The sequence below is a fragment of the Desulfitobacterium metallireducens DSM 15288 genome (assembly GCF_000231405.2).
Lineage (GTDB): Bacteria > Bacillota > Desulfitobacteriia > Desulfitobacteriales > Desulfitobacteriaceae > Desulfitobacterium_A > Desulfitobacterium_A metallireducens.
Map to the genome: position 1 here is coordinate 57,672 of NZ_CP007032.1, position 115,343 is coordinate 173,014.

Sequence of the window (115,343 nt, forward strand, 5' to 3'; positions counted from 1 at the left end):
TCGAGTCCAATTAGCTGAAGCCGAGCATGTATTTCGCGAGCGTATTCTTAAACACTGGATGGATGAAGGAGTTACGATTATTGATCCGTCATCGACCTTTATTGGTAGTGAGGTTAAGCTCAGCCGTGATGTAGTAATCGAACCCTTCACGACTTTAAAGGGCAAAACCCAAGTAGAGGAGGATGCCATCCTGGGTCCACAAACTACGCTCGAGGACTGCTTCTGTGGTACGGGATGTCAAGTCGCATACTCGGTGGCTAATAAGGCGCAAATCGGACCACGATGTAACATTGGACCCTTTGCCTATCTAAGGCCGGGAACGGTCTTAGAGGAAGGGGTTAAAGTGGGGGATTTTGTAGAGATCAAAAACAGTAAGATTGGTCGAGGAAGCAAGGTGCCTCATTTAAGCTATGTGGGAGATTCTCAAGTGGGTCAATCCGTTAACATTGGTGCAGGGACTATTACTTGTAACTATGACGGAATTAATAAACATCAGACCATAATTGGGGATAATGTTTTTATTGGTAGTAATACTAATCTAGTAGCTCCAGTGGAAGTTGGCGAAGGGGCTATAACCGGTGCTGGTTCAACTATTACGAAGAATGTACCAGCTTATGCATTGGCTGTGGAGCGGAGTGCCCAAAAATTAAAGGAAAATTGGGCCCGTAATAAGAAATAATAGGGGGATAAATAAGCAATGTCGGTCAAGGAGTTAAAAGTATTTTGTGGCAACGCTAACCGCGAACTAGCAGAAGAAATTACGGAGTATCTTGGGGTGCCACTAGGAGAGTCTAAAGTTAAACGCTTCCAAGATGGTGAGATTGCCATTGAAATTAATGAGAGTGTTCGGGGTGCGGACGTTTTTGTCGTACAACCGACTTGCAATCCAACCAATGATAATATTATGGAACTTCTGATCATGATTGATGCGTTAAAACGGGCTTCCGCTCGCCGCATTACTCCAGTAATCCCTTATTACGGGTATGCTCGACAAGAAAGGAAATCAAGAGCGCGTGACCCGATTACCGCTAAACTTATGGCCAACTTAATCACGACCGCAGGAGCAGATAGGGTAGTCACTATGGATCTCCATGCTCCGGCCATTCAGGGATTTTTTGATATTCCAGTGGATCATTTACCGGGTGTGCCGATTCTAGCGGAGTACTTCCTGGATAAAGGACTTAAGGACCTTGCGGTGGTTTCTCCAGATTTAGGGGGAGTACAACGCTCACGGAATCTAGCCGAAAGAATAGGAGCTTCACTTGCTATTATCGATAAACGACGCCCAGAACCGAATGTTTCGCAGATTATGAATGTTATTGGTGATATTCAAGGTAAGACGGTAATCATGATTGACGACATTATTGATACTGCAGGGACGATTACGCTAGGAGCTCAAGCCTTAATAGATCGGGGAGCAAAAGAAGTTTATGCCTGTTGTACTCACGCTGTTTTATCTGGCCCAGCTCTCGATCGACTTGAGAAATCAGTAATTAAAGAAGTTATTGTTACGAATACGATACCGCTTGATCCCGAACATAAGATCCCCAAAATTAAGACACTTTCTGTGGCTCCTTTGTTAGGATCAGCCATCGTCCGCATTCATGAGGATCTTTCAGTGAGTAAGCTATTTAGTTAATTAAGTCCCCTGGGGTTAGCCCAGGGGTTCTTTGCACTAAAGTATAAATACAACTAAAGCTTTGCTCAAACCAAGTTTTCTTTAGTTATCGGGTTTGGAGCAGAAGAACTGGAATCTTCCTCTGAAGCACTTGCTGAGGGGGAGGAGGCTATTTCAGTGGTTTCAGAGGGCTCCAGAGTGGATTCGGTAACAATCACGCCATCTTGATCCAGAGGGAGACTTTCACCTTCACGTGGTTCTTGGGCAAAATCTAGTGGCTCTTTTTTCTTGAAGTATTTTCCGAAGGAATGCGTTGTTTCGCTGGCTAGATGGGAGGTAGAGTGGACTAAGGATTTAAAGCTGTCGCTTAATCCTTTATCTGCTGTCACAAGATGCGTCTCACTTCCTTTTTCAGTAACAATGACATCTTGCCCAATCGTTGATATATACTCTGCCTGGAGGATAGCTTTGCCATTGAGAAGACCCTCAAGCTTGCCGCCTGAGATCTGAATTTGGGTAATTCGTCCTGTTTCTGATTCAATAAAATACTCTTCAGCAACTCCGAGGGTTTTACCACTTTGCGTAATGACGCGTGTGCCAATAATTGAGAGCTTTTCTTTAATTAAGCTGAGGATCTCGGGCAGATTTGCAGATTTTTCAACATGCGCTCCTTTGTCAATCGTGATGGCATCATCGCCTACGCTGATGACTTTACCGTAGGGAATGATGCGTTGGTCCTTAAAGAACCCTTTAAGGTCAACTACGAGAGCAGCAAGGGATTTGGTGCGGGCATCAATAACTAGACTTTTGACATAACCGATATGTTGTCCTTCGCTCAGGGAAACAATCGGTAAAGATAAAAATTTACGGCTTGGTTTCATGAGCATTCGCCCCCTTATTTTTATTTAATAATCAGCGTCAGTACAAATATGTTTCCTTCACAATTTATTCGAGAGATGTTTTCAATATGCTTAGAGGGAGTGAAATAGATGAAACTTATTGTAGGATTAGGAAATCCGGGTGGACAATACGCAGAGACGCGACATAATGTGGGCTTTTTACTCTTAGATACATGGGCTGAGGAACTAAAATTGGATTTTCGACCTAAATTTCAGGGACTCATAGCTGAAATGCAATTAACGGGAGAAAAAGTATTTTTTCTTAAACCCCTGACTTTTATGAACCTCAGTGGTCGCTCGATTCGCGAAATAGCCCAATTTTATAAAATTGCTTCGAAAGATATTCTCGTTGCCCATGATGATATGGATTTACCTTTGGGAAGGATTCGTCTTCGGCAATCGGGAAGTGCGGGCGGCCATAACGGGATTAAGTCAACGATTGCCGAAGTCGGAACCGAAGAGTTCTGGCGGTTAAAAATTGGAGTCGGTAGACCGCCCGCAGGATGGGATCCGGCTAACTATGTGCTGGGCAGTTTCGGAAAAGAAGAACTCTCCTCGCTTGAAGATGTATTAGAGCGTGGACAGGAGGTTCTGCGTCTTTGGATTCAGGGAGAAAGTAACAAGGCGATGAATAAGTACAATCACTAATCAAACAACTCCTCTGGGTATAACCATACCTAGCGAAGGTTAACCTAAGAAGGAGAGGTGTTGGAAAATGTTTGTACTTAAAGTCTGTCAAGCCTGTGACCGTGTTCTCGGCGAACTTGAAGTGGAGGACTTGACCACGGAGCGGTCGAATTCTATAATAAATTTTGTAGGTAATGTTGCTTATGCTTTGTGCCCGGATTGCCTAGAGCAATTAGAAATGGAGAAAGAGCAACGATTTCATTAAAAACCTAATCGATTGAACAGGGGGTATATATAAATATACCTCTATAGTCATCTTGTGTTTAAATGGCGCAATAAATGGGGGTCCCAGTTCGGACGTTCAGTTTTTTTGCGTGGGTAAACGGGTTTGAAAGGATGGACGGGTTGAGTACAATTCATCATTATCTCCGGCAAGGATTGGATATTGACCAGATTCAAGCAGCAATTGTCCGGAAAGAATGGCCACAGATGGTTTACAATTTATCGGGAAGCCAAAAGATCGCACTTGCTGCAGAACTATTAAGTGGGGGTAAGACAGGGTTAATTCTCACCTACTCAGAGGAAGAAGCTCAAAAATGGGTCAATGATCTAAAGTCTTGGCTACCTGAGAAATCCGTTCTCTACTTTCCAGTAACGGAATGGCTACCCTTTGAGGTTTTGGGTCGGAGCCGGGAAACAACTGCGGAGCGGATTAAGGTTTTGAATCAGCTTGCTCAAAATAAACAACAGATTGTGGTAGCACCTATTCTTGCCCTCGATCGTCGGATGTTTTCAGAAGAGCGTTGGAAGGAATATACGCAGGAATTTGAATTGGGAGAGACCTATGTTCTGGCGGATGTGATTACAAAGCTCGTGACAGCAGGCTATGTGCGGCTTGACCTTGTTGAAGGAAAGGGTCAGTTTGCCCTGCGGGGTGGAATTCTCGATATTTATCCACTGGACGGAGAGCCGCTTCGGATTGAGTTTTTTGATGATGAAGTGGATTCGATTCGAATTTTTGATTTAGATACACAGAAATCAACTCGGTCTTTAGAAACGGTTTTAGTTCCTCCGGTTCTCGAATATGTCGTTCGTCCTGAGGAATTGGAAAAGTTACGTTGGGAGATCAAAGCTCAGGCTCGTAAGGTATCAGGACGTTTAAATCGGAGTGAACGAACGGAAGCAGCAGAGCGAATTCAGGAGAAAGCTCAACGCTTGGAAGAACGGTTAAGTCAAGGGATTTTGGATGAAAATAGTTATCCTTATCTCAGCTTGCTAGAGAATTCGCTAGATTCATTTTTCTCGCTACTCGCTCCAGAAAGTTATGTCATTCTGGACGATCCCTTGCGTCTGAAGGAACAATTAGAGTTTCAACTTAAGGAACGCTTAGAAGAATATACTCAGGCCCTGGAAAAAGGGGAAGAATTTATAAGTCCAGAAGATCAATTTATAAATTATCCGGAAATTCTTGAATATGGAACAGGCCGTCCCTTTGTTCTTTTGTCCACACTTCCTCGTCAAATTCCCGGAGTCTCGCCACGTCAGATTTATAATCTTACAGCGCGCACATTAACAGGATTTATGGGTAAGACGGGTGTTTTAGCGGAGGAAATTGAGCATTGGCAGAAGATGGGATATATTGTTTCTTTATTTGCTGGGGATGAGGAACACGCGGAACGACTGATTCAAGGTTTAAGAGACCGTGGAGCAGTAGCTCAGCGTAAGAAATTAGAGGAGCCCATTCAAGTAGGTGGAGTTTATGTTTATGCTTATTCTTTAGATCAAGGTTTTGAATTGCCACTCAGTAAGCTTGTTATATTGAGCGAAGCAGAGATTTACAAAAGAGAGAGGAAAACGCCTGCCAAGCGGCCAGTGGTTAAAGAAACCAAGACAACAAGGCTTCAGTTCTCTGATCTCAAACCGGGTGATTATGTGGTTCATGTCCACCATGGTGTCGGGAGATTCTTAGGCATTGAAAGATTGGCAGTGAGTGGGGTTGAGAAAGATTATTTTACGGTTAAATATGCCGGAGAAGATCGCTTGTATGTTCCACTGGACCAGTTGAATTTGCTTCAGAAATATTTAGGTAGCGATGCTGAAGCCCTTCCAAAGCTCTATAAACTGGGCGGAAATGATTGGAAGAAAGTAAAGAATAAGGCGAAGAGCTCTATTAAAGAGATGGCCATTGATTTAGTGAAGCTTTATGCTGAACGGGAGGCTGTTCAGGGATTTGCTTTTTCCCCAGATAATGTCTGGCAACAGGAATTTGAAGAAAAGTTTCCCTATGAGGAGACGCCGGATCAACTGAAAAGTATTCAAGAAGTCAAACACGATATGATGCGTCTAAGACCTATGGATCGTCTGCTTTGTGGAGATGTCGGTTATGGGAAGACGGAGGTCGCATTACGAGCAGCATTTAAGGCAGTGATGGACAGCAAACAGGTTGCCGTCTTGGTTCCTACTACGATTCTTGCTCAGCAGCATTTCAATACATTTAGGGAGAGGTTTACGGGTTATCCTGTAACGATCGAAATGCTCAGTCGTTTTCGTACAGCGAAGGAACAAAAAGTGATCATTCAAGGTCTCAAAGAGGGAAATATCGATATTATTGTGGGTACCCATCGCCTCATATCAGATGCCGTTAAATTTAAAGATCTAGGACTTTTGGTTATCGACGAAGAACAACGTTTCGGGGTAACGCATAAGGAAAAGCTCAAGACGTTAAAGGCGAATGTGGATGTTCTTACCCTTTCTGCAACTCCTATTCCGCGGACCTTGCATATGTCACTCGTGGGTGTTCGGGATATGAGTGTGATTGAGACTCCACCTGAAGACCGTTATCCTGTTCAAACCTATGTTGCAGAATTCCGGCCTGATCTTGTTCGTGATGCGATACGTCGGGAGATTCAACGAGGCGGGCAAGTATTTTTCGTGCATAATCGAGTGGAAGATATGGAACAAGTTGTCCATTTTTTGAGCCAACTCGTACCTGAAGTGCGTTTTGGAATAGCTCATGGACAGATGAGCGAGACGGTGCTGGAAAAGGAAATGATCTCCTTTCTTGAGCATGAAAATGATGTTCTTGTTTGTACGACAATTATTGAAACAGGCTTAGATATGCCGAATGTAAATACCTTAATTATTGATGAGTCAGACCGCTTAGGGTTAGGTCAGCTTTACCAGTTACGGGGACGGGTTGGACGTTCGAATCGTAAAGCCTACGCTTATTTCCTCTATAAGCCGCAGAAGGTTCTGACTGAAGTGGCAGAAAAACGACTTGCAGCAATACGGGAATTTACAGAATTCGGCTCAGGACTTAGAATTGCCATGCGAGATTTAGAAATTCGCGGAGCGGGAAATTTAATTGGAGCCCAACAACATGGACAGTTAGCAGCGGTTGGGTTTGAACTTTATAGCCAAATGCTTAAAGAAGCTGTCCTAGAGATCAAGGGAGAAAAGGTCGAGGATAAAATTGAGCCTAGTATTGAGGTTCAAGTGGATGCGTTTATACCTGATGAATACATTGCTGATCGCCAGGTCAAAGCCTCACTTTATCAGCGATTGGTGATGATCTCTGCAGAAGAGGAACTCAGTGACATGGTGGATGAATTGATTGATCGTTTTGGTAATCCGCCTCGTGAAGTGGAAAACTTATTGAAAATTATCCGAATTAAGTGGATTGCTGCAGGATTAAAAATTCAACAGATTCAACAGCTAAAACAACAAGTACTCCTCAAATTTGCTTCTGATCCTGGACTAACGGGAGAGAAATTGATGACGGTTGCTACAGGGTCTCCGTTCCCAGTCTCCTTTGGGACGACAGGAGAAGGTAATTTGGAGATTAAAGTCCGGTTACGTTCAATGGGACAAGAGGAGATTTTAGATGCAATCCAACGCGTTATCTTGGTATTTAATGGTATTGCTTCAGAGGTATAGCCCTGTTATAATGGCAATTGATGGATTTTGAAAGGGTGTGTCATTATGAAAAAATTCCGGGCAAGTTTAGTTGCCGGAGTCTTAGTATTAGCATTAAGTTTAACGGGATGTTCTTCTTTGGGTGGTGAAAAATGGGTAGCCAAGGTTAATGGAGATACAATTTCCTTAACAGACTATAATACCCGGACTGCGGATGTCCAAAAAGCCTATGAGCAACAAGGTATGAGCTTTGATTCCGAGCAAGGGAAATCGTCTTTGAAACAAATTCAAGGTGAGATTTTGAATAGTATGATTGGCTCGGTTTTAGTGAGTCAAGACGTTAAAAAGCAGGGCTTAGATCTGGAATCTACAGAAGTAAAGACTGCAGAAGACAATATTAAGAAACAGTTTCAGGATGATACACAATATCAAGACTGGCTGAAGCAACAGGCGATGACGGCTGACGACGTGAAGCGCTATTTAGCGTTATCCAATTATGTAACGAAGGATGTTAAGGTTACGGACGGAGAAATCAAACAATACTTTGACAGTAATCAGGATAAGTACGGAGGTCAAGCGGAACAGGTCAAAGCCAGTCATATTTTGGTTAAGACTGAGGAGGAAGCCAATGCAATTATTGCTCAACTTCAGAAGAGTACTAACCTTAGTACAGACTTTGCGCAGTTAGCAAAAGAGAAGTCTACTGAACCAGGAGCCGCAGATTCGGGCGGACAGCTGGGCTACTTTGCTGCAGGTTCGATGGTTCCAGAATTTGAGAAAGCGGCTTTTGCTCAAAAGGTAGGGACCATCTCGACAACACCTGTGAAGACAGATTTCGGGTATCATGTTATTTTTGTTGAGGATCATAAGCAAGCGGTAAAGGCAGATTTTACGAAGGTGAAGGATCAAGTGGCTAGCGATGCACTAAATAATGCTAAAGGGTTGAAATTTGAGACGTATTTTAATGACTTAAATCAGAAAGCCACGATTGAATACGCAAGTGGATATAATCCTCAAGATTTGACATCAACTCCTTCTACTTCTACCCCTTCAACGGGTACCTCCTCAACGGCTACGCCTTCAAAAAACCCCTAAGAAAAAATAAATAAGAACTTTAGTTGTCTAATTAAAAGAGAAGCTGTTGACCTTAAGTCAACAGCTTCTCTTTTATCTAGTGAGATCGCTAAAATCACCTTATTTCTTTAGTTATGGAAAAAAATGAATAATAGAGATTCGGGAGATATATACTATCAATGAAGTTATCACATGCGAAATTACCGAATAAACAAGGTGTTTCGCCTCAATAAACGGAAAAGGATGGGTTAGTTTACCTCGTCCGTAACGGCTGTAGTGAACTATAGGTTCGCAAACGACAATAAAGGAGGGAAGAGCGTCCATGAAAGCAACAGGCATTGTAAGAAGAATTGATGATCTTGGTCGTGTTGTTATTCCAAAGGAAATTCGTCGGACACTTCGTATAAGAGAGGGAGATCCACTTGAGATTTTTGTGGATCGCGATGGTGAAGTGATTCTGAAGAAGTATTCACCTATTGGTGAGCTCGGCGATTTTGCCAAGGAATATGCGGATTCCCTTTATGAAGCTACAGGACATATTGCCTGTATTGCGGACCGTGATGTAATAATCGCAGTCTCAGGCGCTTCAAAAAAAGAGTACTTAAATAAGCCGATCTGGGCAATCCTAGAGCAAGCAATGAATGACCGCAAGACGATTCATCTGAAAGCTGGAGAAACAGCAAAAGGGATGGAGGATGATGACGAGCAGGCAAAGTCCACGACTCAGGTTGTTGCTCCAATTATTGCAGAGGGAGATCCGATTGGTGCAGTCGTTTTGATGTCTAAGGATCCCAATGTTAAGATGGGAGAGCTAGAGCTTAAGTTAGTGGAGACAGCAGCAGGTTTTCTTGCGAAACAGATGGAACAGTAGAAGATAAAGAGCATAGCAAAAGATGTAAAGCACCATAACTTCGCTTTACATCTTTTTATTTTATAGGACTCTATGCAGAACATAAACGTTGGCTAACTAATTAGGCAACTAAGGTTAGGATATGATAGAATATCAGCCGGGAGGTGAACTTAGTGAAAAGTACTTTACATGTTCTTGGCTTAGGCCCGGCAGGCTTAGAAAGCATGACGCTTGGCACCTATCGTCTAATCCTGTCTGCGGATAAAGTTTTCGTTCGTACCTTCAGTCATCCGTGTGTTCAGGATTTGCTTCGTGAAGGGGCTAAGTTGGAATCCTTTGATGAATACTATGAGCAGGGAGAATCTTTTGAAGAGGTTTACGAAAAGATTGTCAGACGCTTGGAAACGGAACTGAAGAAGCATGTCGAAGTCATTTATGCTGTACCCGGTCATCCAGCAGTGGCTGAGCGGAGTGTTCAATTGATTGTGGACAAGCTTAGCCTACAATTTAATGTCCTTCTGCATCCTTCAGTCAGCTTTTTAGATTCGATTTTTACAGCCGTTCCGTTGGATCCCATTCAAGGGGTGTTGATACGTAACTACGATGCGTTAAAAGGCTCTGGATTAACGGGGAAGGAGTGGCTTATTATTCCCCAAGTCTATAGTTCTTTCATTGCCTCAGATGTAAAACTGGATCTAATGGATGTTTATCCTGATGAAGCTCCCGCGATAATTGTTCAAGCTTTAGGGACTCCAGAGCAGGTGGTTCAGAAGGTTAAGTTGTACGAACTGGATCATCAGAAGTTCGATCATTTGACGACTGTCCTTGTTCCACCCCATAAGGATGTCATTTCAATGGTTAAGCTTCAAGACGTGATGAGGACTCTCCGTGCCCCAGGGGGTTGCCCGTGGGATCGAGAACAAACCCATGAAACGCTAAAACCTTATTTGATCGAAGAAAGTTATGAGGTTTTAGAAGCCATTGAACAGAAGGATATGTATAATTTAACGGAAGAATTGGGAGACTTACTATTACAGGTCATATTTCATGCGCAACTTGCGCATGAGGCAGAGGAGTTTGAATTTGATGACATATTAAGAGGGATTATACATAAATTGATTCATCGCCATCCTCATGTTTTTGGCGACGTTCATGTCGATAATTCAGAAGAGGTTCTGCAGAACTGGGAAGAAATTAAGAAACAAGAAAAAGGGGAAGAACGAGCAAAGGGATGGTTCCATTTCCCTCAAGCTTTACCTGCTCTAATGCTCGCAACTAAAACTCAGAAAGCCGTTGCAAAAGTTGGATTTGATTGGCCAGACCAGGAAGGACCTATAGCAAAGGTCCGGGAAGAAATCCAAGAACTTCAGGAAGCTATGGAGTCTGGTGAGGGGATTCAGGAGGAATTTGGAGATATCCTATTTGCTCTTGTTAATTTAGCCCGCTTTCTAAAATTAGACCCCGAAGATTCTCTACGAAAGGGCGTCCATAAGTTTCAGAATCGCTTTGAGAAAATGGCAGAGCTGGCCTTTGACAATGGGGAGAAATTGGAAAATATGACTCTGGAAGAGATGGATTTTTATTGGGAAAAGGCAAAAATCTATGAAAAAAGTGGAAAGTTTATTGAAACTTAGGAAATTTAGCAGGAGTTTAGTTATTTATCGCGAAATATAACGCGGAATACTTAATACAAATTTGGGAGGGAATCGTTTTGAATAAGGCAGATCTTGTAGCTATGGTAGCTGAAAAAACCGATATGTCAAAGAAGGATTCGGAAAAAGCAGTTAACGCGGTATTTGGTGCTATTGAAGAGGCACTCGCAAAGAATGATAAGGTCCAACTCGTTGGTTTTGGAACTTTTGAAGTCAAAAACCGTGCTGAACGTACTGGCCGTAACCCTCAAACTAAGGAAAGCATTATTATTCCTGCTTCTAAAGTTCCTAGCTTCAAAGCGGGTAAAGCCCTTAAGGATGCAGTTCAACTTTAATTTTTAATCAAGCATTCATGGCTTAATAAAAATGCGAAATCAGGTTCTTTGAACCTGATTTTCGTTTATGTCGAATAACAGAGGTAAGAATATGCGAATTGATAAATATTTAAAAGTCTCGCGCTTGATCAAACGGCGTACTGTTGCCAAGGATATCTGTGAGGGTGAGAAAATTCAACTCAATGGCAAGACAGCAAAACCTTCAGCCGATGTTAAATCTGGGGATAAGATCACGATTGAAATCGGAAATCATATCTTAGAAGTTCAGGTGCTCTCTACTCCTAACAGTGTTAAGGCGAATGAAGCTCATCTCTTGTATGACGTCATACGGGATGAAAAACGAACGATAGCAGAAGATCAATTTTAGATTTTAAAGGGGCTGTTTTGCGACAGTCCCTTTTTTGTGCGATCTAGACTACACGCTTTTCTTTCCCGTTTTGAAGTCTAAAGGACAGTCTTTCAGAATAACGTTTAAGAAGAAAAGGAAGAGGGGGCTGAACAGGGTGGATAAAAATGCGGATAAAGTTCACCGGCTAACCATGAATAACAGGGAGACTCTTTCCCTGACGGGAGCAATTAAGGTTCAGTCGTTTGACCCTAAAGAAATTGCACTTGAAACAGTTCAAGGAATGATGACCATTAAAGGAGAGAAGCTAGGAATTAAACATCTGGATCTTAAAGAAGGACTTGTGGAAATTGAGGGATTTATTGAGGCGATAGTTTATCCTCGTCAAGCGGGCGGCTCACGAGGAAATTTATGGGGCCGAATTTTCCGCTAAGAGGAGGAGAGTAAGATATCAGAGTTTCAAGCTTTTTTCTGGATTGTGATGGCCGGAGTTGTGGTGGGTGTATGTTTTGATTTTTATCGTTCCCTTCGGCGTTATTTGAGATGGGGGCGTGTCAGCACTTGGGCTGGTGATCTGCTTTTTTCTTTAATTACTTTAGTTATTCTTTTTCGCTTTTTTCAACGGGCGAATGCTTTGGATTTTCGAATTTACATCTTATGGGGAAGTATTTTAGGGCTTTTTCTCTATCTTCGGCTTTTGAGTAGAGTCCTTATTAAAGGGTATCTTCAGCTTTTTCGTTTATTTTCTTATCTGTTTTGGTTGTTAAGGCAAGGTTTAAGAATCCCGGTTAGGGGAGTCTTTATCCTGATGCGCCCACCTTATGCCCTCTTGCATTGGTTCAGCTTTCTGGTCTATCGTATCCTGGAAGCGGTGTTAGCTCAACCTCTTAGGCAAACAAGAGCGCGACTCTATAATTACTGGAATACGTTATTTTCGCCTAGGACTAAAGGGTAGAAATTACCAAAAGGGATTGATTCCTTATTTATCACTCTGTATAATGTAATTGTCCACAGATTGTAGTTTCTTTGTCCGTAATTTGTCCGTGATTTGTCCACAGGTTACCCACAGCCTGTGCATAACTTCCTGAACTCTGTGGATATTCGCGACAGCAAGGGTGAGTCGAATGCATTTTGAAATTCGAGGTTTAGAGAAATTAAGCTTCCGAGAGCGTCAAGCGGTGGTTCTTAAAGAAAAGGGGCTCTCAACCGATCAAATTGCTAAAAGATTGCATCTTAGTGCAAGCTCGGTCGCAACTTTGTTAGCGCGTGCTAAAGGAAAAGGGTATGAAATCGTTTGCATTATACCTGAGTCAGAAATCGGTCTGGGAGGGAATGACTTCGATGAAGAAGATTCAGAAGATGAATAAGTCCAGGCCTAATATCAGCTCCCAAAAAAAGAAACCGAAATTCAATTTCGCCGCTTTTATCCTGTTTGCCTTTGTAGCAACGGTTTTAGTAACGTCAGGATGGCAGCTTTATCAACTTCAACATCAGGTTAATGGGAAGATAGCCCAGATCGAGGGAGAGAAACAGGAACTTCTTAAGGAAAAGTCTGGACTAGAATCTGAGATTGTTAGGCTGAATACGCCGAGTTATGTTGAACAGCTAGCACGAGAGCAGTTAGGGTTGGTCAGAAAAGGGGAAATAATGATTTCTCCTAAAGAGCAGTAAAAATTTGTTAATGAACAATAGCCTTGTTATCTTGACAGTTCTCTTGTGACACAGATATAATAAAGTCAAATATCGAGACTATCACAAGGAGGAGTTTGCTTCGTATGGCCATTGCGGTTGGCAGCATTGTTGAAGGAGTGGTAACGGGTATCACCAATTTTGGAGCTTTTATAGAGCTACCAGATAAGGTCACTGGACTCGTACACATCTCGGAAGTAGCAGATGCTTATGTAAAAGATGTTAGGGATTATCTCAAGGAACAGGATCATGTAAAAGTTAAAGTGATCCATGTCGATGAGAATGGGAAGATTGGATTATCAATTAAACAAGCCAATCCTAGTACTCGCTCAAATCGTGAACGACGTCAACCCACTGTGTCTTTTGAAGATAAAATGGCTAAATTCATTAAAGACAGTGATGAGCGTCAATTAGATTATCGTCGCGCGACAGAATCTAAGCGGGGCGGACGGGGTTCCGGTCGGTACTAAGGAATATATGGATGTGGTTTGAAACGCTGGGTGAAACCCGGCGTTTTTTGCATTACCCAGACAATAATGCAAGCTCAGTTCAGCGAAAGCCGAGTTTTCTTTACTCCTTACCAAGAATTTTCGGTTATCCTAAGGTTAATGCAGGATCACGTCGAAAGTTGTTAATCTGAGGTGACCTCACTAGACAAGCTTCTCCAAAGAAATCCGCTATAATGTTTACATAAATTGGTAAGAAGGTGACGTTATGGCGGAATGGGCATCATTAAAAGCTAACGGTTTGCGCAGGGACAAGCTTGCTTGGGGGGGGCAGCTTGTTTGGCAGACATTACTCGGCTGCCTTGTGGCGAGAGGAAGTATTTTAGAGGTATACCCTTTTGGAATTGCTTTTGGGGCCGCCCTTTTGCTGAATGGGCAGAAGGGGGTATCCTTAGGCTTAATTGGAGTTGCGTTGGGAACTCTGTCCCTAGTTTTCAACGACTTAGTCGGAACTTTGCAGATCCTTCTCATTTTAACAAGTTTGATTTTAATCGTTCCTATTTTGCGTGGGAAAAAAAGAGAAGGAGCCTATTTGGGGATAATAACTGCGCTTGTCTGTGGCGTGATCTCTTATTTGATTTTAAGCCTCTCACAATCTAATCTAGAAATGGGAATGAAGAGCGTCCTACTGAGTCTTTTTTCCGGAGCCTTAGCGGTCGTTTTTTGGTTCGCACTTCGTAATCAGGAGGCACTTTGGCGAGGTGAATTTACTCGCGAGCAAGGTACTGCCTGGTTGGTTCTACTTGTAGGCATAATTAGTGGTTTGCAAGGCGTAAAAATTGGAGAGATTAATCTCGTCGTTACGGTTTTGAGTTTCTTTATCCTTTTTGTTGCCGAGCGGTTTGGAGCAGGGCCTGCAGCTGGGGTGGGTGTAATGCTTGGTTTTTTGCCACATCTTCAGCTTAATGCCCAGAACTTAATGGAGGCGGGTATTTATGGGCTAGCAGGGTTTGGAAGTGGAGCCTTCAAAAAATTGGGGAAACTAGGGATTGGAATCGCCTTTACAGGCGTGATTTTAATGTTAACGGTTTCTTTACGCCCAGAGGCGGTTTATCCACAACTTGTTTCATCAGCTCTCGCACTCTTGCTGTTTTTGTTCTTTCCAAGTGCTCCACCTCAAACTAACTTTCTAAAATCAAAGCCGATGCCTGAAGTAGAAAGTACAGTGACGAAGGTTAAAACTGTTGCCGAGATTTTTGAACAAATTGCGTATAGTGCCCAGGCAGCTGAAGCTGAGGTTCACCATTCGAAACCTGATATCCCCGAACTCATGAATGTTCTAGTTGAGCGGGTTTGTAAAACGTGCCCAACGATTGAAACGTGTTGGACACGAGAATTTTATAAAACCTATCATTTTTTATTTAATCTCTTTGAAGAAGTTGAGCGTGCGGAAGAGCTTAATCCTAAGGACCTGCCTCTTGAGTGGAAGCGCCATTGTGGCCGATTGAAGGAAATGGTCTTAGGTGTTCAGTTTATTTTGGAACATGAAAAAAGTTTAGAGGGCTGGAGAGCTCGTTTGGCGGCGAATCAAGATGCTCTGTCCCGGCAATTCCAAAGCGTTTCTCAAGTTATGGGGCATCTTGCTAAAGAACTCAACACAAGGCATAATCTTGAACAGGTAAAGTATTCTGGTGTGGCTCGACGTCGTCGGGAGTTTTTGGATATGGGAGTTGCGTCTTTTACCAAAAGTGGGAATGCCATGAGCGGAGATAACTATGCTTCTTTGGCTTTTTCACCGACTGAGCATGCGGTGATTGTCAGTGATGGTATGGGAGTGGGGGATAGTGCAGCAAAATTAAGCGCTACAGCCTTGAGCCTTTTGGAACAACTTCTGAATACGGGTTTTGAACCCGAAGGAGCAATCCAAGCTCTGAATTCGATTTTAGTTCTGAGGTCACCAGAAGAGAGTTTTGTAACTATTGATATGGCTATCCTTGATCTTGAGAGCAATGGACTACGACTCGTTAAAGTCGGGGCATGCCCTTCTTACATTAAAGGAATAAAAGGAGTGCGTGTACTGGAGACATCAAGTTTACCTGCTGGAATACTAAACCATATTGATATCCCTGTTTTGGAGGAAGAGTTCTTACCTGAGGAGGTCCTAGTTTTGGTGACGGATGGGATTCAGGATTTGCATAAAGATGGAACAGACTGGTTGAAATCCTATTTAGAAAATCAGGAAATTACATCTTCGCAAGAGCTTGCCCAACAAATCGTGAGTGAGGCTCGGCGCTCAAGCGCAGATGATATGTTTGATGATGGTGTGGTTCTTATTATTCGTAAAAAATGGGTAGATTAATGGTACACTAAGAGGAAAGGACCTTTGGGGGAGAACGAACATGATTTATGAAAAGATGAGGCAGTCCGTTTTGCCACTCCTTATTCCTCCACATTCACGAATTCTTGTAGCTGTTTCTGGTGGCCCGGATTCAATGGCTTTAAGTCATGTTTTATGGAGATATGTTCATGAAATGAGTGAACAGGGGATTTCGTTGGTTCTAACCCATGTCCATCATGGCCTTCGCCAAGAGTCAGATGAGGAAGCCGTAATGGTTAAAGAAATGGCTAAACGTTGGGAAGTCCCATGCGTGGTTCATCGGTTTGATGCTCAAGCCTATGCTCAAGCTACAGGGCAGTCGTTTGAAACAGCTGCTCGAGAATGGCGCTATGCTCGCTGGAATGAAGATATGATTGAATACAAGTGTGACTTACTCGCAACAGCCCACCATTTGGGAGATCAAGCAGAAACGGTTCTTTATCGCCTTCTTCGGGGAAGCGGTACGGCTGGGTTAGCAGGGATTTATCCTCGTAAGGGAAAGATTATCCGTCCTTTTTTAAACTTTAAGAAAGAGGATGTTCTGGACTATTGTCAGAGGGAACATATTCCTTATGCTGTAGACTATACTAATTTTCAACCTCTTTTCGTACGTAATCGCATTCGCTTAGAGTTATTGCCTGAGTTAAAGCAGAGTTATAATCCGAAAATTTTAGAGGCAATTGGGAGAACGGCTGAAGTTCTGCGCTGGGATGAGGAATATTTAGAACAGCAAACAGATAAGGCTTGGGAAACCTATTGCCTATTTTGCGAATTCGACCAAGTTCAATTGAGCAGGGAGGTATTCCAGGAACCCAAGGCCATTTTTTCTCGCCTGGTTCGTCGGGCTGCAGCTCGGGTCACAGGTGAGCCACGAGGTCTTGGGTTTACCTATGTGCAACAGATTTTAGAATCAAATGGACAAATAGGATGGAAGCAAGACTTACCTCAGTTCAGGGTACATATTCGCTACGAAGGAATTTTGTTTTTGAGGAAGGCCAATAGAGAAAAGATAAATCATGAAGAGTGGTCTGCTGGAGAAGACGGAGTAGAGTGTAGTGAGACACTCATTACCATGGGTGAATGGAGTAAATTGAGAGGCTTTGGTGTTTGGGCAGGGATTTTTCCGAGTGAAGAGTTTGATGATCAAGCCGTAATAAATAATAATATTATTGCTTGGGCTGATTTTGACCGAGAAAAATTGTCAAGACTACAAGAAGATCTTGTTTTTCGTTCCCGTAGATCCGCAGATACGCTCTGGATTCAGGGAATAGGACATAAATCCCTTAAAAAAGTTTTTCAAGAAGCTAAAATTAATTCTGAAGAGCGCGGGAGGATCCCATTGTTAGCCTCTGGAAGCCAAATTCTCTGGATTCCGGGTGTCAAGCAAAGCGATTCTTGCCGATCGGGAATACAGCCCAAAGTTAGAGTAATTATCCAAGCGCAAAACCTGGGATAAGCCAGGTTTATAACGCGTTTCGATTCGTTGTAAAAGCTACGTACTCGTGGTACAATATGTAATATTGCTTCGAAAATGAGGCGGTTTTTCCATCCATTAGAGGGGAGGACCTTGAGGTTGAAGTTTTTTAAAAATGCAGCAATTTACCTATTTATTATCGTTTTGGCCATATTGTTAATTAAATGGGCTAATCCACCAGTCACCGATATCTCACAAATGGATTATACCAGTTTTAGTAAGGCCATTGTTGCGGATCAGGTACAGGACGTTAACGGGATTACAGACCGAAGTGTCACGACTTACACAGTGAATATGAAAGATGGCAATAAAAAGAAAGTCATCGGACCATTAGGAGATGAAGTTCTTCTACAGGATATGGTTGAGCATAATGTTCCTTATAATTTGGAGCAGCCAGTAGAAGCACCTTGGTGGACGAGCTTACTCAGCACCTTAGTGCCGATGCTTCTCATCGTAGGTATATTCTTTTTCATGATGCAACAGTCCCAGGGTGGTGGAAACCGGGTCATGCAATTTGGGAAGAGTCGAGCGCGTCTGGTTGGTGACGAGAAAAAGAAGGTCACCTTTGAGGATGTTGCTGGAGCCGATGAGGTTAAAGAGGAATTACAAGAAGTCGTAGAATTTCTGAAATTCCCGAAAAAGTTCAATGAGTTAGGAGCAAAGATTCCAAAAGGTGTTCTCCTTTTTGGACCTCCTGGAACAGGGAAAACGCTGCTGGCACGGGCAGTTGCCGGGGAAGCAGGAGTTCCGTTTTTTAGTATTAGTGGCTCTGATTTTGTGGAAATGTTTGTCGGAGTTGGAGCTTCCCGGGTTCGTGATCTATTTGAGCAAGCGAAAAAGAATGCTCCCTGTATTGTTTTTATTGACGAAATTGATGCGGTCGGACGCCAACGGGGTGCTGGTTTAGGTGGCGGACATGATGAACGGGAACAAACCTTAAATCAGTTGCTCGTTGAGATGGATGGCTTTAATGGTAATGATGGAATTATCATTATTGCAGCAACGAATCGCCCCGATATTTTGGATCCAGCCCTTCTTCGTCCTGGACGGTTTGACCGTCAAGTATCGGTTGATGTACCCGATGTCAAAGGTCGTGAAGAGATCCTTAAGGTACATGTTAAAGGTAAACCCATCAGCCAAGATGTTGAACTCAGCGTATTGGCTCGCCGTACTCCTGGATTTACCGGAGCAGATCTCGCAAACTTAGTCAATGAAGCAGCCTTACTTTCTGCACGACGGAATGACAAAGAGATCAAAATGTTGGCAATGGAAGACTCGATCGAACGAGTTATTGCGGGTCCAGAGAAGAAAAGCCGTGTAATTAGTGAATTTGAAAAGAAACTTGTGTCCTATCACGAAGCAGGGCATGCCCTTGTAGGGGACTTGTTACCCCATACCGATCCGGTTCATAAAGTATCGATTATTCCTCGCGGACGTGCGGGTGGATATACGCTATTATTACCTAAAGAAGATCGGAATTATATGACCAAATCTCAGCTTCTTGATCAAATCACGATGTTATTGGGAGGGCGAGTGGCTGAAGCCTTAGTTTTACATGAAATCAGTACGGGTGCTTCGAATGACTTAGAACGGGCAACGGGTTTGGTTCGCAAAATGATTACCGAATTAGGAATGTCTGATGAAATCGGGCCGCTGACCTTTGGGCAAAAGGAAGGACAGGTCTTCCTCGGAAGAGATATTGGTCGAGATCGGAATTATAGCGAAGCTGTAGCCTATTCGATTGACAAAGAAGCTCGACGGATTATTGATGAGTGTTATCATAAAGCGCAAAACCTACTTCAGGAGAATATGCCGAAGCTTGAAGTTATTGCCCAGGCCTTGATGAAGAAGGAAACTTTAGATACGAAAGAATTTGCTCAGTTAATGGCTCAGTTTGGCGAGCCTGACGAAGTTCAAGAACAGGAGATTACTTCAAATCAAGCTTCTGAAACGAATTAAAGAAGATAAAACGGTTAACTAAGGGGGAGACAGTGTGGAAAAAACGTTTATCATGCTTAAACCCGACGCCGTACAACGGGGGCTGGTGGGTCAAATCATTTCTCGCTTTGAGTCCAAGGGATGTAAACTGGTAGGTATGAAGCTCATCAAGGTCAATCGTGACGTAGCGGAACAGCATTATGCAGAGCATAAAGGTAAATCTTTTTTTGAACCCACTGTCAATTATATAATGTCCTCTCCTGTTGTAGCCATGGTTTGGGAAGGGAAAAATGTCGTTGTAATTGCCCGGGAACTAATGGGGGCAACGAATCCTGTCAGTGCAAATCCGGGAACGATTCGGGGCGCTTATGGAATGGATATTAGTCGTAATATTATCCATGGTTCGGATTCAGAGGTAAGTGCGAAACGAGAAATTGCTCTTTATTTTCAGCCGGGGGAGATTCTGGAATATCCCAAGGCCGGAGAAGAATGGCTTAGCGAATAAAGCAGTGTGTTAAGAGGAGAGGACACCGCGTGCGGTGTCCTCTTAGCTTTTCAGAAAATATTTTTGAGATAAAATGATCAATTTTAAGGAGGACACCGGTATGACGTTGACCAAGAAGGGTAAATTTTTAATAGCAATGGCATCTTGTATTGTTGGGTTGCTATTTGTTATCCTCTTGAAGACGACTGGAGCTCAAGGTGTCCAAAATACAAGAACGGATACTGTAGTACCCAGTCTCATTCAGGTTGAACAAGAAAATCAACAACTCGCCAATGAGAATGAAAAATTAAAACAGGAACTGAGCCAATATAATGAAGGACAAAATGCAACTTTATTGACGCATCAACAACTTCAGAAAGCGAAAACAAATGCAGGATTGACAGAGGTTAAAGGCCTAGGCGTTCGGATTACACTCGACGACGCAAAGACATTTAGTAATCCAAGTGATGATCCCAATTACTATCTCATTCATGAGGAGTATATTCGTCAGATAGTGAACTGGCTTTGGAATGGCGGCGCAGAAGCTATCGCGGTAAATGGGCAACGGATTACAAGTACTACTGAGATCTTTTGTAGTGGGTCTTATATTCAGATTAATGGTACACGGCAGATGGCACCCTATATTATTGAAGCTGTCGGGAGCCAGCATAATCTTCAATCTGCACTTAAGTTCTATTTTTGGGATCGACTTGGGGAATACCAAGAGCAGTATGGAATTACACGTAATCTTGAGGCGCCCACTGAAACGTTAACGATACCTGCTGGACAGCCCAAAAAAATTCAATTCGCTGAGCCGGTGAAGGGAGGTTAATTATGGGGAAGAAAGTTTTGACCATATCGGTGACTTGTGTATCGGTTGCTTTAGGTTTTTTGATCGCACTATCGATTCAAACCCAAAAAGATGTTGAAGCATTGGATCAGATTCAAACCCAACGTTTATCTTCAGTTAAAAATCTTCTCACCGATGCGCAAACGGAGAGTCTTCGGCTAAAAGAAGAGCATAACAATTTAATGGCTCAATTGGATGAAGCACGTAATCAAGGGGGAACAAGCCCAGCCCTGCTAGCTCAGCTCGACCAGTATCGAATGATAGATGGGACGGTAGCGGTACAAGGTCCGGGAATCGCGATTTCCATTGATGATCGACAACAAGATCATAAAACTGTTTTTCCTTTAACAACAGATGACTTGATGGCGATAGTTAATATTCTCAAATTCGCGGGTGCTGAAGCGGTGAGTATTAATGGACAACGACTCGTTGCTCCTACAGCGATTGTGATGAGCGGAAGCACAAAATTAATTAATCAAGTCCCCATTACCCGAGCAGAAGGAATGCCTTATGAGATCTTAGCGATTGGTAATCAAGATCAACTTGTGGATTACTTCAGTAAGCTTGAAGCACAAGGGTTAAAGCAATCGGGTATTTCGGTAAGTATTGTTCGTAAGAATGTAGAAATTCCCTCCTATAAAAGCACTTATAATGTGGGGAGTGGAAGTTAAAAAATAATTAATTAAAAATTTTCAAAAAATTTACATTATACTTGCAGGGAAAAAACATTTTACTCTCGAATAGTATTATATAATGAATTCGATAAAGAAATAAGGGAGTGGAGAAATGAAAAGCGACATCGAAATTGCCCAAGAAGCCACAATGAAACCGATTATGGAAGTGGCCAGCACACTTGATCTTTTGGAAGATGAGATTGAATTGTATGGCAAATACAAAGCTAAAATTACACTTAGTGCCTTCGATCGTCTAAAAGATAAGCCTGAAGGCAAGCTTATCTTGGTGACTGCTATCAATCCAACTCCGGCAGGAGAAGGAAAAACAACCACGACTGTTGGTTTAGGTCAGGCTATGGCCAAGTTAGGGAAGAAATCGATGATTGCCTTGCGTGAACCCTCCCTAGGACCTTGCTTTGGAATTAAAGGCGGAGCTGCAGGCGGTGGATATGCGCAAGTTGTACCGATGGAAGACATTAACCTGCATTTTACAGGTGACTTCCATGCGATTACCACAACTCATAATCTGTTGGCCGCTTTATTAGATAACCATATTCAACAGGGAAATCTCCTTAATATTGATCCCCGGCAGGTCGTCTTCCGTCGTGTTTTAGATATGAATGATCGTGCCCTTCGTAAGATCGTCGTTGGCCTGGGTGGACGTACTGAGGGAGTTCCCCGGGAAAGTGGGTTTGATATTACAGTTGCTTCGGAAATCATGGCTATCCTTTGCCTATCTAAAGATTTGATGGATTTGAAAGAGCGCTTCGGTCGGATTGTTGTTGCCTATACATACGAGGGCAAGCCAGTTACAGCCCATGATCTTGAGGCTGAAGGATCAATGGCCTTGCTCATGAAAGACGCAATCAAACCGAACCTTGTTCAAACCTTAGAGAATACGCCAGTCTTCATCCATGGTGGACCGTTTGCTAATATTGCCCATGGTTGTAATAGTATTGTTGCTACCAAAATGGCCTTGAAACTTGCGGAATATGTTGTTACGGAAGCGGGTTTTGGTGCTGATCTTGGTGCTGAGAAATTCTTTGATCTTAAATCTCGCTTTGCAGGTTTGAAACCGGCCGCAACAGTGATTGTAGCTACCGTTAGAGCGTTAAAGATGAATGGTGGCGTAGCCAAAGAAGATTTGGGGGCAGAAAATCTTGAGGCTCTAGCTAAGGGAATCGTTAACCTAGAGAAACATATTGAGAACATTGGTAAATTTGGAGTTCCTGCTATCGTGGCGATTAATCGCTTCCCCTCTGATACCGAGGCTGAGTTGGAATTTATTGCTCAACGTTGTCGTGAATTGGGTGCTGAATTTGCGCTTTCTGAAGTATTTACTAAGGGTGGCGAAGGTGGAATTGAGTTAGCCAATAAAGTACTCAATATCGTGGATAATAAAGAATCTAACTTTAAAGTCCTTTACGAACTGGATCAGCCGATTGAAAGCAAAATGGAGAAGATTGCTAAAGAAATCTACGGTGCGGATGGAGTCAACTTCACGAAAGAAGCTCAAAAGGATATCAAAAAGTATACCGAAATGGGTTATGGAAATATGCCAGTTTGTATGGCGAAAACCCAATATTCACTGAGCGATGATCCTGCTCTGTTAGGTCGTCCGACTGGATTTATGATCACGGTTCGTGAAGTTCGTCTCTCTGCAGGCGCAGGTTTCTTAGTTGCGATTACCGGTGCAATTATGACCATGCCTGGCTTGCCTAAACGTCCGGCAGCCTTGAAAATGGATATCGACGCTGAAGGTAAGATTACCGGCTTGTTCTAATTAAACAATGATAGATTATATATAAAATCACAGATAAGCCTCGGATTATTCCGGGGCTTGTTTTTTGCACTATCGCAATGGTTTAGCTTGAATCGGTAGATAATATAAAGCAGGATTTTTTGTCATAAATCATAGAAATGATTATAATGGGCTTAGGTCTGAGGAGTGAGGGAGGGGAAAATATGGTTTCCGTACCCCGTGTTAATCGAATAATTGAAAATCCCCTATTTATTGAGTATTCTCACAAGAATAATCAGGCAGAGCAGAAAAGGGCTTTTTGTAAACACGGCTTCGATCATGGTTTAGCAGTAGCTCGGATTGCGTATATCTACCTGTTAGAGGACAAGAATACCTCATTATCTAAGGAAGTAGTCTATGCTGCAGCAGTGTTACATGATCTTGGAAGATGGCGTGAATATGAAACGGGAGAGGATCATGCATTATTTGGTGCGGATCTTATAAAGCCTATTCTTAGAGAATCTGGATTTACCCCTGGAGAAGTTGAGGTTATCACCCAAGGAATCCGTGAACATCGGCTTGATCCAGAAGGCGAATTAAGCCCATTAGGAAGAGCTTTAGCCTATGCAGATGACTGGGCTCGTGATTGTCGGAGCTGTAGGAGCCAAGTGGACTGCTATAAATATTCAGGTGAAATGGATGAAATTAAGAGTTAGGGAGCATTATGGAAATACATAAGGAGGATCATGGGAATGAAGGATTTCCGAATTCGCTGGATTAAGCTGGATAGTGTTGAGGAGGCTAAAAGAGCGATTACCCAAATTGGCTCAGATCCAGGCGGCGTGGGTCTTATGGCAGGAAAATCTATAGGGAGAGCTATAAAAATCGAGAATGTACCCATACATGTTGCCCATATTTTAAAACAAGAAATGCTATCTGTTGGTGGAGATGCGGCAGTTCATCGTGATGTTATCGTCCATAAGGTTGAAGCAACCGATGTCCTTCTTTTAGGGACCGTGAAGCAACTAGAACATCTTGCCCAGAAAATCTTAAGCCAACCGTTTGGGCTAAAGGAGTTAGGGCATCAGCTGAAGGCTGTGTTAAAGGGACTTGAACCTCATCAAGAAAGGACGTTGAATTGCAGAGGACGAGAGCTCGTATTAGGTAAGCGGACATTAGTCATGGGAATCTTAAATGTTACGCCTGATTCCTTTTCTGATGGAGGAAAATATGTGGATCTAAAACAAGCACTAAGTCAGGCAGAGCGAATGATCGAGGAGGGTGCGGATCTCCTTGATATTGGAGGAGAATCCACTCGTCCAGGAATAGTACCGATTAGTGCAGAAGAAGAATGGAGTCGGTTAGAAGCGGTTCTAAAGGAATTGATTCCCCGAATTTCCGTACCCATTTCAATTGATACTTATAAGGCAGAGGTTGCCGAAAAGGCCTTGGAAGCTGGCGTGCATATTATTAATGATATCTGGGGATTACAAGGAGACCCTGATATGGCTCGGGTCGTTGGAAGATATCATGCTCCAGTGATTGTTATGCATAATCAGGAAGGGACAAGCTATCATCAGTTAATGGGAGATATGATCTCTTTTTATAGACGGAGTATTCATTTAGCAGAGGAGAACGGACTCAGCGGGGACGAAATTATTGTGGATCCAGGGATTGGTTTTGGCAAAACTCGGGAGCAGGATCTAGAAGTAATGAGTCGGTTAGGCGAATTGAAGAATTTAGGGCATCCGATCTTATTGGCCGCTTCTCGCAAGCGAATGATTGGGAATGTTCTTGATTTACCAGTCGATCAGCGGGTTGAAGGAACGATTGCAACGAGCGTAGTAGGGGTAGCCGCCGGAGTCGATATGGTTCGGGTTCATGATGTCCTAGCCAATCGCCGCGCAATTGATATGTCAGATGCTATTTATCGGAAATTGAGGGGGAGAAACTTTGCAGGAGCGTGATGCAATCCATTTAAGAGGGCTGAAATTCCATGGTTATCATGGTGTAATGAGTGAGGAAAAGGTCCTGGGTCAGCAATTTATTGTCGATGTGGATTTGTATCGCGATTTAAAAAAGCCTGGATCCTCAGACCAGGTCGCAGATACAATTAACTATGCGGAAGTGTATCAACTCATTAAAACGATCGTGACTGGAGAGCCGTTTCATCTTTTGGAGCGGTTGGCGGAGGAGATTGCAGGTGAGATCCTAAATGGGTTTTCTTGTGAAGCGATTCGAGTCGAAGTCCATAAACCTCAAGCTCCAATCCCTGGTATTTTTGAAGACGCTTCAGTTGAAATTTGGCGGGAGAAATAAAATGAAAGCTTATTTAAGTATCGGAGGGAACTTAGGAGACCGAGGGCAAAACCTTACTGAAGTTTCTCGGAGAGTAAGGGAACATCCAAAGATTAAATTAACTAAGAAATCCTCAATCTATGAAACTAAACCGTGGGGAAAACTTGATCAACCGGACTTTTGGAATCAGGTACTGGAGATAGAGACGGAATTATCTCCGCTGGATTTACTTGATGTTTGTCAAAACATAGAAAATGAGCTCGGACGCAAAAGAATCGTTCATTGGGGTCCAAGAACTGTTGACATTGACATCCTAACTTATGATAATAGGGTGTATGAGAATGAACGACTCATTTTGCCTCATCCACGGATGGAGGAAAGAGCGTTTGTTTTAGTTCCATTAAGAGAAATCGCTCCAAAATTGATTCTCCCTTCAGGTTGTCGAGTTGAAGATGTCCAGGGAAATGGAGAAGTCCAAAAGTTAGTAATTGAGTAGTATTGGGATGGACAGACAATATCCCCAGTGGAGTTGTACTGGTAAAATTCATTCATTTGATGGTATAGACTGCCGCTTGGATCAATTTCGACCGAGACGGTGAAGGAAGCATGAAAAAATGAAGCACCTTCACACTTGGGGGGTGCTTTTTCTTATACATTGATCTAGGGAGGGGTTAGATGAAGTTCGGGATTATTGGTACAGGAATCGTGGGTACAGCGATTGCCGTCCGTTTGGAGGAGGCTGGCTATCAATGCCTTGGAGTAGCAACGCGAAGTGCTGCTTCTTACGAACGATTCCGTCAGTATTTAAACAAGGAAAGGATTCCCTTGGAGGAATGGGTTCCGGAGGCAGATCTGATTTTTATCACCACCCAAGATGGGATGATTCAATCAGTCGCTAAAAACTTAGCAGAGCGAAGACTCTATAGAAACGGTCAAATTTGGATTCATTGCTCAGGTTCTCAGAAAGCAGAAATCCTCAAGGACAACTCCTTTCTTCCGATTAAAACGCTTTCCATGCATCCGATACAAACGTTTGCTGATGTGGGTGAGGCCATAAAGCTTTTATCGGGGTCTCATTTTGGATTAGAGGGAGAAGCTATTGAGGAAGGAGCACAGATTGTACAAGATTTAGGAGGGATTCCCCATAAGTTAGACCCTGAGAAAAAGCCTCTTTATCATGCGGGGTCAGTTATGGTCTCCAACTATATCGTTGCCCTTGCAGATATGGCGGTTCAACTATTCGATTTGGCAGGGATCCCCAAGGAAGCTGCACTTCAATCGTTGATTCCTTTAATGCAAGGGACATTGCGTAATTTAGATAAGGTAGGTTTACCCCAAGCGTTAACTGGTCCGATTGCTCGGGGAGATAGTGAAGTTGTTCGTTCTCATCTTGAATGTATGCCATTAGAACTTGAGCAATCTTACCGGGCTCTTGGAATTTCGACCTTAGAGTTGGCCCAAACTAAGATGAAGCTCAACGGTAAGGAATACCCTAAGGAAAATTTACAGAAATTATACCAGTTATTAGTATTACAAGGAGGAAAGAAATAATCATGGAACGTGTTGAAAGAATTTCAGAAGTAAGGGAAATCGTTGCAGGGCAAAAGAAGAAAGGACTCCGTATTGCGTTAATACCAACAATGGGGTATTTACACCAAGGCCATTTGTCTCTGGTAAAACAGGCTAAGCAAGAGGGTACTTTTGTGGTGATGAGTATTTTTGTTAACCCTTTGCAATTTGGGCCGAATGAAGACCTTTCCCGTTACCCGCGAGACTTAGAACATGACGCTAAACTCGCACGCGAAGCAGGAGTTGATCTTATCTTCCATCCTTCGGTTGAAGAAATGTATCCCCAAAAAAATCGGACAATAGTTGAGGTCAGTGAACTGGGAAATGCCCTTTGTGGGTTATCACGGCCTGGACATTTTAATGGAGTAACAACCGTTGTAAGTAAACTCTTTCATATCGTTCAACCGGATCGTGCCTATTTTGGGCAAAAAGATTATCAGCAATATTTGATTGTCAGACAGATGGTTCGCGATCTCAATTTTCCAATTGAAGTTATAGCTGTTCCTATCGTCCGCGAAGAGGACGGGCTTGCGTTAAGCTCTAGGAACGTCTTTTTGACGGCGGAGCATAGGCGGGAAGCACTCGTTCTTTCCAAAAGCCTGGCTGAGGCTGAAACGCTCATTCGTCAGGGAGAGCGGAATGTGACCACAATAGAGGAAAAAATTCGTGAGAAAATCACAGAGGAGAGCTCGGGCAAAATTGATTATGTCGAAGTTCGCTCGGCAGAGAATCTAACAAAGCCAGAAGTTATTGATGATTCTGTTGTTATCGCCTTAGCTGTTAAATTTGGGACAACGCGTTTAATTGATAATCGTGTCGTGGAGGTAAAAAATGTTTAGAACAATGATGAAGTCCAAAATTCACCGTGCTATTGTCACTGAAGCTAATCTAAAATATGTCGGCAGTATTACAATCGATGAAGATTTAATCAAAGCAGCTGATGTTCTTCCCAACGAAAAGGTTCAAATTGTTAATAATAATAATGGAGCCCGCATGGAGACCTATGTTATACCTGGAGAGCGAGGAAGCGGTACGATTTGTCTCAATGGGGCGGCAGCACGTTTAGTTCAGGTCGGAGACGAAGTAATCATCATCTCTTACGGGATTTTTACCGATGAAGCTTCTCATGAGTATAAGCCAAAAGTTATTTTTGTTAACGGGGAAAATAAAATTGTAAAATTATCAGATGAAGAAATTCATGGACGTGAGGAGTAATTCCGTGCGCAATGAGATCTTAAATCTCTTAGCAAGCCAACCTGGAAAATATATTTCTGGAGAAGCGATTAGCCAATCTTTAAAGATTACGCGCGCAGCGGTCTGGAAGCAAATTCAAGCGCTAAGAGAGTCAGGCTATGAGATCGAGGCTCAGACTAAAAGTGGCTATCGTTTAGTCAAGACTCCATTTTCGTTAGAAGAATGGGTGCTGAAGCGTAGTTTAACAACGAAAACTTTAGGCCGCGAAATCCACTGTTTTGGAGAGCTTTCTTCCACGAATGATTATGCCAAAGTGTTGATTCATCAGGGAGTCGAAGATGGGGCTGTGGTCTTAGCTCGACGGCAAACATCAGGACGTGGGCGTATGCAACGTGTATGGGAGTCTCCTGAGGGTGGAATCTGGATGACAGTCATTTTGAAGCCCCACCTCTCATTAGCGGATGCAGCCAAGCTAACTTTAAGTACGGGTGTTGCTTTAACACACGTTTGTCGGGAACTCTACGGTTTAGATGTCCAAATTAAATGGCCTAATGATCTTGTCTATCAGGGGAAAAAAATAGCCGGTATTTTGGGAGAAGTCGTCGGGGAATGGAATGCGGTTCAGACGTTGATTTTAGGAGTGGGGATTAACGCTAATTTGGAACCTAAGGATTTAAGCCCTGATATACCCGCAACAACGCTTAAAGAACTCTTAGGGCATCCTATCAATCTCAATGACTTGGTCATCGCTTTTCTCAAATCATTAGAAATTGAAATCAAATCCTTAACAGAAGGAGACATTGAAGGCTTACGCGCACGTTGGCTGGCTTACGCAGCGGGGATTGACAAGGAAGTTCAGGTTGAGCAGGCGGGACAGGGTATTAAAGGTATTCTTAAAGGAATATCGAGCAGCGGGGAACTGATTTTGGAAGTAAAGGGGCAAGAACACCTTTTTTCCTCCGGTGATGTTAAACTTCGTTCCTCCGAGGGTTACATTTAATGATGATGGTTTAATAGCATTGAGCAAGCATAGAAAAATTGCGGCGAGTGGTATTGTCACAAGGTAATGTTTATTGTAAACTTCAGCTATAGATATTAGTTTACATATAGTGGAGGGATTATGATGAATGTTCAATACCTTTCGAGGACAGCGGCTATTGCTGCCTTAACGTGTTTAGCTGGGATGATATTAAGGTGGGTTTCACCAGCCCTCGTTCCATTCAGTATCTTGCCGGTGATGGTCCTCTTATCAGGGATTATATTAGGCGCAAAATATGGTGCCTTAGCCATGACGGTCTATGTTGTTTTAGGATTATTTGGCCTGCCTGTTTTTGCTAATCCTCCCTTTGGAGGCTTGGCCTACCTTGCGAAACCATCTTTTGGATTCATTTTAGGTTATATTGGTGCAGCATATGTGGTAGGGAAAATTTATCGCCCCCAGAAGTTCTGGACAGCTGTTTTGGCCGTATTGATGGGGTTAGTTGTACTCTATATCGTCGGATTAAGTTATCTTTATGCGATGATGCGTTGGGTATTGCACAAACCCACAAGTCTTTCTTTGGTTTTAGCAATAGGTTTTCTTCCATTTATTGTTTCTGATCTTATTAAAGCGGGAATTGCGGCTTGGGTAGGGAATCGAGTGGTTCGTAGCCGAGCCAATCTAAACAAAGGAGACTAAAAATGATCCTAGTTTTTGATGTAGGGAATACGAATATCGTTCTCGGTGTTTATGAAAATAGAGAGCTAACGCAACATTGGCGCGTTTCAACTGACAAATTACGGACGACGGATGAATATGCCGTGGACATTAAAAACCTTTTTGATTTTAGTGGTTTGAAATTCTCAGATATTGAAGCCGTTGTTATTTCTTCGGTCGTGCCTCCCGTGATGCCTACACTGGAGTCACTAACTCGCAAATATTTCGGGGTTGAGCCTTTAGTTATTGGCCCTGGGGTGAAGACAGGAATGCCAATTATCTATGATAATCCACGCGAAGTGGGTGCTGACCGAATTGTAAATGCTGTTGCGGGTTATCACAAATATGGAGGACCGCTGGTGATCGTGGATTTTGGAACAGCGACAACATTTTGTGCTATTTCCCAACGCGGTGAGTATCTCGGTGGGGCAATTGCGCCTGGAATTGGGATTTCTACAGAGGCTTTGTTTCAGCGGGCTTCAAAGTTGCCACGTGTCGAGCTGGTGAAGCCGAAGCGTGTTATCGCTAAGAATACAGTCTCAGGTATGCAATCTGGAATATATTATGGGTTTGTGGGTCAGGTTGATGGAATTGTTCGGCGGATGAAACAAGAATTGGGCGAAGAAACGAAAGTCATTGCGACAGGTGGTTTAGCGCGGTTTATCAATGACGAATCTGGAGAAATTCAAACTGTTGATCCCTTTTTAACGCTGGAAGGGTTATTGATCATCTATGATCGGAATAATTAGACAGGGAACAAATATAATGTTAATCAGGGAGAAGAACTATGAAGCTCGGGCAGTTTAAAATCGAAAAACCCGTCTTTTTGGCACCGATGGCTGGGGTTACGGATAAGGCCTACCGGGAAATCGCACGTTGCATCGGCGCACGCTATGTCTGGACAGAGATGATCAGTGATAAAGCCTTAACATATCAAAACTCCAGAACTTTAAGTATGCTCGATTTGAGGGGGGAAGAATCACCACGCATTGTGCAGCTTTTTGGCTCAGAGCCGGCGGTGATGGCTCGAGCAGCGTGTCTAGCAGTTGAGCATGATGCCGATATCATTGATATTAATATGGGGTGTCCAGCTCCGAAAATCGTTAAGAACGGGGAAGGTTCAGCCTTATTACTCAATTTAGATTTGGCACAACAGATTGCTGAAGCTGTAGTTAAGGCAGTGTCTGTTCCTGTGACCGTAAAAATGCGGTTGGGTTGGAACAAGGAAGAATATGTTGCTTCGGAGTTGGCAGAACGGTTAGAAGCGGTAGGAGTTCAAATGGTGACCGTACATGGCCGGACTCGAGACCAGTTTTATGCGGGTTACGCTGATCCGATGGGAATTCGCAAGGTTAAAGAAGCAGTTCAGATTCCAGTCATTGCTAATGGAGATATTTTTACCCCACAAGATGCGAAGAAATTGTTAGAGCAAACCGGCTGTGATGGGGTTATGATTGGGCGTGGTGCTCTTGGAAATCCTTGGCTTATTACGCGTACGGAGCGCTATTTGCAGGAAGGAGTCTTGGTTTCTGAACCGAGTTATCGGGAAAGAATTCAAGTTGCATTGGACCATTTTGAGCGAGTGTTGAGTTATAAAGGGGAACGTGTTGGGCTTAATGAGATGCGTAAACATGCGGTTTGGTACATTAAAGGAATTCGCAATGCTACTCAATTACGGGACCAAATCATGCAAACGAAGAGCCCACAAGAAATGCGAAGTATCTTTTCTCGTATCCTTATTTCTATTACGGAGAATGCATAATTTTGCTTGTTTAAGGTAGAATATGAGAGCATTACCAATGAGGAGGAACGGAGAGGTATCCTTGACAATATTTTGAAGCGAAATTATAATACCAGTAATGCTTAAAGACAAGTACATATTTAAGTATGTAGGCTAGTGCATGTGAAATCATTTAGAGGTATCATTAAAGCGCGCATTCTAAAGACGCGCCGGATACAGGACGAGAAAAGGGAGCGGATATAGAATGCCCGAAAAGGAAGTTATTTTAACATTAGAAGGTCTAAAAAAACTCGAAAATGAGCTTGAGCAACTTAAAACAGTGAGAAGGCGTGAAGTTGCTGAGCGGATTAAACAAGCCATTGATTTTGGAGATATTAGCGAAAACTCTGAATACGATGATGCTAAGAATGAACAAGCTTTTATCGAGGGCCGGATTATTACTCTTGAGAAAATGCTGAGAAACGCTCGCGTAATTGATGATCAAGAAAGTAATGAAATTGTAGGACTAGGCTCAACTATTATCTTAAAAGACATGGATTTTGGTGATGATGAGGAATATACAATCGTTGGTTCTGCCGAGGCAGATCCTGGAGTCAACAAGATCTCAAATGAATCTCCTGTGGGAAAAGCTGTACTTGGTAACGCCAAGGGAACAGTGGTCGAAGTGAATGTTCCAGCGGGAATTCTTCATTATCAGATTGTGGATATTAAATAAGAACCTACTCTAATTTCAAACGGCTTCAGCCTTTGTTAAGCTCGGCGACCGCCGAGCTTTCTTGTTCTACGATGCATGTTGTTTAAGTATGGCAGGATATGGCAGTTAAGGCTACCACCTATGATAGGACTTGGTGCTAGCCAAGTCTTCTTTAGTGTTCTTGTTTAATCATATATGAATCTGCTAGAATGTTAGTATAAGATTTTTTGGAGGAATGTTTAAATGGAAGATACGAGCGATCTATGGCGAATCCGGTTGGACAAGCTTGAAGCACTTCGTCAACAAGGGAGTGAACCTTATGCAGATCGTTATCAAAGAACGCATATGGCCCAAGAAATTTTGGATCAATTTTCGGAGTTAGAGGATCAAGAGGCTAAAGTTGCGGGGCGGATCATGTCCAAACGGGACCAAGGAAAAGTTATCTTTGCCCATATTGAAGACTTTAGTGGTCGAATTCAAATTTATATCCGCAAAGATGAGGTCGGAGCAGATTGGTTTGAAATGATATCGAAGTTCGATGTCGGGGATATCATCGGGGTAAAAGGGAAGGTTTTCAGAACCAAGCGGGGAGAAATCTCTCTTCATGCAGAAGAAGTGCAAATTCTTTCGAAAGCAATGCGAGCCTTACCTGAGAAATTCCATGGGTTAACCAATGTTGAATTACGCTATCGGCAGCGTTATTTGGATCTAATCATGAATCCAGAGGTTAAGAACGTTTTTGTGATGCGGAGCAAGATTATCCGAGCGATGCGTGAATACCTTGAGGGTAAAGGGTTTTTAGAGGTTGAAACGCCTACTTTGCATACGATTCCCGGAGGAGCGGCTGCTCGTCCCTTTATTACGCATCATAATGCGCTAGATATTGATTTGTATCTTCGGATTGCGCTTGAACTTCCGTTGAAACGATTGATCGTCGGAGGCTTTGATCGCGTGTTTGAAATTGGTCGAAACTTTCGGAATGAAGGAATTTCCATTAAGCATAATCCTGAATTTACAATGATGGAACTTTACCAAGCCTTCGCGAACTATGAGGACATCATGGAATTGACGGAGAATATGATCTCTTATATTGCTCAGAAGGTTCACGGTAAATTAGAGATTGAGTATCAAGGCGAGACTCTCAACTTTGCAACCCCGTGGCGTCGGTTACCGATGCTCGAGGGGATATTAGAGTACTCTGGGGTTGATTTTCGTCAGATTCTAACAGATGAAGAAGCGCGTAAAGTGGCTCAGGAAAAAGGAATCCATGTTGAGGGAACTGCTTCTCGAGGAAAGATTATCAATGAGTTTTTCGAAGAATTCGTAGAGTCTAAACTCATCCAACCAACATTCATAACAGGGCATCCTGTTGAAATCTCCCCCTTAGCGAAACGGAATAAGGAACATCCTGAGTATACGGACCGTTTCGAAGTATTTGTTTTTGGTCGTGAATTGGGTAATGCCTTCTCTGAGCTAAATGATCCGATTGATCAACGTCAGCGTTTTGAGGCACAGGTCGCTGAACGGGCTAATGGTGATGATGAGGCTCATATGATGGATGAGGACTTCGTTCAAGCGTTAGAGTATGGATTGCCTCCGACAGGTGGGTTAGGTATTGGAATTGACCGCTTGGTTATGCTTCTAACCAATTCGGCATCTATTCGGGACGTTATCCTCTTCCCAACGATGAAGCCAAGAGAAGAAGAATAGAAAGTCTTGCAGAGGGGATGGTTGAAGCCATCCCCTCTATAATAATCTAGAATAGATTGATTAAATCAGAAGAAGTTATTATAGTATAAATGCACGAAAAGCAGAAAAAACAGAACAATATCGATGTTAACTACAAGATTCAAAGGATAAAGACGAAATTAAAGGTTTGATAACCTGTGTAAAAAGCGATAAAATACTAATCGTTCGGTTGCGAAAACGCAATTGATCAGGAATAAATGGTAGTTGACAGAATGAGTTAGAGGTGCTATCATTTATAAATGTGACTCCGGTCTTTGAAAACTAAACAACAAGGAACAGCCAAGTGACTCGTTAAAGAGTTTGAGATGAATTTGAGCAATCAAATTTTCTTCATAAATTTTATGGAGAGTTTGATCCTGGCTCAGGACGAACGCTGGCGGCGTGCCTAACACATGCAAGTCGAACGGAGAACTCAATAAGCTTGCTTAGCGAGTTTTTAGTGGCGGACGGGTGAGTAACGCGTGGGTAACCTACCCATTAAATCGGGACAACCCTTGGAAACGAGGGCTAATACCGGATACGTTTAACTGATGGCATCATCGGTTAAAGAAAGATGGCCTCTGAACATGCTATCGATAATGGATGGACCCGCGTCTGATTAGCTAGTTGGTGGGGTAAAGGCCTACCAAGGCGACGATCAGTAGCCGGCCTGAGAGGGTGAACGGCCACACTGGGACTGAGACACGGCCCAGACTCCTACGGGAGGCAGCAGTGGGGAATCTTCCGCAATGGACGAAAGTCTGACGGAGCAACGCCGCGTGTATGATGAAGGCCTTCGGGTTGTAAAGTACTGTTTTCAGGGACGAACGGTAGATATGCAAATAGTGTATTTACATGACGGTACCTGAGGAGGAAGCCCCGGCTAACTACGTGCCAGCAGCCGCGGTAATACGTAGGGGGCAAGCGTTGTCCGGAATCATTGGGCGTAAAGGGCGCGTAGGCGGATAATTAAGTCTGGTGTGAAAACTTGGGGCTCAACCCCAAGCCTGCATCGGAAACTGGTTATCTTGAGGACAGGAGAGGAAAGTGGAATTCCACGTGTAGCGGTGAAATGCGTAGAGATGTGGAGGAACACCAGTGGCGAAGGCGACTTTCTGGACTGTAACTGACGCTGAGGCGCGAAAGCGTGGGGAGCAAACAGGATTAGATACCCTGGTAGTCCACGCCGTAAACGATGAGTGCTAGGTGTAGAGGGTATCGACCCCTTCTGTGCCGCAGTTAACACAATAAGCACTCCGCCTGGGGAGTACGGCCGCAAGGTTGAAACTCAAAGGAATTGACGGGGGCCCGCACAAGCGGTGGAGCATGTGGTTTAATTCGACGCAACGCGAAGAACCTTACCAAGGCTTGACATCCTACGAATTCTTAGGAAACTAAGGAGTGCCCTTCGGGGAACGTAGAGACAGGTGGTGCATGGTTGTCGTCAGCTCGTGTCGTGAGATGTTGGGTTAAGTCCCGCAACGAGCGCAACCCCTATGTTTAGTTGCTAACGAGTAAGGTCGAGCACTCTAGACAGACTGCCGGTGATAAACCGGAGGAAGGTGGGGATGACGTCAAATCATCATGCCCCTTATGTCTTGGGCTACACACGTGCTACAATGGCCGGTACAGACGGAAGCGAAGCCGCGAGGTGGAGCAAATCCGAGAAAGCCGGTCTCAGTTCGGATTGTTCTCTGCAACTCGAGAACATGAAGTTGGAATCGCTAGTAATCGCAGGTCAGCATACTGCGGTGAATACGTTCCCGGGCCTTGTACACACCGCCCGTCACACCACGAAAGTCTGCAACACCCGAAGCCGGTGAGGTAACCCGAAAGGGAGCTAGCCGTCGAAGGTGGGGCCGATGATTGGGGTGAAGTCGTAACAAGGTAGCCGTATCGGAAGGTGCGGCTGGATCACCTCCTTTCTAAGGAGACATGTTAGCTTAAGATTTTAAGTTAACTAATCCTATGGTCGATCCTCAATCGAGGAAGAAACTCTTTGGAGAAACGGAATCGATTGAAGGGTAGAGTCGAAAGACTCAAAAGCCGAAAAGGCAAAAGCGCAGAGCAATCTGCGAGGCTGTAAAGAAGTGTAAGCTTTCCTTTGTTGTTTAGTTTTGAGAGACCATTTGTCTCTACAATGGGCTTGTAGCTCAGCTGGTTAGAGCGCACGCCTGATAAGCGTGAGGTCGGTGGTTCGAGTCCACCCAGGCCCACCATTTAAGTTCATATCGTTGGGGGTATAGCTCAGCTGGGAGAGCACCTGCCTTGCAAGCAGGGGGTCAGCGGTTCGATCCCGCTTACCTCCACCAAATTAACTTTAAATGGATTGGCTTCTCAAATATACATCGTTCTTTGAAAACTGCACAGAGAAAATAGTTTTTCAAAAGTCAAAGGATTCATATAAAAACCTGAAGTGGCGAAAAGATTTAGGTCAAGCTACTAAGGGCGTACGGTGGATGCCTAGGCGCTAAGAGTCGAAGAAGGGCGCGGTTAACAGCGAAATGCCACGGGGAGCAGTAAGCATGCATTGATCCGTGGATACCCGAATGGGGCAACCCCATTGGAGTTATATCCAATGATCTTTAACTGAATAGATAGGTTAAAGAGGACAACCCGGGGAACTGAAACATCTAAGTACCCGGAGGAAGAGAAAGAATAATCGATTCCCTGAGTAGCGGCGAGCGAAACGGGAAGAGCCCAAACCAAGCTCTTCGGAGCTTGGGGTTGTAGGACCCTCTATTAAGCATTAATTCTTAGCTGAAGAAATCTGGAAAGATTCAGCAAAGAAGGTAACACTCCTGTAAGCGAAAAGAAGAAATGCTGTGAGGGTATCCTGAGTACCGCGGGACACGAGAAACCCCGTGGGAAACCGGGAGGACCACCTCCCAAGGCTAAATACTCCTTAGCGACCGATAGTGAACCAGTACCGTGAGGGAAAGGTGAAAAGCACCCCGGGAGGGGAGTGAAAAAGAACCTGAAACCGTACGCTTACAAGCAGTCAAAGCACCCTTGAGGTGTGATGGCGTGCCTTTTGTAGAATGAACCGGCGAGTTACGGTATGTAGCGAGGTTAAAGCGAGAAGCTGGAGCCGAAGCGAAAGCGAGTCTGAAAAGGGCGACAAGTTACATGCTGTAGACCCGAAACCGTGTGATCTACCCATGGTCAGGGTGAAGGTGGGGTAAAACCTACTGGAGGCCCGAACTCACTGTCGTTGAAAAGGCAAGGGATGAACTGTGGGTAGGGGTGAAATGCCAATCGAACACGGAGATAGCTGGTTCTCCCCGAAATAGCTTTAGGGCTAGCCTCAATTGATGATTCTTGGCGGTAAAGCACTGAATAGGCTAGGGGCCTTACCGGGTTACCGAACCTTATCAAACTCTGAATGCCAAGAATTTAGATTGGGAGTCAGACTGTGGGGGATAAGCTTCATAGTCAAAAGGGAAACAGCCCAGACCATCAGCTAAGGTCCCAAAGTATACGCTAAGTGGAAAAGGATGTGGAATTGCACAGACAACCAGGATGTTGGCTCAGAAGCAGCCACCATTTAAAGAGTGCGTAATAGCTCACTGGTCGAGTGGTTCTGCGCCGAAAATGTAACGGGGCTCAAGCGTATCACCGAAGCTATGGCTTTACAGTTTACTGTAAGGGGTAGGGGAGCGTTCCAAGGTCAGCGAAGTTCAACTGGAAGGTTGGGTGGAGAGCTTGGAAGTGAGAATGCCGGTATGAGTATGCGAAAAGGTGAGTGAGAATCTCACCCGCCGAAAATCTAAGGTTTCCTGGGGAAGGCTCGTCCGCCCAGGGTCAGTCGGGACCTAAGCCGAGGCCGAAAGGCGTAGGTGATGGACAACTGGTGGATATTCCAGTACCTCTCTTAAACGTTATTAGCGATGGGGTGACACAGAAGGATAGGTTAAGCGTGCCGTTGGTTGAGCACGCCCAAGCCCGTAGGGTGTGAGGCAGGTAAATCCGTCTTACGCGTTGCCTGAAAGGTAATGGGGAGCGAAAATAAGTAGCGAAGTAACCGACTCCAAGCTGTCAAGAAAAGCCTCTAGTGAGTGAGAGAGAGCCCGTACCGCAAACCGACACAGGTAGATAAGGAGAGAATCCTAAGGCGCGCGAGAAAACCCTCGTTAAGGAACTCGGCAAAATAGCCCCGTAACTTCGGGAGAAGGGGCGCTCTTCGCAAGAAGAGCCGCAGAGAAATGGTCCAGGCGACTGTTTAACAAAAACACAGGTTCCTGCCAATCTGAAAAGAGAAGTATAGGAGCTGACGCCTGCCCGGTGCTGGAAGGTTAAGAGGAGAGGTTAGCCGCAAGGCGAAGCTTTGAATTGAAGCCCCAGTAAACGGCGGCCGTAACTATAACGGTCCTAAGGTAGCGAAATTCCTTGTCAGGTAAGTTCTGACCCGCACGAAAGGCGTAACGATCTGGACACTGTCTCAACGAGGGACTCGGCGAAATTGTAATACCCGTGAAGATGCGGGTTACCTGCGACAGGACAGAAAGACCCCATGGAGCTTTACTGTAGCTTGACATTGGATTTTGGTATAAAATGTACAGGATAGGTGGGAGACTAAGAAGCTAGGGCGCCAGCCTTGGTGGAGTCGCCGGTGGGATACCACTCTTTTTGTACTGAAATTCTAACTTAGACCCCTGAATCGGGGTTGAGGACCGTGTCAGGTGGGCAGTTTGACTGGGGCGGTCGCCTCCTAAAGAGTAACGGAGGCGCCCAAAGGTTCCCTCAGCGCGGATGGAAATCGCGCGAAGAGTGTAAAGGCAAAAGGGAGCTTGACTGCGAGACCAACAAGTCGAGCAGGGACGAAAGTCGGGCTTAGTGATCCGGTGGTACCGAGTGGAAGGGCCATCGCTCAACGGATAAAAGCTACCCTGGGGATAACAGGCTTATCTCCCCCAAGAGTCCATATCGACGGGGAGGTTTGGCACCTCGATGTCGGCTCATCGCATCCTGGGGCTGTAGTAGGTCCCAAGGGTTGGGCTGTTCGCCCATTAAAGCGGTACGTGAGCTGGGTTCAGAACGTCGTGAGACAGTTCGGTCCCTATCCGTCGCAGGCGCAGGAAATTTGAGGGGAGCTGACCCTAGTACGAGAGGACCGGGTTGGACGGATCACTGGTGTACCAGTTGTCTCGCCAGAGGCATAGCTGGGTAGCTATATCCGGATCGGATAAGCGCTGAAAGCATCTAAGCGCGAAACCGACCTCAAGATGAGATTTCCCACAGCACAAGCTGGTAAGACCCCTGAAAGATGATCAGGTAGATAGGCCCAATGTGGAAGCGCGGTGACGTGTGGAGCTGACGGGTACTAATCGGTCGAGGGCTTGACCTAATGAGCCATGAAGGTTGAAACTGATGACTTGAAGAAAACGAAAAGATCTGTGTAGTTTTGAAGGAACAGAAAGCTCTGAAAAGAGCCCTGAAAACTTCAAACGATCTGGTGATTATGCCGGAGGGGTTCCACCCGTTCCCATCTCGAACACGGAAGTTAAGACCTCCAGGGCCGATGATACTTGGACCGCAGGGTCCTGGGAAAGTAGGTCGTCGCCAGGTAAGCAAAGTGAAGAGACTGTCGTAAGATGGTCTCTTTGCTTTTTACTGCGTAAAAACGAAGGTGTGCATGATACGCTAGGACGATTGCATCCCCTTATATCTACAAATCAGTTGGATATTTACAACATTACAAATGTATAATTCTAGGTGATAAATTGACCTCTACTATTTATTGATTCGACAAAATGAATGGCTTAACTGACGAAATTGAGACTTTTAGCACGATATTTGCAGGACTTTAGTCCTAAATGCTAAAAAAATGTAGAAAAAAATCGTAAAATAGAATATGATCTCTATAGTTATAGTTATCACAATTACAGGAGGAGGAGATCGAACTGAAAGTTAAGTATAGATTGATGTCGGGTAATTTGATCATTGTAATTCTTCTTTCTTTAATATCAGTAGCAGCTCTGGTTGGGATGAAGGTAATTGAAGATAAGTATGTTGCCTTAGTTGATGATACGATGCAGGGTGTCGTTACTCTAAGAGAGGTTCAGTATTACTTTACTTCACAAGCGAATGATGAACGGGGTTTATTGCTAACAGGCCAAGCGAGTTATGTCGATGAGATAAAAGGCAGAAAGCCAGAAATAGATAAACGGCTTGACTCACTAGGAGTGATTATGACTGATGCTAAGGAGAAGCAACTCCTTCAGGACATACATGATGGCTATGAAAAATTTAATGAATCCAGTCTGAAAGTTGTTAGCTTATATCAATCTGGTAACGTCCAAGCAGCTCAAGATCAATCGTTTGGAGCTGGAAGAGATATTCGTAAGGGTTTAGAAAATTCATATAATGAACTCGTGGATACTGAGAACAATAATAAAATTCAAGGGGTAGAAAGCAGCAAAACGCTATATTCTCGCATTTTCGTTGGAAGTTCCATTGCCCTGCTGCTTGCATTTATCTTTGCAATAATAATGAGCTTATATAATTCTAAAAAGATTGTCGGACCACTAAAAGCGGTAACAGATCATTCTGGTTTCTTAGCTAATGGTGATTTAGGCCATTCAGCCGAAACATGTAACAGCCAAGATGAACTGGGTGATTTGTCTCGAAACTTTAATAAAATGTCAGAAAGTCTAAAAATGCTTGTTTCAAATATCAAAGAGTCGGCAACTTTGGTAGCATCTACTTCTGAAGAATTGACGGCGAGTACAGAGCAACATGCACAAGCTTCTGAGCACGTTGCTAGAATAACACAAGAAGTAGCAACCAGCTCGATTTCGCAGTCTCAATCGATCCAAGTTTCATCTACAGCTATGGATGACATAGCGAATCAAGTTAGACAAATAACGGAAAATAGCAAAAGCGTGACAAGCTTATCAAAGAAGACAGAACTTACCTCGAACGAGGGTATGGCTACTGTAACTGAAGTTGTATCACAGATGGGCAAAATAGACCAAAGCACACATTTTGTCATGCAGTCTATTCAAGCTTTAACGGAAAGCTTTCAAAAGATATCAAGTATCACTAACGTCATAACGGGTATCGCCGAACAAACGAATCTCTTAGCATTAAATGCAGCCATTGAAGCAGCGAGAGCTGGAGAGCATGGAAAAGGATTTTCCGTCGTGGCTGATGAAGTACGTAAACTTGCGGAGCAATCTCGAAAATCAGCAGATGATATTTCTGCTTTAATCACTGCTAATGAAAAGAACCTAGTAGAGGCCTTAAATGCCATGAACACAGAAGTAGAAGATGTAAAAAGAGGCATTGAAAAGGTAAATATTTCGGGTCAGGCATTTGAAAGTATTAGTCAACTTATAGAAGAGTTGTACAAAGAAACAGAATCATTAGCACAAACAATAACAATAATCTCAGATGAGACTGAAGAAATAGTTGGGGTATTTAGCAATATAAATACAGCTAGCCTGGAAATTTCTAGTCAAATGCAGTCTGCTTCAGCATCTATTGAAGAACAAAATGCTTCTATTGAGGAAATAAGTTCAGCATCACAAGATATGTCAAGAATGGCAGATGAACTTTTATTTGCGGTGGATAAGTTTAAACTATAAGAGATAGATCAATATTAGGAATCGGGAGTTCATTTTGATATAATCAAAATGAACTCCCGATTTTGTAATAGATAAATCTAAAGATGTTCCTTTAAGAGGGTGAAGTGTATTTACATCCATAATAAAAGGATTCCCTGTGTTAGCATAATATTATTGACATTATTTTTTATAGTTTCTCTATTTATAACTGTAAAGTATGCTCCTGGAATCACGAAGATGTTAAGTGAACCTGCAAGATTTCGGGATTGGATCCATTCCTTTGGCTATAGCGGTATCTTAGTGTTCATATTTTTCCAGATTTTTCAGGTGGTCATTGCCACGATCCCTGGAGAAGTAGTTCAAATCGCAGGTGGGTATATCTATGGAGTGTGGTTAGGAACCCTGTACTTAGTCATTGGTGTAATAATTGGGTCGATTATCGTATTCTATGCCTCCCGGTTATTAGGATATCCGCTAATCAAGGTCTTTGTTCGTCAAGATAAACTAACTCTCTTATATTCCTTAATTAGAAATCAAAAGGCTGATCTTGCCCTATTTATTTTATTTTTAGTGCCTGGTCTTCCCAAGGATATTTTGAGCTATATAGCGGGTCTTACCCCAGTGAAACCCTTAAGATTTTTTGTCATAGCGACTTTAGGAAGATCCCCAGCCCTTTTTGTATCAGCATATATTGGCTCAAATCTACATGCGAAAAATTACTTAGCTGCAGTTATCCTTTCATCTATAGCAATAATCCTAATTTTTGTTGGCTTCTTATATAAAGACAGATTCATAACTAAAATTCATATCATATTTAGTTCACATAAATCATAAAACAAATGAATATAGTTGACTATTAGTACTAATAAAACAGTTGCTGCGCAGCGGATTATTTCCATACCGTTCATGAGAAGAGGAGGAGTAATCATGCTGGAAAAAATTCATCTGGATGTTAAATCACTCATTTTCATTTTGGTTATGCTAATTATTTCTGTAGGTTCAATTATTGCTGTGGCAAAATAGGCATAAGCTATTTTGAGTAAATGGAAAAGACGTCATTAAGGCATAGGAAATTTTAACCTATGTTCTTAGTGACGTCTTCTCTTCAGAAATTAGTCGCAGAGTTATTCTTAGAGTTGATCAGCATGGTTTTCTTTTTCATGTTTAATAGCGTCATATTCAAAGCGAAATCTCTGATTACAAAAACTACAATGAACAAATTTATTATCATCTGAGGTCCTTGGCACAGGTACCACCTCCTTGACCCTGAGTATAGACAGAATTTGCTCGAATTATACAACTTTTGGGTTAATTCTTTTAAGTCACATCATTACATACGATGTAGGAGAGAGAGGTGTGGAGTATGCGGCACAGATGGATACATGAGATAGGGATGGAAATATTCTGGATGAAAAAGGAATTGATTCGGCGTTGGAGAATGGATACTCCAACTGGAATTATGGGTATAATAGCCGTGACATCGGGTTTTGTACTGTTAATTTTTATGGTCCAGGGGATTGCGATGGTTATTCGGGGAGCAATTCCTTGGGTAGCTGGCTCGAAGGTTTCTGCGCTCTACTGGTCTTCTCTAGGATATGCTTTAAAAGCTACTCTTGCTTTCTTGGTGTTTTGTACTTCAATTATTGTATTTATCTTACTTAAAATCTTTTATCGACGCTAATAGCATAATTAGTAGCCATTTACATATCTATGAAGTGGACAAACCTATATTTTTTGGTAAACAATTTGTGTTGCATCCGAAAAAGGCCTATGATAGAATTGTGAAGGTTAAAAGGAGGGTGGGAACGTGGAGTTCATGTCCGGAGTAACCGGTTCTCACTTATTTAATACGATTATGGTTCCAGTTCAGGTTACTATTATCTTTTTCACGTTGTATTATTTTGTCTTGTCGATGTTTGGTCTATTTCGAAGACATGAAAAAAAGATACTAACGCCTGAAAAATCCTTCGCATTGGTTGCCTCTGCTTACAATGAGGAAGCTGTAATTGGACAGCTCGTCGAGAATTTGCTTAAACTCGATTATCCTAAAGAGCTTTATGATGTTTTTGTTGTAGCGGATAATTGTACGGATAAAACGGCACTTATCGCTAAGGAAGCCGGAGCAATCGTGCACCAACGTTTTAACAATGAAAAACGAGGTAAGGGTTATGCTCTCGAGTGGCTGTTTCATCGTATATTCAAAATGGAGAAACAGTATGATGCCGTTATTATTTTTGATGCAGATAATCTCGTAAACCAAAGTTTCCTCACTGAAATGAACAGTAAATTGTGTCAGGGTCATAAAATCATCCAGTGTTATTTAGATTCTAAGAATCCATTTGATACATGGGTCACGAATGCCTTTTCTATTACCTTTTGGCTTTCAAACAGGATGCTTCAACTTGCACGTTATAATACAGGGCATCTATCGAATATTCTCGGTGGAACGGGTATGTGTATTGATACGAGTGTACTTAAGAAGATTGGATGGGGCGCTACTTCACTCACGGAAGATCTTGAGTTCACGATGAAAGCATTGACGTATGGAATTAAAACCACCTGGGCCCATGATGCAATTGTTTATGATGAAAAACCTTTGACGTTTGCGCAATCGTGGCGTCAGAGGAAGCGCTGGGCTATCGGGCAAATTGATTGTGCAGGACGCTACTTGTTTCCACTTCTAATTAAATCATTTAAAGAACGTAAAATTATGTATTTCGATGCAGCAGTTCATTTATTTCAGCCTGCCTTGACTTTGATTGCAACTTTCTTTATGTTTGTTAATATGGTTTCTATTATTCAGCCGTATTACACGCATGTCTTTTCCGTAGTTATGCCGTGGACTGGCTGGCAGATTTTATCTGCATTCCAACTTCTTTATCCTGTAGCGGCGTTAGCATTAGACCGCTTACCCTGGAGAGCTTATTTAGGGTTAATCCTTTATCCTGTTTTCATTTACAGTTGGATTCCTATTTGTTTCCTCGGCTTTATCAACCGCAATGAAAAGGAATGGTCGCACACGAAGCATACTCGCGCAATCGCGATTGAGGAAGTTGAGGTCCGGCAAAAGAAAGTATCTACGAATTGATGTCTGGTTCAAATGGAGTTAAGTGAAGACTAAAAAGAGGGAGAAATCTCCCTCTTTTTATAATAAGAAAGCAAAAGGGAAAGATTTCTAGTTCGAGAAAGCTGAGGGATAATTGTGGATAAAGTAGATCTGGAAGAAATTATTGATAAACCGGGAATATTTATGGGCGCTGATACCCCTTATGAGGCGTCAGATGCTGTTATATTAGGAATCCCCATGGACTATACGGTCAGTTTTCGTCCAGGAACTCGGTTAGGAGCTTTAAGCATTCGAAATGTCTCGGTTGGGATCGAAGAATATAGTGTCTATTTAGATCGAGATCTAGGAGACTATGCTTATTGCGATCTTGGCGATTTAGCTTTGCCCTTTGGAAATGTTGTTAAATCTCTTGATCTGATCGAAATGGCTTCTCGTCAAATATTAGAGGATGGCAAGTTTCCAATTTTTCTCGGGGGAGAGCATTTAGTGACATATCCCTTGATAAAACCTTTTGTTGAGAAATATCCTGATTTAAGGGTTGTTCATTTTGATGCTCATGCCGATTTACGAACGGATTATTATGGGGAAAATAACTCCCATGCAACGGTGATGCGTAAAGTGGCTGAGATGCTCGGTCCAAAGCGCGTGTACCAATTTGGCATACGCTCCGGAATCCGGGAGGAATTCCTCTATGCTCGTGAGAATACGTATCTTATCCTTGAAGAGGTTCTTGAACCTTTAAAAGCCGTCTTAGAGGAGCTTAAAGGGAAACCTGTCTATGTAACTTTAGATATTGATGTGGTTGACCCAGCATTCGCTCCAGGAACGGGAACTCAAGAAGCGGGAGGTTGTACTTCTCGTGAAATTATTAAAGCGATTCATGTACTCCAAGATTTAAACGTAGTAGGGTTTGATCTAGTTGAAGTGTCTCCTGCTACAGATTCAAGTGAACGTACCGCTCTATTAGCCGCTAAACTTGTAAGAGAAGCAATCTTAAGCTTTGTGGGGCCCAAGAAGGAATAATTGACATTCTTCCAGAAATTTAGAGCTTAAAAGTTCCAAAAAATCTTTGACAGGCTCGCAATTTTTGTGTATACTAAACTTCGTCAGTTGTGGCGGGCGATTAGCTCAGCTGGGAGAGCGCCTGCCTTACAAGCAGGATGTCGGCAGTTCGATCCTGTCATCGCCCACCAATTAACGCCAATAAATGGCCTGGTAGCTTAGTGGTTTAAAGCGCCTGCCTGTCACGCAGGAGATCGTGGGTTCAAATCCCATCCGGGTCGCCATTCTTGCCTCGGTAGCTCAGTCGGTAGAGCAGAGGACTGAAAATCCTCGTGTCGGCGGTTCGATTCCGTCCTGAGGCACCATATGCGGGTGTAACTCAGTGGTAGAGTGTCACCTTGCCAAGGTGGAAGTCGCGAGTTCGAATCTCGTCACCCGCTCCATTGCTTTGGCGGCATAGCCAAGTGGTAAGGCAGAGGTCTGCAAAACCTTTATCCCCAGTTCAAATCTGGGTGCCGCCTCCAATTAAATTCATCAATTTTGCCGATGTGGCGGAACTGGCAGACGCACGGGACTTAAAATCCCGCGGGCCCTAAAGCCCGTACCGGTTCGATTCCGGTCATCGGCACCACATATGGGTTTGTAGCTCAGCTGGTTAGAGTACCACGTTGACATCGTGGGGGTCGGAGGTTCGAGTCCTCTCAAACCCACCATATGAAATTAAAGCCTTGAAATCCTTAATGGATTTCAAGGCTTTTTTATTATTCAATAAGCTCATATTCCTTGTAGTGAGAACATATGACAAGATTTAATGAAAAATATTCTAAAAAGTGGTATAATTTCGAAAAAAAAGATAAAGTGAGGAAAACGGTTTGGCGAATAATATAATTTATGAAGAAGCAACGAATAAAATTGATAAAAAGAAGAAATTAAAGCGAATAGTTATAGGTGCTTTTGTATTTATTATTACAGTTTTAGTTGGATTAATTTTATTTTATAAATACACATTATATCAGGCAGAAAAAAACTTTAATATGGATAAATATCCGGAAGCAAAGCAATATTACCAAACTGCATTTAAGCTTAATTTAGGTATAGATTGGGACATTAAAAATAAAATTCAAAGTTGTGATGAATTACAATCTGAATATTACGGTTTTAGAGAGCCACTATTCCAGATGTCACTGAGCCATCTCTCTGGAAAAAATGATCCACTGCTCCGGACAGAGAGCCACCCGAATTTCCTTGAGTTTGTGGAGAGTGTGGGCAAGTTCTTTTGAGAAAGACCCAAAAGGGCTTGTCCTCACTCTCCACAGCTCTCTAAACTAGAGTAAGGTTTTGTTATTCCTGTATTCCTTTGCGTTTACGCATGGAATCTTGGCCATCGATCAAGATTGTATAGGAATCATGAACAATTCTGTCCAAGATGGCATCAGCTAAAGTATCCTCACCAATTTTGCCATGCCATCCGGCGGGTGAAAATTGAGAACTGAAAATGGTTGATCCCTTTTTGTGTCTCGCTTCCACGATTTCTAAAAGATCACGTGCTTCACTATTACCCAGTGGAACGAGTAACCATTCATCTAGAATGAGCAGACTGACTTGCTTGTATTGCTTCATTACTTTTTTGTAGATACCTTCTCCTCGTGCTACTGCCAGTTCATTCAGTAAATCGGGAAGCCGAATATACTTCACTGTATAGAAGTTGCGGCAGGCGGCAATACCGAAGGCACAGCTGAGATAGGTTTTTCCTGCGCCGGAAGCACCAAGGATAATGATGTTGTGTTTTTCTTGGATGTAAGTACATGTTGATAACCGAGCGATTTGTGCTTTGTCCAATTTCCTATCCGCATGATATTCAATATCCTCAATGCACGCTTGATTAAAGTAAAGATCGGCTTTGCGGATGAGGCGAGTGAGTTTATTGTTCTTACGCCTTGCCCATTCCGTGTCCACCATGAGCCCGAATCGTTCTTCAAAATTTAATGCGGTATAGGATGGATCTTGAAGTTGTTGGCGAAATGATTCTGCCATAGCAGTGAGTCGCATTTCATTAAGCTTGCCGATTGTTGTTTCGTTAACCATTATGAATTCCTCCTGTAGTAGTCTGCGCCTCGGGTAAAACCAAAGCTGTTAGAGGATTTCTCAGGGTTAACCGGCTCTTCCTTGACGATTTTGTCTTGTCCCGTTTTGATGATGGTCTGAATGCTTTTGTAGCTGGGGTTGGGTGTGTAGGAGAGTGCTTTTTCACAGGCTGCTTCTAAGCGACTAACCGAGTATTTATCTGCTAGTTTGAGTAAACCCATACAGCTTTTGTAGCCTTGTTGTTCTATACGGTGAGAAGACAAGATTGCCTTCACTACCACGGCGGTATGTTTACCAACGTTTTCTGCCCAAAATACGAAGCGTTCGCCATTCCATGCTGTATACTTTTGATGGTCTTCCGGCATATGTTCCGTAACTGTGCTGTATTGTCCGGGACGACCATGCAAGCGAGGATGGGAACATATCCGGTGATTATTAAAAAACACTTCAACTACATAACGGGTGATTCGGACATCGACTTTGTGTTTGATGTATTCATAAGGGACGCTGTAATGCATTTTCTCTACAGTAACATGATAGTTAAATTGGACGGTGGCAACCTTCCAAACTGCTAATTCATAGGGTACTGCGGGAAGAGGTAGTAACAGGGCTTTCTCTTCTTCTCGAAATACGCTCTGACGGCTTCCCGTTTTCTTCTGAAACGGTTTACTGTTGAAGGCCTCCAGTTTCTCTCGTATCGCCAGGTTAAGTTCTGGAAGAGAAAAGAATTGTTGACGACGGAGAGCCGCAACGATCCAGGTGGAAATGGTGCCAACCGTCCCTTCAACACTGGGTTTATCCTTGGGCTTTCTTACCCGAGCAGGAATAACAGCGGTCCCATAGTGCTCGGCCATTTCGTGATAAGACTTGTTGATTATAGGCGTATACCATGAGGAGCGTTCCACACCGGTCTTCAGATTATCCGGTACAAGAATCCGTGTAACGCCTCCAAAATACTTGTAGGCATTGACATGAGCTGTAATCCAGGATTCTTGGCCTTGATTCAGAAAAGCTTCCACATAAGCATATTGACTGTACGGTAGAACAGCTACAAATATGTAGGCAGCAATGCTCTCTCCTGTATCCGTATCCACGAGGCTTGCCGTTTGGCCTGCCCAGTCGACCTCCATTTGTTCGCCAGGCTTTCGTCCGATATGCATGGTCGCTTTGGTCTTCGCCACATACTGCTGATAATGGTAGCAAAACTGAGTATACATGAGGGGAATCTCATTGCTGAGTCTGCAGGATTCGCAGTATTCATTCCAAAGCAGACTGAGCGTTACTCCGCTTTTCGCCATTTCTTTATGAATGTACTCATTATCCGGGCGCTTTCGGGTAGGAGGTAATGTGGATTCAGGATAGAAAAGCTTGTGCAATTCACCATTCGTCCGATCTGGGTTTAACGGCCAAGTAATATTAAGCTCGTTGGATCGTTTCACCACCTTGGCAACAGTGTTGCGTGAGCATTCGCAGCTCACTGCGATGCTGCGTTGACTGATTCCTTGGCTAATTAGCCGAAGAATCTCTCGATAATTGGTCATTTGATGACCTCCTATGAATGTATTTACACTCCTCTCTCGGGTGTATAACTACATTCTAATAAGAAGTTTCATCAAGTGGCTCACAATCCGGAAGGGTGGCTCTAAAAATCCGGAGCTGTGGCTCTCACAGTCCGGAAGCATGGCTCATTTTGCTCCGTAATATTCACAATCCTCCTTAAGTGAATTTAATCTTGGGACTGAGGCCTTAAATAGCAAAAGTTACTTTTTAGCGATGAGTGCATTTAAAAGTGTAAGTCCTAAGGATCAGAAACGATTTAATTTAGCTAAAGAAAAAGTAGTCGAAAGTCAAAATCTATATATCCAAGCTAAGTTAGACGAGGCCCAAAAGTATAACGGTGAGAAAAAGTATGATATGGCAATCCAAATTGTACAAAATGCTCTAAATCTTGATCCCAGCAATGAACGGGCGAAAGAATTGCTGGCCCAATATAAGGCTTCAAGGAGAAAGGCAGCCTCAGAATAAGAAGAAGCAATGGTGAAGGTCAAAAATGATTCAATATAAAGTGGAGGCGGAAGCACGGAAAAATTCATTAGGCTTATTGATCAAGGTAATGGCTTATTTTATCTAGAATTAGCGTGTTGAGCATGTGAATAAGTAAGAGAGTGAGAAGTGAGGTAAGAAAATGGAGAATACTATAATGGAAGAGAAAAATAAGGGTATAAAAAAGAAAATTTTCGTAAAGGTGTTAATAGGTATTATTATTTTAATAATTTTGGGCATATCCGGATTGAATCTATTTATAAACCGCATTATTTCTGAAGCAGATAAAAACTTAAACATGGACGAATTTGATAAAGCAATGCACTATTATCAAATTGCATTAAAATACAATATAGGTAAGGATCAGGATATAAAAAGTAAAATCCAACTTTGTAACGATTTAAAGGGATCTTTATTTGCATATAATGCGGGCTTGGATTTACTTAATAAAAAAGATTATGTAGAGGCAATTAGAACATTTGGGTATGTAAATCCTCAGGATGAAAAGCGGTATAATCTGGCTCAAGCTAAAATAGCTGAAAGCGAAGAATTGTATGTCGAATCTAAGATTGAGAGCGCTAAATATTACAGAGAACATGATAATTATGTTCAGGCCATTAAAATTTTAAAGCTTATATTAGATGATGATCCTAATAATGAGACGGCTAAATCATTGATAACCCAATATGAAGCAGATAAGGATGCATACCTTAAGGCAAAGACTGCTAAATACCAAGCAGAAGAGGATGCACGGAGAAAGGCAGCACTGGAAAAAAGAGAGGCAGAAATAAAAGCCTGGCAAGATAGTATTAAATATCGTTGACATCATGGGGATAAAAGTGAGGATAAGATAATTGGAAGAACTTTTAATCGAAGAAGAAAAGAATAAGATTCCCAAAAAGAAAGTTTCTATAAGGGCGATTATAGGTATTACTATTCTCCTTATTGTAGGTGTAATTGGATTCGAATTATTTATTAACCACTTTATTTCTGAGGCAGATAAAAATTTAAATATGGATAAATATGGTGAAGCAAAACAATATTATCAAATTTAAGGGTAAAAATGATTATACTTCAGCAATTGAAACTGTAAAGTTCATACTGGATTTTGATCCTAATAATGAGAAGGCTAAAGCATTGCTGGCCCAATATGAAGCGGATATCGAGGCAGAGAATGCAGCCGCGAAGGCTAAGGAAGAAGCAGAACGAGATGCACAGAGTAAGGCAGAAGCAAGTTCAAATGGGGTTACAAAAGAAACGGTAAGAGTGGCTATAGATGGATTAGTACGAAGAGGTGCAAGCGACGATGCGATAAATGAGTGGTTAGATATACTTTCATCTAGGTATGGTTATGAGTTAGATGATTTACATAAATAATTAAAAAAGTCATGTAATAACCCATTGATTAAGATCAATGGGTTATTTATTTGAGTATTTTCTTAATTGTAAAATAAACGAGGCAAGGGTATAATGTTAAGGTTAAAAATGTTTAAAGAGTTATATCACGATTGATATAGGCTTGATGAAAGGTGGTGGTTTTCATGCATTCACTTGAGCAAGGTAAGGCACCCATTTATGAAGCTCTACAAAAATATAAATCGATGCGAGTGGTACCCTTTGACGTGCCCGGCCATAAGCAAGGCAGAGGAAACCCCGAACTTACGGAGTTTTTAGGTGAGAAATGCCTTTCAGTAGATGTTAATTCGATGAAGCCGCTGGATAATCTGGTTCACCCTGTCTCTGTCATTAAAGAGGCTGAAGAACTGGCGGCAGATGCTTTTGATGCAAAGCACGCGTTTTTTATGGTCAATGGCACCACCTCGGCTGTTCAGGCGATGATTATGAGCGTATGCAAACAGGGCGATAAAATAATCATGCCGCGTAATGTTCACAGGAGTGCTATTAACGCCCTAATCATTAGTGGCGCGATTCCTGTGTATGTGAATCCGGGCGTTGACAATAAGTTGGGAATATCATTAGGCATGCCCATTGATGAAGTGAAAAAAGCGATCGCTGATAATCCTGATGCTAAAGCAATTCTTGTTAATAACCCGACGTACTATGGGATTTGTTCCGATTTAAGGACCATTACGGAGCTTGCCCATCGACATAATATGTATGTTTTGGTGGATGAAGCGCATGGAACTCACTTCTACTTTGGTGAGAATATGCCCGTGAATGCAATGGCTGCAGGCGCTGATATGGCGGCAGTGAGTATGCATAAAACAGGGGGCAGCTTAACCCAAAGTTCATTTTTATTGATCAATGACCGTTTGAGCGTAGGCCATGTGAGGCAAACAATTAACCTGACCCAGACGACCAGCGGATCGTATCTACTGCTGTCATCTCTCGATATTTCCAGACGTAACCTTGCCTTAAATGGTAAGCGCATTTTTGAAAAAGTCTCTTTGCTTGCTAACTATGCGCGGGATGAAGTCAATAAAATTGGCGGTTACTACGCCTTTTCAAAAGAACTTATTAATGGTGATTCGGTGTTTGATTTTGATCCAACCAAGCTATCCATCTATACACGGGAAATAGGGTTGGCTGGAATTGAGGTTTATGACATCCTTCGTGATGATTATGGAATTCAGATCGAATTCGGAGATATCGGAAATATCTTGGCTATCATTTCAGTAGGGGATCGCGCCCTGGCCTTGGAACGTTTAGTATCTTCTCTGTCCGAAATAAAAAGACGATATTCAAAGGACAAGACGGGAATGCTAGATCATGAGTATATTACGCCTGAAGTGGTCATGGCGCCACAGCAGGCCTTTTATTCCAATCAACGTTCTGTTGCGATTAAAGATAGCCAAGGGTATATAAGTGGAGAGTTCGTCATGGCTTATCCCCCTGGTATTCCTATTTTGGCCCCAGGAGAACGAATCACCGAGGAAATCATGGATTATATTACTTATGCAAAGGCTAAGGGCAGTTCGCTGACTGGCACAGAGGATATGGCCATTGAAAATATAAGAGTAGTGGAGGAATAGACAATGGAATTATGGTACACAGAACAGCACACCGATAATGTTCGCTTTTCTATTAAGGTAGATAAACCCCTTTATACAGGTCAAAGCGAATTCCAAAGAATTGATGTTTTTAACTCTAAAGAATTTGGGAATTTCTTTACCCTTGATGGATTAATGATGGTTACTCAAAAAGACGAATTTATTTATCATGACATGATTGTGCATGTACCGATGGCGACTAATCCTAAGATTAAGAATGTCTTGGTTATCGGAGCAGGGGATGGCGGAACAGTACGAGAATTAACTCGCTATGCTACGATTGAGCACATCGATATGGTGGAGATTGATAAAATGGTTGTAGATGTGTGCCGAGAATATCTTCCTCAAACCGCTTGTAAGTTGGATGATCCAAGAGTTCATCTGTATTTTGAGGATGGATTGAAATTTGTGCGCACTAAAGAAAATACCTATGATTTGATTATTGTGGATTCCACGGATCCTTTTGGACCAGGAGAAGGGCTATTTACGAAAGAATTTTATGGGAATTGCTATAAGGCCTTGAAAGAAGACGGCATTCTTGTTAACCAGCATGAAAGCCCTTACTATGATGAGTATGCCAAGTCGATGCAAAGAGCACATAAGCGGATCAAAGAATTTTTCCCGATTTGTAGAGTTTATCAAGCTCACATTCCAACTTACCCGTCAGGGCACTGGCTGTTTGGTTTCGCCTCTAAAAAGTACGATCCCTTGACGGATATCGATGAGAAAGCATGGAATAGTCTTGGACTGAAAACGAAGTACTATAATACGGATATTCATAAAGGAAGTTTCGCCCTGCCTAACTATGTAAAAGAACTCTTAGCTGAGGCAGGAGAATAAGATAGGATTTTTTATAAAACCTTGAAGTCATTAGGGCTTCAAGGTTTTTTTGTTTTAGAGTATAAGCCCATTTCATCCTGGAAATAGTAGGAAGTGTCGGAGAGGCTCTAAAAGTCGTTTTGGAAAATTTAAAAAAACGAAATAAAAGATGCTTCAACCGAAATTATGACCGCAACCAGGTCATATACTCTACTATGGAGGGATGGAAGGTTGGAACATTCCGTACAGCTTGGGACTCAACATTATCACGAAAGCATTTGCCAACGTTTACGGGAACTCCGAGATGATGAGGAACTCCCGGTCGTGATTTATGAGTATCAACAGGGAAAACGTTGGCTAATTGATTGCAACTTTCAGCTTCCCTCTCAGAAATATGAGGGAGAGCAAGATACGCTGAAACGAATTCACAGTTATTATCTTGCTAATGCTTTAGCAGAGACAATTTTGTATCAATGGGAAAAAGATTATGTTCGCTATCTTTTAAAAAAGAAATACAAGTTGAAAAGAGAAGAGGTAGAGCAGGTTTTAGCTAAAGTGTTAGAGTATCTGAGCAAGACCCTTTTAGAACAAAAAAGTTACGCGGTGAATCGGAAGACAACACTTGTTAACCAAATCATGATTTGCTTGGATAATCAACCTCTATTTGATATTGAAGGATTTTTGCGTTTTCGAGCTGAGGATTATAAGGAACAAGTTCAAAAAGCGGTTTCCCATGTTGTTGATGAATATATCCTTGAAAGAGAATATATTGAATTTATTGAGCTCCTGAAACATTTTGTAGATAGTCAAGTCCCGCGTATGCATACCTTGCATGTTGGAATTACGTCTTCGGGGAAATTCCACCTTTATAACGAAGAGGGAAAAACGGTGACGAATGAGTACATTGAAGATCTTTCTTTTGGAAGTTCTGTAAACGAATATTCTTATGAAGATATGCTTGTGAGTGCCTTAATTGCAGTGGCGCCTCGACAAATTGTTTTGCATATCCGTTATGAGGGTTTTAAAGATACATTAAATACCATTGTGCAGGTCTTCGAAGGCCGTGTGAGCTATTGTAATGATGGATGTTTTATATGTGATAAGATTTGACAAAGCGGTTTGGGAGTAATATACTTTTAACGTAAAAGCGATGATAGGAAGAGTACCTTGTTGAACTCGTGTTAGAGAGAAAATGCCATAGGCTGTAAGCATTTTTCAGGAGTAATAGGGGAAGACCGACCTAGAGTGTTAAGCTGAAGGATATGTAAGCTTGAACGTTTCCCGCGTTAAGGGACAAAGTCTAACGTTAAAATGAGATTTTAAACGTTATGAATTTGGGTGGAACCACGGGAATCAACTCTCGTCCCATTGCGGGACGGGAGTTTTATTATTTTTTAGGGAGTGAAACTGATGATTAAAGTAACATTAAAGGACGGATCCATACGCGAAGTTGAGCAGGGAACAACACTTGCAGGTTTAGCCGCTTCGATCTCGCGCGGTTTAGCTAAAGCGGCAATAGCGGGTAAAGTGAACGGTGAGGACAAGGATTTAGCTTATGTTTTAAACGAGGATGCTGATGTAGAAATCCTTACTTTGGATAGTGAAGAAGGGTTACATGTTCTTCGTCATTCCTCTTCACACGTGTTGGCACAAGCCGTGCAAAATCTGTTTCCAGGTACGAAGCTCGGAATTGGACCAGCTATCGCCAATGGGTTTTATTATGACTTTGACTCGGAACACGTTTTTACACCCGAGGATCTGGAAAAGATTGAAGCTGAAATGCAACGTCTTGTCAAAGAAGATAACAGTTATGAGCGGCGAGAAGTCTCTCGGAGTGAAGCCTTATCCTTCTTTGGTGAGCAAGGAGAAAAATACAAGGTTGAGCTGATTGAAGATCTTCCAGAAGATGCAACGATCTCAATGTATACTCAAGGTAATTTTACCGACCTTTGTGCAGGGCCGCATATCCCTTCTACTGGAAAGATCAAAGCGTTTAAACTTCTCAACCTCGCTGGCGCCTATTGGAGAGGTAGCGAGAAAAATAAGATGTTGCAACGGATTTATGCAACAGCTTGGACTAAACAAGCCGATCTTGATGATTATCTGTTCAAGATGGAAGAAGCAAAACGTCGGGATCATCGGAAACTAGGTTTAGAACTTGATCTCTTTAGCCTTCATGATGAAGGACCGGGTTTCCCCTTTTTCCACCCGAAGGGCATGATCCTACGCAATGAACTCGAAGATTTCTGGCGTAAAGAACATCGCAAAAGAGGATATCACGAGATTAAGACCCCAATGATTTTAAGTCGTAGTCTTTGGGAACAATCCGGTCACTGGGATCATTATAAAGACAATATGTATTTTACGAAAATTGATGATATGGATTATGCCATTAAACCGATGAACTGCCCAGGCGGGGTGCTCATGTATAAAACGAAAATGAGAAGCTATCGCGACCTGCCATTAAGAATGGGAGAACTTGGGTTGGTACATCGCCATGAATTATCCGGTGCCCTTCACGGTTTACTTCGTGTTCGAAACTTCACTCAAGATGATGCTCATATTTTCATGCTTCCTGCTCAGATCAAGAATGAAATCATCGGGGTTATCGAGCTGGTCGATTATTTCTATAAAGTGTTTGGTTTCGAATACGAAGTTGAGCTTTCGACTCGTCCTGAAGATTCCATGGGTTCAGATGAAGCATGGGAAATGGCGACGAATGGTTTGAAGGAAGCACTTGAAGCTAAAGGAATGGAGTACAAGATCAATCCTGGCGATGGTGCATTCTATGGCCCGAAGATCGACTTCCATCTTCACGATTGCCTCGGGCGGACCTGGCAATGTGGTACGATTCAGTTAGACTTCCAAATGCCAGAAAAATTCGATTTGACTTATATTGGGGAAGATGGCCAAAAACATCGCCCTGTTATGATTCACCGCGTTGTTTACGGTAGCATTGAGCGCTTTATTGCGCTCTTAACCGAGCAGTATGCAGGAGCATTCCCAACTTGGTTAGCTCCAGTCCAAGCCCGTATCCTGCCGATCAGTGAAAAGCATCAAGAATATGCAAACGAAATCTTCAATCGCCTTAATGATTTAGATATCCGTGCTGAAGTGGATGATCGCCGTGAGAAAATTGGCTATAAAATTCGTGAGGCTCAAACCCAGAAAATCCCCTTTACTCTTGTCATCGGTGATCAAGAAGCAGAAACAGACTCTGTAGCCGTCCGCCGCTATGGCCAAGGTAACTCGGGAGAAAAGATGACCGTTTCTGAATTCATTGCCATGGTTCAAGAAGAAGTTAAAGGTAAAAAGATGCTGCTTCAATCCTAGAGAAAATGCTCTTGAAGAAAGCCTAAGAAAGCAAAACTCTCTATAGAACTCAATAGACCAGATAGTGTAGCTATACGCACAGGAGTGAACGATTTGCGCGGAGGGGTGTTAAGGTGAACGAAGTTTACGTGGGGTAGCGTGCCACTTGGTTCACTTCAGGTATTACCCTGAGGTTTGGCTAAGCTTCCATGGAAACAAGAGAGACAACCCTGGAGCGCTAAGTGAATGGATGTGCGGATAGCTACACGACCCCAGAGAGTTAAAGATCTTAACTACTTTAAAACGGAATTAATTTGACAAAGGCATTGCAAACAAATATAATAATTTATGTTCAAGAAGAAGCCATCCGCTTCTCACCTTATGGCTCAAGTCGATAAGGTATCTTTAGGTCCTGAGTATATTTGTGCTCATGATTTGTTTAGAGAGACGGGTGGTAATTCACCCGTCTTATTTATTTTTTATCCTTTTTCTTGAATGAATTATATATGGGGGTGGTTTGTTATTAGCAAGGATTTACGGATTAATGATGAAATCCGAGCTCGGGAGGTTCGTCTCGTTGGTGAAGAAGGAGAACAACTCGGGATTGTGCAGCTCAGAGATGCGCTGCAAATGGCTATAGAGAAATCTGTAGACTTGGTGGAGATTGCTCCGACCGCAAAGCCGCCAGTTTGTAAATTCATGGATTATGGAAAGTACAAATATGAGCAGGCGAAGCGAGACAAAGAGGCCCGTAAAAAACAGCGGACCACGGAGATCAAAGAAGTCAAATTGCGTCCGAATATTGAGGACCATGACTTTGAAACAAAAGCACGCAACGCCCAACGCTTTTTAGCAGATGGTGACAAGGTGAAAGTAACAATTATGTTCCGGGGTCGGGAGGTTACACATCCTGAACTAGGGAAAAAGTTATGTGTTCGTCTTGCTGAGTTTTGCAAAGCAGAGGCTAATATAGAGCGTGAACCTAAACTGGAAGGGCGTAACATGATTATGATCTTGACGCCTATCAAACATGACTAACACGAGAGGGGGATCACCCAAATGCCAAAAATGAAAACTCATCGCGGTGCCGCGAAACGTTTTAAGAAAACCGGAACCGGTAAAATTATGCGTTCCCATGGCTATACAAGCCATATCCTGGAGAAGAAGTCTCCAAAACGTAAACGCAATCTTCGCAAAACAACGGTTATGCATAAGACTGATGCGAAACGTATTGCTCGGATGATTGCATACCTATAATTCCTAGACATTAAGAAATAAGGAGGTCTTCGCTATGGCCCGTGTAAAAAAAGGGGTAACGAAGCATCAGCGTCATAAAAAAGTACTGAAACTGGCTAAAGGATTCCGTGGTGCTAAGAGTAAACTCTTCCGCCCAGCTAATGAACAAGTTTTAAAATCCCTAGCCTACGCTTATGCTCACCGTAAAGACAAAAAAGGTGATTTCCGTAAATTGTGGATTGCTCGTATCAATGCGGCTGCTCGCATGAACGGTTTGACCTATAGCCGGATGATGAACGGTTTGAAAAAAGCAGGAGTTTCGGTTAACCGTAAAATGTTAGCTGACCTTGCAATCAATGATGCAGCTGCTTTTACTGAATTAGTAAATGTAGCTAAAGCACAAGTTAACGTAAAGTAAGTCAAAACAAAGGGTGCATTTGCACCCTTTTTGTTTAATTGGGGTGATCGAAATGTTGACCTCACTGCAAAATGAACATGTTAAGCATGTTGTTGCTTTACATAAACGCAAGACTCGAAAGGATTATGGGGAGTTTCTTATCGAGGGTTGGCGGTTCATCGAAGAAGCGATTCGTCGTGAAGCGGAAATTCGCCAGATCTATGTTTGCCCAGAGAAGGAAAAGGGGTACTGGTCTTCTTTATATAGCGTTCTGCGTGAGCGGAAGATTCCGATTCTCGAAGTCGATGAAAGAGTATTGCGGAAGATGAGCGAAACTGAAGAACCCCAAGGGATTCTCGCAGTTGTAGGGCTTAAGAGTCTTAGTTGGAAGGACTTAGAGGTTGATTCTAAAACCGTACTGTTGATCGTTGATGGAATCCAGGATCCAGGAAATTTAGGTACTATCCTGCGGACAGCATTAGCCGCAGGGGTTCAACAGGTCTGCTTAACCACAGGAACTGTTGATCTCTATAACCCAAAGGTTTTACGAAGCACTATGGGAACAGTATTCTCTTTGCAGGTATTAACGGATTGCTCACCTGAACAAGTGATTGAATTTGCTCAGAGCAAAGGGTTAAAGGTTCTGACCGGAGATATTGAGGGTGAGCCTTTTTATGAAACCCAATTTGATCTTCCTCTAGCCTTAGTGGTAGGTAATGAAGGCAATGGACCTTCGGAGGTGTTTCGTTCGCCAGAGCTAACCCGAGTGACTCTGCCCATGAGTCATGAGGTAGAATCTCTTAATGTAGCGATAGCAACGGGAATTATTTTATATGAAATTGCGCGCCGTAAAGGGTTATGATATAATTTTCAAGGAAATAGGTAAATGAAATTCAGAGAAAGTTGGGCTTAGCGATGTTTTCTGCAGAGTGGTTCTGGGAACTCTTCGAGACAACCGGCTCGCCGAACGTATATCTGGTTTATCGAAAGTATGCTAATCAGATTAAAACACGATGATCAGGCAAAAGGAGCTTTTGCTTTTTAGGGAGGTTGGTCATAGACTGCAAGCCAACTAAGTTAAGCTCCCCATTCAGTGATGAATGTTAAATTTCTCCTGTGAGTGACTTATGCAAAAGTAAGTCCGGCTCCCCCGTTATCAGGAAAACAAGCTGCAGTTCGTTTGGACTGAATCAGGGTGGTACCGCGGGTAAATCTCGTCCCTTTAAGGGAGGAGATTTTTTTATATCCTTTATCCTTTTCTTTATGCTTATCTCTTTGTTAATCGTTTTTTAGAATCTTATATATTTAGGAGGGTTAATGTGAAAGAAGAAGTCCGTCGTATTCAAGAAGAAACATTGGCTGAGCTCAAAGGGGTTACCTCTTTGGACACACTCCAAGAATTAAAGGTTAAAGTTCTTGGGAAAAAAGGGTCCTTAACCGCGTTATTGCGTCAGATGGGAAGCTTGAGTGCAGAGGAACGCCCCATTTTTGGACAAGTTGTCAATGAGGCGCGTGACGTTTTAGAAAAGGCTTGGGTAGAGCAAACTCAAGAATTAGAGCAAATTGCTCTGCAAAGACAGATTGAAGCGGAACGCTTAGATATCTCTCTTCCCGGAGTGAGTACAATCCGGGGACATCAGCACCCTTTAACCCGTGTCATTGAAGAAATGGAAGATATTTTTTTAGGAATGGGTTTTGATATTGCTGAGGGACCAGAAATTGAGACTGATTATTATAACTTTGAAGCTTTGAATCTGCCTAAGGAGCATCCAGCACGTGAAATGCAGGACTCCTTCTATATAACAGAGGAAATTTTGCTAAGAACGCAAACCTCACCCGTTCAAGTTCGGACTATGGAGCGGGTACATCCGCAACTTCCAGTTAAAATCATTTGTCCAGGAAAAGTCTATCGCAAAGACGATGATGCGACCCATTCTCCAATGTTCCATCAAGTAGAAGGATTAGTGGTCGATAAAGGAATTCGGATGTCGGATCTAAAAGGAATCCTGCTTAACTTTTCACGGCAAATGTTTGGAGAATCTCGAGAAATTCGTTTGCGTCCAAGCTTTTTCCCGTTTACGGAGCCGAGTGCGGAAGTTGATGTTTCCTGTATGTTGTGCGGAGGAGCGGGGTGCCGAATCTGTAAAGGAACCGGCTGGATTGAAATTCTGGGTTCAGGAATGGTCCATCCTAAAGTGCTAGAAAATGGGGGTTATAATCCGAAAGAAGTCACCGGGTTTGCCTTTGGGATGGGTGTCGAGCGGATTGCCATGCTGAAATATGGAATTGAAGATATGAGACTCTTATTTGATAACGATTTGCGCTTTTTGCAACAGTTTTAAGGAGGCAGGTCATGAAGGTTAGTTTAGAATGGTTACGTGAATTTATTGATGTTTTGGTGCCGGCAGAAGAATTAGCTGAGATTCTGACCCGTGGCGGAATCGAGATTGGCGGCATAGAGCAGTTAAATCAAGGCTTAGAAGCGATCCTCGTGGGTGAGATTGAAAGCATGGAACATCATCCTAATGCAGATAAGCTTTGGATATGTCAGGTCAATTTGGGTAGCCAAAACGTTCAAATCGTCACTGGCGCTCAGAATCTATTACTTAAGGATAAAATCCCGGTAGCGACCCATGGTACAACGCTTCCGACAGGACAAAAAATTCGTAAGTCGAAACTTCGCGGAGTGGAATCAAATGGTATGCTTTGTTCGACGGATGAGCTGCTATTGGATTCGAGTTTAGGTGATCCTCGGAGCGAAGACGGAATTATGATCCTTCCTCCAGAGGCCCTCATCGGAAAAAGTTTGGCAGAGTTGATTCAAGGGGATACGATCCTTGATCTTGACCTTTATCCCAACCGTCCTGATTGTTTAGCGATGAACAACGTCGCTCGGGAGGTTTCTTCTTTGACTCGGGAAAAGGTCCATTTGAATCGTTGGGCTGAGACCGAGCAAGGTCCAGACTATCCTGCAGATTTGCAGACGAAGATTGTTATTGAAGAACCTGAACTTTGTCACCGTTATGCAGCCCTCCTTGTTGAAGAGGTTAAGATTGAGCCCTCCCCGGAATGGATGCAAAAGCGCCTAATAGCTGCAGGGGTTCGCCCGATTAGTAATATTGTCGATATCACCAACTATTGTATGTTGGAAATGGGACAACCGCTGCATGCTTTTGATCGGGACAAGGTTACTGGGGCTGTGCATGTTCGTCGAGCAGCTCAAGGTGAAAAATTGATGACCTTAGATAATGTCGAGCGAACGCTTGATCCAGAAATGCTCTTGATCGCTGATGATGAAAAAGCGCTTGGGTTAGCCGGAGTGATGGGTGGACTCGATAGCGAAATTACGGAGGCAACAACTCGGATTTTGGTGGAGTCTGCACACTTTGACAGTGTTAGTATTCGCCGAACGAGTCGCCGCTTAGGATTGCGTTCTGAAGCGTCCAACCGCTTTGAAAAGGGAATCAATGTCGCAGGAATTGCTGCTACTTTAGGACGGGTGGGTGACCTTATCCTCAAATTGGGCGCTGGAAAACCGGTGGGTTTCGTCGATGAAAATAAGGTTGTGTCAGAAACGAGGACTGTTGTATTAACCGTGGCTAAAACGGGTTCCCTTCTAGGGATGAATTTTACACTTGAGGAAGTAGCTGACGTTTTAGAGCGACTTCAGTTTCCCTATGAACGTCAAGGCGAAGGATTTTTGGTTACAATCCCGTCTTATCGGTCAGATATCCAAATTGAAGAGGATATGATTGAAGAAGTGGCTCGTTTAACGGGCTATGATCGAATTCCAACCACTCTCCCTCAAGGAAGTACAACGCAGGGGCGCCGAACTCCAGAACAAGAATTTAGACGCAAGCTTCGGCATTTACTGGCGAATTTGGGATTGAATGAAGTCATTACTTATTCGTTTAACCGACCCAATGCCGATGAGCTGTGGGGACATAGCGATCAATCCATTTCTATAATGAATCCGCTCCGTGAGGAGTTAAGCGTGATGCGCACGACACTAATTCCTGGGCTATTAGAAGTTGCCTCCCGGAATGTGGCTCGGAGAAATCTGGATGTCTGTATTTTTGAGATTGGTAATGTGTTTTGGACTACTGAACAACATTTGACGAAACTCCCCGAAGAAAAACTGCGTTTGGCTGGCCTTCTCCATGGAAAGCCCTCACGGCACTGGCTGAAGTCTGTTAGCGAATATAATTTCTATACGGTAAAGGGGATAATCGAAGAGCTTGCTCAAGAATTCGGTTTGAAGCTAAAATATCAGGTTCCACAAGGGACGGAATTACTTCATCCGGGTCGCTCCGCGGAAATTTATCTTCAAGGTAAGAAGGTAGGTTTCATGGGCGAGCTCCATCCGATGAGAGGGAAGGATTCTGCTTTAGAACATGCTCTTGTTTTCGAAATAGAACTCGCTCCCCTGTTTGCTGCAAGCGATAGGAGTATTCGTGCAACTTCGATTCCACGTTATCCAGCAATCCAACGGGATTTAGCGGTTGTTGTGTCTAAGGATGTATCCGCTCGAGACGTAATGGCAAGAATTCATGGTCTGGGAGGAGCGCTTTTGGATAACGTCGATATCTTCGATGTTTATACAGGTAAGCCCATTGCTGAGGGTCATAAGAGCTTAGCTTTTACCATGCGTTACCAATCCCTGGAGAGAACATTAACGGATGAAGAAGTAACGACTTTAAATAAGCAGATTCTTGAAGGAATTGAGAAGGAATTTGGCGCTGAATCGAGAAAATAAATTGTAGAAGAATCTTAAAAACTCAAGAAATGTGAGAAACGCAGGTGGCTTATGTCGAAAGAAGATGGCAAAGTAACTGTGGAGATTTTTGGGGAGAAACATGTTCTTCGAGGTACCGAAGATCTGGAGTATATCCAAAAGTTGGCTTACAAGGTGGATAAAAAGATGCGGTTGACTGCTCAGCGATTTCCTCGTTTAGCGGCGCACCGAATCGCCATTCTTGTCGCTCTTAATCTAGAAGATGATCTCGAGAAACTCCGGGAGGAACAAGAAACCTTAATGGAAATGTTAGGGGAACAATCAGAGTAGAGGATTCCGCATCACGATAACGACGTGGTGCGGAATTCTCTATTTTCTCACTCCGCTGGCTTTTTGATTGTAATTTGGATAAACTAGAGGTTGATGGAATCTATTACATGTTAGTGGTTTGGAGATTAACTATGCATTTTGTTATGATCTTTCTCGATGGCTTCGGGTTAGGTTCAGAGGAAAATAACCCCATCGTGACAGCACGGACTCCCAATATCGATCATCTACTGGGAGGGCATTTGATCTGGGGGGATCGATCCATTGTTAGAGGGCAGGCTCGGTTAACTCCTTTAGAAGCAACTTTAGGTGTGCATGGGATTCCGCAAAGTGCGACAGGTCAGACCACATTATGGACGGGAGTAAATGCTTCAAAAGTTTTGGGGTATCATCTTAATGCCTATCCCAATGATAAATTGGCTCATGTGATCGCGGAAAAAAGTATCTTTAAACAATTAGTTGATCGTGGACAACAGGGCATGTTTGCAAATACGTTTACCCCTCAATATGAGCAACTCGTGGCGAGTGGGAAGAAACGACATTCTGCTTCAACCTTATCGGCTATGGCAGGGAGAGTGAAGTTAAGGCGCATTCCTGATTTAAGAGCAGGACGGGCCGTTTATTATGATATGACGAATCAAGTTCCGCGCGAAATGGGGGAAGATGTTCCCTTAATTTCAGCAGAACAAGCGGGGCAGAATTTAGGACGATTGGCCCTAGGTTATGATTTTACACTTTATGAGATGTTTTTAACGGATGTTTTCGGTCATAAACAAAGATGGGAAGAATCCGTTCAGCTAATTGAACAAATTGATGAATTTTTAGGGGGCTTCTTGCGGGTTATTCAAAATGAAGATGTAGCCTGGCTCCTAACGAGTGACCATGGAAATATCGAAGATTTTGCCATTAAGGGGCATACCCAGAATCGGGTACCTGCTTTATCATGGTCAAATCGGCCGATAGAGTGGCCGCGGTGGACGACATTAGAAGATGTTACACCCGGTATTTTAGAACTGCTAAGTTAGAAAAGAGGATTTTGAGATGGTCAATCCAATTCATACCGAAAGAGCGGCGATGGAACTACTCGCTCCAGCCGGAAGTTTCGAAGCGTTTAAAGCGGGAGTGGAGAATGGCGCGGATGCAATTTATCTTGGGGGGAAAAGTTTCAGTGCGCGAGCGAGTGCGGCTAACTTTGATGAAACGGAACTTCGTCGCGCGGTTCAATATGCTCATGAACGGAATGTAAAAGTGTATGTCACGGTCAATATTCTGATTGCTGATCAGGAATTTCCGGAGCTTTTCGATTATCTCTACTCCCTTTATAGTGCTGGAGTAGATGCCGTTCTTCTCCAAGATATCGGAGTAGCTGATTTAATTCAGAGCATTTTACCTGAAATCGAACGGCACGCGAGTACGCAGATCACGGTAAATACATCATGGGGAGCAAAGCATCTTGAAGGATTGGGCTTGAAGCGTGTTGTTTTAGCCCGGGAAACCTCCGCTGAAGAAATGAAAATGATTTCTCAGAAGACGCCACTCGATATTGAAGTATTTGTTCATGGGGCGCTGTGTGTCTGTTATTCAGGACAATGCTTGATGTCGAGTTTTATCGGGGGGCGTAGTGGGAATAGGGGAAGGTGTGCGCAACCGTGCCGCATGACCTATCAGTTAGTGAATGAGGAACGTGTAGATACGCTTAAGGATGCTAACCTAGGAGAACATTTACTCAGTCCGCGCGATATGAATTTAGTGGATGAAATTACGCTTCTTAAAGAGAGTGGAGTCTATTCTTTAAAGGTTGAGGGCCGGATGAAACGTTCAGAATATGTAGCGACCGTTATTCGCGTTTATCGACAAGCCTTAGATTATGTGTTGGCTCAAGAGCCCACGCAGAGCGGGTTAAAACCGATTGGAGAAGAAGAAAGAACAGAACTTTCCCAAATCTTCAACCGAGACTTCACCCAAGCTTATCTTAAAGAACATCCGGGCGCAGATTTGATGAGTTACATGCGTCCTAATAATCGCGGAATCCGTTTAGGGCGAGTTCTGCAGGATCAAGATGATCGGGTCGAACTCAAGCTGGAAGCATCTCTTCATCCAGGGGATGGTATCGATTTTTGGACTAGTCGGGGTCATGAAGGAATTACTGTGGGTACGATCTGGCGTGGTCAGGAAGAAGTGACAGAGGGCCATCCTGGCGAGCATGTTTGGATTGAATTTGTTGGTAATAAGGTCAGAACGGGAGATCGTGTCTTTAAGACCTATGATGAACAACTGATGGACAAGGCTCGCCTAAGTTTTCAAGAGGGTAAGGAACAGCGTAAACGTTCACTTAAGGCTCGATTAAGGGGTTCAGTGGGAGAACATCTTACCTTGGAAATGTGGGAGGGTGAACGTTTGAGTAAAGTTCAATCGACAAATCCTGCACAGCAAGCGCTCAAGCGTCCCTTAACCCAGGAGTATGCTTTCCAGCAGTTAAACCGATTGGGTACGACGCCGTTTTATTTGGAAGAGTTAGTTTTGGATTTGCAAGGAGAAGTCATGCTTCCGGTAAGTGAGCTTAATGAGATGCGCCGTCTGGCGGTTGAGGGACTCTTACAAGAAGAGGATCCGCAGCAACAACTCACACGAGCGGTGTATGATCAGCGCGTACGGGACTGGAAAAGGAAGCTCGCTCAGGAGAAGGAACAATTCTTTGATGGGGAGCCCCCACGGAGAAGTGAAGATTTACGTCATCACCGCAAAAAGCATGATATACAGAATCTACAGAGTGATGCAGCTCATCGACTGACCGTCTCCGTGAGCGATCTGGAATCCGTGCAAGCCGCTTTACAAGCAGGTGCACGTCGAATTGCTATGGGTGGAGAACGTTGGCGTTCACGTAAGGGAATGAATTTGGATGAAATTCGTGCAGGCTACGAGCTTTGTCAAAAGTACGGGGCAAAAGCTCTATGGCGCTTGCCCAGGATTCTCAATGAAGGACAGAGTATCAAGCTACAGGAAACACTGCAAAAAGTTAAAGACTGGGGGAATCATCCCGATTTATTACTCAATAACATTGGAGAATTCGAACTTCTTCAAGAAATTGATCCGGATTGGGGATTCGAGACAGACTTTTCCTTTAATGTATTTAATCAAGCAACCTTGGCTTATTGGTTAAGGCAAGGTGCGCAAACCGTTACGCTGTCACCTGAATTAGAACATCAACAACTCGAGCAGTTCAGAGCTTGGCCGAGAACAGAAATTTTAGTTTTTGGTGATTTGGAAATGATGGTGAGTGAATATTGTCCTGTAGGTGCAACCTTAGGTGGAAAAAAGGGAAAACACTGCAGCGCACCTTGTGTTCATGAACCTCATTACTTAAGGGATCGCCTTAAGTACGATTTCCCTATAGAGACAGACCTAGATTGTCGGATGCATTTATTTAATGCGAAACGCCTTAACTTATATAAAGAACTGGGTGATATCGCCAAAATGGGCATTAGAAACATTCGTCTCCAACTCAATCGAGCCACGCCAGAACAAATTCGGGATACAGTCCGGGTTTTCTTGGAGGGTTGGGAAAATGCTTTACAGGGTGAAAAGACAACAGAGCAAGACGTTGAACATGTTAAAGCCTATTTAGAAGCGCGCTTCTCAGAAGGATTTACGAAGGGACATTATTTTCGAGGGATACTCTAAGAACAAGTCGGATAGAGGGAGAAAAGCATGGTCATCAATGAACGGGTTATTCATAAGTTGGATTTTGATAAAATTCTAGAACGCTTAGCAGGGCATTGCCTATTGCCTCGTGCTCGTGAAATTGCAGAAGCGTTGCGCCCGTACAATAATCAGGATCAGGTTCAAAATGCGCTTGCAGAAACGGGAGAGGGGAAAGCGCTCTTAAGAGTTAATCCCTTGTTTTCCGTGCGCGGGGCGAAAGAAATAAGACCTTTATTAGAACGTTGCCTTCGAGGTGGAACGTTATCGCCAGAAGAACTTTTGCATATTCGGGATACCCTGAAAGCGGCTCGTCAAATTAAACAAAGCCTACTTGAGGGTAAAATGGAGACACCTCATCTTCAGGAGATTGTTCTAGGGATCGATCCCCCGAAAGGAATCGAAGATGAAATCAGCCGCTGTATTAGCGAAGAGGGATCTGTCGCGGATCAAGCCTCCCCGCAACTTGGGGAGTTTAGGCGCTCGATTACGCGTTTGCAACAGCGGATACGGGATACCTTAGAGGGAATTGTTCGCAATTCTGCCTATCAAAAAATTTTACAAGATCCGATTATCACTCAGCGGTCTGATCGTTATGTGGTACCCGTCAAGCAGGAATATCGCCAAGCTTTTTCAGGAATTGTTCATGATCAATCGGCTAGTGGAGCAACGCTCTATATTGAGCCGATGGCGGTGGTCAATCTGGGCAATGAATTAAGGGAAGTCATCTTGAAGGAGCAACGTGAAGTACAGCGGATTCTGCTTCAACTTTCGGCTCAGGTCGAAGGGGAAGCAGAACGGATTGCTGATGCTCATGAAGCGCTAGCTCAGGTCGATTTTATTTTGGCTAAATCACACCTTAGCGAAAGTATGAATTCTGGTGCTCCCGAACTCTCTGATCAACAAGAAATTAAGTTGGTACAAGCTCGCCATCCTCTGCTTAGTGGTTCAGTTGTTCCATTAAATATCGAATTAGGGAAGCGTTTTGACACTATAGTGATTACGGGACCGAATACGGGAGGGAAGACGGTTGCGTTAAGAACAGTCGGGTTACTTTCAGCTATGGCTCAATCCGGATTACACATCCCGGCTGAAGCGAATTCACGACTTGGCATCTTTACCCAGATCTTCGTGGATATTGGGGATGAACAGAGTGTCGAGCAATCCTTGAGTACTTTTAGCGGGCACATGAAAAATATTGTTGATATTGTCTTGGGAGCGGACAGTCATTCCTTGATTCTCCTAGATGAAATTGGAGCGGGAACTGATCCTACGGAAGGGGCAGCTCTCGCGATGTCGATCATTACGGAACTTCATGAACGGGGTTGCCGGATTATTGCTACCACCCACTACGGAGCGCTTAAGAGTTTTGCTTATAATACCCCTAGAGTGGAGAATGCCTCCGTGGAGTTTGATGTGGAGACATTGCGCCCGACCTACCGACTTCTGATCGGGATCCCAGGAAAAAGCAATGCATTCTACATTGCGAGCCGTCTTGGATTAAATGATACTGTTCTTGAAAGGGCGAAATCGTTTGTCACAGAGCGGGAAATGCAAGTGGCCGATTTGATTGATAATCTCGAGGATACTCAACGTGATATTGAACGCGAAAAGCGACGTATTCAAGAAGAACGCAAAACTATCGAAACGGAAAGCAGTCAACTGAAAGCGAAGTCCTTAAAACTAGAAGAGGATTATCAAGAGCTGCTTGCGTTGGCCCAAGATGAAGCAACAGAGGTTCTACGGCAAACGCGGCATGAAGCTGAGCTTTTAATCGAGGATTTGAAGCAGGCCCTAAAAGAAGAGAATAAGGACCAGCATGCTATTGAACACGCACGGCAAAGAATAAAAAAATTATCCAATAAGGTGGGGACCAAGGAAAAGGAAATCAGGACAAGCGCTGGCGGCGGGATAAACCCAGAAGAAATTAAGCTGGGTCAAACGCTCTATTTGACCAAGCTTCGTCAGAAAGGGCATGTCCTTAAACTTCCCACGGATAACGGGGAAGTTCTCGTTCAAGTCGGGGTAATGAAGTTGAATGTTCAGCTGAGTGAGGTTCGTCTTGTTCAAGAAGAAAAGGTCAGCACACCACGACGAGCGGAGACGTTTGGGCAAGGGCGAATTGGAATGAGTAAAGCTCAGAATGTTCGAACTGAAATTGATCTTCGAGGGATGATGGTGAAAGAAGCGACTGAAGAGTTAGATAAATATCTTGATGATGCTGTTTTAACCGGAGCGGGACTTGTTTATATCATCCATGGAAAAGGGACCGGCGCTCTACGGGCGGGGATTCAAGAATTTCTAAAGGGTCATCCTCATGTTCAATCGTTTCGGCTAGGTCAGCATGGAGAAGGAGATTTAGGCGTTACTGTTGTTGAGTTAAAGTAGAATTTAATGCAAGAGAGGCCTGCACTATTAAATTAGTGCAGGCCTTTATGAGTAATTTTATTGATGATTATTTTATCTCTGTTTAGGACTCTGATTATTTGTAACTTCATTTTGTATGGTCAGCCGTGCAACAGGGGAGGTATCTGAATACTTCAAGGTTTTTGGATCCTTAAAGGTAGCCTTGAATACATATTCACCAGGAGCTGTTACCCCATCTATTTGTAAAGGAACAGTAATAATATCGGATTTCCCTGGTTGAGCTTGGGGATTGAAAGTTTGATAGTTCGCTTGACCTGGGAACTTGATATAAAGGACTAAAGCGAGTGATTCGCTACCTGCAGGATAAGAGACGGCCATACTGGCGGTTCCCTTAGTACTATCATACGCGACTGGCCCTAGGGTCGGAATAGGTAGCCTTGGATCTGTAACCGGATCATTACTAATATCCTCTCCGGTTCCAGTGTAAATCTCAGTAGGCGGCTTATAGGGCGCTTCATCACTCGGCCAGGTTAGAGACGGATTGCGGTCGGTGATGTTGAGAAAGACTTTGCTTACCTTGTTACGGGTTTTATCTCCGGCGAGATAGGCTGGATGATCAGCATCGATCTCTTTTGTTACCCAAACATTACTTTCTTGTGTTGGTAAATCACCTTGAGCTGCAATTTCCGTTCGTATAAACTGACTTGGAGTCAAGCTGCTGGGTAAGAGCCCGGATTTCGCATCAATTGCTCCGCTGACAATGCCCGCAGGCTGTTTGAATTGAGTTTGGACGGGTTGATCTTCGAGAGCTTTTGTCATGACCTGCTTCCAGATTTGTGCGGGATAACTCCCTCCGAAGACATTGTGAAGGTAGTGTTTTCCATCAGGATCTTCATCATAGCCCATCCATACGACGCCAACATAATTTGGTGTATATCCTGCAAACCAAGCATCAGGGCTACCTGTTTTGTTACCGTATTTCGCAGGATCAAGCGAAGTTGTCCCAGTTTTACCGGCAACGGCCCAATTTCCAATCTGGGCACGCGTACCTGTACCATCAGTGACAACACTCCGGAGTAGGTCGTTCATCAAATAGGCGGTTGTTTCTTTCATTACACGTTGTTGGGTTATCTGTGGAGTAATAAGGTCTTTGCCGTTTGCATCTTGGATTTTATCGATCGCATGTGAGGTTACGTGTACGCCGTTATTGGCAAACGAACCATAAGCTGAAGCCATATCTAGAGGGGAGACTTCGGGTGTACCCAGGGCTAGGCTGAGAACGCGATCGGTATTTTCTAATGGAAGACCCAGTTTTTTACCAAATTCCCAACCGGTGTCGATTCCGATTAAGTTCAAAAGTTTAACAGCATAAACGTTGACTGAGTTTTCCACAGCGTACCGCATAGTAATACGGCCCTTCCAGCCGGAGCTTTCAGTATCATAATCGACTGGAGACCAGTTCGTGCCGTTACCTGCATTGTAAGTTACAGGCATGTCATCAAGAACAGTTCCAGTATAGAAGCCACCTTTTTCTAGGGCAGGGCCATAGACGACTAACGGTTTAATCGTTGAGCCAGGCTGCCGTGTACCTTGGGTAGCGCGGTTAAAGCCAAGAGCTGTAGTGTATTCACGCCCGCCGACAACAGCGCGTATCGCTCCAGTCGTTGGGTCAAGTACTGTCATCGCCCCTTGGACGGGTGTTTTATCAACGCTCTGCGGGAAATTAGTAGAATTCGCAAAGGCAGCTTCAGCAGCCTCTTGGATTTTTGAGTCAACCGTGGTATATATTTTCAATCCTCCATTGAAGATTTGCTGAGGAGAGAGCTTATAGTCTTCTCCTTGAAGCTCTTGAATAACATAGTCGACGAAATATGGGAATTTGAAGTTCGAACCGGCTACTGTAGTGTTCTGGGCTGAGGCTCGGTGTTCTTTCACTTGTTCAACGTGAGTGAAAGTGGTGTCCTTATATTCGGTGTATTGCTGTGGAGTGATAATTTCTGCGTCCTTCATAACCCCGAGGACAATCGTTCGACGATTTTTAGCGGCCTCTGGATGAACGTAAGGGTCATAGCCGCTAGGCGCCTGGGGTAGACCTGCGAGAAGCGCGATTTCATCAGGAGTGAGGCTTTGAAGGTCGTCTTTACCGAAATAGGTTTTAGAAGCAGCTTGAATTCCAAAAGAGGATTCACCGAAAAAAGTTTGATTGAGGTAAAAGGTTAGAATTTCATCTTTGGTGTATTCATGCTCCAGTTGGAGTGCGAGAGCAGCTTCTTGAATTTTACGCGTTAAAGTTTTGGCCGTAGGGTCTTCAATAAAGGCATTTTTAGCAAGCTGGGTCGTGATTGTGCTTGCGCCCTGTTTGGCAGATCCAGATTTAATATCGATAATGGCTGAGCCGATAATCCGGATCGGGTCAATCCCGAAATGATTGTAAAATCGCTTATCTTCAACTGCGACAAAGGTTTTTTTTACGAGATCCGGGATCTCAGAAGAGTTTACCATCTGACGATTTTCATCCGCATGAAGGACAGCGATCTGCTGGCCATCTTTGTCATAGACAATTGAGGACTCTTTCTGGTTTGTTAAAGCAGCAGGGTCCCATTTTGGAGTTTGGGCAACAGCTGTAATCACAAAGATTAAGAGCACAATCAAAGCTATTGCAAGAATTGAACCACTGGTCAGAAGAAAGACTCGCCATTTTGATATGCGACGCTGCTTTCGTGACGGTCTGGTAGGTTTCCTTGGGGATGCCATCTTGTTACCTCCTATAAATCTAACCCTTTAATTTTCATTTTAAAGTGTATTTTGTCACATCGAAATTATACCATACTTTGTTAGGCCATAAAACTCGCACGTTTTATCAGTAGTTTTTAGGGATGTTTTTGGACAACATGTTGGGGATTCTTGGAAGTGGACACTGGAGGAGTGACTAAGGTTGATATAAACAAGATAAGTAAGTATAATAAATAAAATATGGTATTTTAAGGACAAGGAGGAGCACAAAAGCATGCATATTCTGGATGACTTAAAAAGTAGGGGACTGATTTATCAACATACCGACGAGGAAGCGCTTCGAAAGCGTTTAGATACACCCACGACACTTTATTGCGGTTTCGATCCTACGGCGGATAGCCTACATATTGGACATTTGCTCCCCATTTTAGTATTGCGTCGATTTCAGTTAGCGGGTCACCACCCCATCGCTCTAGTTGGAGGAGCTACAGGTCTGATTGGGGATCCGAGCGGAAAGCTTAATGAGCGAACCCTTAATCCTAAGGAAACAGTAGAAGAGTGGTCTGCTAAAATTAAGGGTCAGTTATCGAGGTTCTTAGACTTTGATAACGCAGACAATTCAGCGATCTTAGCTAATAATTATGATTGGTTAGGTTCACTTAACATCATTGAGTTCCTTCGTGATATCGGAAAGAATTTCTCAGTAGGAACGATGCTTGCCAAGGAATCTGTCGAATCAAGAATGAGTCGTGGACTTTCATTTACTGAATTTAGTTACATGATTCTTCAATCTTATGATTTTATGAAGTTAAATGAACTTTATGACTGTGAATTACAGGTTGGGGGCCGAGACCAATGGGGTAATATTACCTCAGGGACTGACTTGATCCGTCGGGTGTCAGTGGGTGAGGACAAACAGGTCCATGGCTTAACCGTACCTCTCGTAACTAAAAGCGATGGTACGAAATTTGGAAAAACAGAGTCAGGAGCAGTCTGGCTGGATCCGGAAAAGACATCTCCCTATAAATTCTATCAGTTCTGGCTGAATGCCGATGATAAGGATGTAGTACAATATCTAAAGTTCTTTACCTTTTTATCAATTGAGCAAATACAAGCCTTAGAAATAGAAGTCACAACTCAACCCGAGAAAAGAAATGCGCAACGCGTCCTAGCTCGGGAGATGACAGAGCTCGTTCATGGACGGGAAGCCCTAGAACGTGCAGAGAAGATTTCGCAAGCATTGTTCACCGGTGGATTAGAAAACCTCAGTGGTGCAGAAGTTGAGGAAGGGTTTAGTGATGTCCCTTCATCGACAATTAGTGATCAGGAGATTCTGCTTGTAGATCTCTTAATCCAAGTCGGAGCGGTCTCTTCGAAACGACAAGCGCGCGAATCAATTGAAAGTGGAGCGATCTATATTAATGGAGCTCGCCATACGGATACATCTGCCACTATCGCTCAGTTGGATAAGGTGGATGAGAAGTTTTTAGTAATTCGTCGTGGCAAGAAAAATTACTTCTTGGCAAAAATAACAAAATAACAACAATTTAAACTAAATAAATTTTTAGGGGTTGTCCCAGATCTGAAATTACGATTTTCAGTCTGGGACAACCCCTTCTGTATTAGTGGTAATATCGAAAGTCTTGCTATTAATAATTGGTGTAATTAAGACCGACATTATTACGCGCTTTAGTTAAGTACTCTTGGGCAACTTCCCGCGTTTTATTTGCTCCCATTCTTAGAATATCTACAACATCAGCTTCATTTCGGACGTACTCAGCGCGTTTTTCACGATAAGGAGCGAAGTATTCCCAAATGATTCCGAAAAGTTCCTTTTTTATATCACCATAACGTAATCCCGGAGTTTCAAAGCGTTCTTTTAGCGTTTCTCTCCCAGTTTCATCAAGAAACAGAGAATAGATCTCGAAGAGAGGATTATCCTTAATTGGTTTGGGCTCGTCAACGGGTGTAGAATCTGTTTTGATCGACATAACCCTCTGGCGCAAGGCTTTTTCCTCAGAGAAAATCTCGATGGCATTCCCATAGGACTTCGACATTTTTTGACCATCAATTCCAGGAATGGTAGCTATATCGATTTCAATATCTGCCTCAGGGATGACAAAGGTTTCTCCAAAGGTATAATTGAAACGAGTAGCGATATCGCGAGCAATTTCGACATGCTGTTTTTGATCTTTACCAACAGGTACTTTGTTAGAACCATACAGAAGGATATCGGCAGCCATTAGAACGGGATAGGCAAATAAGCCGTGTGTGGCAACAATCCCTTTAGCTGTCTTATCTTTATAAGCATGACTGCGTTCTAATAGTCCCATACTTGTGACGTTAGATAAGAGCCAACTCAGTTCATGAACTTCAGAGAGATCAGATTGCACCCAAAAATAGGATTTCTTTGGATCAAGCCCCAAAGCGAGAAAGTCCATGGCAGCATCGAGCGTCTTTTGTCGGAGAAGACCAGGATCATTCACCGAAGTCAAAGCATGATAGTTAGCGATGAAGCAGAAGAGTTCACTTGATTCTTGGTAATCAATCATACGTTTAATCATTGCAAAGTAGTTACCAAGATGGAGATTGCCTGAAGGTTGAATCCCTGATAAAACACGCAACACAAAACACTCCTTAATATATAGTAGATGAGTAAAGGCAATTAGATGTCTGTTACCTATTTTAACAGCTTTTATCCTTTTCTAAAAAGAAAATATTAAAATTGATGAAAATAAGTTTTTCAATTGAGCTTTCAATCGGGTAAATTAGTTAAAAATCGACATAATAAACTTTATGTTGACACATAGTATTCCCTATGGTATTCTAATTGAGCGCTAAGGGACAGCCGTTCCGAAGCCGGCAGAAATGCTGGTAAGTGCATGGGGGCTTAGAAATGACACTTGACTCAGTAGAGAGAAAATGTTAATCTAAGAATCCACGCAGACGGGCTTCAAATGAAGTTCAGAAGCGAAAAAGGCACTTGACTCGAGAGAGTCAATCTGCTAAAATAAATAACTGTCGCGAGTGATTGCGACGACAAAGATTGGTCTTTGAAAACTAAACAACAAGGAACAGCCAAGTGACTCGTTAAAGAGTTTGAGATGAATTTGAGCAATCAAATTTTCTTCATAAATTTTATGGAGAGTTTGATCCTGGCTCAGGACGAACGCTGGCGGCGTGCCTAACACATGCAAGTCGAACGGAGAACTCAATAAGCTTGCTTAGCGAGTTTTTAGTGGCGGACGGGTGAGTAACGCGTGGGTAACCTACCCATTAAATCGGGACAACCCTTGGAAACGAGGGCTAATACCGGATACGTTTAACTGATGGCATCATCGGTTAAAGAAAGATGGCCTCTGAACATGCTATCGATAATGGATGGACCCGCGTCTGATTAGCTAGTTGGTGGGGTAAAGGCCTACCAAGGCGACGATCAGTAGCCGGCCTGAGAGGGTGAACGGCCACACTGGGACTGAGACACGGCCCAGACTCCTACGGGAGGCAGCAGTGGGGAATCTTCCGCAATGGACGAAAGTCTGACGGAGCAACGCCGCGTGTATGATGAAGGCCTTCGGGTTGTAAAGTACTGTTTTCAGGGACGAACGGTAGATATGCAAATAGTGTATTTACATGACGGTACCTGAGGAGGAAGCCCCGGCTAACTACGTGCCAGCAGCCGCGGTAATACGTAGGGGGCAAGCGTTGTCCGGAATCATTGGGCGTAAAGGGCGCGTAGGCGGATAATTAAGTCTGGTGTGAAAACTTGGGGCTCAACCCCAAGCCTGCATCGGAAACTGGTTATCTTGAGGACAGGAGAGGAAAGTGGAATTCCACGTGTAGCGGTGAAATGCGTAGAGATGTGGAGGAACACCAGTGGCGAAGGCGACTTTCTGGACTGTAACTGACGCTGAGGCGCGAAAGCGTGGGGAGCAAACAGGATTAGATACCCTGGTAGTCCACGCCGTAAACGATGAGTGCTAGGTGTAGAGGGTATCGACCCCTTCTGTGCCGCAGTTAACACAATAAGCACTCCGCCTGGGGAGTACGGCCGCAAGGTTGAAACTCAAAGGAATTGACGGGGGCCCGCACAAGCGGTGGAGCATGTGGTTTAATTCGACGCAACGCGAAGAACCTTACCAAGGCTTGACATCCTACGAATTCTTAGGAAACTAAGGAGTGCCCTTCGGGGAACGTAGAGACAGGTGGTGCATGGTTGTCGTCAGCTCGTGTCGTGAGATGTTGGGTTAAGTCCCGCAACGAGCGCAACCCCTATGTTTAGTTGCTAACGAGTAAGGTCGAGCACTCTAGACAGACTGCCGGTGATAAACCGGAGGAAGGTGGGGATGACGTCAAATCATCATGCCCCTTATGTCTTGGGCTACACACGTGCTACAATGGCCGGTACAGACGGAAGCGAAGCCGCGAGGTGGAGCAAATCCGAGAAAGCCGGTCTCAGTTCGGATTGTTCTCTGCAACTCGAGAACATGAAGTTGGAATCGCTAGTAATCGCAGGTCAGCATACTGCGGTGAATACGTTCCCGGGCCTTGTACACACCGCCCGTCACACCACGAAAGTCTGCAACACCCGAAGCCGGTGAGGTAACCCGAAAGGGAGCTAGCCGTCGAAGGTGGGGCCGATGATTGGGGTGAAGTCGTAACAAGGTAGCCGTATCGGAAGGTGCGGCTGGATCACCTCCTTTCTAAGGAGACATGTTAGCTTAAGATTTTAAGTTAACTAATCCTATGGTCGATCCTCAATCGAGGAAGAAACTCTTTGGAGAAACGGAATCGATTGAAGGGTAGAGTCGAAAGACTCAAAAGCCGAAAAGGCAAAAGCGCAGAGCAATCTGCGAGGCTGTAAAGAAGCGTAAGCTTTCCTTTGTTGTTTAGTTTTGAGAGACCAGAAATGGCTTCTCTAAATTTTTTTGTCCAATCCAGAGAATAAACCCTCAGAATTGGCCCAAAAAAATGGTGTTCTTTGAAAACTGCACAGAGAAAATAGTTTTTCAAAAGTCAAAGGATTCATATAAAAACCTGAAGTGGCGAAAAGATTTAGGTCAAGCTACTAAGGGCGTACGGTGGATGCCTAGGCGCTAAGAGTCGAAGAAGGGCGCGGTTAACAGCGAAATGCCACGGGGAGCAGTAAGCATGCATTGATCCGTGGATACCCGAATGGGGCAACCCCATTGGAGTTATATCCAATGATCTTTAACTGAATAGATAGGTTAAAGAGGACAACCCGGGGAACTGAAACATCTAAGTACCCGGAGGAAGAGAAAGAATAATCGATTCCCTGAGTAGCGGCGAGCGAAACGGGAAGAGCCCAAACCAAGCTCTTCGGAGCTTGGGGTTGTAGGACCCTCTATTAAGCATTAATTCTTAGCTGAAGAAATCTGGAAAGATTCAGCAAAGAAGGTAACACTCCTGTAAGCGAAAAGAAGAAATGCTGTGAGGGTATCCTGAGTACCGCGGGACACGAGAAACCCCGTGGGAAACCGGGAGGACCACCTCCCAAGGCTAAATACTCCTTAGCGACCGATAGTGAACCAGTACCGTGAGGGAAAGGTGAAAAGCACCCCGGGAGGGGAGTGAAAAAGAACCTGAAACCGTACGCTTACAAGCAGTCAAAGCACCCTTGAGGTGTGATGGCGTGCCTTTTGTAGAATGAACCGGCGAGTTACGGTATGTAGCGAGGTTAAAGCGAGAAGCTGGAGCCGAAGCGAAAGCGAGTCTGAAAAGGGCGACAAGTTACATGCTGTAGACCCGAAACCGTGTGATCTACCCATGGTCAGGGTGAAGGTGGGGTAAAACCTACTGGAGGCCCGAACTCACTGTCGTTGAAAAGGCAAGGGATGAACTGTGGGTAGGGGTGAAATGCCAATCGAACACGGAGATAGCTGGTTCTCCCCGAAATAGCTTTAGGGCTAGCCTCAATTGATGATTCTTGGCGGTAAAGCACTGAATAGGCTAGGGGCCTTACCGGGTTACCGAACCTTATCAAACTCTGAATGCCAAGAATTTAGATTGGGAGTCAGACTGTGGGGGATAAGCTTCATAGTCAAAAGGGAAACAGCCCAGACCATCAGCTAAGGTCCCAAAGTATACGCTAAGTGGAAAAGGATGTGGAATTGCACAGACAACCAGGATGTTGGCTCAGAAGCAGCCACCATTTAAAGAGTGCGTAATAGCTCACTGGTCGAGTGGTTCTGCGCCGAAAATGTAACGGGGCTCAAGCGTATCACCGAAGCTATGGCTTTACAGTTTACTGTAAGGGGTAGGGGAGCGTTCCAAGGTCAGCGAAGTTCAACTGGAAGGTTGGGTGGAGAGCTTGGAAGTGAGAATGCCGGTATGAGTATGCGAAAAGGTGAGTGAGAATCTCACCCGCCGAAAATCTAAGGTTTCCTGGGGAAGGCTCGTCCGCCCAGGGTCAGTCGGGACCTAAGCCGAGGCCGAAAGGCGTAGGTGATGGACAACTGGTGGATATTCCAGTACCTCTCTTAAACGTTATTAGCGATGGGGTGACACAGAAGGATAGGTTAAGCGTGCCGTTGGTTGAGCACGCCCAAGCCCGTAGGGTGTGAGGCAGGTAAATCCGTCTTACGCGTTGCCTGAAAGGTAATGGGGAGCGAAAATAAGTAGCGAAGTAACCGACTCCAAGCTGTCAAGAAAAGCCTCTAGTGAGTGAGAGAGAGCCCGTACCGCAAACCGACACAGGTAGATAAGGAGAGAATCCTAAGGCGCGCGAGAAAACCCTCGTTAAGGAACTCGGCAAAATAGCCCCGTAACTTCGGGAGAAGGGGCGCTCTTCGCAAGAAGAGCCGCAGAGAAATGGTCCAGGCGACTGTTTAACAAAAACACAGGTTCCTGCCAATCTGAAAAGAGAAGTATAGGAGCTGACGCCTGCCCGGTGCTGGAAGGTTAAGAGGAGAGGTTAGCCGCAAGGCGAAGCTTTGAATTGAAGCCCCAGTAAACGGCGGCCGTAACTATAACGGTCCTAAGGTAGCGAAATTCCTTGTCAGGTAAGTTCTGACCCGCACGAAAGGCGTAACGATCTGGACACTGTCTCAACGAGGGACTCGGCGAAATTGTAATACCCGTGAAGATGCGGGTTACCTGCGACAGGACAGAAAGACCCCATGGAGCTTTACTGTAGCTTGACATTGGATTTTGGTATAAAATGTACAGGATAGGTGGGAGACTAAGAAGCTAGGGCGCCAGCCTTGGTGGAGTCGCCGGTGGGATACCACTCTTTTTGTACTGAAATTCTAACTTAGACCCCTGAATCGGGGTTGAGGACCGTGTCAGGTGGGCAGTTTGACTGGGGCGGTCGCCTCCTAAAGAGTAACGGAGGCGCCCAAAGGTTCCCTCAGCGCGGATGGAAATCGCGCGAAGAGTGTAAAGGCAAAAGGGAGCTTGACTGCGAGACCAACAAGTCGAGCAGGGACGAAAGTCGGGCTTAGTGATCCGGTGGTACCGAGTGGAAGGGCCATCGCTCAACGGATAAAAGCTACCCTGGGGATAACAGGCTTATCTCCCCCAAGAGTCCATATCGACGGGGAGGTTTGGCACCTCGATGTCGGCTCATCGCATCCTGGGGCTGTAGTAGGTCCCAAGGGTTGGGCTGTTCGCCCATTAAAGCGGTACGTGAGCTGGGTTCAGAACGTCGTGAGACAGTTCGGTCCCTATCCGTCGCAGGCGCAGGAAATTTGAGGGGAGCTGACCCTAGTACGAGAGGACCGGGTTGGACGGATCACTGGTGTACCAGTTGTCTCGCCAGAGGCATAGCTGGGTAGCTATATCCGGATCGGATAAGCGCTGAAAGCATCTAAGCGCGAAACCGACCTCAAGATGAGATTTCCCACAGCACAAGCTGGTAAGACCCCTGAAAGATGATCAGGTAGATAGGCCCAATGTGGAAGCGCGGTGACGTGTGGAGCTGACGGGTACTAATCGGTCGAGGGCTTGACCTAATGAGCCATGAAGGTTGAAACTGATGACTTGAAGAAAACGAAAAGATCTGTGTAGTTTTGAAGGAACAGAAAGCTCTGAAAAGAGCCCTGAAAAACTTCAAACGATCTGGTGATTATGCCGGAGGGGTTCCACCCGTTCCCATCTCGAACACGGAAGTTAAGACCTCCAGGGCCGATGATACTTGGACCGCAGGGTCCTGGGAAAGTAGGTCGTCGCCAGGTAAACAGAGTGAAGAGACTGTCGTAAGATGGTCTCTTTGCTTTTTACTTCGTAAAAACTAACTAACAGGATACTATGTTTTAATCCATTAAGAAGGAGTTGCCAGAGGCAGCTCTTTTTTTCTTATTTAGAGCTAAAAGTCACACTCATTTATTTATTTTAGTAAATTTATTATATAATGCCTAACTGAATTGACATTTTCTCATTATGAAACTCCTTTTTCCTTTATGACAAGAAAATTGAGAACTGATTAATTTTGTAACCATAAAAAGCCCTTGTATTACAAGGGCTTTTTAATTCCTATCTAACTGGCATGTATTTTGCAATGAATATTTAGCGGTAAGATAATTGTCCCAAGAAGTGAAGGAAAGTAAGAGATATAAAGGAGTTGAGCGGTAAGACAAATATTTAAGGGGTTAGGGTTTTATGTCATCAGATTTAAGATCAGTGACAATAAGACTTTCTCCGACAACGTATGAAAAGATCAGCATGCTTACTAAAAGCTGAGGCGAAACCATTTCTTAAACCATCAGGTATTTGATCAAACGTGGCTTGGAAAAGCGAATTTTGAATGGAAATGGAAATACTAAAACATTTGAATACAGAGGAGGAACATCATTCCAATGAAGAAAAAGATAACACAAATACTTATCGTAATGATGACCATTACACTGCTGCTGACAGGCTGCGGGCAAACTACCTCAACGAATACATCAACTGCAACATCTGGAAACAGTGATTTTGATGCAATCATTAAGGAAGCAAAAGGGACAACGGTTAATTTTTACGGTTGGGGAGGAGACGATCTTCGCAACAAATGGCTGGATACGGTTGTAGCTCCTGCGCTGAAAAAGAAATATGATATTACCCTGAACAGAGTACCGATGGATATTGACCAAATCTTAAGCAAACTGTCCGGTGAAAAGCAGGCCGGGACAACAAAAGGTTCTATCGATATGATTTGGATTAACGGAGAGAATTTCTACTCAGCTAAAGAAAACGGTTTTCTTTATGGAGCGTTTACACAAAAGCTTCCCAACTTCCAAAAGTATATTGATGCAAATGCCAAGGAAAACAATTACGATTTCGGCTATCCGATTGATGGCTATGAAGCCCCCTACGGAAAAGCTCAGATGGTAATAATCAATGACAGCGCGGTGGCTCAGGAGACCCCGAAGAATACAGCTGAGCTGCTTGAGTTTGCGAAAAAGTATAAAGGCAAAGTGACCTATCCGGCACTCCCTGATTTTACCGGCAGCGCATTTGTCCGGAATGTCATCTGCGATATCGTAGGTTATGAGCAGTTTGCCACGATGCCAGCGGATAAAGAAACCGTTAAACAGTCGATTATGCCAGCGATTAAATACCTTAAGGAATTAAACCCCTATCTCTGGAAGGAAGGAAAAACATTCCCGGCAACTTTCGCTCAGGTCGACAACATGTTTGGCGATGGCGAACTGGTCTTAGATATGAGTTATGAACCTTATTCGGTGACGACGAAAATTGCGAATGGAAAATACCCTGCAACAGCAAAAACGTTCCTGTTTGACAAAGGGACCATTGGAAACACCAATTATATAGCGATCGCTCAGAATTCCCCCAATAAATCCGGAGCAATGGTGGCTGTCAATGAAATTCTTTCTGCAGAAATGCAGGCCTCTCAGTTCAGTGAATTAAAAGCTTTGCCGGTTGTAGATAATACGAAATTATCAGATTCAGAAAAGAAGCTTTTTGACAGTGTGGATACCGGAAAGGGAACCATCGCCCAAAAAGATCTCTTAGCCAAGAGAATCCCTGAAATGCCGGCTAAGCTCGTACCGATCATCGAGCAGATTTGGCAGGAAGAGGTCGTCGGAAAATAAAATGAGGGTAATGCTGTGAAGAAATTCAAATCAGCACCCTATTGGCTGGTTATGCCGGTAGCTTTGCTCAGCCTGCTGTTTGCAGCGGGGATTGTCAATGGGCTTGTGCAAAGCTTCGGCATCATTCCATCCTTGGGTCTAAATACACCGACATTTCAATATTATATTGAAATCTTCAAACGTCAGGATTTGCTGGCCTCGATGGGGATCAGTCTGGCTATCGCTGTTGTTTCATCGGTATTAGCAGCAGTGCTTGGAGTATTTATAAGTGCAGTGCTTGTTGCTGCAGGAATGGCCAAAGGGAAAATGCTGTCTCTGCTTAAAATACCGATCCTGATTCCTCATACGGTTGTAGCGTTGTTTGTCATCGCTCTATTTTCACAAAATGGATTATTAGCCAGAGGAGCCTATGCCTTAGGATGGATTCGCACTCAGGATGCTTTTCCCTCCCTGCTGTATATGAGCAATGGGATAGGTGTTGTCTTAGCGTATGTCTGGAAAGAGGTCCCCTTTATTGCAATCTTTGTACTGACTATTATGGCAAATATCAGCTCTACGCTGGGAGAAGCAGCAGGAAACCTTGGAGCTTCTCCCTGGAAAACGTTTATTCACGTGACACTGCCTTTGAGTATGCCGACGATTAAGAACTCATTTTTAATTGTTTTTGCCTATTCCTTAGGAGCGTATGAGCTGCCCTTCCTGTTAGGCGCAACAACTCCTAAAGCCTTGCCAGTTCAGGCTTTTATAGAATATACACATCCGGATTTACGGCACAGACCCTATGCGATGGCCTTAAACTCGGTTTTGTTTTTTATTTCCTTGGGGCTAACGCTGATATATTATCGGCTATTCCAGCGGGAAGGGAAACGAAGGGGTGATGCCCATGAGTAGAAAAGAGAAGCTTTTATGGAGAGCGCTTATTGGTTTCTTTGCGTTTTCTATCTTTATTCCGTTTACAGTCATTGCAGTTTGGAGTTTTAGCGGACGCTGGGCGTGGCCTCGGCTTTTGCCTGAGAGTTTTTCCCTGCGGGGTGTTCAGGAATTGTTCGGAGGATATTCTGGAGCTTTGCAGGTGTTAGGTTCCAGTATACTGATTTCTATGGTAGTCGCTTTTTTAGCTGTTATTATCGGGATGATGACGGCAAGAGCATTGGTTTTTTATGATTTTCGCGGTAAAGAGCTAATCCGCTTTGGGGCTATATTACCCATTATTATTCCCGGTACGGTTTTCGCGATGGGGATTCATGTTATTCTGATCCGGTTGGGATTGGCGGACAATGTATTTGGGGTCATCCTGGTTCATTTAATCTGCGCCCTTCCTTATTCGATCAAAATTATGACAGATAATACAGCTGCATTCGGAAGGAGACTGGAGGAACAGGCGCTTGTTCTTGGGGCCTCACCTGGCATAGTTATGACCCATATCACAATTCCCTCCTTGCTTCCGGGGATAATCTCTTCGGCCAGTTTGGCCTACATCCTGTCTTTCAGTCAGTATTTTATTACGCTGATCATTGGCGGAGGAAAAGTGAAAACATTTTCAATGATGATGGTGCCTTATCTGCAAAGCGGTGACCGGACGATTGCTTCAGCGTACAGCCTGGTTTTTATAGGATCGGCATTATTGATTTTTGTTATTTTTGAGAAAGCAGCTAAAAAGTTTTGCAAAAACGAGAGTGAGTACTTTTTTGCCTAAAGCAATATGGAGGGTAATCCTTTGAAACTAGAATGCAAAAAGCTTTGCGTATCCTTTAATCAAATAGAAATACTGCGCTCTGTTCATTTTTCAGTGGAAGACGGGGAGCTGGTTTCTTTATTGGGTCCTTCCGGCTGCGGAAAAAGCACACTGCTGAAAACGATCGCCGGTTTGATTTTGCCAGATAAAGGTGATATTTCCATAGACGGCAAAAGCATCAATCAGCTGCCGCCATATCAGCGGAGAACAGTTATTGTTTTTCAGGATTTGCGCTTGTTTCCCAACATGAACGTTGAGGAAAATATCGCTTTCCCTTTGAAAATACACGGCGTTAACACGGAAACCCGGCTGAAAGAAGCCCGCAGATTACTAGAAAAAGTACAATTAGGCGATTTAGGAAAGCGAAAAATCACCCAAATGTCAGGGGGGCAGTTACAGCGTGTCGCATTGGCCAGAGCTCTAGCTTCAAATCCTAAAGTATTGTTGCTCGATGAGCCTTTTTCCAGTCTTGATGAAACCCTGCGGCAGGACATGCGCAATTTAATCGTACAATTGCACAGGGAGCTGGGCATTGCCACGGTGTTGGTTACCCATAACCCCAAGGAAGCCTTGATGATTTCAGACCGGATTTCTGTGATGTTTGATGGGGGAATTGTTCAGGATGATACAACCCGGGTGCTTTATCAGGCGCCGGTCAATCAGGCGGTTGCCGATTACTTTGGCGAGGCAAGCTACATTGAAGGCAGGGTTGTAAACGGGGTTTTTGAGAGCCGTGCAATATGCTTTCCAGTATCGCGGCCGAACGGAGAATATAAGGCGATGTTCCGGCCTTCGGCAATTCGGTTAATTTCGGAACCGGGTGATTACGAGATCACGGAAATTGAATTTCTCGGAGAACATTGCAATATTACTCTTCAATACATGGGGGTCAGACTATTGCTGTCTGTATCGACGAATGAGGAGTTGCAGATTGGCAGAAAGGTTTCTGTTGAGTTTGACACAGCTAGAGTCGTTTTATTTAAAAATGGATCTTAAAATACTAAATTTTTCAGGAGCTGATTATGAAAAAGATTATTTTTGATTGTGACAATACGATGGGGGTTGCAGGTTGTGATGTTGATGACGGTCTGGCTCTGATTTATCTTCTCGGTAAAAGTTCTGCTGAAGTATTGGGCATTACAACAACCTATGGAAATAGCGACGTTGAGACTGTTTATGCCAATACCGTCAGGATGTTGAGTGATCTTGGCCGTAGTGATATCCCTGTGCTTAAAGGCTGTGCATCGAAAGAACAATTGGAAAGTGAAGCTGCGGAATATATCCTGAAAACAGTCAGAGCAAATAAAGGAAATATCTCGTTATTAGCCACGGGGTCTTTGACTAATCTGTATGCAGCCTATCTTTTGGATCATACGATTTTAGAACAAATCACTGAGGTTGTCTTGATGGGTGGAATTCAGCAAGAGTTAATTATAAATGGAATCCTTTTGAATGAATTGAATTTCTCCTGTGACCCTGCGGCAACGGCCTGTGTTCTGAAGAATGCGAGGAATTTGTCCATCATCACTGGGAATCACTGTCTGGATGCTTTTTTTGCAAAGCAGGAGTTTAACGAAAGGCTTTCCTCTTGTGATCAACCGATAGGAAAATATATTGTCCAGACATGCTCTTACTGATTCGAAAACACGATGAGAAGGTTTAATTCAAATGGCTTTCATAACTGGGATGTCGTTGCTGCCGCTTATTTGATGAATCCGGGATTGTTTATCGATCGTTATGAAAGTATTCTTCACGACCTGACTAACCTCAAAAGCGGTTTTCTAGCAAAGAGCGAACGGGAGGATAATACCACAAGCGGGGTAAATATTCCTGTTATCTATAATTTAAGGGAATTTACAGAAGAGGTTTATACTGCTTGGTTGGGAGTAGAATTGAAAAGATAAAAACTATGAGCGACTCAGATTTTCTGAGCCGCTCATAGTTTTAGGTTATTAACTACCATAATTATCTTCAATGTTTAGTTGACATTGCTTTAGGATAACTAGGACACTATTTATTCTCCGGAGTTTCCGTTGTTTCATCCTTAGTAGGAAGGGGGGCTTTACAAAACGGGCATGATTTCAGTCTGGTAGTGCCCACGACGGGGACTTTCTTTTTGCAATTTGGGCATTCTATTGGCTTGCTAACTGATGCAGGTCTAAAACACATAATAATACCTCCTTAATTACTTATAATCTTTAGATTCTGGTTAATGAATCTGACAGATATAAATAATTGCAAGAAGCGTGCCATTAGCTAAATGTCCAAGAAATCAGCTTAATTCAAGGGTTTCAACAAAACCAGCAATCCTTTAATAATCTCTTTTTGACATATTCAAACTTTATTTATGGCTGAAAAAAGCAGAATTCCTAAGAATCCGATTTAATCTTTTTTTACGATCTTGTATCATTTTAATATTTTTTCAAGTAGCTAACATCTAAATTTTGTGTTGAATCTGATATTCTTTTAACTTTCTATATAAGGTTGAACGGCTTATTCCTAGTATTTCGACTGCTCTATCCATATTATTGTCCGAACGTAACAGGGCTGTTTCGATGGCCATTTTCTCAAGGTTATCTAAGCGAAGCATCTCATCCTTAGCCATCTTATCGTTACTTATAGGAGTAGTATCTGTCATAATATAATTTGGTAAACAATCCGGGGTAATTTGGCCTTTTTGAGCCGTATTCACTGCATACGTCATGGCATTTTGCAATTGTCGGACATTACCCGGCCATTTGTACTCGTTAATAATTTTCTCAGTCTCCGGAGTAATCTTTGGTATTTTCCACCCTTGTTTCTTGCAATATTTCTCGATAAAATATTTGTACAGAATTTCAATATCATTTCCTCTATTCCGTAAAGGAGGAATGTTGATCGTCAATACAGAAAGCCGAAAGTAAAGATCCTCACGATATTGCTTTTCTTTTACCATACTATAGAGATCTTTATTGGTAGCGCTGATCAGTCTAAAGTCAACTTTCTTATAGCGGCGGCCCCCGACACGCATAACTTGCTTATCTTCTAAAGTTCTTAATAAAACGGCCTGAATTTCAAGCGGCATATCCCCAATTTCATCAAGAAAAAGTGTCCCGCCATTGGCCAGTTCAATTTTACCGGGTCTTCCGCTCCGTTCGGCACCTGTGAAACTACCCCCTTCGTAACCAAACAATTCGCTTTCGATCAGTTCTCGAGGCATCGCAGCACAATTTACTGCCATAAATGGTCCTTGAGGCCGATACGTATTGTGAATAGCCTGGGCAAAGAGTTCTTTACCCGTACCGCTTTCACCAATCAATAAGATATTATCCGTTAAATTAGCAAAGCGTTGAGCTAAATCAATACTTCTTTTTAACTCCTTGCTTTTCCCCATAAGATCTTCAAAATTATAATTGGCAACGGCACCTGAACGGCTGGCAACCATTGCATTAATCTTTTCCACAGGATTGAATCTTAAGACGGCAACATCGATATGTTCAGTACCAGGGCTAAAAATCGGTTGAATATGAATCATATACGAATGTTCATCATTCTCGATACAGAGGGGTTCCTCAATGGTCGTACTTCTCCCTTCCTCAATTAATGATCTGAGGCGAGAGTGACTGCATAAGAATTCTTTTATATTTCTGTTTCCTTTTTCGCCCATTTCTATTTTAAATATTCGAGCGCCTTCCTGGTTTGTATGAATTATTGTCCCCGTTCGATCGATTGCAATTATACCTTCATCCATAAAATTTGAGATTGCTTTCATTGTAGCATGGGATAAGCTCAAATTTTCATGGGCAATTTTCAAATTCTGATAACTTTCTTTTACGCTTATATTACTATGGATCAGCTTCAACTGACCCTCAACAGCTACTGCTAAAGAAGTGATGAGACCTAGTGTATGTGAATTTGCATTTTGAAAACTTTCTAACCAAGGTCTATCAATAAGAGGTTGACCTAAAATCAAAGTCGCAATAATTTCGCCAGCTTCATTCATAATAGGTGCGGCAAAAGCAAGAATATTATTTAAGGCGACATTGTAGTGTTCAGGTCCCATCATTTGCACGGGTCGTTTGAGACTTACACATAAAGAATGAACACACGTTCCAATTGTATTTTCGTCCCACACTAAACCTTCGGTAGGGATTCTTCCCATTTCGCCTTCCTGTATCAAGAATGTTCCATCTCTATCACACAAGTACAAAATATAACCCGAAGTAAAAATTGCCATGTTTTTGAAAGTATTGAGCAACGGACTGATAATTTCAATCAATGAACGATTATTTTCAACAATCTTCTTATATTCTGCAGAGTTCATTTTTGACTTGGTCAGCTTGATATTAGGATCAATTCCCAATTTTCGGGATTTTTGCCAAGACTCAACTATTTCCTTGCGTAAGTAATCGTTACAATAAGATTCTTCATTTTGTAAGAATCTCTTTTTGCATTCCACAATTGCTTCCCAACGTTTTTGAGTGATAAGAGGATATTGTTCACTGGAAAATCGATCACTGCTCACATTAGAATAATTCAGATTTGGATTTGGTAATGACACCTATAACCCCTCCTCGAATGCACTTAATACATTACGAAAGATGACCATAAATTTAAGCCAGGTAAAATTTGTATCAGGCTCAGCAAGACCTTATTCTTAAAGTCTTACTGAGCCTTGGTATTTAGAATTAAGCATTGATAATGCATGTGGTAATAATCACGAGATCTTTTAATAAAAGTAAAATTGGAACCCTTTTACTGTTAGATATACACATATCAGTTATATTTTTCGACAACTATAATGAAATTTCCTTCTTATGAGTGGTTCCATGTTTTACCTCAAAAATGCATCTAAGAAGTCTTTGGGGATCTCGCACTTGGAAGCAAAAGAGCAATGATTGCTGCAATAAACATCATGATAGCAGCAAATGAAAAGGCAGACGTCGTTTTACCACTAAAGTCCGCGATAATACCCGCAAGCATCGGACCAAAAAAGCGGCCAACTACTGCTAAAGTAGAAATGATACCCGTTCCCGAGCCAGTAATTTCTTTAGGATAGTAATCTGTAAAGGCCGCTAAGATTACTGGAATGTTGCCAATACCTATCCCCATTAGTCCTATCGCTGCATACATAAAGGTAAGTCCTTTTCCGAAAACGAAAATATATCCAAAAGCGAAAGCAACCCACCATAGACTTGAGATAACAATAACATATTTCCGTTCGATACGATCGGACAAAGGTCCCCATACTTGTTGTCCAACAAGCTGACATAAATTGTATATCGTTACTGCCAAACCTGCTTGAACAGCTGTAAATCCAGCACTTCGAATTGTTACCGCAAGAAAAGCAGTAACAGCCATATAACCTAATTGCCAAAAGATATACATTGAGCTAAGATGCCAGGTTATTTTCATCTTAAGTACATCTGAGAAGCCTTTCCCTTTTGCCTGGGGTTTGCTTTGCGAAATTGCTGAGGACGTTACGACTTCTTCTGGTGGAGTACCTACTGGCATTAAGCCTTTTTCAGAAGGTTTGTTTCTTATGATTGCGAAAACTATCACGGTAACAACAATAGCTAATACTCCTAATATAACGAAGGTATTTTGCCAACCATAACTTTTGACAAGCCGCGGGGCAAAAATTCCCAAAGCAGCACCTGTAAGAACACCTCCGGGGGTGATAAGGCTCATTGCTCTCCCCCGTTTGCTTGGATAAAACCACTCGCCGATCAGTTTTGGTATGGTAGCACTGTAGATACCTGCTGATCCGAAGCCAATCAAAGCAAAGATTATCAAAGCTTTAGTTAAAGAATCGGCAACAAGGCCAAATGCCAAGAGCATCAAGGCAGATAAAAAACCTGCAATCGTCAGCGTTTTACGTGTTCCAATTTTATCAGATAACGCTCCCCAAAAGAATGAAAATCCAGCATAACATAACCCATAAACTGAAAGAATCATGCCTGCCGAAGCATTATCTAAAGATAGGGAAGCTTTTACTTCTTGCAGGACAATAGGCAGCGTTTGCAGGCTGATAAGCAGGATAATTTGGCTGAGAAATCCGCCAAAAACAATGAACCACCCATAATGCATGCGACTATTCTCCACTTTATTGAGTTGAACCACTTTGACACCTCCAATAATTTTATGAAGTGCTTGATGAATTCTAACCAAATCGTTTTTTGCTAACTCTACTAACTTCAAAAAGATGCAAAAATATGCCGATTGACAATCTTTTGCATCTTTAAGTTCTTATCGAATACTTTTGTTAATCATGTCATGACAGCTCAGCAAAATGAATGAGCTATCATGACACTTAAGTTTTTTGATTAAGGAATAAACATCATAACTTTTTTGCCTTTTTCAGCCATTTTCTTGGCTAATTCCTCTACAGGACCATATTCCATCGCTTGACCTAAGCAGTGATGAACACAGGATGGCTTTTCTCCCTTTTCGACACGATCTTTACATAGATTGCAGAGGTCGGTTGGCACGGCAATATAATCCCATTCCCATTTATCACCTGTTAACTGAAATGGACCAACTTCAGTGAGTTTAATTCCCCACTTGCCACGAGGAAGCTTTAATTCATTCTTGCAAGCAACTTCGCATGAATGGCAACCCGTGCAATATTCGTAATCAATCATTAAACCATATTGCGACATTTATTTCCCTCCAGTCACTCGTTTTGATTGCAGATTTTAGTCTTCAGCCTTGTAAACCTTGCAGATAATAGATTTATAGGGGGCTCCGAAACCGAGTTTTCCAATGTGTTTATGCGGTATCATAGTATTTGGATTGGATTCAAAAACTCCAAACAAATCGGGTGCTGTACCTTTTCTTTCTGGGAACCACCAGCCATGTTGGGCATGGACAACCTTTTCAGAAATTGCAGGAGTCAAATGGGCCTTCTCTTTAGCCTTACCGAACATATTTTCAATGATTACCCAATCTCCCTCGCTAATTCCCAGACGCTTAGCTGTCTCAGGATGGATTTCCATGATCGGATCGGGCACAATTTCACGACAGCTTGCAACCTGTCTATGTTCAGAATGGAAGGAGGCGAACGTTCTTGCACCTGTTGTCAGAATCAACGGATATTGCTCAAAAAGTTCAGGTGTACTAATAGGGCTATACGGTGGTTCCATATAATATGGCAGAGGATCGTCACCCCATGATTCATAGAGCACAGAGTAAAGTTCAACCTTCCCTGTTACCGTTGTAAAGCCAGGCTCACCGTCCGGTCTTTGCAGACCTTTTTCGTATTTTTTATACTCGTATGGAGGATTGACGACCCCTTTTTCTCTCAGATCATTGAAGCTGATACCTAATTCCGGTTTTAGTTGGCTATCAAAGAAATCTTCAACGGAGTCATAAGGCCAAGCCTTTGGATTGAGCCGTTTACCTAATTCGATACAAACCTCGATATCTGATTTGCAGTCGCCGACATTTAAGGCTTTGTTCATCGCTCCTAGGAAAATAGTATTCCGACCATAGTGAGTGATAACTACACCGTCATGCTCAGCAAATGAAGGAAGCGGTAAGAAAATATCGGCAAGGGCCATTGCTGTTGGAGTCATAAATGTTTCTTGTATGACATTGAACTCCATTTTCAGAAGAGCCTTATACCATCTTTCAGGTTGTGCCGAACAGGTCGCACTGAGGAAGTTGGTACTGTTAAACCAAGCCATCTTGAGCGGATAAGGTTTACCTGTTTCAAGAGTGTCTAAGGTTACATCCGGTTGAGTTGTAGCCATTCCTGTAGCAAATCCAGGATATTCTTTGGCACCCAGCCGTTTGTCCCAAAGCTCTTCCGTAAGCTCACTCCGAGCATCCATACGCCATTTTCCAAGGAGTGCAGCTGGCGGTCCAACGGTGACTCCTCCAGGAACGTCGATATTCCCTGTGATAGCAACTATAGCGAGGAAAGCCTGTCCGAGTTGAACTCCATTTGGGTTTTGGTCAAATGCTAATCCCCAACCGAATGTACACGGCTTAGCATTAGCGATAACTCTGGCAACTTCCACAATTTTTTCTTTGGGTACCCAAGTAATATCAGCAACCTTTTCAGGTGGATATTCCTGAACACGTTCCTTCAGTTCGTCAAAACCGTAACACCAATTTTCCGCAAAATCATGATCATAGAGGTCCTCGTTTATGATAACGTTAAGCATAGCGAGGGCAAGGGCCGTATCCGTTCCAGGTCTTAATTGAAGGACATAATCTGCTCGGGTAGCAAGCCAGCTGATTCTTGGGTCAATCATAATAAGTTTGCTTCCCAATTTCATCATGTCAATAATGGCATGACCAAAGAAACCATCAGGATTTGATTTTAGTGGTTCTTTACCCCATAAAACAATATATTCTGGCAGCTTCCAACCTGGATGATTGAAACGATCTTCGAAGAAACCGGCATAGTCGATTTCAGGATATCCTGCACCCAAAATAAAGTCCGAAACAGAGCATCTGGGGCCATAGCAAGACCAGCCGCTTTGTCCGTAGCAGACATTAGGAGTTTGGAGTGCAGAGAAGCCTAGTGGATAGTAATACAGGCAGGCTTCCCTTCCGGTTCCGCCATACACGACGATGGATTCAGCTCCCCATTTTGCTTTAATATCATTAACTTTATCTACAATAATATCCCAAGCCTCATCCCAAGAGATTTGCTCCCACGCATCTTCACCGCGTTTCTTAGGATCGCGCTTCATAGGATGTGTAATCCGTTGAGGATGATGGACATACTCAGGGAGTGATAAACATCGAATACACAATCTGCCTTGTGTAATCGGATTTTCTGGGTCTCCTTCAACTTTAACAAGTTTGCCATCCTTAACATGCAATTTCATACCGCAGCCTACTGGATGATCTCCTGGCGGGGACCAACCGCAAGTCCTAACGACATATTCGCCATCTTCTTGTTGCGCCCATTCTTTTTGCATTGTATCAATTCACCCTTTCAAGAATTCGAATTTTTAATTTGAAAGACTTGATATAACGTAGGATAAAGCCTTGGAAAGAGACACGCACTTCTATTGAAACACCTCCTTATGACACGGATTATACTCTACCTGGTTTATCCCTTGACTCTTTTTATTGCAATAAGTGTGCCAGTTCTAAAATGAATTGCGAAACCCTGTTAATACAGGGATTATTAGGTTACCGGGCTGAAAGTTAAAATTAAAGTTTTATCTCTTTTTGCATTGAAAATTTTTAGTAAGAAACTTCACAAGGCCTTTGAAATCAAGAGAAAAGGCCAAATCTTTTTTTGAAATAACGTATCAAATTAGGATATTGTTTGTCATGAACCTATGAAAAGAGTAAGATGACAATTAATTTATAAGTCAACTTAACTAAGTGACAAAAAAGGAGGAAGACAGATGTGTTGGTCTTGTAATCCATACTGCGGAGGTTGTAAACCTCCTAAGGAAAAACCAAGAAAATGTACAAAGTGTGGGACCTTTAATTTTGACACTTCGGCTCAAAAGTGTAAGAAATGCGGGACAGAACTGCCTGAACGAGTGAAGCCTCCCGTTGTTTATTGTTTATATAGTGATATGGTGTGCGCTAATCCTTGTAGCAAGCATAAAAAATCTCCTGAAAATGGTGGTCCGGTTCCTTGTAAGTTGAATACTCCTCCTGATAATTCCTAATACATTTCTTATAATGATATTGCGTCGCAAAAAAGGATTTCCACGTAACCCTTGATTTAACTGAATTGTGAATACGAAGACAAGGTTAAGACATAACAAAAAGGGATTAGTTAATCCCTTCATTTTAAAATCAGAAACATCCAAAGTTATCTGCGAAGCCACTTTGCGACGTTTTATAGAAGTTGGCATATTATTTGCATCATCTATCCAATGAAATGGAACTTCAAACAAAAGCAGGTAGTAGATTTCTAAGATTTTTAAGGAGGTGTAACTTGGTTAAGGCATAAGCTTCTTTTGTTTGATGTCCAGAAACCGAGTGATTCTTAAATAATAATATTATGGAGGCGTGTACCATGAATAAAGAAGAATTTGAAAAGCTTGATCTCGATGCTCAATTTAAACAACTTAATGCAGAGCTTGAAGCGGGTAAAAATATCAACGACCTTTTGAAAGAGCTCGATCTGACTAAAGAAGTTATGGTGAAAAAAGGTTTTTATGCAGTTGGTAAAAAAATTATGAGAAAACCCGTCAGAGGATATAATACTCCCCAAGACTAATCTTATTTTTGTTTAACTCGATGTTGTAGGATAATTATAGTACTGCGGGCAGGCTCGTTCGATAACGAATAGGCCTGCCCCACTTTTCTTCAAAGTTATTTCAAATGCCGCTTGGTAAGGTTAAATTATCAAATAATAGGGATGCTTCGATATGAAAATTACAAATGTAACTGCGAATGCGGTTCGTCTCCCTCTTTTAGAACCTTTGAAGTGGGCGAGTGGGCATATGAACAATGCTGATCATGTGCTTGTTCGCATCATGACGGATGAAGAAATTGAGGGAATTGCCGAGTCAATCCCGAGGCCTTCACTATATGGAGACACGCAAGAATCTATTTGTGCAATCATCAACAAATATATAGGACCAAAACTTATCGGAATGGATCCATTGGATATAAATAAAATCTGGGAACAGATGAATACCGTTTACTGGAACTTGACCCCTAAGGGTGCAATAGATGTTTGTCTTTATGACATTATGGGTAAAAAAACAGGACTTCCATGTTATAAGCTTTTGGGGGGCTATAAAAACAAAATTGCGCTGAGTTGGATGATTGGCTTAAAACCCCTCGAGGCTATGGTTGCAGAGGCAAAAAGCAAGTACGCTGAAGGATTCCGTGCTCTAAAGCTCAAAGGGGGACAGGATGCGGATTTTGATATCAAAATGTTCCATACCATTAGAGAGGCGGTTCCAGAGGATTGTATTCTGTATATTGATGCCAATCAAGGCTGGAGTTACGCCGATGCGGTCAAGGTTATTACTCAGTTGGAAGGTCTAGCGGCATACTGTGAGGAACCTATTCCAGCTTGGGATGATCATGCCCGTATAAAGCTTGCTCGAGAAGTGCGCATACCGATTATGGGAGATGAAAGCTGCTATACACTGCATGACGTGATAAGGCAGATGGAGATGGATACGCTTGGTTTGGTCAATATTAAAGTTCCTAGAACAGGCTTTACTATTTCTAGAAAAATTATCGCTGTTTGTGAGACCTTTAATAAACCATGTTTGACTGGAACACAGGCTGAGTCGGCATTAGGTGCTTTTGCCTGCTTACATCTTGCAGCAGCCTCTAAGCAAATCAGTCTTCCCTCTGAGAATTGTTATTACATGTCAGTTAAGGGCAATCTTATCAAAGAAATTCCTAAAGTTGAAAACGGATATATGTATGTTCCTGAGAAGCCCGGCCTTGGGGTTGAACTGGATGAAGCTGCGGTTGAGGAATATACGGTTAAACTATTGTAAGGATAAGGAGTTGTCATTATGTCAAATTATTATCTGGTATGTGCCGATTGTGACTACCAATTTACTGTACCTTCGAGCAGTGGCGATCCATATCAAAACGTTTGTCCCAAATGTTCAAGCACAAAAATTCGCCAACGCTTTAGCGTAGTGAATACCATCTGCATCGATCCGATGAAGGAATGTTCGTCTTGCCCTTTCAGCAACAACTGTAGTGCTTCTTAATTTTTTACGTTTATAAACAATTGAATCATAACGCAGAGAATGCTTCCCCAATGGACGGTTAATATAGCTAACCATATCATTGGGGAAGCATTCATTTTCATTTAATTGTCTATTAAGTTTCAAAATGATAAAAAATTTGTTCAAAATGACAAAGTGTCTTACCAATGTAAGACGCCTAAAAATAGAAATCCTTGATTTAATAAGGTTTTAACGTGAGTAAAATGTTGGCATGATTCTTGCTTAATTTTTAAGAACAAAGGCTAACTCATTCTTAAGATACTCCTGATCCCATTTGCTTGTCTCATACTAGTCGTTATTTTCACTGAAAGGAGGTTTTAACGTAGCTTATGACTGCTGAAATTATGTTTGCTGACGAACAAGATGAGATAGAACTCAATGAAATTCTCTGGGACTATGATATGGGTATTCCGGGCCAAGCTGAAGAGATGCTCGTTTTTAAAAAAGAGGGTCAGACTCTTGGAGGGGCAAAGATCGTTGAGGTTGAAGAAAATCGCTTTTTTTTAGAAGTACTGGGGGTAAAGCAGGCGCAACATTCTCAGGGAATTGGACGAATCCTGTTAAGTGAAATTCTTCAAAATCCATGGGAGTGCTGCAAATACCCGTTATCCAAATTTCAACTTAAGAAACCCTATACCATCACGACTATGGCAAGAGGATCTGCCGTTGGTTTTTATAAAAAAATGGGTTTTAAAAATTGTGATTCTCTATTATTACCCCAGGAATATAGCGAACAATGTGATTTTTGCCCGGATAAAGGAGAATGCGACCCATCTCCTATGATTTTTACTGGAGGGATTAAAGCATGAAAAAGGCAATACTCGTTTTTACTAAGGTTCCAAGAGTCGGTGATTGCAAGACACGCTTAACCGAGGCCCGTGGTGGCATTCTGACCTATGAGGAAGCTACTGCATTGTATGAAGCCTGTTTGCTCGATGTTATTGAAGTCAGTCTGTCTGTTGAAGGGGCGGACGTTTGGATTTGCTACAACAAGGACGGAGATCGGTCCTACTTAGATTCGCTTTTAGATCAAGTTAAAAATGCACAAAGAATTGCAGGGATTTTCTCCGACCAGGGAGGAAGTTTCGATGACTGCATGCAATATGCAACAGACCATATTCTTAAATCAGGGGCAGAGAATCGTTTAGCTGATTGTTTACTCATCAGCGGCGGAGATTTGCCTTCATTACAGCCTTATATTTTGCAAGATGCCCTAAATAAGTTAGAGAAATTAAGTCAAAGTGTATCTGGGCAGAAGGTAGCTGTAAGTAAGGTAAAGGCAAGCGATGGCTCATTGATTGGCGCTGCTCTTGTCGAAGGAGCATGTCAGGAAGGCGGATTCTCTTTAGCAGGTTTGACCTGTACAACTAATTTTACGTTTAACGAAGTTTTTTATAACAAAGATGGTATTACCGCACTGGATATGATGGCTAATAAAGCGGGAGATGAGCAAATTCCGATAGCTTTTGTAGAAGAAGTACCTGATATCGATATTCCAGTAGATCTTGCAAGCGCGATGCCTGTTCTGCGTATTATTGAGCTTGCAGCAAAGCATGATCCTGCTATAACTGTTCCGGAAAGGACAATCAACTTTTTGAATGAGATGGGTCTGCAGTCAGTTGCGCTTCCTCCAGCTGCGAGAGAATTAGTATAAGTAAGGCAGCTTATTTTTGTTCCGGTGAAGGAGGGAGTAATAGTGATGAGTTCTGAGAAATTAAGTAAGGTATGTCATGAGATAAAAGAAAATTGTATAGAGTGCGGGCAATGCTTATCTGAATGCCAAATGTTACAAGAAATTGGGGAAGAACCTGCAAGCATCGCCGCTCGAAAACCTTACGTCGAGGAAGCTTACGAATGCTCCCTCTGTGGTTTGTGTGAAGCAGTATGTCCATCTTCACTAAGCCCTAAGACTATGTTTGCTGAAATGAGGACGGAAGCTGTTAAATCCAAAGAGATTCCAATTAATGAATATAGGTATATGTTTCCGGACCGAAAACTTAACGTGATGAAATTATACCGCGAAGTTAACAGTATTGATTATAAGGACTTAAATCTGGGGAGAGAAAATCCCGTTGCCTTATTCCCCGGATGTACAATGCTTACGTATTCCCCCAAGTTGACACGAGCAGTTTATACTCACCTGAGTCAAAAGTATCAAGATATTGTACTGATGACAGAGTGTTGTGGCCTGCCCTTGTATCAATTAGGTTTAAACGATAGAGGGGATAAATATGTCGGCGAAATAAAAGTAAAGATTCGGGATTTAAAGATAAGGACTATTATTATTGCATGCCCTAATTGTTATTATCAGCTTAGACCCATCTTAAGAGAAATGGGAATAACGCTTTTAACGATCTATGAGGCGTTAGATGATCTGTTGATCTTAAATAATTCTAATATTTTGCATCAACAATCTTTTGTTACTATTCATGACTCATGCCCTGATCGTTTTGAAGGAATATTTGCTTCCCAGGCAAGACTCGCTTTACAAAAAAAAGGGTATCAGCTCGTTGAAATGGAGCACAATCATGAAATGACGATTTGCTGTGGGAGTGGTGGCGAGGTTAGTCATTTTGATCCTGAAATGGCTAACAATCGAGTAAAGTCTCGTTTGGATGAGGCAGAAAATTCAGGTGCACAAATTCTTGCAGCCAATTGTTTGGCCTGCGTTTTAAACTTTGGTAAGGTTTCGGGTAAGTTTCAAGCAAAACATATATTGAATCTATTGCTTGATTTGGAGCAAGATTTTGAAGGGTTCAAGAATAAAGCGAAAAAGATGTTTGAAGGGCCAGAAGGAGAAAAATTGTGGGAGCGGATCATGGCAGAACCATAAAGGATAAACAAGAAGCAGTAAAAGGGGAAGGGATAAACTTGAATTATCAAGAAATGACTCGGATTTTCAAAGAAACACTGTCACTCCGCTGGGATCCTGTGGCTGTAAGACTGATGCGTCCTGATGAAGAAAGGCCGCCACAATTGATCGAACCCCCAGTCCCTTTGAGACATTGCCAATCTATAATTACAGCCCGTCGGGGAAATTGTCTTTATATGCCCCCGAGAAGCCATGCTTGTCCTGATGGATCCGGTATTTTGGGTTTAGTTGAAATGTCTCAAAAACTTCGATCGGGTGAGCTTTATTTGCTTTTTAAAAAGATGCCCAATATAGAAACGGCTCAAAAAATGATTGGTTCCCGTCCTGAATTCGAAGCGGGAAGTTACAAGGCAACTCTTCTTGCGCCTTTAGATAAGGCACCCTTTGAACCCGATGTCGTGGTTTTTACTCTGTGGCCTGAACAAGCCATGTGGCTTTGCTGTTCTCAGACATATGCAAATGGGCAGCGCCAAAGTTTTAAAACCTCAGGCTTTAATTCGACCTGTGCTGATTTAATTGTTCAACCGATGAAAACAGGAGAAATGAATATATCCTTTGGATGTTATGGAGCCCGAGCGTCGAGTGAAATCGATGATTTTGAACTTTATCTTTCCGTTCCGACTTCAATGCTTGAACCGATTGCGCAGTCTTTATTGAAATTGTCACAGAAGAGTATTCCTGAAGAAAGAAAAAAAATATATATGCAGCCTGTTATGGATAAAATCGGAACTCGTCGACAGGAAATTAACGAATCCGGGGCTAGCGTTGAAGTTTTTATTGATGCGGATCAATGCCTAGGGGATGGACTTTGCAGTGCTTTTTGCCCTACAGGAGTCTTAGAAATTCAGGAGGTCGATGGGCGGAAAGTGGCAAGGGCAGCTCACCCCGAAAACTGCAGCGCGTGCTATACATGTGTGGGCCAGTGTCCTCAAAAAGCGATCCAGTTGTCTTATCTATAGAAAGGAAGAGTTATATGAGTCCAGAGTTCAAGCTCTTAGGAACGGGAGCTGGGCCAGGGGTGCCGTCATTCTATTGTGATTGTATTGCCTGCCGAGAGGCTAGAAAGAAACCTCAGCGTGCTCGAACGCGCAGTGGAGCCTTAATTGATACTGGTAATGAAAGAATTTTAGTCGATGCTTCTCCTGACTTAAGGAGCCAATTAATTAAGGAGCAAATTGACTCACTCGATTATCTTTTTATTACCCATTGGCATTATGATCATTTCGGGGGAATCGGTGATTTAGAATTTTATATAAAACTCAAGCGAAAACACCCTGTCAAACTGTTTTTGCCTTCCAGTGCAGTAGAGGATTTCCAAGCGGCTTATCCATTTATGATGGATGTATTTGAACTTGAGTGCTGGGATTATGAACAAAGCTATACTTTCTCAGACGTCAAGCTGACCGTATTACCTGCAAACCATAGCATTCAGACAGGCGGGCTTCTATTAGAGGCAGGCCAAAGAATCGCTTATTTTACAGACACATCCGGGTTACCGGAATTAACAGAGCAGAGAATTAAAGGTGTAGATACGCTAATCTGTGATGCTACTTTCCATGGGGAGAATTGGTATCCCGATAGTCATATGACGATTGAAGAAGCCATTCAATTAGGCGAAAAGATTAAGGCAGGGCATACGATTCTAACCCATCTTGCTATGCATTATAGTGCACCAACAACAGTACAACAAATCGAAGAAAAGTTGCATTCTTATCCTAAGGTTTCCTTAGCTTTTGATGGGTTAACTTTGAAATTGTAAATCTTAATGGGGTCGTAACTAAAGGGGGAAGGACTTATCGAATCGTTATTTTCAAATCTTAAAATTAAAAATTTAATTCTTAAAAATCGAATTGTACTGCCCCCTATGGCCCTGGATATTGCTTCAGAGAAGGGGGAAGTTACACCAAATTTAATCGAACATTATCGTTTACGGGCTCAGGGTACTGGACTTATTATTGTAGAGCATTCTTATGTTAGTCGAAATGGAAAGGCTCATCCCTGCCAATTAGGTATTTACGATGACGAACTTATAAAGGGTTTAGAACATTTGGCAAAGGAAATCCATAGAGAGGGGACTCCTGTGGGAATTCAGATCAGCCATGCCGGAGCAAGAGCTCTGATGTCTCCTTGTGGACCCTCGAGTGTTCAGTCAAAATATCTTGCGCGTTTTGGTCGGAAGGAACCTGTAAAAGGATCTAAAAAATTGAGTAGAGAGAGCATTCGCCAGATTGTAGATGAATTTGCTCAAGCTGCATATCGAGCTCAATTAGCGGGCTTTGATTTTGTGGAAATTCACGGGGCGCACGGTTATTTACTGAATCAATTTTATTCTCCTTTGACTAATCTTCGGCATGATGAATATGGCGGCACGTTGGAAAAGCGCCTGCGCTTCCCTATTGAAGTCGTTAAAGCAGTAAGGGGTGCAGTCGGAGAAAATATGCCCATATTTTACAGATTAGGGGCTGATGATCGTCTTGAGGGGGGCAATAGTATTGAAGAAAGTATAATTGCTGCTCGGTTGCTTCAGGATGCTGGGGTAGATTGTTTGGATCTATCGGGAGGAATCGGTGGTTATCTTAAAAATGGGCCTGAAGGATTTTTTGCCTATATGGGTAAAGCCATTAAACCTGCGTTAGATATTCCTGTAATAGTTACAGGGGGAATTAAGACAGGGATTAAAGCGAATGAAATAATTGCTAAGAAAAGCGCTGATCTGGTAGGAGTCGGAAGGTCCCTCCTTCAAGATTCCAAATGGGCTTATAAACAGTGGCTGAAAATGAAATCGAATCAGCATCTGATAGAGGAAAAAGATTATATGATTTCTGTTTAACGATTAAAAGGACGAGGAAAGGAGGATGAGTATTGTTACATGAACAGCTAGCACAAGACATTATCAATTATGTTAATCGTGCATATTTTAGGCGTTCTATGAATATTCAAACTCCTATTCGTGTCCAATTTCTGGCTCAAGGCGAATATAACCTAAATTATCTGCTCCAAACAGATAGTCAGAATTATGTTTTAAGAGTAAACACTGGAAGCCAAATGAACCTCGCCAATCAGATACGATATGAATATCAGGCGCTACAACTATTAAAGCCTTCTGGAGTTACGCCAATACCGTATTATCTTGATGATAGGCAAAAGGAAATACCTTATGGGGTGCTTGTGATGGAATATCTTCCAGGAGCTCCATTAAACTATAATGCTGATTTAACGAAAGCAGCTGAGACTTTCGCGAGGATTCATAGTATTTCGTTTAATCGAGGGGAGAACAATTTTCTAGTAAAAGCAAATGCTCCTTTTTCCGCAATTTTAGGTGAAGTGAAGAACCTATTAACACGTTATTTTGACTGTTCTGAAGCTAACCCTGAGGTTAAAAATCTTTTTGAGAGAATCTATCTAATGGGCGAAGAGAAAAGAAAAGAAGAAAGTTATTTTTTAAAAGAACCTTGGCGTGCGGTCATTAATACAGAAGTGAATTCTCATAATTTTATCGTAAATCAAGAAAAAAAGAGCTGCCATCTTATCGACTGGGAAAAACCAATCTATGGAGAACCTGCCCAGGACCTAAGCATGTTCCTTATTCGGACAACAACATTATGGAAAGCCAATGTACTTTTAAGTGCAGAGCAGGAGGACTTATTCCTAAAAAGATATACTCAGGAATTGATTTCTTGTCCCTATGTTAAGACGTTGCCTGAACGTGTGCAGATTTTTAAGTTTTTTAATACTTTGCGAGCCTTATCGTGGTGTGCCATGGCCTGGACCGAATATACAAAGCCCGAACGCCCCTTAATAAATGAAGATACGTTCGAGAAAATCAATATGTATTTAGATCCTAATTTTATTAAAGGCTGTTTTCCGGAGATATTTAAATAATTGTAACGAAAGGAGGTATTTTATGCCTTCGAAGCTTAGGTCAGTTACGATCAAATTAAAATTAAATATGTGGGAACAGATTGAAGTGATTTCTCAAAAAAAGGGTGAAACAGTATCTGATACAATTCGATATTTAATTGCTAGAGGTCTTGATGAGAGAGTCTATAAGGAAAATACCGAATTGATTGCCAAGATTGTTAAGGAACAAGTCGAGCAGGCAATGAAGCCATATTTAGGAAACATCCTTTATGAGGAACAGAATCCTCAAAGATTCATGAAGCCTGTTGACCCTAGAAAGCTTGCTATATGCAGAAGAAGAATCGGTTAATCAAAAAATTCATTGATGGACAATTATCTGAATAAAGGAGTATGAATTTATGAATGCAACCTTAGAAAAAATTGAAAATAGTGAGGCATACTTTAACTTTTCTATCGAAGCAGAAAGATTTGAAAAGGCCCTTGAGAAGTCGTTTAAAAAGAATGTCGACAACTATGAAATTCCAGGTTTTCGCAAGGGGAAAGTAACAAGGGTAGTTTTGGAATCTAAACTGGGACCTGAGGTTCTATATGAAGATGCGCTGGATTTTGTCGTTCCAGAAGAGTATGCTGCAACTCTTAAAGACTTACAATTAGAGCCTGTTGGTGATCCTGATATTGAAGTCGGTCATATTGAAAAAGGGAAACCCCTTCGTATCAAAGTTTGTGTTCCAATTACTCCGGAGGTAACACTGGGGACAATTGAAGGCATAGAAGTTAATGTACCAAAGACCCGAGAGGTTACGGATAGAGATATCGAAAGATATTTGGAAGAGCTGCGTTCAAGAAATAAAAAAGTTATGGATAAGTTAGATGAACCTGCTTCATCCGGAGATACATTAACCATTGATTATAAATGTACGGTTGAAGATACAACTTATGATGATGTCTTAGATTATAAATTCATGCTGGATTTGAGCAATCCTATCCTTGGCTTTGAGGATCATCTTTTAGGTGCCCAAAAGGGGGATTCTCTAAATATTGAAAATCATTTTCCTGCAGACTATTCTTTAAAACAACTAGCCGGTAAAAAGGCTCGATTTATCGTCACCGTTAAGAAGGTTGAAGATATTCAGCTCAGAGAACTTGATGACCAGTTTGCCCAGGAAGTAGGAAAAGTTCAAAACCTGAAAGAGTTACGCCTAAAAGCAAAGAAAGAACTCGATGAAATGGCTTCCCTGCGTTCTACAAATCTTTTAAGACAAGCGATTATTAAAGAAATGCTTGAGAAATGCGAAGTTACCGTTCCCGAATTTTTGGTTATGGAGCGGGCAAAGGATATGTTGGACCAGTTATCCAAACAATTGGCATCTGAAGGAGGAGATATTGATCTATACCTTCAGATGACCCGTAAAAAACCGGAAAGCTTCAAAAAGCAAATGTGGGAAGAGGCCAAGAATGCAGTTAAAACAGAGTTTATATTAGATAAGATTATTAAGGAAAAAGATTTTCAGGTCAGTGAAGAGGAACTCGATCAAGGCGCAGAATTTTTTGCATCGCAAATTGGGATGGATAAGAAGAATGCCCGAAAAAATTTGGGTCCATTAATGAATAAAGTATTATTCGAGTTAAAAGCAGAAAAGGCAATTCAGTATATGATTGATAATGCAAAGATAATGGTTGATGAATAATTTGAAACTTAATTAAAAGGAAAAAACTGTTTCAGGCATAAACTTGTAACAGTTTTTCTTTTTCTCTCTTATTTTATTTCGTTTGGTAAGACTCTTGCATTGTTGATTTTAAATGTTGCGTTTAGTAGAGAAGAGGAGATGAACCTAAGTTAAAATGAATGAGGAAAGAAGTCAAGATTGTAAGAACAAAATAATTGAACAATGTATGGGCTGTAGAACTTGCCTGGAAAGCTGCCGTGTACTGACAGAGATTAATGAAGATCCAGCTTCAATCGCGTTGAGAGGAATTAACGTCAGTGAGGCTTTTTCCTGTGCTCTCTGCGGGAAATGTGAAGCGGTTTGTCCTTTAGGCCTAAGTCCATACCATATGTTTGAACAAAGAAGAATAGAGGCTGTAAAGAATAAGGAAATGGACGTAAACGAATACCGCTATCTTTTTCCGGACCGTGATGTGACCGTTATGAGTATTTTCAGAGACTATTACGGTATCAATTATAACGACTTAAACTCATCCGTACCCTCTGATACAGCTTTCTTCCCAGGATGTACAATTATGACCTATTCACCGGGACTGACGAGAAAGGTTCATGAAATACTCGGGCAAAAGTATAAAGATCCCATTTTATTTACCGAATGCTGTGGTTTGCCAATGTATCAGATCGGACTTCCTGAACGGGGAGATAAAATAAAGGAAGGAATACTTGCTAAGGCAAGCAGCTTAGGCGTCAAACGCTTCATTGTTGCCTGCCCTAATTGTTACTATCAATTTAAAAAAGAGAAAACCTTTAAAGGTTTTGAGATTATTACCGTTTATGAGGCATTAAAAGATTACTTTGTTCCTACCCAATTAAAGGGAGTATATACCGTGCATGATTCTTGCCCAGACCGTTTTGAAGGCATTTATGCTGCTCAAGTTCGGGAGGCCCTTGATAAAGCGGGTTGCGTCAGAGTAGAGATGAAACATCGCGGGAAGGAATCCATCTGCTGTGGAAGCAGCGGTCAATTAGGTCATTTTCGACCGGAATGGTCAAAGGGACATGAACTTCAAGCTTTGGAAGAAGCGGAAGAGGCCGGAGCCAATATGATCCTTGCCTATTGTCATGCCTGTGTGCTTAATTTCGCAAACGTGTCCCCGAAGATAAAGATTTTGCATGCCCTGAACGTTTTACTTGGATTTATCGAAGATTATGGTGAAGTTAAACAAAAGGCCAGTGATATGTTTACGGGACCTGATGCCCTGGATCTCTGGGGAAAATTATTTGAAGACCCGGAGTAAATTTTCTTTACTTATTTTTACGAAATAGTGTCTTAAAAAGAAACTATTTTTTCAAAATGGCAATTGTCTTACGAATATGAATAGAAAAAATGTACATTTATCAAGGGTTAATAGATGGCACGAATTTTGCAATATTATTTCGATAAGACATAGGAACTTTGTAGTTATCCTTTACTTTTTGAACTCTTCCCCTATAAAGGAAAAGGAAGATAGGCAGAAGCCAAATTAAACGAGGGAGGAAAACATGAGTACTAAGATTGATTTAGAACAAGAGGGAATCGAAGTCAAAAAAGCATGTTGTTACTTTTGCCACCAGAACTGTGGCTGCTTAGTTTATGTTAAAGATGGCAAAGTGGTGCACTTCGAGGGCGATCCGGAATACCCAACGAATACCGGCGGATTGTGCTGCCGCGGTAATGTCAACATGATCCATCTGGATCATGAGGCAAGGGTTAATTATCCGTTGAAGCGCAAAGGAGCACGAGGCGCAGGGGAATGGGAACGTATCACCTGGGAGCAAGCTATTGACGAAATTGGCACCAGACTTGAGACCCTCCGTAATCAGTTTGGGGCTGAAGCGGTTGCTACAGCTGGAGGTACGGCACGTACGGATGATTGGGCACGTCGCCGTTTCATGAATCTTTTTGGGAGTCCTAATGGTTTTCATAATTCTCATTTGTGCTGGATTCCTACGTTTATGGTAGAGACAGCGATTTATGGTTGGAGCCCATTTGAAATTGATTTGGGACTTAGTCGTTGTTTAGTGTTATGGGGACAAAATCCTGGGGCTTCCACCTTGCCCGAAATGAGCGGTATTAGTGCGCTAAAAGCCAAAGGACTCAAGATCATCGTCATTGATCCACGTTTTACAGAAACTGCCGCTAAGGCGGATTTATGGCTACCTTTACGCCCGGGGTCTGACCTTGCTTTAGCTCTTGCCTGGATTAATGTCATTATTTATGAAGGGTTAGCGGACTATGAGTTTATCGAGGAAAATTGTGTCGGTTTTAATGAACTCATGGAACATATAGGAGATTTTACACCAGAATGGGCTGAACCCCTCACGGGTTTGAGTGCGGATTTAATCCGTGAGAGTGCTCAGATGTATGCCACGAATAAACCTGGCAACATCCAATGGGGAGTTTCTATTGACCAAATCGGCAAACCCGCTGGAGCCGCCATGCAAGCAAGAGCAATCCTTAGAGCTATCACCGGTAATCTCGATTGCCCTGGGGCAGATCTCTTGACGGGACCCAGCCAAGAATTTGTTACCGATGAAGAAATGGAACTTAACGAGTACCTTTCTGAAGAACAAAGAGCAAAACAACTCGGTTCGGATAAGTTCAAATTAGTGACTTGGCCGGGCTATGGCCGTATTGCTGAAATAACGAAGAAATATTGGGGCAAGGCTCCTACGGCAGAATGGATGTGCGAGGCTCATCCACCCACAGTATATAATGCAATACTAACGGGAAAACCGTACCCTGTTAAGGCTTTGCTGGTTTCCGCCACAAATCCGGTTAATTCTTACGGTGAAAGCAAAAAAACGCTGGCAGCTTTGAAAGCGGTTGATTTCCTTGTCACTTGCGATTATTGGCTGACCCCTACGGCCATGCTTTCAGACTATGTCCTGCCAATTGCCGGATCTTTCGAACGCCCAACCATTACTTCGACCTACGGCTGCTCCGATTTCTTAATGTGTTCACAACGGGCCATCCAACCGATGTATGAACGTCGTACGGACTTTGAATTCTGGCGTGACCTAGGGATAAAACTGGGTCAAAAGGAACATTGGCCTTGGGAAACTTTAGAGGATGCTTATTTATATCGTATTAAAGGTCTAGGGTATGGAGTAGAAAGCTACGACGAGTTTGTAGAGAACTATCGGTTCCACTTCCCTGAACGAGAATACTTCAAGTACAAATCAAGAGGGGGTTTTGCTACTCCTTCGGGTAAAGTAGAACTTTATTCCAGTGTTCTTGAAGAATTGGGCTATCCGCCACTGCCGCAATATATTGGCCCTACCGAAAATGAAATTGATAATCCAGAACTAGCCAAGGAATATCCATTGGTTTTAACGACAGGGGCAGGCGTTATGCCTTTCCATCATTCCGAACATTTCCAGGTCAAAGAATTACGGTTCCTGCGTCATGAACCCCATATGCAAATCAATCCAGACTCAGCAGCAGAATATGGAATCCAAGAAGGGGATTGGGTCTGGATCGAAACGAAGCGAGGACGAATTAAACAGAAAGCCAACCTCACCGAAGGAATACGCCCAGGAACCGTATTTACAGAACGGGGTTGGTGGTACCCTGAACGCGATATGTGTGATCCGGAACTCGGAGGTTGTCTCGAATCCAATACCAATGTGTTAACAAGTACCGCAGACGAAGATTGTGATCCAATGAGTGGAAGCTGGGCGAACAGAGGCTTATTATGCAAAGTTTATAAAGTAGACGGCGCAGACAGAACGGAGGCTAGATAACGTGGCACGTTATGCAATGGTAATTGATACGCGTAAATGTACCGGCTGTCAATCCTGTACAGTTGCTTGTCGAGTTAATAATGAACTTCCGATAGATATGATTTATAATCCGGTACCGACGTATGGTCCTAAAGGTAAATTTCCAAATGTTCATATGGTCCATGTTCCTTTATTGTGCATGCATTGCGGTAATTCGCCTTGCGTAGATGCCTGCCCAACCGGTGCTTCCCAACAGCGTGAGGATGGGATTGTCTGGGTTGATGAGAACAAGTGCGTAGGCTGTAAGGCCTGCGTAATGGCTTGTCCTTACGGAGCACGTATCCCGAATCCAGCTAAAGGAACAGTCCAAAAATGCAATTTTTGTAAAGATGACCGGGTCGATCAAGGAAAAGTACCTTATTGTGTCCAAACCTGCCACCAAAAAGCACGTGTTTTCGGAGATATTGAAGATAAAAACAGTGAAGTCTATAAATTGGTCAATGGTACGAAAACGGTAGGGCGCTTGCTTGAAGAGCTCGGAACTGAGCCCTACGTATATTATCTTTATTGATAGGAGGGGAGACAGAATGAGCCATAAACATGAAACTTGGGGTTGGATGTTAGCTTGTGACTTCTTTTTTGCAGGAATGGGTGCAGCTATGCTGCTATATGCCGGAATTGCCGAGCTATTTATGTTAAACGGCAATCTATCTACACTGGGCCTTTTTGCAGCTCCTATTTTTATTGCCGCAGGAGCCGGCTTATTAGTTTTGGAGTTAGGAAGACCTTTACAGGCCTTGCGCGTTTTCATCAATCCAAAGGCCATTTTGACCTTTGGAGCCTGGAATATGTCGATTGCCATTGTTGCAGGGTTGCTTTTAGCAACCAGCTGGGTTGATGTATTTCCTTGGTTTGGCATTGTTGGACTGCGTAAAGTGTTGGCGATTATTTGTATCATCTCGGGATTTATCGTTGCAACCTATCCCGGTGTTTTACTAGCACGTCATAAATCACGTCCTTTCTGGAATGGACCCGGAATGATGGTTATATTTTTAACCTCTTCCTTGTTAACTGGAATATCTGCTTTTATTATCTGTGGTTTGATTAGTGAAGCTTCTATCATTGTCTATACGGTATTCCCCAACCTAGCTGCAGCATTATGTGCCTTCCAACTCATCGTCTGGGTGGGCTACCTCTGGATTAAGAGTACAGGGACGACAGAAAGAGAAGCCAATGCTGTTAAAAGATGGACGAGCGGTAACTTTGCAGGACCTTTCAAATACGGATTTGTTTTGGTCGGTACAATCGTACCCCTGATCTTATATCTAGTCCCCAACGCTATTTTCATAGAGGTCGCCGGATTTTTAGCAATTCTAGGTGGATTACTCATGCGTAACTTGGTTGTTTATGCAGGCCAGGATAGGACTTGGCTGCCGGGTGAGGAAAAATATCGGGCGGCATTACCCTGCGGTGATGAGGCATTCTTAAAAAAAGTTTGGACTAAACAGATTTAGCATAAATGCAGCAAGAAAGTGGTAGGTGATTGCGATGCAGCAAAATGAGAATTTGACCATCCTAAATCATACAGAAAGTGTTTGTCCGATATGCTTGAAAGTTGTTAAGGCAGACATTTATGCCAGCGGCAAGGAAGTCTTCATGGAAAAGTCGTGTCCGGAACATGGATCGTTAACATCATATCTCTGGCCGGATGTTGAGCACTATGAATGGGTGAATAATTTTCATTTGCCATCCACACCTCCACATTCTCCAATTCCCAGCAAGGAAGGATGTCCAAATGATTGTGGGTTATGCAAGGCTCACCTTCGCCATCCGACTTTAGTTGAAATTGAAGTAACGGAACGCTGCAACTTGCGCTGTCCAGTTTGTTTTATGGCTGCTGATGAATTTCGTGCATCACCGGATCCTTCACTCCAAGCCATTGAAGCAAAGTTTAAGTATATCCTGAAGAATACCAATACGGAAACAAGCATTCAGCTGACCGGCGGTGAACCGACGACACGCAAGGATTTGCCTGATATTGTCCGTTTGGGACGGGAAATTGGTTTTAATGCCATCGAAATCAATTCAAACGGCGTGGTCATCGGACAGAATCTCGATTATATAAAAAAACTTGCGGATGCAGGAATCAGCGGAATTTATCTGCAGTTTGACGGGTTAACGCCGTCGGTTTACAAAACGATTCGTGGGAAGGATTTGCTGGAAACTAAACTCCAGGCTATTAAAAATTGCCGGGAGGCCGGTGTTCAAGTCGTTTTGGCAATGACCGTCATTGAAGGAACAAATGAAGACCAAATGGGCGACGTCTTACAATTTGCTTTGCAGAATAGAGACGTTATCGTCGGTATTGCGTATCAGCCTGCGTTTGGCTCCGGCCGCTTTAATGTCTCCATGCATAAGCGTCTGACGATGGGGGATGTCATCTTTATGCTTGCAAAGCAGAGCCAGGGATTGATTGAACCGTATGACTTCTGGCCTTTAGGATGTTCACATCCTTTATGCTCTTGTTCGACTTATCTTGTTGAGGATAAAGGTCAGCTTCAACCCTTAAGCCGCAGGCTGACACGTCAAGAGTACATTCAGTCGTTTAATCCAGGCAGCCCGCAAGGTTCGGTTTTTGCGGACATTGCCGCGAATAAATATCCAGATTTAAAACCCGGATTATCGATCTTGATTGAGAATTATATGGATGCCATGAATATGGATCTTCAAAAATTAAAAGAGTGCAGCATGATTGTAGCCGGCAAAAACGGGGGGTTAATTCCTTTCTGCGTATACCAGCTTACCAATATTGAGGGAAAGAAGCAGAGTGAATTAAGCTTGCCTGCAGGTAATTCAAAATGACGGAGAATAGCACGATTCAGACGAATTGCCGATTCTGTGGATATCAATGCGGAATTATAGCAACTGTCAAAGACGGGCGAGTGACCAAAGTTAAACCTGATCCTTCCCGGTTCCCCTATGATGGGATGATTATGAGGGGTTGCCGTCGTTGGCCGATGATTACGACGGTCATGGATCATCCTCAACGAATAAACTATCCTTTAAAACGCGTAGGGGAACGAGGCAGTGGTCAGTGGGAAAGAATTTCCTGGGAGCAAGCTTTGGATGAGATCGGGGAAAAGCTTCAATCGCTTAAGGATAAGTTTGGTCCCGAGATGCTGGCAACAAGCATCGGGGGTCCGCATACGACATTTTGGCCATTGCATCGGTTTATGTCTCTCTTTGGCAGCGCTAATAATATGGGAATCGGGCAGATTTGCTGGAATCCGGGAATCTGGGTAAATACACTGACGTACGGCTGGCCGATTGATATGGAGCTCGATCCGGAAAATACGGGATGTGCGATTCTTTGGGGTGTTAACCCTGCAGAATCGGATAACTCTTTGTTCTGGCGTACAGTCTTAGAATTCAGTCGGACAAAAAAACCATTGATTGTTGTTGATCCCAGATATACTCGGACGGCGGAGCAAGCAACGCTTTGGCTTCCGGTGCGCCCAGGAACAGATATAGTTCTAGCGCTTGGATTTTTACACGTTATTGTGAAGAAAAAGCTTTATAATCAAGAGTTTGTTCAAAAATGGTGCCATGGGTTTGACCGTCTCGCTGAGCATCTTACTCCGTATACTCCGTCCTATGTTGAGAAGATTACGGGGATAAAAGCGGAGAATGTAATTGAGGCAGCTCACTTATTTGCAGGTAATTCACCCGCTACTTTGTATAGCGGAAGAGGGATTGACCAGCTTGGGGTTAACAGCTTGCCAACTCATCGAGCGCTGGCCATTTTAAGAGCAATAACGGGTAACGTCGATGTGCCTGGAACATCTCATCTCAGCGAAATGCCTGATTTTATCCCTGAGCTTGACTTGGAACTGAGTGAACCCTTTGCAGCAACAAATCCAAAACATCTAGGAAAAGATAAACTAAAGCTCCAATCCTATGCAGGCTATGCTAAAGTTCGAGAACAAACGATGAAGCATAACAAACGACTTCCTATGCGTTACCTGACTTCCGCACATCCCAATCAAGTATGGCAGGCAATGTTAACGGGTGATCCTTATCCTATTCGCTCCATGATTGTCATGGCCTCAAATCCTCTTTTAACTCAGGCAGATACCCAGCTGGTGCATAAGGCTTTAAAGAGCTTGGATCTCCTCGTCGTTTTGGAATTGTTTAAGACCCCTACCGCTATGCTTGCAGATTATATATTGCCGAGTGCCGGAGCTTTAGAACGCCCTTTGTTGGAGACAAAAGCCGGGGTAGCGAACATTGCTTACGGCGGTGATCAGGCAGTTGAACCCTACTATGAACGACGCCCGGATTTTTATTTTTGGAAAGAGCTTGGGATCAGGCTCGGTCAAGAAAAGGATTGGCCCTGGGATACGTATCGCGACAGTCTGGAAGCAAGTTTATCGCCGCTTGGTTTAACGTGGGATGAGTTTAGTATGACCGGTTTATATTCTCAGGAAAATCGATACTTTAAATATGAAGAACTTGATCCAAACGGATTTCCCGTGGGGTTTGCCACAGTCAGCGGCAAAGTTGAAGTATATAGCGAACTATTAAAGGAAATAGGCGATGATCCTTTACCCAGATCCAAAAAACTTCCGGAAAGCAGCAAGGATTTCCCTCTGTTGCTCATGAGCGGAGCTCGTTTTCAGCCTTATTATGCGTCAAGTTATCATCAACTTGAGAAGTTTCGTACCTCTCATCCAGAGCCTATTGTAGAAATGAGCTTGGATACAGCGAATCGATTGGGATTAGAAGAGGGATGTTCAGTTTGGGTAGAGACAGAACGAGGCAAGGCGCGATTTATAACTAAGATCGTTCCCATGTGCGAGGATACCGTCAGTGTGGAATATGGCTGGTGGTACCCGGAAATGAGCGCTGCAGAACCTGAATTGGGCGGACTGTGGTTTTCCAATGCCAATGTTTTGACTAGTGGAGATTTCGAAACTTCCGACTCGTTAGTTGGAACCTGGACCTATAATGGAATACCTTGCCGTGTAGAAAAAACTAAATAATAAAGTTTTCTCCGAGCCTTATTTCCTAAAGTAGATGCTATGGAATGAGGTCTGGACTGAGTCCACGGAGTAATAGAAGAAATTCTATTACTTGCTGTATGCGAAGGAGATGCATGAAAAAATGGGTTAGCGTATTAAAAGTTAACCTTCGAAACTCCTGCATTTTCTCGAATGCGGGAGTTTTATATTATATCGAAAAAGGGGGATAACGATGAAAAATAACATTACGTTGGAAGAGGCACAAAGCTTAGTATTTGATCATTGTTCAGTAATGGAAAGTGAGCAGGTAAATATAAAAGAATCCTTTGGGAGAGTGTTATTTGAAGATATTGCAGCTCAGGAAAATATCCCTCCTTTTGCTCGCTCTCCGTATGATGGTTATGCTTTTCGCGCTCAGGACACAGAAAATGCAAGCCCAACGAATCCAGTAATCCTTAACATCATCGATGAAGTTCCTGCCGGTTACACTTCTGCAAATACCGTCGAATCCGGAACGGCGGTTAAGATTTTAACTGGGGCTCCCATCCCGGAAGGAGCAGACGCCGTAATCAAGTTCGAAGAAACGGTTATCCTTAAAAATCAGGTCAAAATTACTGCCTCGTTTCAGCCGGGCGAAAATATTGTGCCCGCTGGCGAAGATGTTAAGCGGGGAACATTGATTGCTTCGAAAGGAACGGCGATTACCTCACCGATTATGGGTTTAATCGCAGCGATCGGTCAGGAAGATATCGCAGTTTATAAGATCCCTAAAATTGCGATTATCAGTACTGGGGATGAGCTTATCGACATTTCAGAGCAGTTGATTCCGGGAAAGATTCGCAATACGAACTGTTATACGCTTTTTGGCAATATCCAATCGATAGGTGCTATTCCCTTAATTATCGGTACAGCGAAAGACCGAAAAGAAGAAATCGCCGCCTTAATAGAGCAGGCTTTGGATCAAGCGGATTTGGTATTAACGACCGGCGGAGTATCGGTAGGAGATTATGATATGGTCAGCCGAGCGATGGAATATATAGGGGCCAATCTTCTTTATAAAAAAATCGAGATCAAACCAGGATCTGCGACGGCGGCGGCAGTTAAAGACGGCAAACTGATTTTAGGATTATCGGGAAATCCTTCGGCAGCTTTAACCAATTTCCATCTCGTGGCCGTTCCGTTTATTAAGAAAATGGCCGGCAGAACGAATTATTTGAACGAGAAAATTGAAGTTACGCTGAAGAAAGATTTTAAGAAAGAAAGCCCGCGCAGGAGATTCCTCAGAGGCCGCTTGGTCTTTGAAGAGGGAGTCAGTATGATGGAGCCGACGGGAGATCAAGGCAACGGGATCTTAAGTTCCATGATTGGCTGTAATATTTTGACGGAAGTCCCCGAGGGGAGCGGGCCGAAGAAGTCCGGAGAAAAATTAGCCGCGTATTTAATTAGCTGACATTCTTTAGAGAGAGGAGTAAAGACGTGAAAAAGGTAGCAGTACAAGAAGCCATCGGCATGAAGCTATGCCATGATATGACGAAAGTGATCCCAGGGAAATTTAAGGGCAGAGCCTTTTGCAGGAATCATATTATCACTCAAGACGATATTCAGGAACTCCTAAGCATAGGCAAAGAGCACATTTTTATTTGGGAAGATAATGCTGGGGAGATCCATGAAGAGGATGCAGCCATCCGAATTGCCCAAGCGGTTATGGGTAAAAATCTTATAAAAACAGAGCCTGAGGAAGGAAAATCACTTCTTAAAGCAACAACTCGCGGCTTATTTAAAGTCAATAGTTCCCTTTTGACGAGACTAAATTCCATTGAGCATGTGACGGTACCTTCGTTACCCAATAATTTTGTCGTAAATGAACAAGAAAAAGTTGCTAGCGCAAGAATTGTTCCGCTAGTGACAAAAGAAGAGAATATTTTAAAGGTGGAAGAGCTATGCCGTTTAGCGGGGCCGGTATTTAAGGTTATGCCCTTCAAAAAGCTCAGGGTAGGTCTCGTCATTACAGGAAGTGAAGTTTATAAAGGAAGAATTAAAGATCAATTTGGGCCTGTTATCCTTGAAAAGTTAGCTCACTTTGATGCAGAGGTTATTGGACAAGAATATTGTCCGGATGACTGCAAGATGATTGAGAAAAGTATTGTCAAATTTTTTACTCAGAAAGCAGATTTGATTATTGTAACCGGCGGGATGTCTGTAGATCCTGATGACTTAACGCCGGGAGCCATTCGAAATACGGGGGCAAGAGTCATTACTCAAGGGACACCTGCTCAACCGGGAAATATGATGATGATGGCGTATCTTGATGAAGTCCCTGTATTTGGGGTTCCTGGTGCGGCAATATACTGTAAGACAACAGTTTTTGATGTTGTTTTACCTCGGGTTT

95 protein-coding genes, 9 tRNA genes, 6 rRNA genes, 1 riboswitch and 2 other annotated features (2 of these 113 cut by a window edge) are annotated in these 115,343 nt (G+C 43.0%); of the genes, 101 read left to right on the forward strand and 9 right to left on the reverse strand.

What is annotated here, in order from left to right:
- Together glmU and DESME_RS00275 are read left to right on the forward strand one after the other, a co-directional pair.
- Positions 1 to 679: the final stretch of a bifunctional UDP-N-acetylglucosamine diphosphorylase/glucosamine-1-phosphate N-acetyltransferase GlmU gene (glmU, locus tag DESME_RS00270; RefSeq protein WP_006717609.1), read on the forward strand. 680 nt of this gene lie to the left of the window's left edge; the window shows 679 of its 1,359 coding nt (coding positions 681–1,359); its start codon lies beyond the left edge, outside the window; the stop codon is at positions 677 to 679.
- An 18-nt stretch (positions 680 to 697) separates the two neighbouring features.
- Positions 698 to 1,639 (forward strand): ribose-phosphate diphosphokinase, encoded by a 942-nt coding sequence (locus tag DESME_RS00275; protein ID WP_006717607.1) that lies wholly within the window; start codon positions 698 to 700, stop codon positions 1,637 to 1,639.
- Positions 1,640 to 1,704: 65 nt separating this feature from the next.
- Here DESME_RS00275 and DESME_RS00280 read toward each other — a convergent pair whose 3' ends face one another.
- Positions 1,705 to 2,499, reverse strand: coding sequence for a PRC-barrel domain-containing protein (locus DESME_RS00280; RefSeq protein WP_006717604.1), 795 nt, complete (start codon positions 2,497 to 2,499; stop codon positions 1,705 to 1,707).
- A gap of 108 nt (positions 2,500 to 2,607) precedes the next feature.
- Here DESME_RS00280 and pth point away from each other — a divergent pair, with 108 nt between their 5' ends.
- The 51 genes from pth (at position 2,608) to DESME_RS00530 (ending at position 46,826) form a co-directional block, all read left to right on the forward strand.
- Complete coding sequence (gene pth / locus DESME_RS00285; RefSeq protein WP_006717602.1) at positions 2,608 to 3,165, forward strand: aminoacyl-tRNA hydrolase; 558 nt, start codon at positions 2,608 to 2,610, stop codon at positions 3,163 to 3,165.
- A 67-nt stretch (positions 3,166 to 3,232) separates the two neighbouring features.
- Positions 3,233 to 3,409 (forward strand): hypothetical protein, encoded by a 177-nt coding sequence (locus DESME_RS15965; RefSeq protein WP_006717600.1) that lies wholly within the window; start codon positions 3,233 to 3,235, stop codon positions 3,407 to 3,409.
- A 131-nt stretch (positions 3,410 to 3,540) separates the two neighbouring features.
- Positions 3,541 to 7,080, forward strand: coding sequence for a transcription-repair coupling factor (gene mfd / locus DESME_RS00290; RefSeq protein ID WP_156922741.1), 3,540 nt, complete (start codon positions 3,541 to 3,543; stop codon positions 7,078 to 7,080).
- A 45-nt stretch (positions 7,081 to 7,125) separates the two neighbouring features.
- Positions 7,126 to 8,154, forward strand: a complete 1,029-nt coding sequence (locus tag DESME_RS00295; RefSeq protein ID WP_006717596.1) for a peptidylprolyl isomerase — start codon at positions 7,126 to 7,128, stop codon at positions 8,152 to 8,154.
- A 301-nt stretch (positions 8,155 to 8,455) separates the two neighbouring features.
- Positions 8,456 to 9,004 carry a stage V sporulation protein T gene (gene spoVT, locus DESME_RS00300; protein ID WP_006717594.1) on the forward strand — a complete coding sequence of 183 codons (549 nt, stop codon included), beginning with the start codon at positions 8,456 to 8,458 and terminating at the stop codon, positions 9,002 to 9,004.
- 152 nt (positions 9,005 to 9,156) lie between these two features.
- A complete protein-coding gene (yabN, locus tag DESME_RS00305; protein ID WP_006717592.1) occupies positions 9,157 to 10,617 on the forward strand; it encodes a bifunctional methyltransferase/pyrophosphohydrolase YabN in 1,461 nt (486 codons plus the stop codon).
- 77 nt (positions 10,618 to 10,694) lie between these two features.
- Positions 10,695 to 10,970, forward strand: coding sequence for an HU family DNA-binding protein (locus DESME_RS00310; protein WP_006717590.1), 276 nt, complete (start codon positions 10,695 to 10,697; stop codon positions 10,968 to 10,970).
- A 91-nt stretch (positions 10,971 to 11,061) separates the two neighbouring features.
- Positions 11,062 to 11,337, forward strand: a complete 276-nt coding sequence (locus DESME_RS00315) for an RNA-binding S4 domain-containing protein (RefSeq protein WP_006717589.1) — start codon at positions 11,062 to 11,064, stop codon at positions 11,335 to 11,337.
- A 172-nt stretch (positions 11,338 to 11,509) separates the two neighbouring features.
- Positions 11,510 to 11,749 (forward strand): sporulation protein YabP, encoded by a 240-nt coding sequence (yabP, locus tag DESME_RS00320; protein WP_051413991.1) that lies wholly within the window; start codon positions 11,510 to 11,512, stop codon positions 11,747 to 11,749.
- A gap of 15 nt (positions 11,750 to 11,764) precedes the next feature.
- A complete protein-coding gene (gene yabQ, locus DESME_RS00325; protein ID WP_345787499.1) occupies positions 11,765 to 12,271 on the forward strand; it encodes a spore cortex biosynthesis protein YabQ in 507 nt (168 codons plus the stop codon).
- 169 nt (positions 12,272 to 12,440) lie between these two features.
- Entirely contained in the window at positions 12,441 to 12,683 is a 243-nt protein-coding gene (locus DESME_RS00330) for a sigma factor-like helix-turn-helix DNA-binding protein (protein WP_006717582.1), read from the forward strand.
- Positions 12,658 to 12,987, forward strand: coding sequence for an FtsB family cell division protein (locus DESME_RS00335; RefSeq protein WP_006717580.1), 330 nt, complete (start codon positions 12,658 to 12,660; stop codon positions 12,985 to 12,987). Before DESME_RS00330 ends, DESME_RS00335 begins: the two co-directional genes overlap by 26 nt.
- Positions 12,988 to 13,091: 104 nt before the next feature.
- Positions 13,092 to 13,475 (forward strand): S1 RNA-binding domain-containing protein, encoded by a 384-nt coding sequence (locus tag DESME_RS00340; RefSeq protein WP_006717579.1) that lies wholly within the window; start codon positions 13,092 to 13,094, stop codon positions 13,473 to 13,475.
- Positions 13,476 to 13,719: 244 nt separating this feature from the next.
- A complete protein-coding gene (locus DESME_RS00345; protein WP_006717576.1) occupies positions 13,720 to 15,810 on the forward strand; it encodes a SpoIIE family protein phosphatase in 2,091 nt (696 codons plus the stop codon).
- Between the two features lie 43 nt (positions 15,811 to 15,853).
- Complete coding sequence (gene tilS, locus DESME_RS00350; RefSeq protein ID WP_025248579.1) at positions 15,854 to 17,284, forward strand: tRNA lysidine(34) synthetase TilS; 1,431 nt, start codon at positions 15,854 to 15,856, stop codon at positions 17,282 to 17,284.
- Between the two features lie 117 nt (positions 17,285 to 17,401).
- Positions 17,402 to 19,261, forward strand: coding sequence for an ATP-dependent zinc metalloprotease FtsH (ftsH, locus tag DESME_RS00355; RefSeq protein WP_006717572.1), 1,860 nt, complete (start codon positions 17,402 to 17,404; stop codon positions 19,259 to 19,261).
- A 34-nt stretch (positions 19,262 to 19,295) separates the two neighbouring features.
- On the forward strand, positions 19,296 to 19,745 hold the full coding sequence (ndk, locus tag DESME_RS00360; protein WP_006717570.1) for a nucleoside-diphosphate kinase: 450 nt from the start codon (positions 19,296 to 19,298) through the stop codon (positions 19,743 to 19,745).
- Between the two features lie 100 nt (positions 19,746 to 19,845).
- A complete protein-coding gene (locus DESME_RS00365) occupies positions 19,846 to 20,556 on the forward strand; it encodes a DUF881 domain-containing protein (RefSeq protein WP_006717569.1) in 711 nt (236 codons plus the stop codon).
- A 2-nt stretch (positions 20,557 to 20,558) separates the two neighbouring features.
- Positions 20,559 to 21,245 (forward strand): DUF881 domain-containing protein, encoded by a 687-nt coding sequence (locus tag DESME_RS00370; RefSeq protein WP_006717567.1) that lies wholly within the window; start codon positions 20,559 to 20,561, stop codon positions 21,243 to 21,245.
- 115 nt (positions 21,246 to 21,360) lie between these two features.
- Complete coding sequence (locus tag DESME_RS00375) at positions 21,361 to 23,031, forward strand: formate--tetrahydrofolate ligase (RefSeq protein ID WP_006717564.1); 1,671 nt, start codon at positions 21,361 to 21,363, stop codon at positions 23,029 to 23,031.
- A gap of 182 nt (positions 23,032 to 23,213) precedes the next feature.
- Positions 23,214 to 23,705, forward strand: a complete 492-nt coding sequence (locus DESME_RS00380) for an HD domain-containing protein (protein ID WP_006717563.1) — start codon at positions 23,214 to 23,216, stop codon at positions 23,703 to 23,705.
- Between the two features lie 36 nt (positions 23,706 to 23,741).
- Complete coding sequence (folP, locus tag DESME_RS00385; RefSeq protein WP_006717561.1) at positions 23,742 to 24,956, forward strand: dihydropteroate synthase; 1,215 nt, start codon at positions 23,742 to 23,744, stop codon at positions 24,954 to 24,956.
- The gene (gene folB / locus DESME_RS00390) at positions 24,943 to 25,308 is read left to right on the forward strand and encodes a dihydroneopterin aldolase (RefSeq protein ID WP_006717560.1); all 366 of its coding nucleotides are present in this window, start codon (positions 24,943 to 24,945) and stop codon (positions 25,306 to 25,308) included. Before folP ends, folB begins: the two co-directional genes overlap by 14 nt.
- Position 25,309: 1 nt before the next feature.
- A complete protein-coding gene (gene folK / locus DESME_RS00395) occupies positions 25,310 to 25,783 on the forward strand; it encodes a 2-amino-4-hydroxy-6-hydroxymethyldihydropteridine diphosphokinase (protein ID WP_006717558.1) in 474 nt (157 codons plus the stop codon).
- Between the two features lie 179 nt (positions 25,784 to 25,962).
- Positions 25,963 to 26,838, forward strand: a complete 876-nt coding sequence (locus DESME_RS00400) for a Rossmann-like and DUF2520 domain-containing protein (protein WP_006717556.1) — start codon at positions 25,963 to 25,965, stop codon at positions 26,836 to 26,838.
- 2 nt (positions 26,839 to 26,840) lie between these two features.
- On the forward strand, positions 26,841 to 27,695 hold the full coding sequence (gene panC, locus DESME_RS00405) for a pantoate--beta-alanine ligase (protein ID WP_006717555.1): 855 nt from the start codon (positions 26,841 to 26,843) through the stop codon (positions 27,693 to 27,695).
- Positions 27,688 to 28,071: an aspartate 1-decarboxylase gene (gene panD / locus DESME_RS00410; RefSeq protein WP_006717552.1), complete on the forward strand. Its 384-nt coding sequence runs from the start codon at positions 27,688 to 27,690 to the stop codon at positions 28,069 to 28,071. Before panC ends, panD begins: the two co-directional genes overlap by 8 nt.
- A 4-nt stretch (positions 28,072 to 28,075) precedes the next feature.
- Complete coding sequence (locus DESME_RS00415; protein ID WP_006717550.1) at positions 28,076 to 29,050, forward strand: biotin--[acetyl-CoA-carboxylase] ligase; 975 nt, start codon at positions 28,076 to 28,078, stop codon at positions 29,048 to 29,050.
- Positions 29,051 to 29,173: 123 nt separating this feature from the next.
- The gene (locus tag DESME_RS00420) at positions 29,174 to 29,728 is read left to right on the forward strand and encodes a biotin transporter BioY (protein ID WP_006717547.1); all 555 of its coding nucleotides are present in this window, start codon (positions 29,174 to 29,176) and stop codon (positions 29,726 to 29,728) included.
- Positions 29,729 to 29,730: 2 nt separating this feature from the next.
- The gene (locus DESME_RS00425; RefSeq protein ID WP_006717546.1) at positions 29,731 to 30,495 is read left to right on the forward strand and encodes a type III pantothenate kinase; all 765 of its coding nucleotides are present in this window, start codon (positions 29,731 to 29,733) and stop codon (positions 30,493 to 30,495) included.
- Positions 30,496 to 30,533: 38 nt separating this feature from the next.
- The gene (gene dusB / locus DESME_RS00430; protein ID WP_006717544.1) at positions 30,534 to 31,508 is read left to right on the forward strand and encodes a tRNA dihydrouridine synthase DusB; all 975 of its coding nucleotides are present in this window, start codon (positions 30,534 to 30,536) and stop codon (positions 31,506 to 31,508) included.
- Between the two features lie 223 nt (positions 31,509 to 31,731).
- A complete protein-coding gene (gene greA, locus DESME_RS00435) occupies positions 31,732 to 32,202 on the forward strand; it encodes a transcription elongation factor GreA (RefSeq protein ID WP_006717541.1) in 471 nt (156 codons plus the stop codon).
- Between the two features lie 222 nt (positions 32,203 to 32,424).
- Positions 32,425 to 33,891 (forward strand): lysine--tRNA ligase, encoded by a 1,467-nt coding sequence (gene lysS, locus DESME_RS00440; RefSeq protein ID WP_006717540.1) that lies wholly within the window; start codon positions 32,425 to 32,427, stop codon positions 33,889 to 33,891.
- Between the two features lie 377 nt (positions 33,892 to 34,268).
- Positions 34,269 to 35,834: ribosomal RNA gene (locus DESME_RS00445) — 16S ribosomal RNA — on the forward strand.
- Between the two features lie 217 nt (positions 35,835 to 36,051).
- Positions 36,052 to 36,128: transfer RNA gene (locus DESME_RS00450), tRNA-Ile, on the forward strand.
- A gap of 17 nt (positions 36,129 to 36,145) precedes the next feature.
- A tRNA-Ala gene (locus tag DESME_RS00455) sits at positions 36,146 to 36,221 on the forward strand.
- 120 nt (positions 36,222 to 36,341) lie between these two features.
- Positions 36,342 to 39,256 (forward strand): 23S ribosomal RNA (locus DESME_RS00460).
- A gap of 104 nt (positions 39,257 to 39,360) precedes the next feature.
- Positions 39,361 to 39,477, forward strand: a 5S ribosomal RNA gene (rrf, locus tag DESME_RS00465).
- Together the 16S, 23S and 5S rRNA genes with 2 tRNA genes alongside form the textbook arrangement of a ribosomal RNA operon.
- 335 nt (positions 39,478 to 39,812) lie before the next feature.
- Complete coding sequence (locus DESME_RS00470) at positions 39,813 to 41,498, forward strand: methyl-accepting chemotaxis protein (protein WP_282432824.1); 1,686 nt, start codon at positions 39,813 to 39,815, stop codon at positions 41,496 to 41,498.
- 216 nt (positions 41,499 to 41,714) lie between these two features.
- A complete protein-coding gene (locus DESME_RS00475) occupies positions 41,715 to 42,311 on the forward strand; it encodes a TVP38/TMEM64 family protein (RefSeq protein ID WP_006719164.1) in 597 nt (198 codons plus the stop codon).
- 529 nt (positions 42,312 to 42,840) lie between these two features.
- Positions 42,841 to 43,158 (forward strand): hypothetical protein, encoded by a 318-nt coding sequence (locus DESME_RS00480; protein WP_006719161.1) that lies wholly within the window; start codon positions 42,841 to 42,843, stop codon positions 43,156 to 43,158.
- A 126-nt stretch (positions 43,159 to 43,284) separates the two neighbouring features.
- Positions 43,285 to 44,565, forward strand: coding sequence for a glycosyltransferase family 2 protein (locus tag DESME_RS00485; protein ID WP_006719160.1), 1,281 nt, complete (start codon positions 43,285 to 43,287; stop codon positions 44,563 to 44,565).
- 162 nt (positions 44,566 to 44,727) lie between these two features.
- Positions 44,728 to 45,567, forward strand: coding sequence for an agmatinase (gene speB / locus DESME_RS00490; protein ID WP_156922781.1), 840 nt, complete (start codon positions 44,728 to 44,730; stop codon positions 45,565 to 45,567).
- A gap of 94 nt (positions 45,568 to 45,661) precedes the next feature.
- Positions 45,662 to 45,737, forward strand: a tRNA-Val gene (locus DESME_RS00495).
- 16 nt (positions 45,738 to 45,753) lie between these two features.
- Positions 45,754 to 45,830, forward strand: a tRNA-Asp gene (locus tag DESME_RS00500).
- Positions 45,831 to 45,835: 5 nt separating this feature from the next.
- Positions 45,836 to 45,911 (forward strand) — tRNA-Phe (locus DESME_RS00505).
- 3 nt (positions 45,912 to 45,914) lie between these two features.
- Positions 45,915 to 45,989 (forward strand) — tRNA-Gly (locus tag DESME_RS00510).
- A 7-nt stretch (positions 45,990 to 45,996) separates the two neighbouring features.
- Positions 45,997 to 46,070: transfer RNA gene (locus DESME_RS00515), tRNA-Cys, on the forward strand.
- 18 nt (positions 46,071 to 46,088) lie between these two features.
- A tRNA-Leu gene (locus DESME_RS00520) sits at positions 46,089 to 46,177 on the forward strand.
- 5 nt (positions 46,178 to 46,182) lie between these two features.
- Positions 46,183 to 46,259 (forward strand) — tRNA-Val (locus tag DESME_RS00525).
- Between the two features lie 159 nt (positions 46,260 to 46,418).
- Positions 46,419 to 46,826, forward strand: a complete 408-nt coding sequence (locus DESME_RS00530) for a hypothetical protein (RefSeq protein ID WP_025248581.1) — start codon at positions 46,419 to 46,421, stop codon at positions 46,824 to 46,826.
- A 61-nt stretch (positions 46,827 to 46,887) separates the two neighbouring features.
- On the opposite strand, the gene istB is transcribed toward DESME_RS00530, so the two are convergent.
- Together istB and istA are read right to left on the reverse strand one after the other, a co-directional pair.
- A complete protein-coding gene (gene istB / locus DESME_RS00535; protein ID WP_006716269.1) occupies positions 46,888 to 47,631 on the reverse strand; it encodes an IS21-like element helper ATPase IstB in 744 nt (247 codons plus the stop codon).
- Positions 47,631 to 49,172, reverse strand: a complete 1,542-nt coding sequence (gene istA / locus DESME_RS00540; protein WP_006716270.1) for an IS21 family transposase — start codon at positions 49,170 to 49,172, stop codon at positions 47,631 to 47,633. The genes istB and istA overlap by 1 nt, the downstream gene beginning before the upstream one ends.
- A 232-nt stretch (positions 49,173 to 49,404) precedes the next feature.
- On the opposite strand from istA, the gene DESME_RS00545 reads away from it, so the two are divergent.
- The 18 genes from DESME_RS00545 (at position 49,405) to DESME_RS00630 (ending at position 69,598) form a co-directional block, all read left to right on the forward strand.
- Positions 49,405 to 49,656 (forward strand): hypothetical protein, encoded by a 252-nt coding sequence (locus DESME_RS00545; protein ID WP_006718910.1) that lies wholly within the window; start codon positions 49,405 to 49,407, stop codon positions 49,654 to 49,656.
- A gap of 175 nt (positions 49,657 to 49,831) precedes the next feature.
- Entirely contained in the window at positions 49,832 to 50,497 is a 666-nt protein-coding gene (locus tag DESME_RS00550; protein WP_156922742.1) for a hypothetical protein, read from the forward strand.
- Positions 50,498 to 50,528: 31 nt separating this feature from the next.
- Positions 50,529 to 50,729, forward strand: a complete 201-nt coding sequence (locus tag DESME_RS00555) for a hypothetical protein (protein WP_006718914.1) — start codon at positions 50,529 to 50,531, stop codon at positions 50,727 to 50,729.
- The gene (locus DESME_RS00560) at positions 50,701 to 51,051 is read left to right on the forward strand and encodes a hypothetical protein (protein ID WP_025248582.1); all 351 of its coding nucleotides are present in this window, start codon (positions 50,701 to 50,703) and stop codon (positions 51,049 to 51,051) included. The genes DESME_RS00555 and DESME_RS00560 overlap by 29 nt, the downstream gene beginning before the upstream one ends.
- A 164-nt stretch (positions 51,052 to 51,215) precedes the next feature.
- Entirely contained in the window at positions 51,216 to 52,667 is a 1,452-nt protein-coding gene (locus DESME_RS00565; RefSeq protein ID WP_006718919.1) for an aminotransferase class I/II-fold pyridoxal phosphate-dependent enzyme, read from the forward strand.
- 3 nt (positions 52,668 to 52,670) lie between these two features.
- Positions 52,671 to 53,525, forward strand: a complete 855-nt coding sequence (gene speE / locus DESME_RS00570) for a polyamine aminopropyltransferase (protein WP_006718921.1) — start codon at positions 52,671 to 52,673, stop codon at positions 53,523 to 53,525.
- A 210-nt stretch (positions 53,526 to 53,735) separates the two neighbouring features.
- The gene (gene ytxC / locus DESME_RS00575) at positions 53,736 to 54,614 is read left to right on the forward strand and encodes a putative sporulation protein YtxC (RefSeq protein WP_006718922.1); all 879 of its coding nucleotides are present in this window, start codon (positions 53,736 to 53,738) and stop codon (positions 54,612 to 54,614) included.
- Positions 54,615 to 54,645: 31 nt separating this feature from the next.
- Positions 54,646 to 54,875, forward strand: a binding site (T-box leader).
- Positions 54,876 to 54,914: 39 nt separating this feature from the next.
- Positions 54,915 to 56,837 (forward strand): threonine--tRNA ligase, encoded by a 1,923-nt coding sequence (thrS, locus tag DESME_RS00580; protein ID WP_006718925.1) that lies wholly within the window; start codon positions 54,915 to 54,917, stop codon positions 56,835 to 56,837.
- Between the two features lie 327 nt (positions 56,838 to 57,164).
- Positions 57,165 to 57,297 (forward strand) — a sequence feature (ribosomal protein L20 leader region).
- 14 nt (positions 57,298 to 57,311) lie between these two features.
- On the forward strand, positions 57,312 to 57,854 hold the full coding sequence (gene infC / locus DESME_RS00585; RefSeq protein ID WP_006718928.1) for a translation initiation factor IF-3: 543 nt from the start codon (positions 57,312 to 57,314) through the stop codon (positions 57,852 to 57,854).
- 21 nt (positions 57,855 to 57,875) lie between these two features.
- Positions 57,876 to 58,073, forward strand: coding sequence for a 50S ribosomal protein L35 (gene rpmI / locus DESME_RS00590; protein WP_006718930.1), 198 nt, complete (start codon positions 57,876 to 57,878; stop codon positions 58,071 to 58,073).
- A gap of 34 nt (positions 58,074 to 58,107) precedes the next feature.
- Positions 58,108 to 58,470, forward strand: coding sequence for a 50S ribosomal protein L20 (rplT, locus tag DESME_RS00595; protein ID WP_006718931.1), 363 nt, complete (start codon positions 58,108 to 58,110; stop codon positions 58,468 to 58,470).
- 52 nt (positions 58,471 to 58,522) lie between these two features.
- Positions 58,523 to 59,311, forward strand: a complete 789-nt coding sequence (locus tag DESME_RS00600; protein ID WP_025248583.1) for a TrmH family RNA methyltransferase — start codon at positions 58,523 to 58,525, stop codon at positions 59,309 to 59,311.
- A 457-nt stretch (positions 59,312 to 59,768) separates the two neighbouring features.
- Complete coding sequence (gene pheS, locus DESME_RS00605) at positions 59,769 to 60,791, forward strand: phenylalanine--tRNA ligase subunit alpha (protein WP_006718936.1); 1,023 nt, start codon at positions 59,769 to 59,771, stop codon at positions 60,789 to 60,791.
- A gap of 11 nt (positions 60,792 to 60,802) precedes the next feature.
- Complete coding sequence (pheT, locus tag DESME_RS00610) at positions 60,803 to 63,205, forward strand: phenylalanine--tRNA ligase subunit beta (protein ID WP_006718938.1); 2,403 nt, start codon at positions 60,803 to 60,805, stop codon at positions 63,203 to 63,205.
- A 51-nt stretch (positions 63,206 to 63,256) separates the two neighbouring features.
- A complete protein-coding gene (locus tag DESME_RS00615; protein ID WP_006718940.1) occupies positions 63,257 to 63,514 on the forward strand; it encodes a cell division protein ZapA in 258 nt (85 codons plus the stop codon).
- A 131-nt stretch (positions 63,515 to 63,645) separates the two neighbouring features.
- The gene (locus DESME_RS00620; protein WP_006718942.1) at positions 63,646 to 64,536 is read left to right on the forward strand and encodes a metalloenzyme; all 891 of its coding nucleotides are present in this window, start codon (positions 63,646 to 63,648) and stop codon (positions 64,534 to 64,536) included.
- A 16-nt stretch (positions 64,537 to 64,552) separates the two neighbouring features.
- The gene (locus DESME_RS00625) at positions 64,553 to 67,192 is read left to right on the forward strand and encodes a U32 family peptidase (protein WP_006718944.1); all 2,640 of its coding nucleotides are present in this window, start codon (positions 64,553 to 64,555) and stop codon (positions 67,190 to 67,192) included.
- Positions 67,193 to 67,219: 27 nt separating this feature from the next.
- On the forward strand, positions 67,220 to 69,598 hold the full coding sequence (locus DESME_RS00630) for an endonuclease MutS2 (RefSeq protein ID WP_006718947.1): 2,379 nt from the start codon (positions 67,220 to 67,222) through the stop codon (positions 69,596 to 69,598).
- A 72-nt stretch (positions 69,599 to 69,670) separates the two neighbouring features.
- Here DESME_RS00630 and DESME_RS00635 read toward each other — a convergent pair whose 3' ends face one another.
- The gene (locus tag DESME_RS00635; RefSeq protein WP_006718949.1) at positions 69,671 to 72,331 is read right to left on the reverse strand and encodes a transglycosylase domain-containing protein; all 2,661 of its coding nucleotides are present in this window, start codon (positions 72,329 to 72,331) and stop codon (positions 69,671 to 69,673) included.
- 253 nt (positions 72,332 to 72,584) lie between these two features.
- Between DESME_RS00635 and tyrS the strand changes: the two genes are divergently transcribed.
- Entirely contained in the window at positions 72,585 to 73,850 is a 1,266-nt protein-coding gene (gene tyrS, locus DESME_RS00640) for a tyrosine--tRNA ligase (protein WP_006718950.1), read from the forward strand.
- A 109-nt stretch (positions 73,851 to 73,959) separates the two neighbouring features.
- Here the strand turns inward: tyrS and trpS are convergent, their stop codons facing one another.
- Positions 73,960 to 74,937, reverse strand: coding sequence for a tryptophan--tRNA ligase (trpS, locus tag DESME_RS00645; RefSeq protein ID WP_006718952.1), 978 nt, complete (start codon positions 74,935 to 74,937; stop codon positions 73,960 to 73,962).
- Between the two features lie 510 nt (positions 74,938 to 75,447).
- Between trpS and DESME_RS00650 the strand changes: the two genes are divergently transcribed.
- From DESME_RS00650 to DESME_RS15805, 9 genes are all read left to right on the forward strand, one after another.
- Positions 75,448 to 77,013, forward strand: a 16S ribosomal RNA gene (locus tag DESME_RS00650).
- A gap of 355 nt (positions 77,014 to 77,368) precedes the next feature.
- Positions 77,369 to 80,283: ribosomal RNA gene (locus DESME_RS00655) — 23S ribosomal RNA — on the forward strand.
- A 105-nt stretch (positions 80,284 to 80,388) separates the two neighbouring features.
- A 5S ribosomal RNA gene (gene rrf / locus DESME_RS00660) occupies positions 80,389 to 80,505 on the forward strand.
- Positions 80,506 to 81,126: 621 nt separating this feature from the next.
- Positions 81,127 to 82,365, forward strand: a complete 1,239-nt coding sequence (locus DESME_RS00665; RefSeq protein ID WP_006718676.1) for an ABC transporter substrate-binding protein — start codon at positions 81,127 to 81,129, stop codon at positions 82,363 to 82,365.
- Between the two features lie 15 nt (positions 82,366 to 82,380).
- Positions 82,381 to 83,256, forward strand: coding sequence for an ABC transporter permease (locus DESME_RS00670; RefSeq protein WP_006718678.1), 876 nt, complete (start codon positions 82,381 to 82,383; stop codon positions 83,254 to 83,256).
- The gene (locus DESME_RS00675) at positions 83,249 to 84,061 is read left to right on the forward strand and encodes an ABC transporter permease (protein ID WP_006718680.1); all 813 of its coding nucleotides are present in this window, start codon (positions 83,249 to 83,251) and stop codon (positions 84,059 to 84,061) included. The genes DESME_RS00670 and DESME_RS00675 overlap by 8 nt, the downstream gene beginning before the upstream one ends.
- Before the next feature lie 21 nt (positions 84,062 to 84,082).
- On the forward strand, positions 84,083 to 85,096 hold the full coding sequence (locus DESME_RS00680) for an ABC transporter ATP-binding protein (RefSeq protein ID WP_006718682.1): 1,014 nt from the start codon (positions 84,083 to 84,085) through the stop codon (positions 85,094 to 85,096).
- Positions 85,097 to 85,122: 26 nt separating this feature from the next.
- Positions 85,123 to 85,737, forward strand: a complete 615-nt coding sequence (locus tag DESME_RS00685; protein WP_006718683.1) for a nucleoside hydrolase — start codon at positions 85,123 to 85,125, stop codon at positions 85,735 to 85,737.
- Between the two features lie 12 nt (positions 85,738 to 85,749).
- Positions 85,750 to 86,004, forward strand: a complete 255-nt coding sequence (locus DESME_RS15805) for a hypothetical protein (RefSeq protein WP_156922743.1) — start codon at positions 85,750 to 85,752, stop codon at positions 86,002 to 86,004.
- Between the two features lie 533 nt (positions 86,005 to 86,537).
- Here the strand turns inward: DESME_RS15805 and DESME_RS00690 are convergent.
- From DESME_RS00690 to DESME_RS00705, 4 genes are all read right to left on the reverse strand, one after another.
- On the reverse strand, positions 86,538 to 88,640 hold the full coding sequence (locus DESME_RS00690) for a sigma-54 interaction domain-containing protein (RefSeq protein WP_006718685.1): 2,103 nt from the start codon (positions 88,638 to 88,640) through the stop codon (positions 86,538 to 86,540).
- 290 nt (positions 88,641 to 88,930) lie between these two features.
- Positions 88,931 to 90,280, reverse strand: coding sequence for an MFS transporter (locus tag DESME_RS00695; RefSeq protein ID WP_242837410.1), 1,350 nt, complete (start codon positions 90,278 to 90,280; stop codon positions 88,931 to 88,933).
- A gap of 125 nt (positions 90,281 to 90,405) precedes the next feature.
- Positions 90,406 to 90,741, reverse strand: coding sequence for a 4Fe-4S dicluster domain-containing protein (locus DESME_RS00700; RefSeq protein WP_006718689.1), 336 nt, complete (start codon positions 90,739 to 90,741; stop codon positions 90,406 to 90,408).
- A gap of 36 nt (positions 90,742 to 90,777) precedes the next feature.
- Positions 90,778 to 93,015 carry a molybdopterin-dependent oxidoreductase gene (locus DESME_RS00705; RefSeq protein ID WP_006718691.1) on the reverse strand — a complete coding sequence of 746 codons (2,238 nt, stop codon included), beginning with the start codon at positions 93,013 to 93,015 and terminating at the stop codon, positions 90,778 to 90,780.
- 1,064 nt (positions 93,016 to 94,079) lie between these two features.
- Between DESME_RS00705 and DESME_RS00715 the strand changes: the two genes are divergently transcribed.
- From DESME_RS00715 to DESME_RS00805, 20 genes are all read left to right on the forward strand, one after another.
- Positions 94,080 to 94,283: a hypothetical protein gene (locus DESME_RS00715; protein ID WP_006718695.1), complete on the forward strand. Its 204-nt coding sequence runs from the start codon at positions 94,080 to 94,082 to the stop codon at positions 94,281 to 94,283.
- Between the two features lie 151 nt (positions 94,284 to 94,434).
- Positions 94,435 to 95,529, forward strand: a complete 1,095-nt coding sequence (locus DESME_RS00720) for a mandelate racemase/muconate lactonizing enzyme family protein (protein WP_006718697.1) — start codon at positions 94,435 to 94,437, stop codon at positions 95,527 to 95,529.
- A gap of 18 nt (positions 95,530 to 95,547) precedes the next feature.
- Positions 95,548 to 95,751 carry a zinc ribbon domain-containing protein gene (locus tag DESME_RS15810; RefSeq protein ID WP_156922744.1) on the forward strand — a complete coding sequence of 68 codons (204 nt, stop codon included), beginning with the start codon at positions 95,548 to 95,550 and terminating at the stop codon, positions 95,749 to 95,751.
- A gap of 347 nt (positions 95,752 to 96,098) precedes the next feature.
- Positions 96,099 to 96,578, forward strand: a complete 480-nt coding sequence (locus DESME_RS00725; RefSeq protein WP_006718699.1) for a GNAT family N-acetyltransferase — start codon at positions 96,099 to 96,101, stop codon at positions 96,576 to 96,578.
- A complete protein-coding gene (locus DESME_RS00730) occupies positions 96,575 to 97,423 on the forward strand; it encodes a TIGR04282 family arsenosugar biosynthesis glycosyltransferase (protein ID WP_006718701.1) in 849 nt (282 codons plus the stop codon). Before DESME_RS00725 ends, DESME_RS00730 begins: the two co-directional genes overlap by 4 nt.
- 45 nt (positions 97,424 to 97,468) lie before the next feature.
- The gene (locus DESME_RS00735; protein ID WP_006718704.1) at positions 97,469 to 98,602 is read left to right on the forward strand and encodes a (Fe-S)-binding protein; all 1,134 of its coding nucleotides are present in this window, start codon (positions 97,469 to 97,471) and stop codon (positions 98,600 to 98,602) included.
- Entirely contained in the window at positions 98,575 to 99,600 is a 1,026-nt protein-coding gene (locus DESME_RS00740; RefSeq protein WP_006718706.1) for a DUF169 domain-containing protein, read from the forward strand. The genes DESME_RS00735 and DESME_RS00740 overlap by 28 nt, the downstream gene beginning before the upstream one ends.
- Positions 99,601 to 99,614: 14 nt before the next feature.
- On the forward strand, positions 99,615 to 100,400 hold the full coding sequence (locus tag DESME_RS00745; protein WP_006718708.1) for an MBL fold metallo-hydrolase: 786 nt from the start codon (positions 99,615 to 99,617) through the stop codon (positions 100,398 to 100,400).
- Positions 100,401 to 100,436: 36 nt separating this feature from the next.
- A complete protein-coding gene (locus tag DESME_RS00750) occupies positions 100,437 to 101,471 on the forward strand; it encodes an NADH:flavin oxidoreductase (protein WP_025248586.1) in 1,035 nt (344 codons plus the stop codon).
- Positions 101,472 to 101,503: 32 nt separating this feature from the next.
- Positions 101,504 to 102,523: an aminoglycoside phosphotransferase family protein gene (locus tag DESME_RS00755; RefSeq protein WP_006718712.1), complete on the forward strand. Its 1,020-nt coding sequence runs from the start codon at positions 101,504 to 101,506 to the stop codon at positions 102,521 to 102,523.
- 22 nt (positions 102,524 to 102,545) lie between these two features.
- Positions 102,546 to 102,851 carry a hypothetical protein gene (locus DESME_RS00760; RefSeq protein ID WP_006718714.1) on the forward strand — a complete coding sequence of 102 codons (306 nt, stop codon included), beginning with the start codon at positions 102,546 to 102,548 and terminating at the stop codon, positions 102,849 to 102,851.
- Positions 102,852 to 102,900: 49 nt separating this feature from the next.
- A complete protein-coding gene (gene tig / locus DESME_RS00765) occupies positions 102,901 to 104,190 on the forward strand; it encodes a trigger factor (RefSeq protein WP_006718716.1) in 1,290 nt (429 codons plus the stop codon).
- A 205-nt stretch (positions 104,191 to 104,395) separates the two neighbouring features.
- Entirely contained in the window at positions 104,396 to 105,466 is a 1,071-nt protein-coding gene (locus DESME_RS00770) for a heterodisulfide reductase-related iron-sulfur binding cluster (protein WP_242837435.1), read from the forward strand.
- Between the two features lie 244 nt (positions 105,467 to 105,710).
- Positions 105,711 to 107,954 carry a molybdopterin-containing oxidoreductase family protein gene (locus tag DESME_RS00775; protein WP_006718718.1) on the forward strand — a complete coding sequence of 748 codons (2,244 nt, stop codon included), beginning with the start codon at positions 105,711 to 105,713 and terminating at the stop codon, positions 107,952 to 107,954.
- Position 107,955: 1 nt separating this feature from the next.
- Positions 107,956 to 108,504, forward strand: coding sequence for a 4Fe-4S dicluster domain-containing protein (locus tag DESME_RS00780; RefSeq protein WP_006718720.1), 549 nt, complete (start codon positions 107,956 to 107,958; stop codon positions 108,502 to 108,504).
- Positions 108,505 to 108,520: 16 nt separating this feature from the next.
- Positions 108,521 to 109,447 (forward strand): NrfD/PsrC family molybdoenzyme membrane anchor subunit, encoded by a 927-nt coding sequence (gene nrfD, locus DESME_RS00785; RefSeq protein ID WP_006718721.1) that lies wholly within the window; start codon positions 108,521 to 108,523, stop codon positions 109,445 to 109,447.
- Positions 109,448 to 109,481: 34 nt separating this feature from the next.
- Positions 109,482 to 110,795: a radical SAM protein gene (locus DESME_RS00790; protein WP_006718724.1), complete on the forward strand. Its 1,314-nt coding sequence runs from the start codon at positions 109,482 to 109,484 to the stop codon at positions 110,793 to 110,795.
- Positions 110,792 to 112,975 carry a molybdopterin-dependent oxidoreductase gene (locus tag DESME_RS00795; RefSeq protein WP_006718726.1) on the forward strand — a complete coding sequence of 728 codons (2,184 nt, stop codon included), beginning with the start codon at positions 110,792 to 110,794 and terminating at the stop codon, positions 112,973 to 112,975. Before DESME_RS00790 ends, DESME_RS00795 begins: the two co-directional genes overlap by 4 nt.
- Positions 112,973 to 113,100: riboswitch (molybdenum cofactor riboswitch) on the forward strand. (Overlaps the previous gene by 3 nt.)
- 86 nt (positions 113,101 to 113,186) lie before the next feature.
- On the forward strand, positions 113,187 to 114,404 hold the full coding sequence (locus tag DESME_RS00800; protein ID WP_006718727.1) for a molybdopterin molybdotransferase MoeA: 1,218 nt from the start codon (positions 113,187 to 113,189) through the stop codon (positions 114,402 to 114,404).
- A gap of 26 nt (positions 114,405 to 114,430) precedes the next feature.
- Positions 114,431 to 115,343, forward strand: the 5' portion of a protein-coding gene (locus tag DESME_RS00805) for a molybdopterin-binding protein (protein WP_006718730.1). Its footprint extends 107 nt past the window's final position; 913 of the gene's 1,020 nt are visible here — the first part of the coding sequence; its start codon is at positions 114,431 to 114,433; the stop codon falls past the right edge of the window.

What these genes read in the sequence shown, in the direction of transcription:
- yabP (WP_051413991.1), top strand. Translation starts at nt 11,510, where the DNA reads ATGAATAACAGGGAGACTCTTTCCCTGACGGGAGCAATTAAGGTTCAG.
- DESME_RS00425 (WP_006717546.1), top strand. Translation starts at nt 29,731, where the DNA reads ATGATCCTAGTTTTTGATGTAGGGAATACGAATATCGTTCTCGGTGTT.
- panC (WP_006717555.1), top strand. Translation starts at nt 26,841, where the DNA reads ATGGAACGTGTTGAAAGAATTTCAGAAGTAAGGGAAATCGTTGCAGGG.
- DESME_RS15965 (WP_006717600.1), top strand. Translation starts at nt 3,233, where the DNA reads ATGTTTGTACTTAAAGTCTGTCAAGCCTGTGACCGTGTTCTCGGCGAA.
- DESME_RS00790 (WP_006718724.1), top strand. Translation starts at nt 109,482, where the DNA reads ATGCAGCAAAATGAGAATTTGACCATCCTAAATCATACAGAAAGTGTT.
- speB (WP_156922781.1), top strand. Translation starts at nt 44,728, where the DNA reads ATGGGCGCTGATACCCCTTATGAGGCGTCAGATGCTGTTATATTAGGA.
- DESME_RS00635 (WP_006718949.1), bottom strand. Translation starts at nt 72,331, where the DNA reads ATGGCATCCCCAAGGAAACCTACCAGACCGTCACGAAAGCAGCGTCGC.
- folK (WP_006717558.1), top strand. Translation starts at nt 25,310, where the DNA reads ATGAAAGCTTATTTAAGTATCGGAGGGAACTTAGGAGACCGAGGGCAA.
- DESME_RS00275 (WP_006717607.1), top strand. Translation starts at nt 698, where the DNA reads ATGTCGGTCAAGGAGTTAAAAGTATTTTGTGGCAACGCTAACCGCGAA.
- mfd (WP_156922741.1), top strand. Translation starts at nt 3,541, where the DNA reads ATGGACGGGTTGAGTACAATTCATCATTATCTCCGGCAAGGATTGGAT.
- DESME_RS00600 (WP_025248583.1), top strand. Translation starts at nt 58,523, where the DNA reads ATGTTGACCTCACTGCAAAATGAACATGTTAAGCATGTTGTTGCTTTA.
- DESME_RS00735 (WP_006718704.1), top strand. Translation starts at nt 97,469, where the DNA reads ATGAGTTCTGAGAAATTAAGTAAGGTATGTCATGAGATAAAAGAAAAT.
- DESME_RS00335 (WP_006717580.1), top strand. Translation starts at nt 12,658, where the DNA reads ATGAAGAAGATTCAGAAGATGAATAAGTCCAGGCCTAATATCAGCTCC.
- DESME_RS00550 (WP_156922742.1), top strand. Translation starts at nt 49,832, where the DNA reads ATGGAAGAGAAAAATAAGGGTATAAAAAAGAAAATTTTCGTAAAGGTG.
- DESME_RS00675 (WP_006718680.1), top strand. Translation starts at nt 83,249, where the DNA reads ATGAGTAGAAAAGAGAAGCTTTTATGGAGAGCGCTTATTGGTTTCTTT.
- rpmI (WP_006718930.1), top strand. Translation starts at nt 57,876, where the DNA reads ATGCCAAAAATGAAAACTCATCGCGGTGCCGCGAAACGTTTTAAGAAA.
- DESME_RS00340 (WP_006717579.1), top strand. Translation starts at nt 13,092, where the DNA reads ATGGCCATTGCGGTTGGCAGCATTGTTGAAGGAGTGGTAACGGGTATC.
- DESME_RS00280 (WP_006717604.1), bottom strand. Translation starts at nt 2,499, where the DNA reads ATGAAACCAAGCCGTAAATTTTTATCTTTACCGATTGTTTCCCTGAGC.
- speE (WP_006718921.1), top strand. Translation starts at nt 52,671, where the DNA reads ATGGAATTATGGTACACAGAACAGCACACCGATAATGTTCGCTTTTCT.
- tyrS (WP_006718950.1), top strand. Translation starts at nt 72,585, where the DNA reads ATGCATATTCTGGATGACTTAAAAAGTAGGGGACTGATTTATCAACAT.
- DESME_RS00420 (WP_006717547.1), top strand. Translation starts at nt 29,174, where the DNA reads ATGAATGTTCAATACCTTTCGAGGACAGCGGCTATTGCTGCCTTAACG.
- DESME_RS00715 (WP_006718695.1), top strand. Translation starts at nt 94,080, where the DNA reads ATGAATAAAGAAGAATTTGAAAAGCTTGATCTCGATGCTCAATTTAAA.
- DESME_RS00475 (WP_006719164.1), top strand. Translation starts at nt 41,715, where the DNA reads ATGTTAAGTGAACCTGCAAGATTTCGGGATTGGATCCATTCCTTTGGC.
- DESME_RS00685 (WP_006718683.1), top strand. Translation starts at nt 85,123, where the DNA reads ATGAAAAAGATTATTTTTGATTGTGACAATACGATGGGGGTTGCAGGT.
- DESME_RS00745 (WP_006718708.1), top strand. Translation starts at nt 99,615, where the DNA reads ATGAGTCCAGAGTTCAAGCTCTTAGGAACGGGAGCTGGGCCAGGGGTG.
- panD (WP_006717552.1), top strand. Translation starts at nt 27,688, where the DNA reads ATGTTTAGAACAATGATGAAGTCCAAAATTCACCGTGCTATTGTCACT.
- pheT (WP_006718938.1), top strand. Translation starts at nt 60,803, where the DNA reads ATGAAGGTTAGTTTAGAATGGTTACGTGAATTTATTGATGTTTTGGTG.
- DESME_RS00615 (WP_006718940.1), top strand. Translation starts at nt 63,257, where the DNA reads ATGTCGAAAGAAGATGGCAAAGTAACTGTGGAGATTTTTGGGGAGAAA.
- DESME_RS00365 (WP_006717569.1), top strand. Translation starts at nt 19,846, where the DNA reads ATGACGTTGACCAAGAAGGGTAAATTTTTAATAGCAATGGCATCTTGT.
- istB (WP_006716269.1), bottom strand. Translation starts at nt 47,631, where the DNA reads ATGGTTAACGAAACAACAATCGGCAAGCTTAATGAAATGCGACTCACT.
- spoVT (WP_006717594.1), top strand. Translation starts at nt 8,456, where the DNA reads ATGAAAGCAACAGGCATTGTAAGAAGAATTGATGATCTTGGTCGTGTT.
- DESME_RS00720 (WP_006718697.1), top strand. Translation starts at nt 94,435, where the DNA reads ATGAAAATTACAAATGTAACTGCGAATGCGGTTCGTCTCCCTCTTTTA.
- dusB (WP_006717544.1), top strand. Translation starts at nt 30,534, where the DNA reads ATGAAGCTCGGGCAGTTTAAAATCGAAAAACCCGTCTTTTTGGCACCG.
- DESME_RS00725 (WP_006718699.1), top strand. Translation starts at nt 96,099, where the DNA reads ATGACTGCTGAAATTATGTTTGCTGACGAACAAGATGAGATAGAACTC.
- rplT (WP_006718931.1), top strand. Translation starts at nt 58,108, where the DNA reads ATGGCCCGTGTAAAAAAAGGGGTAACGAAGCATCAGCGTCATAAAAAA.
- DESME_RS00620 (WP_006718942.1), top strand. Translation starts at nt 63,646, where the DNA reads ATGCATTTTGTTATGATCTTTCTCGATGGCTTCGGGTTAGGTTCAGAG.
- DESME_RS00705 (WP_006718691.1), bottom strand. Translation starts at nt 93,015, where the DNA reads ATGCAAAAAGAATGGGCGCAACAAGAAGATGGCGAATATGTCGTTAGG.
- folP (WP_006717561.1), top strand. Translation starts at nt 23,742, where the DNA reads ATGAAGGATTTCCGAATTCGCTGGATTAAGCTGGATAGTGTTGAGGAG.
- DESME_RS00795 (WP_006718726.1), top strand. Translation starts at nt 110,792, where the DNA reads ATGACGGAGAATAGCACGATTCAGACGAATTGCCGATTCTGTGGATAT.
- DESME_RS00345 (WP_006717576.1), top strand. Translation starts at nt 13,720, where the DNA reads ATGGCGGAATGGGCATCATTAAAAGCTAACGGTTTGCGCAGGGACAAG.
- nrfD (WP_006718721.1), top strand. Translation starts at nt 108,521, where the DNA reads ATGAGCCATAAACATGAAACTTGGGGTTGGATGTTAGCTTGTGACTTC.
- DESME_RS00565 (WP_006718919.1), top strand. Translation starts at nt 51,216, where the DNA reads ATGCATTCACTTGAGCAAGGTAAGGCACCCATTTATGAAGCTCTACAA.
- thrS (WP_006718925.1), top strand. Translation starts at nt 54,915, where the DNA reads ATGATTAAAGTAACATTAAAGGACGGATCCATACGCGAAGTTGAGCAG.
- DESME_RS00730 (WP_006718701.1), top strand. Translation starts at nt 96,575, where the DNA reads ATGAAAAAGGCAATACTCGTTTTTACTAAGGTTCCAAGAGTCGGTGAT.
- DESME_RS00770 (WP_242837435.1), top strand. Translation starts at nt 104,396, where the DNA reads ATGGGCTGTAGAACTTGCCTGGAAAGCTGCCGTGTACTGACAGAGATT.
- DESME_RS00315 (WP_006717589.1), top strand. Translation starts at nt 11,062, where the DNA reads ATGCGAATTGATAAATATTTAAAAGTCTCGCGCTTGATCAAACGGCGT.
- istA (WP_006716270.1), bottom strand. Translation starts at nt 49,172, where the DNA reads ATGACCAATTATCGAGAGATTCTTCGGCTAATTAGCCAAGGAATCAGT.
- DESME_RS00330 (WP_006717582.1), top strand. Translation starts at nt 12,441, where the DNA reads ATGCATTTTGAAATTCGAGGTTTAGAGAAATTAAGCTTCCGAGAGCGT.
- DESME_RS15810 (WP_156922744.1), top strand. Translation starts at nt 95,548, where the DNA reads ATGTCAAATTATTATCTGGTATGTGCCGATTGTGACTACCAATTTACT.
- DESME_RS00400 (WP_006717556.1), top strand. Translation starts at nt 25,963, where the DNA reads ATGAAGTTCGGGATTATTGGTACAGGAATCGTGGGTACAGCGATTGCC.
- DESME_RS00370 (WP_006717567.1), top strand. Translation starts at nt 20,559, where the DNA reads ATGGGGAAGAAAGTTTTGACCATATCGGTGACTTGTGTATCGGTTGCT.
- infC (WP_006718928.1), top strand. Translation starts at nt 57,312, where the DNA reads ATGAATTATATATGGGGGTGGTTTGTTATTAGCAAGGATTTACGGATT.
- DESME_RS00380 (WP_006717563.1), top strand. Translation starts at nt 23,214, where the DNA reads ATGGTTTCCGTACCCCGTGTTAATCGAATAATTGAAAATCCCCTATTT.
- DESME_RS00375 (WP_006717564.1), top strand. Translation starts at nt 21,361, where the DNA reads ATGAAAAGCGACATCGAAATTGCCCAAGAAGCCACAATGAAACCGATT.
- DESME_RS00800 (WP_006718727.1), top strand. Translation starts at nt 113,187, where the DNA reads ATGAAAAATAACATTACGTTGGAAGAGGCACAAAGCTTAGTATTTGAT.
- DESME_RS15805 (WP_156922743.1), top strand. Translation starts at nt 85,750, where the DNA reads ATGAGAAGGTTTAATTCAAATGGCTTTCATAACTGGGATGTCGTTGCT.
- tig (WP_006718716.1), top strand. Translation starts at nt 102,901, where the DNA reads ATGAATGCAACCTTAGAAAAAATTGAAAATAGTGAGGCATACTTTAAC.
- DESME_RS00700 (WP_006718689.1), bottom strand. Translation starts at nt 90,741, where the DNA reads ATGTCGCAATATGGTTTAATGATTGATTACGAATATTGCACGGGTTGC.
- DESME_RS00625 (WP_006718944.1), top strand. Translation starts at nt 64,553, where the DNA reads ATGGTCAATCCAATTCATACCGAAAGAGCGGCGATGGAACTACTCGCT.
- greA (WP_006717541.1), top strand. Translation starts at nt 31,732, where the DNA reads ATGCCCGAAAAGGAAGTTATTTTAACATTAGAAGGTCTAAAAAAACTC.
- lysS (WP_006717540.1), top strand. Translation starts at nt 32,425, where the DNA reads ATGGAAGATACGAGCGATCTATGGCGAATCCGGTTGGACAAGCTTGAA.
- DESME_RS00630 (WP_006718947.1), top strand. Translation starts at nt 67,220, where the DNA reads ATGGTCATCAATGAACGGGTTATTCATAAGTTGGATTTTGATAAAATT.
- DESME_RS00295 (WP_006717596.1), top strand. Translation starts at nt 7,126, where the DNA reads ATGAAAAAATTCCGGGCAAGTTTAGTTGCCGGAGTCTTAGTATTAGCA.
- DESME_RS00775 (WP_006718718.1), top strand. Translation starts at nt 105,711, where the DNA reads ATGAGTACTAAGATTGATTTAGAACAAGAGGGAATCGAAGTCAAAAAA.
- DESME_RS00760 (WP_006718714.1), top strand. Translation starts at nt 102,546, where the DNA reads ATGCCTTCGAAGCTTAGGTCAGTTACGATCAAATTAAAATTAAATATG.
- DESME_RS00665 (WP_006718676.1), top strand. Translation starts at nt 81,127, where the DNA reads ATGAAGAAAAAGATAACACAAATACTTATCGTAATGATGACCATTACA.
- pth (WP_006717602.1), top strand. Translation starts at nt 2,608, where the DNA reads ATGAAACTTATTGTAGGATTAGGAAATCCGGGTGGACAATACGCAGAG.
- DESME_RS00545 (WP_006718910.1), top strand. Translation starts at nt 49,405, where the DNA reads ATGAGTGCATTTAAAAGTGTAAGTCCTAAGGATCAGAAACGATTTAAT.
- DESME_RS00480 (WP_006719161.1), top strand. Translation starts at nt 42,841, where the DNA reads ATGCGGCACAGATGGATACATGAGATAGGGATGGAAATATTCTGGATG.